The 115,343-nt window shown below is 73.8% G+C and carries 85 protein-coding genes, 1 tRNA gene and 1 pseudogene (1 of these 87 running past the window's edge); 45 read left to right on the top strand and 42 right to left on the bottom strand.

Annotated elements, in window-relative coordinates; all coding sequences use genetic code 11:
- Positions 1 to 1,652, bottom strand: partial view of a hypothetical protein gene (locus ACIGNX_RS30525; protein WP_396544282.1) — the 5' portion only. The gene continues 784 nt to the left of window position 1, outside the view; 1,652 of the gene's 2,436 nt are visible here — the first part of the coding sequence; its start codon is at positions 1,650 to 1,652; its stop codon lies off the left edge, out of view.
- 475 nt (positions 1,653 to 2,127) lie between these two features.
- Here ACIGNX_RS30525 and ACIGNX_RS30520 point away from each other — a divergent pair, with 475 nt between their 5' ends.
- The 4 genes from ACIGNX_RS30520 (at position 2,128) to ACIGNX_RS30505 (ending at position 9,735) form a co-directional block, all read left to right on the top strand.
- On the top strand, positions 2,128 to 5,310 hold the full coding sequence (locus ACIGNX_RS30520; RefSeq protein ID WP_396544281.1) for a LamG-like jellyroll fold domain-containing protein: 3,183 nt from the start codon (positions 2,128 to 2,130) through the stop codon (positions 5,308 to 5,310).
- 177 nt (positions 5,311 to 5,487) lie between these two features.
- Complete coding sequence (locus tag ACIGNX_RS30515; protein ID WP_396544280.1) at positions 5,488 to 8,190, top strand: SpoIIE family protein phosphatase; 2,703 nt, start codon at positions 5,488 to 5,490, stop codon at positions 8,188 to 8,190.
- Between the two features lie 232 nt (positions 8,191 to 8,422).
- Positions 8,423 to 8,596: a thiazolylpeptide-type bacteriocin gene (locus tag ACIGNX_RS30510; RefSeq protein WP_396544279.1), complete on the top strand. Its 174-nt coding sequence runs from the start codon at positions 8,423 to 8,425 to the stop codon at positions 8,594 to 8,596.
- Positions 8,597 to 8,667: 71 nt separating this feature from the next.
- On the top strand, positions 8,668 to 9,735 hold the full coding sequence (locus ACIGNX_RS30505; RefSeq protein WP_396544278.1) for a lantibiotic dehydratase C-terminal domain-containing protein: 1,068 nt from the start codon (positions 8,668 to 8,670) through the stop codon (positions 9,733 to 9,735).
- A gap of 31 nt (positions 9,736 to 9,766) precedes the next feature.
- Here the strand turns inward: ACIGNX_RS30505 and ACIGNX_RS30500 are convergent, their stop codons facing one another.
- Both ACIGNX_RS30500 and ACIGNX_RS30495 read right to left on the bottom strand, forming a co-directional pair.
- A complete protein-coding gene (locus ACIGNX_RS30500; protein ID WP_396544277.1) occupies positions 9,767 to 10,624 on the bottom strand; it encodes a DUF4253 domain-containing protein in 858 nt (285 codons plus the stop codon).
- A 63-nt stretch (positions 10,625 to 10,687) separates the two neighbouring features.
- On the bottom strand, positions 10,688 to 11,752 hold the full coding sequence (locus ACIGNX_RS30495) for a spore photoproduct lyase family protein (protein ID WP_396544276.1): 1,065 nt from the start codon (positions 11,750 to 11,752) through the stop codon (positions 10,688 to 10,690).
- A 271-nt stretch (positions 11,753 to 12,023) separates the two neighbouring features.
- Here ACIGNX_RS30495 and ACIGNX_RS30490 point away from each other — a divergent pair, with 271 nt between their 5' ends.
- Together ACIGNX_RS30490 and ACIGNX_RS30485 are read left to right on the top strand one after the other, a co-directional pair.
- The gene (locus ACIGNX_RS30490; RefSeq protein WP_396544275.1) at positions 12,024 to 14,177 is read left to right on the top strand and encodes a putative bifunctional diguanylate cyclase/phosphodiesterase; all 2,154 of its coding nucleotides are present in this window, start codon (positions 12,024 to 12,026) and stop codon (positions 14,175 to 14,177) included.
- A gap of 78 nt (positions 14,178 to 14,255) precedes the next feature.
- Positions 14,256 to 15,560, top strand: coding sequence for an APC family permease (locus ACIGNX_RS30485; protein ID WP_396544274.1), 1,305 nt, complete (start codon positions 14,256 to 14,258; stop codon positions 15,558 to 15,560).
- 88 nt (positions 15,561 to 15,648) lie between these two features.
- On the opposite strand, the gene ACIGNX_RS30480 is transcribed toward ACIGNX_RS30485, so the two are convergent.
- Genes ACIGNX_RS30480 through ACIGNX_RS30470 form a run of 3 tightly spaced genes read right to left on the bottom strand, consistent with a single transcriptional unit; the run spans position 15,649 to position 19,090 of the window.
- The gene (locus ACIGNX_RS30480; protein WP_396544324.1) at positions 15,649 to 16,548 is read right to left on the bottom strand and encodes a DMT family transporter; all 900 of its coding nucleotides are present in this window, start codon (positions 16,546 to 16,548) and stop codon (positions 15,649 to 15,651) included.
- Between the two features lie 20 nt (positions 16,549 to 16,568).
- A complete protein-coding gene (locus tag ACIGNX_RS30475; protein WP_396544273.1) occupies positions 16,569 to 18,062 on the bottom strand; it encodes a class I adenylate-forming enzyme family protein in 1,494 nt (497 codons plus the stop codon).
- Positions 18,059 to 19,090: an FkbO/Hyg5 family chorismatase gene (locus ACIGNX_RS30470; protein ID WP_396544272.1), complete on the bottom strand. Its 1,032-nt coding sequence runs from the start codon at positions 19,088 to 19,090 to the stop codon at positions 18,059 to 18,061. Before ACIGNX_RS30470 ends, ACIGNX_RS30475 begins: the two co-directional genes overlap by 4 nt.
- A gap of 560 nt (positions 19,091 to 19,650) precedes the next feature.
- Here ACIGNX_RS30470 and ACIGNX_RS30465 point away from each other — a divergent pair.
- The 3 genes from ACIGNX_RS30465 to ACIGNX_RS30455 all read left to right on the top strand — a co-directional run bounded on the left by ACIGNX_RS30465 (position 19,651) and on the right by ACIGNX_RS30455 (position 23,298).
- The gene (locus tag ACIGNX_RS30465) at positions 19,651 to 19,938 is read left to right on the top strand and encodes a hypothetical protein (protein ID WP_396544271.1); all 288 of its coding nucleotides are present in this window, start codon (positions 19,651 to 19,653) and stop codon (positions 19,936 to 19,938) included.
- A gap of 676 nt (positions 19,939 to 20,614) precedes the next feature.
- Positions 20,615 to 21,631 (top strand): pectinesterase family protein, encoded by a 1,017-nt coding sequence (locus tag ACIGNX_RS30460; protein ID WP_396544270.1) that lies wholly within the window; start codon positions 20,615 to 20,617, stop codon positions 21,629 to 21,631.
- Positions 21,632 to 21,816: 185 nt separating this feature from the next.
- Positions 21,817 to 23,298: an RICIN domain-containing protein gene (locus ACIGNX_RS30455; RefSeq protein WP_396544269.1), complete on the top strand. Its 1,482-nt coding sequence runs from the start codon at positions 21,817 to 21,819 to the stop codon at positions 23,296 to 23,298.
- Between the two features lie 6 nt (positions 23,299 to 23,304).
- On the opposite strand, the gene ACIGNX_RS30450 is transcribed toward ACIGNX_RS30455, so the two are convergent.
- On the bottom strand, positions 23,305 to 23,787 hold the full coding sequence (locus ACIGNX_RS30450; protein WP_396544268.1) for a hypothetical protein: 483 nt from the start codon (positions 23,785 to 23,787) through the stop codon (positions 23,305 to 23,307).
- Positions 23,788 to 23,793: 6 nt separating this feature from the next.
- On the bottom strand, positions 23,794 to 24,834 hold the full coding sequence (locus ACIGNX_RS30445) for a hypothetical protein (protein WP_396544267.1): 1,041 nt from the start codon (positions 24,832 to 24,834) through the stop codon (positions 23,794 to 23,796).
- Between the two features lie 500 nt (positions 24,835 to 25,334).
- Here ACIGNX_RS30445 and ACIGNX_RS30440 point away from each other — a divergent pair, with 500 nt between their 5' ends.
- On the top strand, positions 25,335 to 26,033 hold the full coding sequence (locus ACIGNX_RS30440; protein ID WP_396544266.1) for a hypothetical protein: 699 nt from the start codon (positions 25,335 to 25,337) through the stop codon (positions 26,031 to 26,033).
- 64 nt (positions 26,034 to 26,097) lie between these two features.
- Entirely contained in the window at positions 26,098 to 27,912 is a 1,815-nt protein-coding gene (locus tag ACIGNX_RS30435; protein ID WP_396544265.1) for an FG-GAP-like repeat-containing protein, read from the top strand.
- 70 nt (positions 27,913 to 27,982) lie between these two features.
- On the opposite strand, the gene ACIGNX_RS30430 is transcribed toward ACIGNX_RS30435, so the two are convergent.
- Positions 27,983 to 28,255, bottom strand: coding sequence for a GlsB/YeaQ/YmgE family stress response membrane protein (locus tag ACIGNX_RS30430; RefSeq protein WP_396544264.1), 273 nt, complete (start codon positions 28,253 to 28,255; stop codon positions 27,983 to 27,985).
- A 474-nt stretch (positions 28,256 to 28,729) separates the two neighbouring features.
- Between ACIGNX_RS30430 and ACIGNX_RS30425 the strand changes: the two genes are divergently transcribed.
- Entirely contained in the window at positions 28,730 to 30,310 is a 1,581-nt protein-coding gene (locus ACIGNX_RS30425) for a LuxR C-terminal-related transcriptional regulator (RefSeq protein ID WP_396544263.1), read from the top strand.
- Here the strand turns inward: ACIGNX_RS30425 and ACIGNX_RS30420 are convergent.
- Entirely contained in the window at positions 30,307 to 31,437 is a 1,131-nt protein-coding gene (locus tag ACIGNX_RS30420; protein ID WP_396544262.1) for a Dyp-type peroxidase, read from the bottom strand. The genes ACIGNX_RS30425 and ACIGNX_RS30420 overlap by 4 nt on opposite strands.
- Positions 31,438 to 31,502: 65 nt before the next feature.
- On the opposite strand from ACIGNX_RS30420, the gene ACIGNX_RS30415 reads away from it, so the two are divergent.
- Positions 31,503 to 32,819: a right-handed parallel beta-helix repeat-containing protein gene (locus ACIGNX_RS30415; RefSeq protein WP_396544261.1), complete on the top strand. Its 1,317-nt coding sequence runs from the start codon at positions 31,503 to 31,505 to the stop codon at positions 32,817 to 32,819.
- Positions 32,820 to 32,825: 6 nt separating this feature from the next.
- Here the strand turns inward: ACIGNX_RS30415 and ACIGNX_RS30410 are convergent, their stop codons facing one another.
- Complete coding sequence (locus ACIGNX_RS30410) at positions 32,826 to 33,608, bottom strand: hypothetical protein (protein WP_396544260.1); 783 nt, start codon at positions 33,606 to 33,608, stop codon at positions 32,826 to 32,828.
- 122 nt (positions 33,609 to 33,730) lie between these two features.
- Between ACIGNX_RS30410 and ACIGNX_RS30405 the strand changes: the two genes are divergently transcribed.
- Complete coding sequence (locus ACIGNX_RS30405; RefSeq protein WP_396544259.1) at positions 33,731 to 36,229, top strand: SdrD B-like domain-containing protein; 2,499 nt, start codon at positions 33,731 to 33,733, stop codon at positions 36,227 to 36,229.
- An 82-nt stretch (positions 36,230 to 36,311) separates the two neighbouring features.
- Here ACIGNX_RS30405 and ACIGNX_RS30400 read toward each other — a convergent pair whose 3' ends face one another.
- Entirely contained in the window at positions 36,312 to 36,752 is a 441-nt protein-coding gene (locus ACIGNX_RS30400) for a MarR family winged helix-turn-helix transcriptional regulator (RefSeq protein WP_396544258.1), read from the bottom strand.
- A gap of 83 nt (positions 36,753 to 36,835) precedes the next feature.
- Here ACIGNX_RS30400 and ACIGNX_RS30395 point away from each other — a divergent pair, with 83 nt between their 5' ends.
- Positions 36,836 to 37,786, top strand: coding sequence for a zinc-binding dehydrogenase (locus ACIGNX_RS30395; protein WP_396544257.1), 951 nt, complete (start codon positions 36,836 to 36,838; stop codon positions 37,784 to 37,786).
- 22 nt (positions 37,787 to 37,808) lie between these two features.
- Here the strand turns inward: ACIGNX_RS30395 and ACIGNX_RS30390 are convergent, their stop codons facing one another.
- Genes ACIGNX_RS30390 through ACIGNX_RS30375 form a run of 4 tightly spaced genes read right to left on the bottom strand, consistent with a single transcriptional unit; the run spans position 37,809 to position 41,297 of the window.
- A complete protein-coding gene (locus ACIGNX_RS30390; protein ID WP_396544256.1) occupies positions 37,809 to 38,642 on the bottom strand; it encodes a TauD/TfdA dioxygenase family protein in 834 nt (277 codons plus the stop codon).
- Positions 38,643 to 38,673: 31 nt separating this feature from the next.
- Complete coding sequence (locus tag ACIGNX_RS30385) at positions 38,674 to 39,447, bottom strand: ABC transporter ATP-binding protein (RefSeq protein ID WP_396544255.1); 774 nt, start codon at positions 39,445 to 39,447, stop codon at positions 38,674 to 38,676.
- The gene (locus ACIGNX_RS30380) at positions 39,440 to 40,456 is read right to left on the bottom strand and encodes a glycine betaine ABC transporter substrate-binding protein (RefSeq protein ID WP_396544254.1); all 1,017 of its coding nucleotides are present in this window, start codon (positions 40,454 to 40,456) and stop codon (positions 39,440 to 39,442) included. Before ACIGNX_RS30380 ends, ACIGNX_RS30385 begins: the two co-directional genes overlap by 8 nt.
- A gap of 25 nt (positions 40,457 to 40,481) precedes the next feature.
- Positions 40,482 to 41,297: an ABC transporter permease gene (locus tag ACIGNX_RS30375; protein ID WP_396544253.1), complete on the bottom strand. Its 816-nt coding sequence runs from the start codon at positions 41,295 to 41,297 to the stop codon at positions 40,482 to 40,484.
- Between the two features lie 124 nt (positions 41,298 to 41,421).
- Between ACIGNX_RS30375 and ACIGNX_RS30370 the strand changes: the two genes are divergently transcribed.
- Entirely contained in the window at positions 41,422 to 41,964 is a 543-nt protein-coding gene (locus ACIGNX_RS30370) for a TetR/AcrR family transcriptional regulator (RefSeq protein WP_396544252.1), read from the top strand.
- On the opposite strand, the gene ACIGNX_RS30365 is transcribed toward ACIGNX_RS30370, so the two are convergent.
- From ACIGNX_RS30365 to ACIGNX_RS30345, 5 genes are all read right to left on the bottom strand, one after another.
- The gene (locus ACIGNX_RS30365; RefSeq protein WP_396544251.1) at positions 41,889 to 42,833 is read right to left on the bottom strand and encodes an SAM-dependent methyltransferase; all 945 of its coding nucleotides are present in this window, start codon (positions 42,831 to 42,833) and stop codon (positions 41,889 to 41,891) included. The genes ACIGNX_RS30370 and ACIGNX_RS30365 overlap by 76 nt on opposite strands.
- 12 nt (positions 42,834 to 42,845) lie before the next feature.
- Positions 42,846 to 43,178: an STAS domain-containing protein gene (locus ACIGNX_RS30360; RefSeq protein ID WP_396544250.1), complete on the bottom strand. Its 333-nt coding sequence runs from the start codon at positions 43,176 to 43,178 to the stop codon at positions 42,846 to 42,848.
- Complete coding sequence (locus tag ACIGNX_RS30355) at positions 43,175 to 44,449, bottom strand: PP2C family protein-serine/threonine phosphatase (protein WP_396544323.1); 1,275 nt, start codon at positions 44,447 to 44,449, stop codon at positions 43,175 to 43,177. The genes ACIGNX_RS30360 and ACIGNX_RS30355 overlap by 4 nt, the downstream gene beginning before the upstream one ends.
- On the bottom strand, positions 44,449 to 45,264 hold the full coding sequence (locus ACIGNX_RS30350; protein WP_396544249.1) for an alpha/beta fold hydrolase: 816 nt from the start codon (positions 45,262 to 45,264) through the stop codon (positions 44,449 to 44,451). The genes ACIGNX_RS30355 and ACIGNX_RS30350 overlap by 1 nt, the downstream gene beginning before the upstream one ends.
- 108 nt (positions 45,265 to 45,372) lie before the next feature.
- Positions 45,373 to 46,542, bottom strand: coding sequence for a hypothetical protein (locus ACIGNX_RS30345; RefSeq protein ID WP_396544248.1), 1,170 nt, complete (start codon positions 46,540 to 46,542; stop codon positions 45,373 to 45,375).
- Between the two features lie 248 nt (positions 46,543 to 46,790).
- Between ACIGNX_RS30345 and ACIGNX_RS30340 the strand changes: the two genes are divergently transcribed.
- Positions 46,791 to 47,627 (top strand): class I SAM-dependent methyltransferase, encoded by an 837-nt coding sequence (locus ACIGNX_RS30340; protein WP_396544247.1) that lies wholly within the window; start codon positions 46,791 to 46,793, stop codon positions 47,625 to 47,627.
- A 107-nt stretch (positions 47,628 to 47,734) separates the two neighbouring features.
- Here the strand turns inward: ACIGNX_RS30340 and ACIGNX_RS30335 are convergent, their stop codons facing one another.
- Positions 47,735 to 48,322: a TetR/AcrR family transcriptional regulator gene (locus ACIGNX_RS30335; RefSeq protein WP_396544246.1), complete on the bottom strand. Its 588-nt coding sequence runs from the start codon at positions 48,320 to 48,322 to the stop codon at positions 47,735 to 47,737.
- A 64-nt stretch (positions 48,323 to 48,386) separates the two neighbouring features.
- Positions 48,387 to 49,829, bottom strand: a complete 1,443-nt coding sequence (locus ACIGNX_RS30330) for an MFS transporter (protein WP_396544245.1) — start codon at positions 49,827 to 49,829, stop codon at positions 48,387 to 48,389.
- A gap of 217 nt (positions 49,830 to 50,046) precedes the next feature.
- On the opposite strand from ACIGNX_RS30330, the gene ACIGNX_RS30325 reads away from it, so the two are divergent.
- The gene (locus tag ACIGNX_RS30325; RefSeq protein WP_396544244.1) at positions 50,047 to 53,202 is read left to right on the top strand and encodes a tetratricopeptide repeat protein; all 3,156 of its coding nucleotides are present in this window, start codon (positions 50,047 to 50,049) and stop codon (positions 53,200 to 53,202) included.
- Positions 53,203 to 53,209: 7 nt separating this feature from the next.
- Here the strand turns inward: ACIGNX_RS30325 and ACIGNX_RS30320 are convergent, their stop codons facing one another.
- The gene (locus ACIGNX_RS30320; protein ID WP_396544243.1) at positions 53,210 to 54,001 is read right to left on the bottom strand and encodes an MOSC domain-containing protein; all 792 of its coding nucleotides are present in this window, start codon (positions 53,999 to 54,001) and stop codon (positions 53,210 to 53,212) included.
- 108 nt (positions 54,002 to 54,109) lie between these two features.
- Here ACIGNX_RS30320 and ACIGNX_RS30315 point away from each other — a divergent pair, with 108 nt between their 5' ends.
- Positions 54,110 to 57,832 (top strand): putative Ig domain-containing protein, encoded by a 3,723-nt coding sequence (locus ACIGNX_RS30315; protein ID WP_396544242.1) that lies wholly within the window; start codon positions 54,110 to 54,112, stop codon positions 57,830 to 57,832.
- A gap of 28 nt (positions 57,833 to 57,860) precedes the next feature.
- Here the strand turns inward: ACIGNX_RS30315 and ACIGNX_RS30310 are convergent, their stop codons facing one another.
- Both ACIGNX_RS30310 and ACIGNX_RS30305 read right to left on the bottom strand, forming a co-directional pair.
- Positions 57,861 to 58,928, bottom strand: a complete 1,068-nt coding sequence (locus ACIGNX_RS30310; protein ID WP_396544241.1) for an RNA polymerase subunit sigma-70 — start codon at positions 58,926 to 58,928, stop codon at positions 57,861 to 57,863.
- Between the two features lie 130 nt (positions 58,929 to 59,058).
- The gene (locus tag ACIGNX_RS30305; RefSeq protein WP_396544240.1) at positions 59,059 to 59,547 is read right to left on the bottom strand and encodes a hypothetical protein; all 489 of its coding nucleotides are present in this window, start codon (positions 59,545 to 59,547) and stop codon (positions 59,059 to 59,061) included.
- A 257-nt stretch (positions 59,548 to 59,804) separates the two neighbouring features.
- Between ACIGNX_RS30305 and ACIGNX_RS30300 the strand changes: the two genes are divergently transcribed.
- The 11 genes and pseudogenes from ACIGNX_RS30300 (at position 59,805) to ACIGNX_RS30250 (ending at position 78,058) form a co-directional block, all read left to right on the top strand.
- Positions 59,805 to 63,500 (top strand): nitrate reductase subunit alpha, encoded by a 3,696-nt coding sequence (locus tag ACIGNX_RS30300; RefSeq protein WP_396544239.1) that lies wholly within the window; start codon positions 59,805 to 59,807, stop codon positions 63,498 to 63,500.
- Entirely contained in the window at positions 63,500 to 65,044 is a 1,545-nt protein-coding gene (narH, locus tag ACIGNX_RS30295) for a nitrate reductase subunit beta (protein WP_396544238.1), read from the top strand. The genes ACIGNX_RS30300 and narH overlap by 1 nt, the downstream gene beginning before the upstream one ends.
- Positions 65,041 to 65,643, top strand: a complete 603-nt coding sequence (narJ, locus tag ACIGNX_RS30290) for a nitrate reductase molybdenum cofactor assembly chaperone (protein ID WP_396544237.1) — start codon at positions 65,041 to 65,043, stop codon at positions 65,641 to 65,643. Before narH ends, narJ begins: the two co-directional genes overlap by 4 nt.
- Positions 65,640 to 66,362 carry a respiratory nitrate reductase subunit gamma gene (gene narI, locus ACIGNX_RS30285; RefSeq protein ID WP_396544236.1) on the top strand — a complete coding sequence of 241 codons (723 nt, stop codon included), beginning with the start codon at positions 65,640 to 65,642 and terminating at the stop codon, positions 66,360 to 66,362. Before narJ ends, narI begins: the two co-directional genes overlap by 4 nt.
- Entirely contained in the window at positions 66,359 to 66,913 is a 555-nt protein-coding gene (locus ACIGNX_RS30280) for an HPP family protein (RefSeq protein WP_396544235.1), read from the top strand. The genes narI and ACIGNX_RS30280 overlap by 4 nt, the downstream gene beginning before the upstream one ends.
- Before the next feature lie 41 nt (positions 66,914 to 66,954).
- The gene (locus ACIGNX_RS30275) at positions 66,955 to 67,119 is read left to right on the top strand and encodes a hypothetical protein (protein WP_396544234.1); all 165 of its coding nucleotides are present in this window, start codon (positions 66,955 to 66,957) and stop codon (positions 67,117 to 67,119) included.
- A gap of 159 nt (positions 67,120 to 67,278) precedes the next feature.
- Positions 67,279 to 69,030, top strand: coding sequence for a cytochrome c oxidase subunit I (gene ctaD / locus ACIGNX_RS30270; RefSeq protein WP_396544233.1), 1,752 nt, complete (start codon positions 67,279 to 67,281; stop codon positions 69,028 to 69,030).
- A gap of 89 nt (positions 69,031 to 69,119) precedes the next feature.
- Positions 69,120 to 70,316 carry a GNAT family N-acetyltransferase gene (locus tag ACIGNX_RS30265; protein WP_396544232.1) on the top strand — a complete coding sequence of 399 codons (1,197 nt, stop codon included), beginning with the start codon at positions 69,120 to 69,122 and terminating at the stop codon, positions 70,314 to 70,316.
- An 89-nt stretch (positions 70,317 to 70,405) separates the two neighbouring features.
- A pseudogene (locus ACIGNX_RS30260) lies at positions 70,406 to 72,046 on the top strand (serine/threonine-protein kinase); the annotation flags it as partial.
- 253 nt (positions 72,047 to 72,299) lie between these two features.
- Positions 72,300 to 75,206 (top strand): hypothetical protein, encoded by a 2,907-nt coding sequence (locus ACIGNX_RS30255; RefSeq protein WP_396544231.1) that lies wholly within the window; start codon positions 72,300 to 72,302, stop codon positions 75,204 to 75,206.
- A gap of 77 nt (positions 75,207 to 75,283) precedes the next feature.
- Positions 75,284 to 78,058 carry a TIR domain-containing protein gene (locus ACIGNX_RS30250; RefSeq protein ID WP_396544230.1) on the top strand — a complete coding sequence of 925 codons (2,775 nt, stop codon included), beginning with the start codon at positions 75,284 to 75,286 and terminating at the stop codon, positions 78,056 to 78,058.
- 4 nt (positions 78,059 to 78,062) lie between these two features.
- On the opposite strand, the gene ACIGNX_RS30245 is transcribed toward ACIGNX_RS30250, so the two are convergent.
- Positions 78,063 to 78,836, bottom strand: coding sequence for a GAF and ANTAR domain-containing protein (locus ACIGNX_RS30245; protein ID WP_396544229.1), 774 nt, complete (start codon positions 78,834 to 78,836; stop codon positions 78,063 to 78,065).
- 220 nt (positions 78,837 to 79,056) lie between these two features.
- On the opposite strand from ACIGNX_RS30245, the gene ACIGNX_RS30240 reads away from it, so the two are divergent.
- The 3 genes from ACIGNX_RS30240 to ACIGNX_RS30230 all read left to right on the top strand — a co-directional run bounded on the left by ACIGNX_RS30240 (position 79,057) and on the right by ACIGNX_RS30230 (position 82,224).
- Entirely contained in the window at positions 79,057 to 79,908 is an 852-nt protein-coding gene (locus ACIGNX_RS30240; protein ID WP_396544228.1) for a GNAT family N-acetyltransferase, read from the top strand.
- A 328-nt stretch (positions 79,909 to 80,236) separates the two neighbouring features.
- On the top strand, positions 80,237 to 80,929 hold the full coding sequence (locus ACIGNX_RS30235) for a carbonic anhydrase family protein (RefSeq protein ID WP_396544227.1): 693 nt from the start codon (positions 80,237 to 80,239) through the stop codon (positions 80,927 to 80,929).
- 95 nt (positions 80,930 to 81,024) lie between these two features.
- Positions 81,025 to 82,224 carry a cytochrome P450 gene (locus ACIGNX_RS30230; protein WP_396544226.1) on the top strand — a complete coding sequence of 400 codons (1,200 nt, stop codon included), beginning with the start codon at positions 81,025 to 81,027 and terminating at the stop codon, positions 82,222 to 82,224.
- Here the strand turns inward: ACIGNX_RS30230 and ACIGNX_RS30225 are convergent.
- The gene (locus tag ACIGNX_RS30225; RefSeq protein ID WP_396544225.1) at positions 82,211 to 83,302 is read right to left on the bottom strand and encodes a serine hydrolase domain-containing protein; all 1,092 of its coding nucleotides are present in this window, start codon (positions 83,300 to 83,302) and stop codon (positions 82,211 to 82,213) included. The genes ACIGNX_RS30230 and ACIGNX_RS30225 overlap by 14 nt on opposite strands.
- A gap of 188 nt (positions 83,303 to 83,490) precedes the next feature.
- Here ACIGNX_RS30225 and ACIGNX_RS30220 point away from each other — a divergent pair, with 188 nt between their 5' ends.
- On the top strand, positions 83,491 to 85,173 hold the full coding sequence (locus ACIGNX_RS30220; RefSeq protein WP_396544224.1) for a cholesterol oxidase substrate-binding domain-containing protein: 1,683 nt from the start codon (positions 83,491 to 83,493) through the stop codon (positions 85,171 to 85,173).
- A 49-nt stretch (positions 85,174 to 85,222) separates the two neighbouring features.
- Here ACIGNX_RS30220 and ACIGNX_RS30215 read toward each other — a convergent pair whose 3' ends face one another.
- The 3 genes from ACIGNX_RS30215 to ACIGNX_RS30205 form a co-directional block, all read right to left on the bottom strand.
- On the bottom strand, positions 85,223 to 87,085 hold the full coding sequence (locus ACIGNX_RS30215; RefSeq protein WP_396544223.1) for a rhamnogalacturonan lyase: 1,863 nt from the start codon (positions 87,083 to 87,085) through the stop codon (positions 85,223 to 85,225).
- 165 nt (positions 87,086 to 87,250) lie between these two features.
- The gene (locus tag ACIGNX_RS30210; RefSeq protein ID WP_396544222.1) at positions 87,251 to 87,679 is read right to left on the bottom strand and encodes a hypothetical protein; all 429 of its coding nucleotides are present in this window, start codon (positions 87,677 to 87,679) and stop codon (positions 87,251 to 87,253) included.
- Between the two features lie 181 nt (positions 87,680 to 87,860).
- Entirely contained in the window at positions 87,861 to 88,133 is a 273-nt protein-coding gene (locus ACIGNX_RS30205; RefSeq protein ID WP_396544221.1) for a helix-turn-helix domain-containing protein, read from the bottom strand.
- An 87-nt stretch (positions 88,134 to 88,220) separates the two neighbouring features.
- Here ACIGNX_RS30205 and map point away from each other — a divergent pair, with 87 nt between their 5' ends.
- Complete coding sequence (gene map / locus ACIGNX_RS30200; RefSeq protein WP_396544220.1) at positions 88,221 to 89,000, top strand: type I methionyl aminopeptidase; 780 nt, start codon at positions 88,221 to 88,223, stop codon at positions 88,998 to 89,000.
- Positions 89,001 to 89,334: 334 nt separating this feature from the next.
- Here map and ACIGNX_RS30195 read toward each other — a convergent pair whose 3' ends face one another.
- On the bottom strand, positions 89,335 to 91,428 hold the full coding sequence (locus tag ACIGNX_RS30195) for a cellulase family glycosylhydrolase (RefSeq protein ID WP_396544219.1): 2,094 nt from the start codon (positions 91,426 to 91,428) through the stop codon (positions 89,335 to 89,337).
- A 372-nt stretch (positions 91,429 to 91,800) separates the two neighbouring features.
- Here ACIGNX_RS30195 and ACIGNX_RS30190 point away from each other — a divergent pair, with 372 nt between their 5' ends.
- The 5 genes from ACIGNX_RS30190 to ACIGNX_RS30170 all read left to right on the top strand — a co-directional run bounded on the left by ACIGNX_RS30190 (position 91,801) and on the right by ACIGNX_RS30170 (position 95,250).
- Positions 91,801 to 92,520, top strand: coding sequence for an SDR family NAD(P)-dependent oxidoreductase (locus ACIGNX_RS30190; protein ID WP_396544218.1), 720 nt, complete (start codon positions 91,801 to 91,803; stop codon positions 92,518 to 92,520).
- Positions 92,521 to 92,570: 50 nt separating this feature from the next.
- Positions 92,571 to 93,146 (top strand): TIGR00730 family Rossman fold protein, encoded by a 576-nt coding sequence (locus ACIGNX_RS30185; RefSeq protein WP_396544217.1) that lies wholly within the window; start codon positions 92,571 to 92,573, stop codon positions 93,144 to 93,146.
- A gap of 77 nt (positions 93,147 to 93,223) precedes the next feature.
- Positions 93,224 to 94,588, top strand: coding sequence for a serine hydrolase domain-containing protein (locus tag ACIGNX_RS30180; RefSeq protein ID WP_396544216.1), 1,365 nt, complete (start codon positions 93,224 to 93,226; stop codon positions 94,586 to 94,588).
- A 126-nt stretch (positions 94,589 to 94,714) separates the two neighbouring features.
- The gene (locus ACIGNX_RS30175) at positions 94,715 to 95,146 is read left to right on the top strand and encodes a PPOX class F420-dependent oxidoreductase (protein ID WP_396544215.1); all 432 of its coding nucleotides are present in this window, start codon (positions 94,715 to 94,717) and stop codon (positions 95,144 to 95,146) included.
- Between the two features lie 29 nt (positions 95,147 to 95,175).
- A tRNA-Ser gene (locus tag ACIGNX_RS30170) sits at positions 95,176 to 95,250 on the top strand.
- Positions 95,251 to 95,253: 3 nt separating this feature from the next.
- Here ACIGNX_RS30170 and ACIGNX_RS30165 read toward each other — a convergent pair.
- A complete protein-coding gene (locus tag ACIGNX_RS30165) occupies positions 95,254 to 95,838 on the bottom strand; it encodes a nitroreductase family protein (RefSeq protein ID WP_396544214.1) in 585 nt (194 codons plus the stop codon).
- Between the two features lie 96 nt (positions 95,839 to 95,934).
- Here ACIGNX_RS30165 and htpG point away from each other — a divergent pair, with 96 nt between their 5' ends.
- From htpG to ACIGNX_RS30150, 3 genes are all read left to right on the top strand, one after another.
- Positions 95,935 to 97,806, top strand: coding sequence for a molecular chaperone HtpG (htpG, locus tag ACIGNX_RS30160; protein ID WP_396544213.1), 1,872 nt, complete (start codon positions 95,935 to 95,937; stop codon positions 97,804 to 97,806).
- Positions 97,807 to 97,904: 98 nt separating this feature from the next.
- Positions 97,905 to 98,243 (top strand): ArsR/SmtB family transcription factor, encoded by a 339-nt coding sequence (locus ACIGNX_RS30155; RefSeq protein WP_396544212.1) that lies wholly within the window; start codon positions 97,905 to 97,907, stop codon positions 98,241 to 98,243.
- Positions 98,240 to 98,692: an SRPBCC domain-containing protein gene (locus tag ACIGNX_RS30150; RefSeq protein WP_396544211.1), complete on the top strand. Its 453-nt coding sequence runs from the start codon at positions 98,240 to 98,242 to the stop codon at positions 98,690 to 98,692. Before ACIGNX_RS30155 ends, ACIGNX_RS30150 begins: the two co-directional genes overlap by 4 nt.
- A 66-nt stretch (positions 98,693 to 98,758) precedes the next feature.
- Here the strand turns inward: ACIGNX_RS30150 and ACIGNX_RS30145 are convergent, their stop codons facing one another.
- On the bottom strand, positions 98,759 to 99,514 hold the full coding sequence (locus tag ACIGNX_RS30145; RefSeq protein ID WP_396544210.1) for an IclR family transcriptional regulator: 756 nt from the start codon (positions 99,512 to 99,514) through the stop codon (positions 98,759 to 98,761).
- Between the two features lie 656 nt (positions 99,515 to 100,170).
- On the opposite strand from ACIGNX_RS30145, the gene ACIGNX_RS30140 reads away from it, so the two are divergent.
- Both ACIGNX_RS30140 and ACIGNX_RS30135 read left to right on the top strand, forming a co-directional pair.
- Positions 100,171 to 101,571 (top strand): endo-1,4-beta-xylanase, encoded by a 1,401-nt coding sequence (locus ACIGNX_RS30140; RefSeq protein ID WP_396544209.1) that lies wholly within the window; start codon positions 100,171 to 100,173, stop codon positions 101,569 to 101,571.
- 260 nt (positions 101,572 to 101,831) lie between these two features.
- The gene (locus ACIGNX_RS30135) at positions 101,832 to 103,235 is read left to right on the top strand and encodes a cellulase family glycosylhydrolase (protein ID WP_396544208.1); all 1,404 of its coding nucleotides are present in this window, start codon (positions 101,832 to 101,834) and stop codon (positions 103,233 to 103,235) included.
- Between the two features lie 90 nt (positions 103,236 to 103,325).
- On the opposite strand, the gene ACIGNX_RS30130 is transcribed toward ACIGNX_RS30135, so the two are convergent.
- From ACIGNX_RS30130 to ACIGNX_RS30095, 8 genes are all read right to left on the bottom strand, one after another.
- Positions 103,326 to 106,658, bottom strand: a complete 3,333-nt coding sequence (locus ACIGNX_RS30130) for an NACHT domain-containing protein (protein ID WP_396544207.1) — start codon at positions 106,656 to 106,658, stop codon at positions 103,326 to 103,328.
- 229 nt (positions 106,659 to 106,887) lie between these two features.
- Positions 106,888 to 108,108, bottom strand: coding sequence for a PQQ-dependent sugar dehydrogenase (locus tag ACIGNX_RS30125; RefSeq protein WP_396544206.1), 1,221 nt, complete (start codon positions 108,106 to 108,108; stop codon positions 106,888 to 106,890).
- Positions 108,109 to 108,432: 324 nt separating this feature from the next.
- Positions 108,433 to 109,650 carry a hypothetical protein gene (locus tag ACIGNX_RS30120; protein ID WP_396544205.1) on the bottom strand — a complete coding sequence of 406 codons (1,218 nt, stop codon included), beginning with the start codon at positions 109,648 to 109,650 and terminating at the stop codon, positions 108,433 to 108,435.
- A gap of 295 nt (positions 109,651 to 109,945) precedes the next feature.
- Positions 109,946 to 110,479 carry a GNAT family N-acetyltransferase gene (locus ACIGNX_RS30115; RefSeq protein ID WP_396544204.1) on the bottom strand — a complete coding sequence of 178 codons (534 nt, stop codon included), beginning with the start codon at positions 110,477 to 110,479 and terminating at the stop codon, positions 109,946 to 109,948.
- Positions 110,480 to 110,511: 32 nt separating this feature from the next.
- Entirely contained in the window at positions 110,512 to 111,930 is a 1,419-nt protein-coding gene (locus ACIGNX_RS30110) for an ABC transporter ATP-binding protein (RefSeq protein ID WP_396544203.1), read from the bottom strand.
- Positions 111,927 to 112,700 (bottom strand): ABC transporter permease, encoded by a 774-nt coding sequence (locus ACIGNX_RS30105; protein ID WP_396544202.1) that lies wholly within the window; start codon positions 112,698 to 112,700, stop codon positions 111,927 to 111,929. The genes ACIGNX_RS30110 and ACIGNX_RS30105 overlap by 4 nt, the downstream gene beginning before the upstream one ends.
- Positions 112,697 to 113,641 (bottom strand): ABC transporter permease, encoded by a 945-nt coding sequence (locus tag ACIGNX_RS30100; RefSeq protein ID WP_396544201.1) that lies wholly within the window; start codon positions 113,639 to 113,641, stop codon positions 112,697 to 112,699. The genes ACIGNX_RS30105 and ACIGNX_RS30100 overlap by 4 nt, the downstream gene beginning before the upstream one ends.
- Positions 113,638 to 115,173, bottom strand: a complete 1,536-nt coding sequence (locus tag ACIGNX_RS30095; protein WP_396544200.1) for an ABC transporter substrate-binding protein — start codon at positions 115,171 to 115,173, stop codon at positions 113,638 to 113,640. The genes ACIGNX_RS30100 and ACIGNX_RS30095 overlap by 4 nt, the downstream gene beginning before the upstream one ends.
- Positions 115,174 to 115,343 lie beyond the last annotated feature (170 nt).

Below are 115,343 nucleotides of genomic sequence, written 5' to 3'. Positions count from 1 at the left end.
AGCCGGGCGGAGCCGTAGCCCCGCACGTGGTTGGTCGCACCGTCGCAGTAGAAGTCGCCGGGCGTCAGGGTGACCCGGCCGCCGGAGCGCACGCACGGCGAGCTGCCGGTGAGCGGGTCCATCGAGAACAGCACGCCCGCGTCGCCCAGGCCGATCAGGCAGCCGGTCGGCACGTCGTAGGTGTAGCCGTAGTCGCGGGTGTTGCCGCCGTTGACGCCCGGGTGGGTGATCGGGCGCGGCACGCCCGCGCACGCCGCCGCCGTCGTCCAGTCCTGGCAGAACGTGGCGCCGGCGTACGGGCCGCCCCAGGTCGGCAGGTAGCTGCGGAGGTGGCCGTTCGGGTCGGTGATCACCTCGGGGTTGAACGCGATCACCCCGGCGGGCAGCCCGGCGAACGACGCGGGCGCGGGCAGCGCCGAGCCGTCCAGGGCGTAGCAGGTGGTGATGCCGGGGGAGGAGCCGGTGGTGGTGGAGCAGGCGCCGACCTGCGCGCCCGTCGTGCCGTACGTGGTGTAGGCGTTGTAGGTGTAGTTGCCCGGCGCGCCGATGGGGCGCGGCGAGGCCCAGCCGGCGCACGCCGTCGCGGTGGCCGGGTCGAAGCAGCCCATGGCCGCCTGGCTGCCGGTGTTGGGCCGCGACGAGGAGGCGAAGACCTTGCCCGCCACGACGGTCAGCGCGCCGTAGTAGTACAGGCTGGAGGGCTGGTCGCCGCTGGGCGGCACGATCGGCGCGTACGGCTGCCCGGGGCAGGCGGCGCGCGTGGCGACGGTCCAGCAGGTGACCGTGCCGGTGCTGGTGACGCCGTAGAGGTTCCCGCCGACCTCCACGAGCCCGGCGAGGCTGTAGATGCCCGACGGCGAGCCGCCGGCGGTCGCCAGGGGCCAGTAACCGCAGTTCGCCGCGGCGGCCAGGTCGAGGCAGCCGACGCCGACCGACGAGGCGGTCACGGCGGCGTAGAGGACCTGGTCGGGGTTGGCGGGGTCGCGGAAGTACTGCTGCGCCATCGGGCTGCCGATGTCACCGGTCGAGCCGGAGCCCAGCGGTCCGGGCGTGGTGTTGAGCGGCTTGGGCCACGGGCCGCCGGGGCACGGCTGCGCGGAGCCCAGGTCGCTGCACACGACCTTCGGCGTGGCGGGTGCCGCGTGGTGGTAGATGTTCCACGCCTGGAGCGCGCCGGTGGGGGTGCGGTGCAGCAGCGCGGTGAACCCGTCGCCGCCGGTGGCCGTGGTGCTCGCCTGCACCGGCGGCGTCAGCAGGCTCGACAGCGACGTCCCGTCCGGCCCGGCGACGGGGTTCTGCGCGCGGACCGCGACCACGCCCGAGGCCGGTTCGGTGGCCTGGAAGGTGCTGCCGTCGGTGGACCACGACGGCGTCCACCCCGGCGGCACGTGCAGCGAGCCGGGGACGTAGGACTGGCCTGCGCCCACGGCGTCGGTGACGGTGGCCGGACCGACGCCCGTGCCGTTGTTGTCGTAGCCGACGACCCAGGTGGCGGTGGCGCCGTGGTCGGCCGGGCTGGTGACGCCGCGGACCGACTTGGTCAACGTCGACGTGGCGGCGGAGGTCGGGTCCGCCGCCGCCGTGCCCGGAACGACGACGGCGGCGGCGACGAGCGCGCTCGTCGCCGACCAGATGATCACGCGTCTTCGCATGACGTTTCCTCTTTCCCTGGACCGGAGCGGCGGCACCGCCGTCCGGACCCCAGGCACGCTAAGGACCCGAGTCGGTGGAGAAGACCCCTGTCACCCGCCTGCGGGCCACGAGCATCCCGACAGCGCAGCACCCGGCGGCGCGCCCCTACCGGCGTGCGTCATTCCACGTGGGTGGCGCATGCGATTTCACCCGGATGTCCACAAATAGGGCCTACCGCGATTGCCCGAAAAGCGATAGCGCTCCGTTTTCCCACCCGATCGGGTGGAGCGTCGGAGACGGGCACGGGGGCGAGCCGAGGGGCCGGCCGCCTGGTGGGGCGGTCGCCGGGCGGTGGTTCAACCTTTGTGCGAGCTTGAGCGGTCCAGGCGGGAGAGCGCTCCCATTGGTGGCGGTTGTTGTTGAGTTCTGCGGACATCTGTGGATAGATGAACGGAGTTGTGATGGGCCTCATAGTCGAGCCCGAGGAGAGTTCGCATGTCCCCTGCCGCCCGCCGGCTGTCCGCCCTGCTCCTGTCCCTGCTCCTCGCCCCCGTCCTCGCCCTACCCGCGACCGCCGCCGCGCCACCCGCGCACGGCCTGAAGGGCGAGTACTTCCGGATGTCCGCGCCCGGCGCCCGCGACTTCGCCGAGCCGGGCGGCACCACCCTCGACCCCAACGTCGACTTCTCCGACCTGACCGGCACGTTCCAGCAGCTCACCGGCCGCACCGAGCACACCACCGCCCGCTGGACCGGCAGCCTGGCCGCCCCCGCCACCGGCGACTACACCTTCCACGCGATCGGTGACAACGGGTTCCGCCTGTTCCTCGACGGCGCGCCGGTCATCGACCACTGGGTCGGCGACTGGGACGTGGAGCAGCACAGCGCGCCGGTGCGGCTCGTCGCCGGCGAGCGGCACGACTTCCGGATGGAGCTGTTCCAGGACGTGGGCGGCGCCAACCTGCGCCTGCGCTGGTCCGCGCCCGGGCTCGCCGCACAACCGGTGCCCGAGTCGGCGTTCCTCCCGCCCGCCGACTTCCCGGTCTACCCCGTCGGCCTGACCGTCTCGCCGGACGGCCGGCGGCTCGACGCCGTCTTCGACCAGCGGGTCGACGACCTGGGCGACCTCCGCTCGCACCTGCGGGTCGAGGTCGACACCGTGCCGTTCCCGATCGAGTCCGCCGCCGTCGGCCGCCGCGACCGCGCCGAGGTCGTCGTCCGGCTGGGCGCCACCGTGCAGGCACCGCAACGCGTCCGGGTCACCTACGACGGGGAGGGCGGCCTGGTCGTCGGGGGCCGGGCCGTGCCGCGGATCACCCGCACCGCGACCAACACCTCCACCCGGCGCCTCAGGACGCCGTGGGGCGAGCGGGTGGACCGGGACCGGCCGCTGCCGGAGTACCCGCGCCCGCAGCAGGAGCGCGACGAGTGGCTGAACCTCAACGGCCGGTGGGAGTTCTCCGCCGCCACCGAGGGCCAGGCGCCGGTGTTCGGCCGCCGCCTGCCCGAGCGGATCACCGTGCCGTTCCCGGTCGAGTCGCAGCTCTCCGGGCTGGAGCGCCACGAGGACCACATGTTCTACCGCCGCGAGTTCGACGTGCCGCGCGACTGGCGCGTCGGTCGGGGGCAGCGGCTCAGGCTGAACTTCGGCGCGGTCGACCACCACGCCCGCGTGTGGGTGGACGGCACGCCGGTCGCCGAGCACACCGGCGGCTACACCGCGTTCACCGCCGACATCACCGACGCCCTGCGCGGCGGCGGCCGGCACGAGCTGATCGTCGCCGTCACCGACACCACCGGGGACGACCAGCCGATCGGCAAGCAGTCCCGCAACCCCGGCGGCATCGTCTACACGCCGTCTTCGGGCATCTGGCAGACCGTGTGGCTGGAACCCGTGCCGGACAAGGCGATCGACGACGTCAAGACCACCCCGGACCTCGCCAAGAGCGCGCTGACCGTCCGCGTGTCGTCCGCCACGGCCTCGGCGACCGCCCGGGTCACCGCCACCGCCCGCGACAAGCGCGGGAAGGAGGTCGGCGCGGTCACCGGCGCGCCGAACGCCGACCTGGTGCTCCCGGTGCCCGACCCGCACCTGTGGAGCCCCGACGACCCCTACCTGTACGACCTCGACGTGTCCTTGGAGGACGGACGCGACGAGGACCGCGTCCGGAGCTACTTCGGCATGCGCTCCATCGGCGTGCGCGACGTCGCCGGCTTCCCGAAGCTGGTCCTCAACGGCCGACCGGTGTTCTCGCTGGCCATGCTCGACCAGGGCTTCTGGCCCGACGGCCTGAACACCGCACCCGGCGACGAGGCGCTGGCGTGGGACATCAAGGCGCAGAAGGACCTCGGGTTCAACGCGCTGCGCAAGCACATCAAGGTGGAGCCGGCCCGGTGGTACTACCACGCCGACCGGCTGGGCGTGCTGGTGTGGCAGGACTTCGTCAACGTCAACGCCACGAACGAGACCGGCCGGCAGGCGTTCCTCACCGAGGGCGCCCGCACCCTGGAGCAACTGCACGACTCGCCCGCCGTCATCGGGTGGACCGTGTTCAACGAGGGCTGGGGCGAGTGGGACCGGGAGGAGACCGGCCGCATCGCCGAGGCGGTGCGGGCCGCCGACCCGTCGCGGGTGGTCAACGCCCACAGCGGCGTCAACTGCTGCGCGTCCAAGGGCGACTCGGGCAAGGGCGACGTGATCGACCACCACGACTACGGCAACACCGACCCCGCGTGGCCGGACGCCCGCCGCGTCGCGGTGGACGGCGAGCACGGCGGGTTCACCCTGCGCACCCCCGGCCACCAGTGGCCCGGCGCGCCGGCCGTGATCTACAGCGGTGTGGCCGACAGGGCGGCGCTGACCGCCAAGTACGTCGCCAACACCGAGCGGTTCTACCTGGAGGCCGCCGGCGCGGAGCTGTCCGGCTCGGTCTACACGCAGGTCACCGACGTGGAGACCGAGCTGAACGGCCTGTGGACCTACGACCGCCGTGAGCTCAAGGTCGACCCCGGGCCGGTGCGCGAGGTGAACGCGCGGGTCATCGCGGCCGGCGCGGCGGCGGCCGGGCGGACCTACGACGGCCAGGGCTCGTGGTCGCTGGACGGCGACGGCGACGACACCGCGGGCGCCGCGAACCCCGTGTCGCTCTCCGGTGACGCGTCGTGGACGACCGGGGTGCGCGGGCAGGCGCTGCGGTTCGACGGCGACGGCGACTACGCCGAGACCTCCGGACCGGTGCTCGACACCACCGGTTCGTACTCGGTGTCGGCGTGGGTGCGGCTCGACTCGCTGCCCGGCAACTACGCCACCGCCGTCAGCCAGGACGGCCGGCGCGTGGAGAACCCGTTCTACCTGCAGTACGGGCAGGGCAGGTGGGCGTTCAGCGTGCCCGGCGGCCGGCGCGCCACGCTGGCCGCCACCCCGGAACCGGGCCGCTGGTACCACCTGGTCGGCGTCCGCGACGAGGCGGCGGGCGAGACGCGCCTGTACGTCGACGGCGTGCGGGCCGCGGCGATCCCGATCGGGCCGGACGAGGTGAGCACCGGGCCGTTGGCCATCGGTCGCGCCGAGTACGCCGGCGCGCGCACCGACTTCTGGAACGGTGCGGTGGACGAGGTCCGCGCGGTGGACCGGGCCCTCACCGACGGGGAGGTGGCCGAGCAGCACGCCGCCCGCTGATCAACGGGCCCGCTGATCGAACGGGGTGCCGGTGGGCCGCGGGACTCCCCGCGGCCCACCGGCGCGCACGGACTCTTCGTCGCCGCACAACGGCGGTATAACCTGTGCGGATGTGACTCAGTGCGCTTGTCACGCCCGGTGGTCCGCGGCCGGCTCGACGCTCGACGAGGAGGCGCGGTGACCGCACCGGGAGGAGCGGACCTGGCCGGTCTCGTCGACGGCATGGGCGTGGTCGTGTGGGAGGCCGACGTGCCGGCGCGCCGGTTCACGTTCGTCTCGGACAACGTCGCCGCGCTGCTGGGCTACCCGACCGGGCACTGGTACGGCGAACCGGCCGACCTGGCCCGGCTGATCCACCCGGCCGACCGCGCGGACGTGGAGCGCGCCTGGCGGTCGGGCGTCGCCGAGGAGTACTTCGAGCTGGAGTTCCGCGCCACGGCGGCGGACGGGCGGCTGATGTGGTTGCGGTGCCGCGCGCAGGTGGTGCGCGACGGCGGCGGCGCGCCCGTGCGGGTGCGGGGGATGCTCGCCGACGTCACCCGGCGGCGGCTGGGCGAGCAGCGCACCCGGTTCCTCACGGCGCTGGAGCAGCGGTTGCGGCGGGTGGACGACGCCGAGCAGGTCATGGCGGTGGTGACCGGGCTGCTGTGCGAGCACCTCGAAGCCGACCGGTGCGGGTACGCCCTGGTGGAACCCGACGAGGACCACTTCGTCATGAGCGGCGGCCACGCGGTCGGCCTGCCGCCGCTGCGCGGCCGGTTCGCGATGTCGGAGTTCGGCGAGCCCGCGCTGCTCGCGATGCGGGCGGGTCAGCCGTGGGTGGTCACCGACGCCGTCAACGACTCCCGGCTGCGCGACGACGACCGGTCCGCCTACGAGCGCACCGGCATCCGCGCGGTGGTGTCCGTCCCGCTGCTGCGCGGCGGGCGGCTGGTCGCGGGCCTGGCGGTGCACCAGGCGTCGGTGCGGCGGTGGGGACAGGCGGAGGTGGACCTGCTCTCCGAGGTCGTGGGCCGGTGCTGGGACGCGGTGCAGCGGGTGCACGCCGACCGGGCGCGGCACGAGAGCGAGCAGCGGCACCGACTGCTGGTGGAACGCGCCACCGACGCGATCTGGATCCTCGACCGCGACTCGCGGTTCGTCGAGGTCAACCCGGCCGCGTGCGCGTTGCTGGGCCGCACCCGCGACGAGCTGGTGGGCACCGACGCCGCCGACCTGGTGGTGTCCGGCCGGGGCACCGCGGGGGGCGGGGCGGGCGCGGACGTCGTCACCGAGGTGTGGCAGGTGCGGCGCGGCGACGGGACCGTGATCGCCCTGGAGCTGAGCATCCAGATCACGCCGACCGGGTTGCAGGCGATCGGTCGTGACGTGACCGAGCGGCAGCGCGCCGAGGCCGAGCGGGAACTGCTGCTGCGCCGCGAGCACGAGATCGCCGAGGCGCTGCAGCGCAGCCTGCTGCCCCGGGAGCTGCCCGCGTCGGACCGGCTGGCCACCGCGGCGCGGTACCTGCCCGCGTCGACGCACGCCCAGATCGGCGGCGACTGGTACGACGTGCTGGCGCTGGACGAGCGCAGCGTGGCGCTGTGCGTGGGCGACGTCGTGGGAAAGGGACCGGCCGCGGCGGCCGTCATGGGCCAGTTGCGCAGCGCGCTGGCGGGCTACCTGCTCGAAGGCCGGTCGCCGGCCGCGGCGCTGGAACGGCTGGACGTCTTCGCCCGCCGGGTCGGCGGCGCGCTCGGCAGCTCGTGCGCGTGCCTGATCCTGGACTGCGACACCGGGGTGCTGCGGTGGGCGCTGGCCGGGCACCCGCCGCCGCTGGTCGCGGACCCGGCCGGGGCGCGGTTCCTGGCCGGCGGCACCGGACCGGTGCTGGGCTCGCCGGGCGGGCACGGCTACGTGGAGCACGCCGCCGACCTGCCCGAGGGGGCCACCGTCGTGCTCTACACCGACGGCCTGGTGGAACGCCGGGACGTCCCGCTCGACCGCGGCATGGACCGCCTGCTGGCCGTGGTCTCCGACGCCCGCGCCGCCGCGCCCGACGAGCTGACCGACGCCGTCCTCGGCGCGCTGCTCGCCGAGGGCCAGGACGACGACGTGGCCCTCGTCGTCGCGCGCCACCTGCCCCGGCCGCTGCGGGGCACCCTGCCCGCCGTGCCGCCGTCGCTGGCGGTGATGCGCCGTGCCGTGGCCCAGTGGGCGGTCGCGGCGGCGCTGTCGGCCGACCTGCTGGACGACCTGCAACTGGCGCTGGGCGAGGCGGCGGCCAACTCGGTGGACCACGCCTACACCGGGGTGCCTGGGGACTTCGACTACGAGCTGGCCACCACCGCCACGGGTGTGCGCGTCGTCGTCCGCGACTACGGCCGGTGGCGGCCGGTGCCCGCCGACCCCGGGTTCCGCGGTCGCGGCACGGGGATCATCCGGACGCTGGCCGAGCGGGTCACGTTCGACCGGGGCGAGGGCGGCACCACCGTCGACTTCCACCTCGTCGCCGAACCGGGCGCGCCCGCGGCGCCGCCGGCGGCCGTCCCGGCGACCGAGGGGCGGGCCGCGGAGCTGCTCGACCACCCGACCGACGGCGCGCAGTGCGTCCGGCTGACCGGCGACCTCGAGCTGCACACCGTGGAAGGGCTGCGCACGCCCCTGCTGGCCCGCGTCGGCGACACCGACGACCGGCCGGTCGACCTGGACCTCACCGGCCTGCGCTACCTCAGCAGCTCGGGCATCGCCCTCCTGCTCGACGCCGCCGCGACGGCCACCCGCGCGGGCCGCGCGCTGACCGTGACGGTCACCGCGGACTCCGCCCCGGCTCGCGTCCTGTCCGTGTCGGGTCTGGACGACCTCGCCCCGGACTGCCCGCTGACCGTTCGCGCCACCTGATGGTTCGCGCGGTCTGACCGGTTCGCGCTGTTCGGCCCGTTCGGCAGCCCGCACCGTCGTGCTGCCCCGGCGCCACCGCCGGCTGTGACGCTCCGTAGCGGGTCAGGGGGTGTGCGGCGGCCCGTCGCCGGGTCGCGGGCGCCCGAAGCCGGGGCGCAGTCACCGCGGGGAAAGCCTTGTCCGGCGGCGATCGGCGGCCCTAGCGTCCGCCGGACCGGGAAGGAGGTGGACTGTGAACGAGTTCGACCTGAGCTTTGACGTCGAGGACCTGGTCCTCGACGACCTCGCCATCACCACGATGCGTGACGCCGTCGCGTTGCCCGAGACCGGCGCGTCGGCCGGTTCCGGGAGTTGTGCGAGCTCCTGCTGCTGCGTGCCGCCGCAACTGCCCGAACCGACCGGCTGAGCACCCCGCCGGCCCGTCCGCGCCGGGGGCGCCCGCCCGGGCGTCCCCGCCCGCGCACCGTGGAGCGCCCCTTGCCCGATGTCGTCTGCTACTACCACGACCCCGTGAAAGCGCCGCTGCTCCGCGACGCCGTGCTGCCCGCGCTGGCCGAGGCGGAGGCCGCCGGCGCGCGAGGGCACGTCGAGCGGCACTGGTTGCACGGGCCGCACGTGCGCGTCCGGCTGGACGGGGAGGCCGACCTGGTCGCCGAACGGCTGCGCGAGCACCTGGCGGCGCACCCCTCCACCGCGGGCGCGGCGCACGACGAGCTGCTGGCCCGGTCGCGGCGCCAGGGCGTGGCCGAGCTGGTCCCGCCGCCGTACGAGCCGATCCACCCGGACAACACCGTCGTGGTCGAGCCGACCGACTACCGCGGCATCCGGGAGCTGCTCGGCTCGGCGGCGCTGGTGGACCTGAGGGCGCGGGTGCTGCGGCTGGGCGTGCCGGCCGTGCGGGACGCCGTGTCCGCCGACGCCACGCCGACCGCGCGCGTGCGCACGGCGTTGGTCGCGATGGCCGCGCACGCGAGCCGCTACCCCGGCGGCCTGGACCACGGCTACCACTCGTTCCAGTCGCACCTCGAGGACTTCCTGCTGCACAGCGACCCGGACGGCAGGCTGCGCGCCCGCTTCGACCGGGTGTGGGAGGACAACGCGGTGAGCGCCACGGAGACCGTGCGCGCCGTCGCCGAAAACCGCCTGCCCACCCCGTGGACCACGTGGACGACCGCCGCGCGGGAGCTGGTCGAGGTCGTCTACGACCGCGGCGACCTGCCGAGCGGCCACAACCCGCGCCACGGCGAGCGCGCGGTGGAGCTGGGCGAACCGGCGGCCGTCCAGCGCTGGCACCGCGACCACCGCGTCCGCCACAGCGAGTACCACCGGCAACTGCGCGCGGTGGACCTGGACGGCCCGCGCCTGCGCCGACCGGTCACCGTCTACCGGTTCGCCACGAACATGCTCTACCAGCTGCTGGCGGTGTGCGACGTGACCCCGGTCGAGCGCTACCTGGCCGCGAACCTGGTGTCGCGGGCCGTGCAGCGGATCACCGGCGTCGGCTGGTCCGAGCACATCGCCGCGATGGCGGAAGCCGCCCGCTGACCGCTCGTCCCGCGGCGGTGCGGCCAGGGGGTCAGTCCCACCAGAACGTCCACGAGTGGTCGTTCACGAGGCGGTCCGCGTAGGCGGCCAAGGTGTTCGGCGGTTCGCCCTGCCAGACGTTGTCCGGGCAGAACGCGAAGTGCTCGGCGGCGACGGCCATGGCGCTCTCCCGCGTGGTCGGCGGGGCGGCGACGCTCAGCACCAGGGTGGAGAACCCCAGGCCGACCACCCGCGCGCCGAACCGGTCCTCCCAGCTGCGCAGCACGGCCGACACCTCGGCGGTGTCACCGGTGTGGTTGGTCGGGCCCGTCCACCCCACCACGGTCGGCACGTCCGCCCCCCGCTCCGCCGCCACCAGGCCCAGGCGGATCGACGGGTGGCCCGCCACCAGTTGCTCGGCGAGGCCGTCGGCGATGCGCTCCGGGTCCGCGCCCACCGCCGGGGTGGGCGCCAGGCCCGGCCAGGTCCGGCCGAACGGCGCGGTGATCGCGGCGCGTTCCGCGGGCGTCAGCTCGTCCTCCGGGTCCTCCCCGGTGCTCGCCGCCCACCAGTCCGCCAGCAGCGCGGCGGGGTCGTGCTCGCCGGGCGAGGACATCTCGTCCGGCAGCACCTCGCCGTTGCCCCACGGCCGGTACTCCTCGTCCTCGTCGTCCAGCGAGTCCAGCAGCACCGGCCACAGCCCCGACCGGGTGTGCTCGGCGCGCAGCCGGGTCCACAGGCCGGCGGGCGCGGGCGCGTCGCTCAGCCAGAACGCGGGCCGCTCGGGATCACCCTCCTCGGGGACGACCGCGCGGCCGGGCGGCAGGGGCACCGGCAGCGCCCGACCGGTGTCGGCGCCGCCGGCGAACAGCGCGCGGAGGTCGGCGGGCAGCGTCGGCTCGGAGATCATGCCCGGATCGTAGGGCGTGCACCGGTGACCCCGCCCGTTCCGACACGGCCCCTCCCGGGTGGCTCAGAACGCGTAGCGGACGCGCAGGTAGGGCGCGTGCCGGGCGACCAGGGCCAGCAGCTCGTCCAGCAGCTCCCGCTTGAGGCCGCGCCGGTAGCGCACGTTCTCGCCGCCTCCCTCGCTGCGCTTGGCCTCCTGGAGGTCGGGCCGCCACAGCACCTCCTCCGCCCGCGGGTGCCAGCGCAGGTTCACCTCGTGCAGCGCCCGGTTGTGGGTGAGCATGACGACCTCCGCGGCGAGCTGCTCGCGGGTCGCCGCGGAGGTCGCGTCGCCCAACGCCACCAGCAGCTCGCGCCAGTCGTCCAGCCACCCGTCGTGCACGACGACCGGGCTGAGGTTGACGTGCACCTCGTACCCGGCGGCGCGGAAGTCGTCCAGCGCGGCGAGCCGCTCCCCGATCGGGCTGGTGCGGATGTCGAGCAGCTTCGCGGTGCGCTCGGGCATGAGCGAGAACCGGACGCGGGTGCGCCCGCCCGGGTCCCAGCCCAGCAGGTCGCGGTTGACGTGCTTGGTCGCGAACGACGCCTTGGCGGTGGGCAGGCCGCGGAACAACCGGACCAGGTCGCGCACGTTGTCGCTGACCAGCGCGTCCACCGAGCAGTCCGAGTTCTCGCCGATGTCGTACACCCACGCCCGGTCGTCCACCTGCCCCGGTTCGGTCATCGGGCCTCGGCGGGCGACGTGCCGGGCCAGGTAGCCGGTGATCTGCTCGATGTTGGCGAACACCGTGATCGGGTTGGAGTAGCCCTTGCGGCGGGGCACGTAGCAGTACGCGCAGGCCATGGCGCACCCGTTGGCCGTGGACGGCGCGATGAAGTGCGCCGACCGCCCGTTGGGCCGGGCGCTCAGCGACTTCTTCACCCCGAGCACCAGCGCCTCCTGCTTGATGCGCACCCAGCGGCGGGCGTTGGCCTCGTCGCCGTGCAACTCGGGGATGCGCCAGTGGCCGTCGACCTCGACGCGCTCGGCGTCGGGGAACCGGTCGAGCACCTCCCGCCCGCGCGGCAGCCGCGCGGCGGCGGGCTCCACGTAGATGCGGGTGGGGGTGATCAGGGGTTGCGCGCTCACCCCTCCAGTGTCCGAACGGGACCGACGGAACCGGCCTCGCCGCGGGGTTCTGTAAGCAGGTTCACCACCCGTGCGCGGGGTGCCGCGAGCGGCTCCCCGGTCGGGTCGGCCGCGCGAGTTGCCGGTCAAGGTGACCGGTGCTCACACTCTGTAGCCGAGTGTCCGCCTTTCGGCTACGCTTGTTCGGCGATCGGCTGGACTGCCGGTCGTTGTCGGTTCCGCGCGCGGTTGTCGTGCTCAGCCCGGGAGTGGTGTGGCAAGCCAGACCGGCGTGACTGTCGCGCCCACCGACGTACCCGACGTGCGGGCGGGTCTGCGCCGCGTGCGGCGGTGGACCACGGCGTTCGGCTGGGTCGGCGGCGCCGTGTTCGCCGCGCAGTCGGCGTTCGCCGCCCACCGGCTCGTCGGCCTCGCCGTCGCGGTGGTCGTGGTGCTGGTGCTGGCCGGGTGGCTGCTGCGGCCCGGCCGCGACGGGTGGGGCGCCGTGGTCGCCGAGACCGCCGCCATCGTGGCCGGCACCGTCGTGCTGCCCGCGCCGCAGCCGGTCCTGGGCTTCCTGTTCGGCGTCACGCTCCGCCGCATGGTGCTCGACGTCGAGCACCGCTTCCCGGCGCGGGCGCTGGTCCCCGTCCTGGGGTACCTGCTCGGGTTCGCCGCCTGGGAGCTGGGCGGCCGGGCCGCGCCGGGCTCGGCGGCCCTCGCCCCGGCACTGCTGCCGCTGGTCGGCCTGGTCGTCGAGGCGGCCGCCCTGTACGAGACCGCCCGGGCCGCCCGCCTGGCCGACGCCGCCCGGGTCCGCGCCGACCGCGCGCACCGGACCGCCGAGGCCGCCGTGCGCGCCAGCCCGGTGGGGCTGGTGCTGCTGGACGGCGCGGGCAGGCCCGAGCTGTTCAACGACCGCGCCGCCGACCTGCTGGGCTGGGACGGGCCCGGCGTGGTCCCGTGCCCGCACGGCCCCGACCTCACCGCGTGCGCCGAGGGCTGCGCCCGGCCGGGCGCGGAGGCCGCGGAGCTGCGGGTCGACCACGCCGGCGCCACGCTCGCCCTGCACCCCGTCGCCGTCCGGGACGGCGGCCGGTCCGACCGGGTGATGGTGGCCGTCGTGGACGTCACCGCGCGGCGGCGGTGGGAGGACGTGCTGCGCGAGCGCTCCGAGTACGACGAGCTGACCGGGCTGGTGAACCGGCGGCACTTCCTCGAGCTGGCCGACCGGGCGCTGGCGGGCGGCGGCGACGTCGCGCTCCTGCTGATCGACCTCGACCACTTCAAGGAGGTCAACGACGTCCAGGGCCACCAGGCGGGCGACCGGCGCCTGGTCGAGGCGGCCCGGCGCCTGCGCACCGCGACCGGCGGCCGGGACGTGGTCGCCCGGCTGGGCGGCGACGAGTTCGCGGTGCTCACGAGCGACGACGAGGACGGCGTGTGCCGGGCCCGCCGCCTCCTGGACGCGCTGGCCCAGCCCGACGCCGCCGGTGACGCCGCGGTCATCCGGGCCAGCGTCGGCGTCGCCGTGCCCGGCCGGAACGGCACCGGCCGCACCTCCGAGGACCTGCTGCGCGACGCCGACGTGGCGATGTACGTGGCCAAGCGCGAGGGCGGGGGACAGGTCCGGTCGTTCCGCCGCGAGATGGGCGAGGACGTCGCCGCGCGGCAGGAGGACCAGGCCGCCCTGGGCGCCGCGCTGGGCACCGACCAGCTCGTGCTGCACTACCAGCCGATCGTCGGCGTGGCCGCCGCGCGCGCCACGCACGCCGAGGCGCTGGTGCGGTGGCGGCGCCCCGGGCGCGGCCTGCTCGGGCCCGACCGGTTCATCGGCCTGGCCGAGGAGACCGGGCTTATCGTGCCGCTGGGCACGCACGTGCTGCGGGCGGCGTGCGCGCAGGCGGTGCGGTGGCAGGACCGGGGGGTGCGGTTGGGCGTGGCCGTCAACGTCTCGCCCGGCCAGCTGGGCGGCGACCGGTTCCCGCGCGAGGTCGCCGAGCTGCTGGCCGACACCGGCCTGCGACCGGACCGGCTCACCGTCGAGGTCACCGAGTCGGTGTGGGCCGACGAGGACGCCATGCGCGTGCTGATGGCCGTGCGGGAGGCGGGCGTGCGGGTGGCGCTGGACGACTTCGGCACGGGCTACTCGTCGCTGAACTACCTGCGCCGCTACCGGTTCGACCTCGTCAAGATCGACAAGTCGTTCACCGACGGCCTGGGCGAGGACACCCGCACGGAGGGCGTGGTGCGGTGCATCATCGACCTCGCCGCCGCCCTCGGCGCCCGCACCGTCGCCGAGGGCGTCGAAACGCCCACCCAGGCGCAGTGGCTGCGCGAAGCCGGCTGCGACTACCTGCAGGGCTACCTGTTCGGCAAGCCCGACCTGCCGGAGAACTGGCACCCGGACCTGTTCGCCGACGCGCTCACCGTGCCGCGGCCCTGAGCAGTGGCGCTGAGCAGTGGCGCTGAGCAGTGGCGCGCCGCACCGCTTCGACGCGCGCCCGACGGGGTACTGGACGGCATGGTCTCCTCGCTGAACCGGGCCGTGAGCACGCCCCTGCTGTACTTCTTCATCCTGGGCGACATCCTCGGCGCGGGCGTGTACGTGCTGGTCGGGTCGGTCGCGGCCGAGTCCGGCGGAGCGGTGTGGCTGCCCCTGGTGACGGCCCTGGTGCTGGCCGCGCTGACCGCCGCCTCCTACGCGGAGCTGGCCACCAAGTACCCGCGGGCCGGGGGGTCGGCGCACTACGCGACGAAGGCGTTCGGCCCGGCGGTGGGGTCGCTGATCGGGTTCTGCATGCTCGCCGCCGGCGTGGTGTCGGTGGGCGCGCTCGCGCGGGGGTTCGCCGGGGACTACCTGCGCGCCCTGGTCTCCTTGCCGACGGTGGCGGTCGTGGTGGTGTTCCTCGCGCTGTTGGCGCTGCTCAACATCCGGGGCATCAAGGAGTCGCTCGGCGCGAACGTCGTGGCGACGGTCGTCGAGGTCGGCGGCCTGGTGCTGGTCATCGGGCTGGGCGCGTGGTTGATCCTGCGCGGTGACGCCGACCTCGGTCGGCTGGGGGAGTTCGGCACCGGCGGGCAGGGGCTGTTCGGCGCGACGCTGGCGGGAGCGGTGCTGGCCTACTACTCGTTCGTCGGGTTCGAGACGTCGGTGAACCTGGCCGAGGAGGTCAAGGAGCCGCGCCGCTCCTACCCGCGCGCCCTGTTCGGCGCGCTGCTGACCGCCGGCGCGGTGTACCTCCTGATCGGCGTCGTGGCCAGCGCCGCCGTGCCGACCGACCGGCTGGCCGCCTCGACCGGGCCGCTGCTGGAGGTCGTGCGCCTGGCGGGCGGGGTGCCGGAGGGCTTGTTCAGCGTGGTGGCGCTGGTCGCCGTGGCCAACGGGGCGCTGCTGACCGGGATCATGTCGTCCCGCCTGGCCTACGGCATGGCCCGGGACGGCCTGCTGCCGTCCGCGCTGGCCCGCGTCCTGCCGGGCCGCCGCACGCCGTGGGTCGCGATCCTGACGACCTCGGCGGTGTCGCTGGTGCTGGCGCTGACCGGCGAGGTCACCGCCCTGGCCGAGACCCTGGTGCTGTTGCTGCTGGTGGTGTTCGTGGCGGTCAACGCGGCCGTCCTCGTCCTGCGTCGCGACGAGGGCGAGCCCGACCACTTCCGCGTGCCCGTCGTCCTCCCGTGCCTCGGCCTGGCGTCGTGCGTGCTGCTGTTCACCCGCATCGACGGCGCGGTGTGGGTGCGCGGCCTGATCCTGATCGGCCTGGGCGTCGTGCTGGCGGCGGTGAACCTGGTGCGCGCCCGGCGCGGCGCCGCCGTCCCGGCCCGTTAGGCCGTCGTCCGCCTCCTGCCGTCCACGGCGGAGGAGGTCCGGCAGCCCGCCCGCGTACGGCACGGCCGTACGCGGGCGGTTGCGCCGCTCACGGCCGGTTCCGCGCGCGCCGCGGCGCCGACCGGGACACCGCCACGCCCACCAGGCACAGCGCACCGCCGAGGAGGGCCACCGGGCCGGGCACCTCGTCCAGCAGCACCCACGACAGCAGCACCACGATCGCCGGCACCACGTACGTGGTCGCGCCCAGGAGCCCGGTGGTCGTCCGGGACAGCGCGTACGCCCAGGTGTAGAACGCCAGCGCGGTCGGGAACAGGCCCAGGTACACCACCGCGAGCGTGGCGCTCGGCGGCGCGGCGGCCACGTCCACCACCAACCGCCCGGCGAACGGCAGGCAGGCCACCGCGCCGACCAGGCACCCGAACGTCGTGGCCTGGAGCGCGGAGGCGTGCTTCAGCGCGGGCTTCTGCGCCACCACGCCCACCGCGTACCCCGCCGCGGCCAGCAGGCACAGCAGCACCCCGCGCAGGGTGGCCGAGCCGCCGCCGTTGGCCAGCCCGACCGCCGCCGCGCCGGCGAACGCGATCCCCATGCCCACCAGCAGCCGCACCGGGAAGCCCTCGCGCAGCACGAACCCCGCCAGCACCGCCGCCAGGACCGGCCCGGTGCCCACCACCAGCGCGGCCGTGCCCGCGTCCGCGTGCCGCTCACCCCAGTTCAACGTCACCATGTAGAGGGCGAACCAGAACACGCCCGACCCGGCGATCCCCGGCCACGCGGCCCGCGGCGGCAGCCCCTCGCCCCGCGCCACCAGGAGCGCGCCCAGCGCCAGCGCCCCCACCAGGAGCCGCCCCAGCGCCAGCGCGCCCGGCTCGAAGTCCGCGCCCGCGTACCGGATGCCGACGAACGCCGACGCCCACAGCACCATCGTGACCGCGATCGCCAGCAGCACCCGGCCCCCGACGCGCGAGCCGCCGTCCGCCGCCACCGCGGCCTTCCCCGGCGCGCTCACCGCGCCGCCATCGCGCGCAGGTCGCCGCGGCGCAACTTGCCCGTGGGCGTGCGGGGCAGTTCGGGCACGAACATCACGTCCTCCGGAACCTTGTACCAGGTGAGCGCTCGCCTGGCAGTCTCCAACAACTGCTCGCGCACCCGCTCCGGCGACGCGCCCTCGCGCAGCGCCACGAACGCCCGCAGCGCGGTCACGCCCGTCCCGCGCCGCGCCGAGCACACGCCGGCCTCCCGCACGTCGGGGTGGCGTACCAGCAGGTCCTCGATCTCCGTCGGGTGCACGTTCTGCCCGCCGACGATCTCGATGTCGTCCAACCGGCCGTGCAGGCGCACGAACCCGTCCTCGTCCACGGTCGCCGCGTCACCGGTCGCGTACCAGGAGGTGACGCGCTCCGGCGCGTCCGTGCCGCTGCGCCCGCCGCGCACGATCGACGGCCCGGCCACCTCCAGCGACCCCTCCACGCCCGCGGGCACCTCCGCGCCGCCCTGGTCCACCACCCGCAACCGGTACGGCGGCAGGACGCGACCGATGGTCGACGCCCGGCTCGCGCCGGGGGCGTTGGCGACCAGCGCGTGCCCGGTCTCGGTGGTGCCGAAGACGTTCAGCAGCCGCTCGCCCAGGACCTCCCGCAGCCGCGCCTCCAGCGCCTCGGGCAGCACCTCGCCCGCCACCAGCGCCAGCCGCAGCCGCGACAGCACGCCGTGGCGGGGGTGGCCGAGCAGGCGGGCGTAGAAGCTGGGCTGCCCGTAGAACACCGTGACGCCGTGCCGCTCGATCAGCCGCAGGGCGTCGTCCTCGGTCGCCCGCGTCGGCGACAGCACCGCGGTGCCGCCGCGGTGCAGCGGGAAGAACAGCGAGTTGCCCAGCCCGTAGACGAAGTACAGGCGGGACACGGAGAACGTCACCTCGCCGGGCCTGATGCCCACGACGGAGGCGATGGCCCGCTCGAACACCGCCGGGTCGCCGTGGGAGTGCACGACCAGCTTCGGCGCGCCGGTCGTCCCGGAGGTGAAGGCGCCGAAGGCGGGGGAGAGGGCGTCGACGTCCGCGCAGGGCGGCGCGGGCGCGTCCACCGCCAGCTCCGCCGCGGTGATCGTGGCGGGCAGCACCGAACCCGGCGCGGACACCACGGCGTCGGGCCGCGCGATCCCGGCGGCCTGGCGCAGTTCGTCCTGGTGCAGGTCGACGTTCACCGGCACGGCCACCGCGCCGATCCACAGCGCGCCGAGGAACGCCCGGACCAGTTCGACGCCGTCCGGCAGCGCCAGCAGCACCCGGCTGCCCCGGCCGAGCCCGCGGGCGGCGAACGCGGCCGCGGCCCGCCCCGCGCCCCGGTAGACCTCGGCGTAGGTGTGCGCCACGCCGTCGACCAGGTAGGCGGGGCGGTCGGACCAGCCGTGCACCGCCGCCAGGGCGGTCAACCGGGCCACCAGGTTGCCGTGCTCGAGGTCGTGGTCCCGGCCGACCGGGGCCGGTGGCGCGGTCGTCACGTCGACCCCCCGTCCCGGGGGCGGCAGATGCCCTCGACCTCCACCAGGAGGTCGGGGCGGCACACGTCCACGTTGAGGTAGACCACCTCGGCGTCGGGGGACAGCGACTCCGCGCACCGCGCCCGCACGGCCGGCAGGTCCGCGGCGTCGCGCACGAAGACCTTCACCAGGTCCAGGTCGGTCAGCGAGTACCCGCCGCCGACGCCGTGGCGGTGCAGGTTCGACTCGCCGATCAGGTCCGCGATGTTGCCGAGCGTGACCTCGACCTGGCCGAGCACGTCGTCCCGGCGCACCGTCTCGTCGCCGATGATGCTGGCCGTCCCCGACACGTAGAGCGTGCCCCGGGAATCGGTACCGGAGCCCAGCCAGGTGGCCCGCGCGAAACTCGGCGACTTCCGCCCGTACTGCTCCGGGTACTCGTACGCCGGAGTCTGCCTCGGGTTTTCCAAGTGCACCGGATTAATGTCACGGCCAGACATGAAATACAGCGTGACGCCTCGGGAGCGGGTGCCTATGCCGGTCGCCGCCGGAATGGAACCGACCCGGCCCGCCCACTCCTCGAACGCCTCGGCGCGGCCCACGCAGAAGTCGCGGTAGATCTCCTCGCCCTCGTCGTTGGGGTCGATGATGCCGCCCACGAGGTTCCACATGCGGAACAACCGCGGGTAGTTCAACCGGGTGATGAGGTCGAACGCCGAGCGGTACGCCTCGCGCACCGCGTCCCGGTACACGCCGCGCTCCTCCACGCGGACTGCGCAGAACAGGTGCTCGCCGTCCTCGGCGTAGACCAGGTCGCCCGCCGTGCCCGCGCGAACGGGCAGGTCGGTGCGCCAGACCTCGTCGAACGGCTCGCCGTCGGGCGCGGTCATGTGGACGCCCACGCGGGGGGCGCCGTCATGCAGGGCGGGTGGTGCGTCGTGCCGCTGGTAGGCCACGCGGGCCAGCACGTGCCCGCCGCCGTCGTCCTCTCCGGGGCGCGTGAAGGCGCACCGCACGCCGCGCCGGGCCGTCCAACTGGTGGTCGTCACCGTCTCTCCGTCCCCACCCCGCGCCGGAGCCGCGCCCGATGCGGGAATGGTGTGCAGGGGTGGAACGGGCAGGGGAGGTCGGGAAGAATTATCGATCATTCCGCGACCGAGGTTTTTCCGCCGTGCACCGACGGCGCTGTCGGCCGGGGTGTTCGCCGAGTGGCGGTGCGGCAATCCCCTTTCGAGGTCTACGGGGGTCGCCGCGAATTGTCAAGGGAAACGGCACCGGGCGGTACCGCGCCGTCCCGGCAGTCGAATGCGGGTTGACGGACGCCCGCGCGGCCGGTATTCGCCGCGCCCGCTCGGCGGTGGCGGTGAGTGCCCATCGCGGACGGACGGGCCCGCCCGGGCGGCGGGAGGCGTGGCCGGACGGACGGCCGGTTCGACGCGGCTGCTCCCGGGCGCGCCGCGGGAGGCGGACCAGTGGTGTCGGGTGGGTGTCGCGTCCGCGGACCCGGCGCCTGCGGCTCCTGGCGGTGCCCCGAACCTCCCGAGCACGGGGAACACGCAAAAGTGCGGTTCCCTCGTAACTGCCGGGGCCCGGCCGGAGATATACGGGCGTGACGCGAACGGGCGACCCGATGGGGAACGCGGGGCAGGACCGCGACGAGGCGGTCCTGGGCTTCGCGCTGCTGGGGCTGCTGGCCGCCGGTGCGACCAACGCCGCGGTGGCCGTGCTGGAGGACGTGGTCTGGGCGTGGTGCGCGGCAGGCTCCTGCCTGCTGGCGGCGCTGCTGTGCGGCCTGGCGTGGGGGACGCCGGACGACGCGGGGCCGGACTGGGAGCCGGGGCGCGGGATCGTCGTCGGCGAGGCGGAGGTCGCCGCCCTCGTCCACCGGGAACGGTGATCGGGTGGTTTTACCTCCGAAGAGGTGTAGCCGCTCCGACGGCGGGTAAACCAGGATCGCCGCGCTCGCGCGAGGCGCGGTGGGAACCACTTTCTGGGGGTTCCGAGAACCGGACCGCGCGCGCGTTGAGCAGCCAGCGCGTGCCCGGCCTGGACAGCGCGGTGCGGATCGGGACGCGAAGCAGCAGCGTTCCGTCCCGGTCCGCATCGCGCTCGGGCCCGGTCCGAGCGCCCCGCGCCCCGCGACGTGCCGCCGGGTCTCGCGCCGGTGCCTCGAACGGAACCCCGTCGAACAACGTACCGTCGAATAGCGGAACCGGTATCGACGTCGGTTCGTCGAACGAATTCGACCCGTTCTCGCGAACGTCGCAACGTGGTGGTCGGATTCCCGTCTCAAAACCCTGATCATGCCTCTGACCAGGACGAATCGGGCGATTGCCCTTGTGGTGCCCGCGCCGCCTCCCCATACTGCGGACGTCGGCACCGGCCCGCGTCGAATTCGGGTCGAGTGCGATCCCGCCGCCACGGGAATGCCCGCCGGCCGCGCCCGGGAGGGAAAGCGCGCGTGGTCCCGCGTCGTCGGACGCGGCACCGGCGGGCCGGCACCCGAACCACCCCGCCGTGCCGCCGACCACCCGCCGTCGCCGCCACCCCGCACCCCGACGAGAGGCCCGCCCGTGTCACCGCACCGCAAACGCCGGCCCGCCGCGGCCCGCCGCGCCACCACCCTGACCGCCCTGCCGCTGGTCGTCCTCGCGCTGGCCACCCCGGCGCACGCGGCCACCACGATCACCGTCGCGGCCGACGGCTCCGGCGACCACACCACCATCCAGGCCGCGCTGGCCGCGGCGGCGCCCGGCACCGTGATCAACGTCAAACCGGGCACGTACCGCGGCCAGGTGTCCATCCCGGCCGCCAAGCCCGGCATCACCCTGCGGGGCACGAGCGGCACCTCGTCCGACGTCGTGATCACCGGCAGCACCCCCGCGTCCGCGGCGGGCACGGCCGGCAGCGCCACCGTGCTCAACCTGGCCAGGGACACCTCGGTCACGGGACTGACCATCGCCAACACCTACGCGGCGCACGACAGCCAGGCGCTGGCCCTGTACGCGGGCGGCGACCGGCAGGTCTACCGCAACGTGCGCCTGCTGGGCTACCAGGACACGTTCCTGTCCTGGGGCGGCACCGGCGCCTCGCAGGTGCGCCAGTACGTCTACAAGAGCTACATCGAGGGCGCGGTCGACTTCATCTACGGCAACGGCGCCCTGGTCGTCGACTCCACCACCATCCAGTCCCTCGACCGGGGCAGCGGCAACAACGGCTACATCACCGCCGCCGCGACGCACTCGTCCAACCGGTACGGGATCCTGATCACCCGGTCGACGCTGAAGGGCCCGGCCGCCGCGCGGACCGTCGCGCTGGGCCGGTGCTGGCACGCCGGTGGCGCGGCCGACGCGATCGGCCAGGTCCTGGTCCGGGACTCGGTGCTGGGCGGCCACATCCGCCAAGCCGGCGCCTGGCAGGACATGAGCGGGTTCTCGTGGAGGACGTGCCGGTTCGCCGAGTACGGCAACACCGGCGCGGGAGCCACCACCGGCACGACCGACCGACCGCAGATGAGCGCCACGACCGCGGCGGAGCACACCGCGCAGAAGTACCTGGCCGGCAACGACGGTTGGAACCCCGTGCAGTGATCACCCGCCCGTGCCCGCGCCCCGAACCCGACCGGCGTCCGCTCGATGCGGTCGGCGCACTGTGGGTGGGCGCGGCGCCGCGGATCACGCGCCGAAGCGGGATTGCCGGGCGGATCGCCGACGTGGCTGAATGAAGCCGGGTCGGCAGCCGTCCGCAACCCTCACCCGAGGCGTGAAGGGGCACGATGAGCACAGCCGTGGTCACGACCACTCCCACGATCACCACCGTCGCGGGGACGGGCGTCACCGGGTACGGGGGCGACGGCGGCCCGGCCACCGCCGCGCTGCTGTCCCGCCCGCTCCAGGTGGCACTGGACGGCACGGGCAACCTCTACGTCGTGGAACTCGGCAACAACCGCGTCCGCAAGGTCGCGCCCGACGGCACGATCACCACGGTCGCGGGGACCGGCGCCGGCGGGTTCAGCGGCGACGGCGGACCGGCGACCTCCGCCCAGCTGTGGGCGCCGCGCGGGGTGGCGGTGGACGGCGCGGGCAACCTCTACGTCGCCGACGCCGCCAACAGCCGGGTGCGCAAGGTCGCCCCCGACGGCACGATCACCACCGTCGCGGGCAATGGGACCCGGGGGTTCACCGGTGACGGCGGCCCCGCCACGGCGGCCCAGTTGTCGTTCCCGTGCTGGTTGGCGCTCGACGGCGCGGGCAACCTCCACGTCGCCGACAGCGGCAACGGCCGCGTGCGCAGGGTGTCGCCGGACGGGCGGATCACGACGGTCGCGGGTGACGGCACGCGCGGCTTCGGCGGTGACGGCGGTCCCGCAACCTCCGCCCGGTTGTCCTCTGCGCACGCGCTGGCGGTGGACGGCGCGGGCAACCTCTACCTCGCCGACGCCGGCAACGACCGGGTCCGCAGGGTGTCGCCGGACGGGCGGATCACGACGGTCGCGGGTGACGGCACGCACGGGTTCGCCGGTGACGGCGGTCCCGCCACCTCCGCCCGACTCGCCCGCCCGCACGGTCTCGCGGTGGACCGCGCCGGCGACCTCTACATCGCCGACACCGCGAACGACCGCGTCCGCAAGGTCGCCGCGGACGGCACGATCACCACGGTCGCCCACGTGCCCGGGTCCGGCGGCGGACCGGGCAGCGTCCACAACGACCTGGTGAGCTTCACGGTCGGCCTGGCGGTCGACCCGGCCGGGACCCTGTACCTCGCCGACTACCGCAACCCGCGGGTGCGGGCGATCAGCGCGGCGCCACGGGTGCCGACACCGGCGTCCGGCACGGTGGTCACGTGGACGAACGTCCGCAGCCGCCTCCGGATCGGCGTCCACCGGGAGTCCACGAAGGACGGTGCGGAGGTGCACCAGCTGCTCGCCGCGGCCAGGGACCACCAGCGGTGGCGGTTGACCGCGGTGGACCGGGACAACGGCGACGACGTCTACGTGGTCGAGAACCTCAGGAGCGGCAAGGTGCTGGAGGTGGCCGGGGCCCTGACGAACCCCGGCGCGATCGTCGTGCAGGGCACCTACAGCGGGCCCGGCGCACGCCACCAGCAGTGGAGGCTGGTCCCGGCGGACGCCACCGGGCAGGTGTTCCGGATCGCCAACCGCCACAGCGGTCTGTCCCTGGGCGCCGTCGGCAACGCCCAGGGCGTGCTGAAGCAGGACGACGCCGACCGGGACCAGTGGCTCATGACGCCGGTGTAGCGCCCGCTACCGGCTCGGTCCCGACACCCGGGACGGGGTTTCGGCGGTCGGCTCCGGCGCCTCGGGGGCCGAGGCGAAGTCGTCCTTGCCCGGCCGGCTCGCCAGGTCGGAGTCCTTCTGGAGGTCGCCGTGCCCGGTGACGGTCGTGCTGGACTCCCGCATGCCGGCGGAGGCCGCCTGGGACACCGACCCCGGGTCCGCCGCGTACCGCGACTGCGCGTCGGACGCGGTGCGGGCGGTGTCGAGGAACGCGCCGAGGAAGCCGAGAACCGCCCGCGCCTCCGGCGACTGCTCCGACACCACCCGGGCCCGGGCCGAGCCGCCGTGGATGCCGCTGGTGAACAGGCTCGGGTGCACGTCGTCGTAGGTGTCGTCGTCGGCGTCCTCGAAGTCGACCCCCTCGCCCGCGCGCGGCCTGGCGTCGTCGCGGTTCACCGAGAACAGCCCCGCGCCGCGGTCGGCGAAGCCGAAGACGTTGTCGAACACCATGGTCGGTCACCCCTTGTGGAGCGCTCGTGGGCTGAAGGTCAGGACCTCGTCGTCGAACATCGTGTGGTGGACGTCCAAGGAGGACACCACCTCCGCGAAGCCCTTCATCCGGAACGTGCCGCGGTCGGCCAGGTCGAGGAGGGCGATGTCGCGGGCCACCACGTGGTCCGTCCCGGGTGGCTGCGGCGGCGACAGCACCGCGGCGGGCACCGCGTAGCGGACGGCGACGTACCCGGAGAAGGTCACCGGGATCTCGTAGGCGTACTGCCTGCGGGTCCGCCGCTGGGTGGCGAGGGTCCGCACCCGCGAGTTCGGCTGGACGTCGCCGGAGATCTGCGACGACGAGCCCCAGCTGGTGGTCAGGGAGCCGCCGACGGACGCGGTGATGCCGAGCATCAGCTGGGCGTGCAGCTCGGCCGCGCCGGTCGCGCTGCCCTGGACCGTGAACGTCGTCGCGTTGGTCGTCGCGTTCGTGGCCGAGGACTCGGCGGTGTTGGCGTTGTCCACGCCCACCGAGTCCTTGCTGTTCTTGTTGGTGACGGTGTTGGCCTTCTTGTTCTGGGTGGAGTTCTGGAGCTGCAGTTGGAGCTGGTTCTGCAGTTGCAGCTGCAGCGACGCGCTGACCTTGCCGCCGAACGTGAGCTGGGACTGGCCCTGCAACGACCACGTGACCGCGTTGGAGACGGTGAAGTTGATGGTGTCGGTGAACTTCATCGCCGACGTCTGGCTGCGGTTGACGTAGGAGCGCGACGAGAACGTGTCGGGAGGGGGTTGCTCGAGGTTGCCGCGCTCCTCGATGAGCGGTTCGCCCAGGTGCAGGTACGACAGCCAGCCCAGGTGGTGGGCGGTGCCGCGGAAGTCGCCGAAACCGGACTTGTTCAGCGAGAAGCCGATGGGCTTGTGCTTGGTTCCGGAAGGGTCGACGTAGACCAGGTTCGGGTGGTTCAGGATGGATTGCCACGACTGCTCGATGCCCAGTTCCCGCAGATTCCGCTTCGTCAGCGGTCGGCGTTCGACCCGTTCCAGGTTGTACGTGCTCGCAGGCATTCCTCGACCTCGCCCGAGTAGGGGGACCGTGCGTCGGGGACCGCGCTCGTGAAATGGACGGCGCGGGCTCGCCCCGGGGCCCGAAGCTAGCACGGCCGCCGGCGCGGTCACCACGCGTCGGGAAGCCACCGCCTAAACAGACGAACGGGCACCGTGCGTAATTCGGCGATTATCGCAGGTGACGCGTCCGCTGATCGGTTCCGGCTCTCCGGTCGTCACCCGGACGGCGCTCCCGAACACCATTCGCGTCCCTGCCCGGGATTGGTTTGCGTAGAGTTCCCGACCCTTGTTCGGCCACTGGACGTCGATCTCCTGCCGATCGGGTGACGTGCCCGCCGACCGCATTGCCCTGCGGTATACCTGGTCACATCTGCTCAGGTGTCGCACTTCGGCGGGCGTCGTTCTTTCGCGCGGAGTCGTCGACACGTCACCCCAGGCCCCGCGTCGACTGCTCCGACGCGTCGTGCCCCCGTCCGCGCGAACAAGGCGAGGTGTCAGCGGTGTACACCCAGGAACGCACCCCGATGGCGAATCTGGTGGTCGGCGGCCCGGTGCCGGTGAACAGCCACGACAACGCGATCGTGGCCGCGTTGATCGAGAACCGGCCGGTCATGCTCGTGCACGCCTTCAACGGCGGCTACCTCAAACCGGTCAACCTCAAGGAGGAGAGCCACGACCAGGGCGTGCAGCTCGCCACGACGCTCGACGCCGACACCAAGGAGCGGCGGGGGCACCTCTGGCACGTCACGCCCGGCGGCTTCTTCGGGCAGCGGCCGCTGTACTTCCTGGAGAGCGCCGCGGGTCAGGCGCCGGACCAGCCGGCCGGCCGCGGCGACGACGGCGCGCCGAAGCCGAAGCGCCGCCGCCTCACCGTGCACCAGGACGCCCCGAAGCCCCAGTCCGACGGCGTGCAGCTCGGGTTGCCGGACAAGGTGGGCGACAAGTGGCGCGGGAAGAACGGCACGCCCGAGGACACCCAGCTCTGGGTCGTCACGGTGACGCCGTGGGGCGGCATCACCTTCGTGCCGATCACCCACCCGGACGCGATCCTCGGGTTCAAGGACCACACGGTGACCGCGAACAGCGAGGTCCGCGTGACCCACAACTGGGGCGGCGACTTCACCGGGACGATCATCAACACGTTCTACCCCCGGTTGCCGAACGAGTGGGAAGTCCCCTACCACCACGTCCTGACGTGAGCCGCGCCCGTCCACGCGAATCCGCCACCAGCCACCGGCCGAACCGCACGGAAGAGGCAGCGAGATGCCCGTTCCCACCGAGAACGTCGAAGTAGCGATCGTCAACGCCGCCACGGGCCGGGCGCTCGTCGCGGACCCGCGGTCGGACGCGGCCGGGACGCTCGTCGCCCGGCGCCCGCCCGACGGCGGCCCGAGCCCGCAGCGGTGGCGGCTCGCGCCCGCGCCCGACGGCGAGACCCACACCCTGCGCGACGCGGCCGGCGGCCGGGTGCTCGACAACCCCGCGCCGGGGGACGGCAAGGTCCGCCGTTGGTCGGCCCACGGCGGCCGGGGCCAGCAGTGGCACGTCGTGCCCGTGGCGGGCGAGGCGGACCTGTACCGCATCGAGTCCGCGACCAACGGCGACGTCCTCGACCTGGCCGACCCCGCGGCCGAGGAGGGCGAGGGGGTGGTCCTGCGCGAGTACGACGACGCGGCGGCGAGCCAGCGGTGGCGGTTCGTCCCCGTCGCGCCCGAACGCGCCTCGGACCCCGTGCTGCGGTGGGTGCCGGTGAGCCACTGGAACGGCAGGCAGTCCTGGCGGCTGGTCCGCTCCGCCTCGCTGCGCCCGACGCCCGACGCCACGCCGTCGTTCAGCGACGTGCGGCTGGTGCTCGACCGGTTCGGGCGCGACCAGGCCGCCGGGAAGTGGGAGCCGGCCGACACCACCGCGGTCGCACCCGGCGGCACGGGGTGGCGCGTCGGCTCCGCCGCGCGGTTCGTGGCCGACCTGACCGGCGACGGTCGGGCGGACGTGGTGGGTGTCCGCCCGGGCAAGGGCGTGGTGGCCTCGGTCGGGCGGGGGGACGGCACGTTCGAGGGCACCGAGCGCGTGCTGCACGAGTTCACGTCGTCCTCCGACTGGGGCTGGGACGACATCTGGTCGTTCGCCGACACGACCGGCGACGGCCGCCTCGACCTGGTCGCGTTCCGCGCCGACGGGGTCCGGGTGTCGCGGCAGGCCGGGGACGGCACGTTCCCGCCGATGCGCGGCGAGCCGGTGGTCCGGGCGTTCGGGCACGGGGACCAGGCCGGGGCGTGGCGGGCCGAGCACCCGCGCTTCCTGGTCGACACGACCGGCGACGGCCGGGTGGACGTCGCCGGGTTCCGCCACGACGGGCTGTGGGTCTCGCGCCAGGGTGAGGACGGGGGGTTCGCCGCGGTGGACGCGCCCGCCCTGCCCGCGTTCGGGGAGCGGGCCGGCGGGTGGCACGCCGACCGGCACCCGCGCTTCCTCGTGGACACCACCGGTGACGGCCGGCTCGACGTCGTCGGGTTCCACGACGACGGGGTCTGGGTGGCGGCGCAGGACGAGCGGGGCGCGTTCGCCGAACCGGTGTTCGTCCTCGACGACTTCGGCGTGGACCAGGGGTGGCGCACGGCCGCGGAGCACCCGCGCTTCCTGGTCGCCGCGCCCGGCGGCACCGCGGATGTCGTCGGGTTCGGCCCGCAGGGCGTCGTGGTGGCGCGCGGCCGGGGCGACGGCACGTTCGGCCGGGCGGAGCTGGTCCTCAACGACTTCGGCGGCGCCCAGGGCTGGACGGGCCGCAGGCACCTGCGGCTGGTCGCCGACCTCACCGGTGACGGCACGCCCGACGTGGTGGGCTTCGGCGACGAGGGCGTGTGGGTCGCGCACGGTCGCCGCGGTGGCGGCTTCGAGCAGGCGCGGCTGGTGTGCCGGGGGTTCGGCCACGACGACGACGCCGGCGGCTGGCGGGTCGACCGGCACCCCCGCCACCTCGTCGACCTCACCGGCGACGGCCGCCTCGACCTGGTCGGCTTCGGCGGTCCGGGGGTGCACGTGGCCCGCAACCTGGCCCGCCGGTTCGCCACCCGCTGACCGCGGCCCGCACGCGACTCGGGCCCGCCGGTGGTGTCCGGCGGGCCCGAGTCGGTGGTGGTGGGGGGTGTTAGCCGTGGGCGCGGTGGCTCCGGCCGGTGACCAGGTGGTAGATGGCCAGCACGACGACCGAGCCGAGGATGGCCAGCAGCCAGGTGCTCAGGTCGAAGAAGCTGCCGATGTCGGTGCCGAAGATGGCGCGGCCGATGAAGCCGCCGAGGATGGCGCCGACGATGCCCAGCAGCATCGTGATGATGATGCCGCCCGGGTCACGGCCGGGCATGATGGCCTTGGCGATGGCGCCGGCGATGAGACCCAGAACGATCCAACCCAGGATGCCCACGGTGCGCTTCCTTGTCCTCGTGCCACGCCGACTCCTGCGACGCGACGTGGTCGTTGTTGAGCCTGGGATGCCCAACCCGCCCGGGTTTCACACCTCCCGCGCCGAGAAGTTCCCCGGGAGGTTCCCCGGGAGGTTCTCCGGGGGGCGCCGTGCCACCGCCGGCGCGCCGTTCCGGGACCAATAGGCACGGCCGGCCGCGGTGAGGTGAATTTCGACCGCAAACCTGCGGAAATGCGGGAAAAGCGGACGGTGGCGGGCACCGCTCCGTTCCCGATTCGCCCTGTTCGGGCGGTCGGGGCCGAATTCACCCGGTTGTCGGGCATGACGACTGCTGCGCACGCGTGCCAGGGTTGCCCCTGTTGCTCGCAACAGCGAGTGGTGGAAAGCACGGGGACTCGTGGTCGGGGAACGGGGTCCACCGGCTCGGCCTGGAGAGGGGCGGGGGCGGTGCCGCGCAGGACGCGATCCGCTCGGGTGCCGGTCGCCGAATTGCCGGGAACGCTGGCGACCATCGCCGCGACCCGGGACTGGGCGGCGCTCGAAGCCGTGTGCGATGAGCACGCCCTCGACGTGGGGGGTGATCTCGCCCGGCGGTTGATGGACGTGCTCGACCAGGTGCCCGACGAGGAGCTGCGCGCCCGTCCGCGCCTGCTGCTCGCGTGGGTCGCCGCCTACCACGCGGTGAGCGGGCCCCACGCCGGTGGGCCGCGCCCATTCCTGCACCACTACGCGGACACCGGCACCCGGCTGGCGGCGGCGATGGACCTCGACGCCGAGACGTCGGTGGCGACGCTGGTCGCGGTCGGCACCGCGGCCGTGACCGGGTTGCGCCTGCGCGGTGCGACCGCCGAGGCCGAGGAGCTGGGCGAGCGCCTGACCGCCCGCGCGGCGCGGCTCAGGGCGCTGCCCGGCGCCGACCCGGAGCCGCACCCCGGCCGGCTCGCCCTGCAGCGGGGCCTGACGCGCTCGTTGGCGGGCGACTTCCCGGGCGCGGTCGAGTTCTACCGGCAGGCGTACGAGCGCGCGACGAGCGAGCCGGGGACCGCGGCGACGGCCCTCAACGCCGCCGCGAACCTCGCCATGGTCTTCGCGCACCTGGGCCACGGCGCCCTGGCCGGCCGGTGGCTCGACAGGATGCGCGGCTTCGAGCCGCCGGCCGAGCGGGTGCGCTCCCCGCTCACCGCGGGCGGCGCGATCGCCGAGGGCTGGGACGCGCTGGACCGCCACGACGAGGCCGGTGTCGCGAGCCGCCTGGAGGTCACCGGGGACGGCACCGGGCAGCTGGAGGTGTGGCCGTTCGTGGCGGCGCTGGTGTTCGCCCACGGGCTGCACCTCGGCGACCCGGTGACGGCGCTGGCGCACCTCGGCGCGCTCCCGCTGGCCCACGCGCCCGCGCTCGTCGGGCAGGGCGCCGCCTGCCAGGTGATCCGGCGCGCGCACGTCGACCTGCTGATCGCCACCGGCCGGCCCACCCGCGCGTTGCGGCTGATCAAGGAGTCGGACCCGCACGGCACGTGGCTCGCGCTGCCCGCCGCCCGGCTCCGCCTGCTCAACGGCGAGTACGAGGCGGTCCGGGCGATGACCTCGCGCACGTCGTGGCACGAGACGGCCTCGCGCCGGGACGTCCGGCAGGTGCTGCTGCTCAAGGCGGTCGCCGCGCTGCGCATGGGCGACCGGGACGAAGCGCGCCGGTCCCTCGTGCTGCTGCGCCACGTGCGCCCGCCCGACGAGGTGCTGTCGCTCGCCTCGCTGTCCCCGGAGGACCGCGACGAGGTGCTCCGGCTGGGCGACGTGCCCCTGACCGACGAGGCGGCGCACCGCCTGGCCCGGGCGCGGCCGGTGTTCCCCGACCGCGTGGAGCTGGTGGAGCTGACCAACCGCGAGCAGCTGGTGCTCACCGAGCTGGAGGCCGGGCTGACCGTCGCGGAGGTGGCGCGCAAGCTCGTCGTGTCGGTGAACACCGTGCGCACGCAGGTGAAAAGCGCTTACCGCAAGCTCGGCGCGTCCACTCGGGAGGGTGCGCTGATGCGGGCCCGCGAACTGGGGGTGCTCTAGTGGAAGAGGGTGGCGCCCAGCGGTCGCCGTTCGTCGAACCCCGGCAGGACCAGGAAGGTCGCGCTCGCGGTGGTTGTGGTGAACGGCAGCAGCGCGTCGCCGTTCTCCATGCGGGTCAGGGTCTTGGTGAAGGTGGCGAGGTCGTTCTGGAAGGCGATGAACAGCAGGCCGGGCGCGGGGTCGTCGAAGCTGTAGGAGCGGCGCAGCATGAGCCCGACGCCGGCGGCGGTGGAGTGCGCCCGGCGCAGGTGGGCGCCCGCCGGGATGAGGTAGCGCCCGTCCGGCGTCTTCGCGCCGAGGTCCGGGTCGGTGGCGATGTCGCCGCCCGACAGCGGCGCGCCGTCGTCGCGACGCCGGCCGAACACCGCTTCCTGGTCCGCCCGGGGCAACGCGGCGAACCGCGCCAGGTCCAGCTCCATGCGCCGCAGCACGGCGACGGCACCGCCGGCGACCGGCGCCGGCCCGGCGAGCCAGAGGTCGCGCCGCTGCTGCTCCTCCGCGTGCGGACCCACGACGCCGTCGACGAACCCGAACACGTTGCGGGGCGCGGTGAGGCCGCGGTCCACCGGGACGGTCGCACCGCGACGCCCGGACTGCCGCCACCGCTCGCGCACGCGGTCGCCGGCCCGGCCGAGCAACGCGGCCGCGACGACCGACAGCGCGACCGGGTCACCGGCGCAGACCTGGAGCAGCAGGTCGCCGCCGCGCGCCCGGGGGTCGATGCGCTCGTGCCGGAACGGCGGCAGGTCCGTCGCGCCGGGCAGGGCGGGGTCGACCGCGCTCACCAGCCGGGGGCCGACGCCGACCGTCACGGTGAGGTCGTCGGGGCGCAGGCCGAGCAGCCGCGCGTCCGTCCCGGCGGTGAGCGCGCGGATCGCCTCGCCCAGCTCGGCCAGCAACGGCCCGACGGCGGTGCCGTCCGCGACGTCGGCCACGACGGCCAGCAGGTTGCGCTGCGCCTCGCGGGGGAGCGTGACGCCCGCCTGGTGGGTACCGGTCGCCGGCACGGCGGCGGCACCCGCGCCCGGTTGCGCGGCACGGGGTTCGCAGGCCGCGGCGAGGCCGGCGGCCAGCGCCGTGGCGCCGAGGAACGTGCGACGTGAGGGGAGGTCGTCGGCTCGGCGCACGGGGTCGAGGGTGCCAGATCCGGGCTGTGGCAGGCGAATCCGGTCGTCGTGCCAGACTGGGCCGCATGCTTCGTCTCGGTGGTGCGGTGGTCGCGGCGGCGCTCCTGGTGGCCGGGTGCGGCGCCGGTGAAGGCGGGTCCGGCGGCGCGCGTCCCGACGGCGACCGCGTGACGATCCGCGTGCCGTCGGACGCGCCGACGATCTCCGCCGCGGTGGCATTGGCCCGACCGGGTGACCTCGTGCTGGTGGCGCCGGGCGTCTACCACGAGTCGGTGCAGGTCGACCGGCCCGGGGTGACCCTGCGCGGCGAGTCCCGTGACGGGGTCGTGGTCGACGGGCGGGTGCGGCAGCCCAACGGCATCGTCGTCACCGCGCCCGGCGTCGCCGTGGAGAACCTGACGGTCCGCAACAACACCCAGAACGGCGTCCTGGTCACCGGGTCGGCGCGGGCGGCCTCCGGGACACCGGGGGAGGGCGGCTACGACACCGGCGACGAGCCCGTCACGTTCCTGAAGTCCTTCCTGGTCTCCCACGTGACCGCCACCCGCAACGGGCTCTACGGCATCTACGCGTTCTCCGCCCAGGACGGCGTCATCGAGCACTCCTACGCGTCGGGCTCGGCCGACTCCGGGATCTACGTCGGGCAGTGCAAGCCCTGCCGGGTCGTGGTGCGGGGCAACACCGCCGAGCTGAACGCGGTCGGCTTCGAGGGCACCAACGCCAGCGGCGACGTGCACGTGGTCGGCAACCGCTTCACCGGCAACCGGGTCGGGCTGACCAGCAACTCCGACCACCAGGAGAAGCTGCTGCCGCAGGAGGGCGCGGTCGTCGCGGGCAACCTGATCGCGGCGAACCAGCAGGACGCGACGCCCGAGCAGGCCGACGGCGGGTGGGGGATCGGCGTCGGCGTCGACGGCGGCAGCGACAACCGGGTGGTGCGCAACCGGATCGTCGGCAACGCGGGCGCCGGGCTGGTGATCACCGCGACCTCCGACGTGCCGCCCAACGGCAACCGCGTCGAGGAGAACGCCTTCGCCGGCAACGGCGTCGACGTGGGCTGGGCGTTCCCCACCGCCACCCGCGGCCGCGGCAACTGCCTGCGGGGCAACGACCTCGCCACGACGGTGCCCGAGGGGCTCGCGACGACCGCGCCGTGCCCGACCGCCGACCAGTCGCCCTCCGGCACGTGGACGGGCCCGAAGCCGCCGCACGGCATCCCGTTCACCGACGTGGCCGCGCCCGCTCCGCAACCGCAGTTCCCGAACGCCACCACCGCCGGCCCCACCACCGTGCCCGCCGTCCCCGAGCTGCCCGACCTGGCCGAGGTCGTGCTGCCACCGGCCACGCTGCTCGCCGAGGGCGCGCTGGTGCGCACGTCCTGAGCGGCGCTACCGCGTCGGCACGACCCCGGGCGCGGGCCGGACCGGCACGTAGGGCCGGGCGTCGAAGTCGACGACCACCGGCCGCGGCTCGGACGCCACGTCGGCCTGCACGCGGTGCATGGTGCCGTCCGGGTCGACCCAGTAGCGGACGTTGCCCGCGGTGCCCGGCCTGGCGCGGGCGCTCGGCCCGGACATGACGTCGACCTCGTGACCGCCCACCTCGTCGCGCCCCACCCACGCGGCGCCGTTCTGGGGCAGCAGCTCGGCGTTGTCGGGCCGGTCGCTGCCGAGGTTGAGCGCGATGAGCAGCGCGCTGTCCAGGGAGCTGCCCGAGGTCTGCAGCGGACGGCGGTGCCACTGCCCCTCGGGCGGCGAGGCCGGCGGTTCCGCCGGGACGTCGGCCATCGGGTGGGCGAACACGGTGGTGGCGTCCCACTGGATCAGCCCGTCGCCGGACGCGTCGCGCCCGGTGCCGCGCACCACCCCGTAACCGAGGCCCCCTCGGTAGTCGACGGACCCGGTGATCACCAGCCCGCCCGCGGTGGTCGGCACGGTGATCGTGACCGCGCGGCCACCCGCCTCGTAGTTGCGGAACCGCGCGATCGCCAACCGGTTCACCTCGTCCGCGGTCAACGCGCGCGGGCCGGACGGGCCGGAGCTGTGGTCGAGGACCAGGTACCCGCCCACGCCGACCGCGGCGGCGGCCACGACGCCGACGACGACCACCGCCCAGTGCGACCGTGACCACCGGCGCGGCGGTCCGCCGCGCCGGGCTCGCATGCTCCGCATGTGGCCCGACGGTAACAGGGATGCCGATTCACCCCCTGATTCACCCGACGACCCACCCCACCGGAGCACGCCGCTCTGGTTGTCTGTGACGGATCACCACGACTTTCCGCGGGGGGACGACGATGAGCCGGACGACCCGGGCGCCGAGAAGCCGACCGGCGCGCGTGGGACTGGCCGCCCTGCTGCTGGTGGGCAGCGGGATCACGGGGGCCACGACGGGCACGGCGGCGGCCTCGCCGACGGACGGCACGTTGACCGTCCAGGTGCTGCGGGACTTCTTCGGCACCGGCGTGATCAACACGACGATGGACGTGCCGCAGCGGGGCATGGCGGTCGACGTCTCCGACCGCGAGGGCCACCACGTCACCGGTGTCACCGACGCGACCGGCAAGGTCGTCGTGCCGCCGTCCGCCGTGCTGACCGGCGGCCACTACCGCGTCGACGTCACGATCCCCGCGCCCTACGACGGCTACCTGCGGGCGGCGCCCGCCTCGACGGCGGCCGACCACTTCGACAGCTTCACCACCTTCGTGGACGTCTCCGGGGGCCGGGACGACTCGGTGATCACCGGCGTCTGGAACCCGGTCCACTACGCGCTGCCCGACACCCGGTACTTCGTGCCGGTCCAGAACGGCGGCAACGGCTCGGACACCCGGGCGCTGGTGGCCTTCGGCGTGCGGGCGCGCGGCACGTGCCCGGAGACCGTCGCCTGCCCGACCACGCTGGCCACCCAGGCGCAGGTCGGGACGACGTTCGGCCTGGCCTACGACAAGTACCGGCAGCGGCTGTTCCAGGCCGCGTTCGCGCGGCGGCACACCCGGTACGGGCCGGAGGGCGGCGACGCGATCTACACCGTGCCGGTCGACGGCGGCGGCGCGCCCGCCCTGTTCGCGAAGGTCGCGGGCGCGGCGGTGACACCGCACGACACCGGCAACCTCATCAAGGACGGCGGCTTCACCGAGGCGCCCGGCAAGGAGGGCATCGGCGGCTTGGCGCTGTCCGAGGACGGCTCGACGCTGTACGCGATGAACCTGCGGACCCGCACCCTCGTCGGCTTCGACGCCACCGGCGCCACCGCGTCGGCGCCCCGCTCCGAGGTGCCGGTGCCGGACCCGGGCTGCGCCGCGCCGACCGACTGGCGGCCGTTCTCGATCGCCGCGCACGACGGCACGGTGTACGTGGGCGGTGTGTGCAGCGCGGAGAGCACGCGGGACAGGGCGGACCTCAAGGCCGTCGTGTACGCCTACGACGGCACCACGTTCACCGCGGTGCTGACCCGGCCGCTGGACTTCGAGCGCGGCGAGGTCCTCACCGGCGCGGCCGCCGGTGCCCAGACCAACCACTGGAACCCGTGGCGCACGGACCTGGCTTCCTGGTCCGCGCACGACGTGAACGGCAACGGCGCGCTGATCGACCCGCAGCCGCAACTGGCCAGCCTGGCGTTCACGCGCGAGGGCAACGTGGTCCTCGGCTTCCGGGACCGGTTCATGGACGCCGCGGGCTGGGGGTCGCTGGACCCGCGGCCGGGCGTCGACAACACCCAGAACGGCTTCTCCGGCGGCGACATCACCATGGCCTGCGCCAACCCCGAGGGCGGGTACTCGTGGGAGGGCACGGGGACCTGCCCCGACCACACGACCACCGCCGACGACGGGCAGCAGGCCGCCGGTGTGGTCGAGTACTTCCCGGGTGACTACTTCGCTCCGGGCGGTCCCACCACGAGCGGCCCGCACCAGGAGAGCGCGCAGGGGGCGGTCGCCTACATCCCCCAGCAGCAGTGGGTCGTCAGCACGCAGATGGACCCGACCGTGAACGTCGCCACCAACGGCACCGGCTACTACGACGTCACCACGGGCGTGGGCCCCGGCAACAACGCCACCGGCAACGCCTACGAGTTCGTCGGCCGCAACCCGGCCAACGGGTTCGGCAAGGCGGGCGGGCTCGGCGCCATCGCCTACCAGGCGGCGAACGCGCCGATCCAGATCGGCAACCTGGTGTGGTTCGACGGCGACCACAACGGCGTGCAGGACCCGGCGGACGTGCGGCTGCCCGGTGCGACGATCAACCTGCTGGACGCGGCGGGCAGGCAGGTCGCCACGACCAGGACCGACGCGGCGGGCGAGTACTACTTCGGCGGCGTCGGCGCGGCGTACGAGCTGACACCGGGCGCGGACTACACGGTGCAGTTCGACGTCTGCACCGCGAACACCGCCTCGGTGCCCTCCCGGCCGCCCGCTGCGGAGCTGAGGTTCACGCTGCCGGTGGTCGGCACCGACCGGGTGCACGACTCGAACGTGGTCCCGCCGACCAGCGGGCCGCTGTGCAACGGGTACGCGCCCGTCACCGCGCCGGCGAACGCCGGGGAGGTCGACCACACGATCGACGCCGGCGTGTACATCCCCCAGCCGGAGCCGACGACGACCACCACCGCGCCGCCGCCGACGACGACGGTCCCGGAGCCGACCACCACGACGGCACCGCCCGGCCGGGACGGGGGTGGGCTGGCCGACACCGGCGTCTCCTCCGGCCTGACGTGGTTGGCGGGTCTCGGCGTCGTGGTGCTGGGCGCGGGCGCGGTCCTGGCGTTCGCCTCCCGGAAGCGCCGCCCGAAGCGCGGCTAGTCACAGCACCCCGCCCGCGGTCCTCGGTGGCCGCGGGCGTGCGGCCCGTCCCGCGTCAGTCCACAGTGGATAATCGATCGCGTCACGGCGCGTTCGTCGGGCCGCCGGTCCAGCGCTCGCCGGCCAGGGTGTCGAGCAGCCGCGTCAGCGCCACGCGGTCGTCCGCGCGCAGGCGGTCGGTGCCGGGTGCCAGGGCGAGGCGGACCTGCTCCTCCAGCCTGGCCGCCAGTTCCGCGCCCGCCGGGGTGATCGCCACGTCGACCACCCGGCGGTCCTCCGGCGACTTGCCGCGCACCACGAGGCCGCGGCGCTCGGCCCGTTCGACGAGGCCCGACAGCGTGGACTTGTCCAGGCCCAGGAACGCCGCCAGCTCGGTCATCCGCGGCCTGCGGTCGCGCAGGAGGCCGAGCAGCCGGAGCTGCGTCAGGGACAGGTCGTGCTCGGACCCGATGCGGGTCAGCACGGCCATCATCCGGAACGACGTCCGGACGAGCGCGTCCACGAGGGCGTCGTCGGCTTCCACACCGCGATCGTACTTGACATGGTTGGGATTACAAACCAAACTCGAAGTAGTTGGTAATACAAACCAAACTTCGAGGAGCAGCCATGCGCGCCGCCGTCGTCACCGCCTTCGACGCCCCGCCCCGCTACGACCGGTACCCCGCCCCCGTCGCGGAGGGGGAGGACGCGATGGTCGTGGACGTGCTCGCCACCGGGCTGCACCGCCTGGTCCGGGCCCGTGCGAACGGTGCCCACTACAGCGCCCGCCACAGCGCCGACCACAGCGCCACCGGCGTCCTGCCGCTGGTGCCGGGCGTGGACGCCGTCGTGCGCGACCCGCACGGCAGGCTCCGGTACGCGGTGCTGGAGGACGGCCGCCTCGGCACGTTCGCCGAGCGGACCGTGATCGACCCCCGCCGCAGCGTGGAGCTGCCGGACGACGTCGACCCGGTGCGGATCGCCGCCGCGATGAACCCGGCGATGTCGTCGTGGGTCGCGCTGCGCCGCCGCGTCGCGTTCCGGGAGGGCCAGGGCGTCCTCGTCCTCGGGGCCACCGGCAACGCCGGGCGCATGGCGGTGCAGATCGCCAGGCGGTTCGGCGCGGGGCGCGTGGTGGCCGCCGGGCGCGACACCTCCCGCCTGGCCGCGCCGCGCGACCTGGGCGCGGACGAGGTGGTGACGTTCGACCAGGTGGGGCGGGCCGCCGACGTCGACGTCGTCCTCGACTACGTGTGGGGCGAGCCGGCCGCGCGGGCGATGACCGCGCTCGTCACCGCCCGCCGGGACCGGCGCGCCCCGCTGGACTGGGTCCAGATCGGCTCGGTGGCGGGCGAGACGAGCCCCGTGCCCGCCTCGGTGCTGCGCGCGTCCCGGCTCCAGCTGTGCGGCAGCGGCTTCGGCTCGCTCTCGGCCCGCGACTTCCTGGCCGAGCTGCCCGAGCTCGCCGTCGCGGTGCACACCGGCGCCGTCGACGTGCGGGCCCGGGCCGTGCCGCTCGCCCGGGTCGCCGAGACGTGGGACGAGGAGACCGACGACCGCATCGTCTACGTGCCCTGACGCCCCTTCCGGGCCGTGCCGGTCAGACCCCCACCGGCACGTCGCCGCGCAGGGTGATCCGGTGCATCACCCTGCGCTGGGCGCCGTAGTCGTCCACCGCGTAGTGCGCGGTGCTGCGGTTGTCCCACACCACCACGTCGCCCTCGCTCCACCGGTGCCGCACGGTGAACTCCGGCCGGCCGATCGCGGCGAAGAACACGTCCAGCAGCGCCCGGCTCTCGGCCTCCGACAGCGCCGGCAGGCGGGTGGTGAAGCCGGGGTTGACGAACAGGCTGCGCCGACCCGTCTCCGGGTGCACGCGCACCACGGGGTGCTCGACGGGCTCCAGCGACCGGATGCGCTCGCCCTCCCACGTGTTGCCCTCGCCGCCCAGGCGGTCGTGCAGGTACTCCTCGAAGTCCTTGCGGCCGTCGTGCAGCGCGGTCAGCTTGTCGGCCAGCTCGCGCAGCGGCTCGGACAGGAACAGGTAGGCCGCCTCCAGGTCGGTCCAGCAGGTGTCGCCCCCGGTCGGCGGCAGGGTGACCGCCCGCAGCACGGACCCCAGCGGCGGGCGGGCCATGAAGGTGACGTCGGTGTGCCACACGGGGGCCTTGCCGCCGTCGCCCGCGTCCAGCACGTAGATCTCGGGGTGGTCGGCGTCCAGCCCCGGCACGACGGGGTGCGCGGGGGTCGGCTCGCCCAGCGCGGCGGCGAACGCGCGGTGCGTAGTCGGGGTCAACCGCTGGCCGGGGAACACCAGGACCTTGTGCTCGACCAGGGCCGTGCGCAGCGCGGCGGCGGACTCGTCGACGTCGTTGAGGTCGACGCCGGTCACGCGCGCGCCGAGGGTGGGGGTCAACGGCTCGATGTGCGGCATGGTCTTCCCTTCCTGGTGGGTTCTCGCCGTGCTAGTGGGTTCTCGCCGTGGCGCGCACGGTGCCCGCCACCTCGCCGCGCAGCGCGGCGAACTCCGCCGACCCGCGCAGCTCGTCGGCGGACACCCCGTCGCGCGGCAGGGGCACGGGCAGGTCCAGCGCCACCCGGCCGGGCCGGTCGGACAGCACGACGACGCGGCTGGCGAGGAACACGGCCTCGTCCACGCTGTGGGTCACGAACACGACCCCGCGCCCGTCGTCGGTCAGGGAGCGGACGTCCTCCTGGAGGCGTTCGCGGGTCAGCGCGTCGAGCGCGGCGAACGGCTCGTCCATCAGCAGCAGGCGGGGGCGCGCGGCCAGCGCCCGCGCGATGGCCACCCGCTGCTGCTGGCCGCCCGAGATCTCCCAGGTGCGGCGCGGGCCCAGCTCGGCCAGCCCGACCTGGCCCAGCAGCTCGCGGGTCCGCTGTGGACGGTCGGCGCGGGGCACGCCCGCCCACCGCAGCGCGGTGCCGACGTTGCCGCCGACGCTCTGCCATGGGAACAGCCGCGGCTGCTGGAACACCGTGCCGACGTCCCGACCGGGCACCGGGGTGCCGCCGAGCACCCGCACCTGACCGGTGGTGGGCCGCTCGAACCCGCCGACCAGCCGCAGCAACGTGCTCTTGCCCGACCCGGAGGGGCCGACCACGACCAGGAACTCGCCCGGGTCGACGCGCAGGTCCAGCGGCCCGAGCGCGGGCACGTCGGCGCCCTTGGCCCGGTACCGGTGCTCGACGCCGGTCAGCTCGACCAGCGGCTCACCCACGGGGGACCCGCAGCGCCGCGCGGAACACCGCCAGGTCCGGCACGGCGTCGACCTTCTTCTGCCCGTGCAGGAACTCCGCCGCCGCGCGCAACTGGTCGGCGAGCTCGCCGGGCGCGTCGGCGGTGCCGAAGTACTCGGGGGTGCGCTGCTCGGCGTGGTCGAGGTAGATGTTCTGCTTGAGCTGGGACAGCGCGTCGTCCACGCCCGCGCCGATCTGCCGCGCGACCGCCTCGGCGACCACCCGCGGCTCGGTCTTGATCTTCTTGATCGCGTCGTCGGTGGCGGCCAGCCACTTGTCCAGCACGTCGCCGTTCTGCTCGACGAACTCCTTGCGCGCCACGGTGAACGTCAGCGTCGGCTTGCCCGCGGCGGCGAGCTTCGCGCTGTCGGTGAGCGTGACGCCGGTCTGCTGGAGCACGCTGAGCACCGGGGTCCACACGTACGCGCCGTCGATGTCCCCGCGCTGCCACGCCGCCTGGATGTTCTGCGGCTCCAGGTCCACCAGCGTCACCGACGCCGGGTCCACACCGGCCTGCTGGAACGCGGCCAGCAGGCTGTAGTGCGCGGTGGAGCTGAAGGGCGCGGCGACCTTGCGGCCCGCCAACCCCTTGATGTCGGTGATCCCGCTCTCCTTGCGCACCACCAGGGCTTCGCTGTCCCCGATGACGTTGAGCAGCTCCACGACCTGGTAGGGGATGTTCAGCGGCGGGCACAGGCCGGCGGCGGTCGGGCTGCTGCCGATCACCGCGAGGTCGACCGCGCCACCGAGGAACGCGGTGTTGATGCTCGCGCCCGAGTCGAACGACGTCCACGAGATCCGGTGGTCGGGCAGCGCCTTCTCCAGCACGCCCTGGTCCTTCACCAGCAGCGTGCTGTCGGCGAAGTTCTGGTAGGCGATGCGCACCTGGCGCCCGCCGGAGCCGGACTCCGCCGAGCCGCCGACCCCGCAGGCGGCCAGCACCGGTGCGGCGGCGAACAGGGACAGGATCGATCTGCGCGTGACGGACATGGTTGTGCTCCCGGGTGATCGGCGCTCACGCCCGCCCGCGCCACGGCGAGACGGCGCGTTGCAGCGCGAGGATGGCGGTGTCGATGAGCAACCCGGTCACGCCGATGACGACGAGCCCGAGCAGCACCACCGCGGTCTGGTTGTAGCGCTGGGCGTTGAGGACCATGCCCCCGATGCCGTCCGCGCCGTTGACGGTCTCGGCGGCCACGACCGAGCTGTAGGCCACGCCCACGGCCAGCCGCACGCCCGTCAGGATCTCCGGCGCGGACGCGGGCAGCACCACCGTGCCGATCACCCCGAGCCGGTTCGCGCCCAGCGCGTGCGCCGCCTCCACGTACTGCCGGTTGACGCCGGTCACCGCGGCGGCGGTGGCCACCGCGACGGGCGGGAACGCGGCCACCACCAGCAGGTAGACCTTGGGTTCCTCGTCGATGCCGAACCAGATGACCAGCAGGCTGAGGTAGGCCAGCGGCGGCAGCGCCCGCAGGAAGGTCACGAACGGCTCGGTGACCGCGCGGACCAGCGGGACCAGGCCCATCAGCAACCCGAGCCCCACGCCGACCACGATGCCGTAGGCGCAGCCGTAGCCGACCCGGCGCAGGCTCACCCCGAGCCGCTCGACCACAGTGGACCCGGCGTAGCCGCCCTGGCCGTTGCCGCTGTCGGACGCGGCGAGGAGCTGGTCCCACACCTGGCCCGGGCCCGGCAGGACCGCGGGCGGCCAGAACCGGGCCAGCACCAGCAGCTCCCAGAGCGCGAGCAGCACGGCCACGGCCGCCACCCGCACCAGGACCGAGTGCGTGGCCGACAGCGCGGTGCGGCGCGGTTGCCGTGGTGTCATGGGAAACTCCGTGCGGTGCCGGGAGGAGCGGTCGGCGGTGAATGTACAGAGGTACACATCGCCCGGGCGGTTTTCCCGGATCGTGGACGTCTTCGGCGGGAAGCCTTGCGGGGGAGGAGATCACATGACAACGGGCCGCCGTCGTGATCCCGATCGGCGGGAACGCATCGTGGCGGCGGCGGTCCGGGTGATCGGGGCGTCGGGACCGGCGGCGCTGACGCACCGGGCCGCGGCCGCCGAGGCGGGCGTGCCGCTGGGTTCGACCACCTACTACTTCGCCGACCTGGACGAACTGCTGGCCGCGGCCGTGCTCGCGGTGGCCCGGCGCAACGTGGCCCGGCTGCGCCGCTGGGCGGATTCCCTCACGCCACAAGCGGATCTGTGCACCGAGCTGTCGGACTTCCTGGTGTCACTGGCCACCCGGCACCGGGCGGCCAGCGTGCTGGCCTACGAGCTGTACAGCGCGGCGCTGCGCCGACCGGGCCTGCGCGCGGCGAGCACGTCGTGGGACGCGATGCTGACGGACGTGTTCGCGCGCCACGTGCCCGAGCCGACGGCGCGCGCGCTCACCGCCCTGTTCGACGGGCTGCTCTACCAGGCCCTGGTGTCACCGGTGCGGCCGACCAGGGCCGACTTCGAGCCCGCGTTGCGGCTGCTGCTGGGGTGAGGCCGGGGGCGGTGCCCGCCGGCGACGTGCTCGGCCCGCTCCGCCTCCGGTCGGCCCGTCGGGACGACGCGACCGACGCCGGCGTACACCCCGCGGGTGAACTCCGCCGCGGCCACGCCCGGTTCGGGACGCCACAGCGGCGCGTCGACCACCCCGGGCTCGACCAGCTCCAGGCCGTCGAACAGGGCGACGACCCGGTCGCGCGGGCGGAAGAACATCGGGTCCGGGCTGTCCGCCATGGCGGCGGTGACCTCGGCCATCGCCTCGGGGGCGTGGTCGGCGGTCAGGTGCGAGAGGGCGACGTAGCTGCCCGGCGGCAGGGCTTCACGGTAACGGGCGACCAGTCCCGCCGGGTCCTTGTGGTCGGGGACGAAGTGGTGCACGGCGACCATCAGCAACCCGACCGGGTCGGACGTGTCCAGCAGCCGCACGACGGCGGGATCGCGCAGGACGGCGGCCGGGGAGGTGAAGTCCGCCTGCACGACCGACGTCCGCTCGTCGCCCCGCAGCAGCAACCGGCTGTGCGCCACCGCGACGACCTCGTAGTCGACGTAGACGACCAGGCCCTCCGGGGTGGCCCGCTGGACGATCTCGTGCACGTTGCCCACGGTCGGGATGCCGGAGCCCAGGTCGAGGAACCGCGTGACGCCGCGGTCGACCATGAAGTCCACCGCGCGGCGCAGGAACGCCCGGTTCGACCGGGCGATGGCCCGCGCACCGGGTAACCGGGCGACGATGTGCCCGCCGACCCGGCGGTCGGCGGCGAAGTTGTGCCCCCCGCCCAGCAGGAAGTCGTACACCCTGGCGGCGGAGGGCCGGTTCACGTCGACGTCCGGGGGCACCCAGTCCTGGTCGGCCACGAACCCCATCTTCCACGAACCTCAGCCGGTCAGGTCGCCCCGGTCGGTGTCCTGGACCGTGAAGATCTCGGCCAGGCCGGTCATGTGCAGCATCTTGACCAGCATCCGCGGCGGGTTGCGCAGGTTCAGCGCCGCGTCCGCCCCCGAGGCCAGCTCGTGCGCCGACAGCAGCGCGCTCAGGCCGCTGGAGTCGCAGAACTCCAGCCCCGACAGGTCCAGCACGAGGACGTCGCCAGCGGCCAGGGACAGGCCGGAGAGCTCCTCGCGCAGCCGCGGGGTGGTGTCGTGGTCCAGTTCCCCCGCCAACGCCATGGTGTGGGTGGCGCCGTCGGTGGTGGTCGTCAGGTCGATCACCGTGCCTCCGCGGGGACGGCGGCGGTCGTGCCGGGGTTGCCGATCGCGAGGATCGCGGTGTCGTCGGAGGGCTCCCCCGACCAGTCGGTGAGCAGCGCCCTCAGCAGGTCCACCACCGCGTCGGCGTCCTTGCCCGTCATCGTGGCGGCGGCCTCGGCCAGCCCCTCCTCCTCCAGCATGGAGCCGTCGGCGCGGCGGGCCTCGGTCAGGCCGTCGGAGTACAGGACGATCACGTCGCCGGGGGTCAGGCGCGTGGTGGCCACGGCGAACCGCGCGTCGGGCAGGATGCCGACGAGCTGGCCGCCCGGCGTGGGCAGGAAGTCGACCTCGCCGCCGGCGCGCAGGAGGAGGGGCGGCGGGTGCCCGCCGCCCGCGAGCGTGACGGCGAAACCGCCGTCGTCCGGTTCGAGCAGGCCGAACACGACCGTGCAGAACCGCGGGGCGCCCGACCGGCGCTGCTGCATCAGGACCGTGTTGAGGGTCCGGAGCACCTTGACCGGGTCGGTGTCGTGGACGGCGGCGGCACGCAGGGCGTACCGCGTCAACGACGTCAGCACGGCCGCCTCCGGACCCTTGCCGCAGACGTCGCCCAGGAAGAACCCCCACCGGTCGTTGCCCAGGGGGAACACGTCGTAGAAGTCGCCGCCGACCTGGTCCTTCGACGCCACCTGGTAGTGGGCGGCCAGGTCGAGGCCGGCGACGTCGGGCAGCGCGTCGGGCAGCAGCGTCCGCTGGAGGGTGCCGGTCAGGCGCTCCAGGCGTTCCCGCTCCTGCTCGGCCTTGCGCTTGGCGGTCAGCAGCTCCCGCTCGTAGGCGCGCCGTTCCCGGGCGTCGAACACCGTGATGCGGACCAGCAGCGGCTGCCCGTCCTCGCTGGTCTTGACCTTGGCGTTGACCAGCGCGGGCAGCTTGCGGCCGTCGGCCGCGACCAGGTCGAGCGCCAGCTCCCGGACCTGGCCGTGCATGCGCAGCATCGGCGCGTAGTGCGTCTCGTGGTACAGCCGGCCGCCGCCGGTCAGCAGGTCGGTGAAGCGCCTGACCCCGACGAGGTCCTCGCGCCCGTACCCGAGCCACTCCAGCAGCGTGCCGTTGACCTTGGCGATCTCGCCGTCCATGAGGGTGGACAGGTAGCCGCACGGAGCGTTGTCGTACAGCTCCGCCGCGTCGTCCTCCAGCAGCGACGAGAAGACCGCCCGGGGGTCGCGGGCGACCGCGTCGACGTCCTCGACCGGCTCGTCGGGTTCGCCGACGCCGGTCCCGGCGGAGCACATCACGACCGGTCGCCCCCCTGCCCGGCCAGGAACGCCCGGATGGCGGCGGCCGTCTCGTCCGGCGCGCTGAGGTTGGGGCAATGCCCGGTGGCGTTGAGCACCACGAACTCGCTGCCCGGGATGCCGCGGTGCACGAACTCGCCCACCACCCGGTCGGCGATGACGTCCTCGCGGCACTGCAGCACCAGCGTCGGCACGCTCACGGCGGCCAGGTCGGCGCGGTTGTCCGACAGGAACGTCACCCGGGCGAAGTGGCGCGCGATGTCGGGGTCGGTGCGGCAGAAGCTCTCGGTCAGCTCCTGGCCCAGCGCCGGGCGGTCCGGGTTGCCCATGATCGCCGGCGCCATCGCCGCCGACCAGCCCAGGTAGTTGCTGTCCAGGGAGTCCAGCAGCTCCTCGATGTCCTCGGCGCTGAACCCGCCCCGGTAGTCGCCGTCGTCCACGTAGCGGGGGGAGGGGCCGACCAGGACCAGCGCGCCGAACCGCGACGGGTCGGCGTTCGCGGCCAGCACGCCGATCATCGCGCTGACGGAGTGCCCGACGAACACCACGTCGCGCAGGTCCAGCTCCTCGAGGATCTCCAGCAGGTCGGCGGCGTACCCGCGCAGGGTGGAGTAGCGCTCCGGCTGCCACGCCGACAGGTCCGACCGCCCGGCCCCGACGTGGTCGAACAGCACCACGCGGTGGTCGTCGGTGAACGACGGCGCCACCAGCCGCCACATGTTCTGGTCGCAGCCGAAGCCGTGCGAGAACACCACCGGTCGACCGTCGGCCAGGCCGGACACGGTCACGTTGTTCCTGCTCCGGACGTCCATGACCGGCAGTATCCCACTCGGGCACCCGGCCGCCGGTCGGCGGTGCGCCGCCGACCGCGTGCCACGGCGGGGCGGACCCGCGGACCCGCGACCGTCCCGGGTGGCCGGTCAGGGGCGACCGCAGGTGAACGCGGTCCGCTCGGTGTTCGCGAACGCGGCCAGGCACGAGCCCAACCGCCGCTGCCCGTAGGCGTTCGGGTGCATGTACTCCTGCACCTGTCCCTGGCCGACCAGGGGCACGCCGATCCAGCGCACCCACTCGCCCTCGGCCTCCGGGATCGGGTTCGCCGGGGTTTCGCCCTGCCGGGCTGCCCGGACGCCCTTGGCGCACAGCTCGTGGCCGGCGAAGGCGTCGCTCAGGTCCATGACCTGCGCGGTGCCCCCGGCGGCGGACGTGATCGCCGACAGCAGGCCGGGGATGATCCCCTGGTTCGCCCAGTCCGCGTCCTTGTCGTAGATCGGGCACCCGCCGGTCTTCAGGTAGCGGTCGTTGTAGGTCTCGGGGTAGCGGTTGTACCCCGTGCCCGGGAGGATCACCGGGTAGGACTGGACGACCAGCCGGTACTCGCTCCGGCCGTACCCGGCGGCCTCCATCGTGCCGTGGACGGCGTTGATCGTGGCGGTCAGCGCGGACTCCAGGGACGCGATGCGCTGTCGCACTTCCGCCCGGAACTGCTCGGTGCCGCAGTAGCGGTAGGTGAGGAACTTCCCGACGCAGGTCTTGACGATGCCGCTGAAGTCGATGTCGTTGCCGCCGACGGACAGCACGATCAGCCTGACCTTGCGCTTGCCCACCCCGTCGCCCTTGAGGAACCGGTCGAGCTGGACGAGCTGGACCTCCTCGCCCTTGAACGACGACTTGTGGACGGCCGCGGTGGTCGCACCGGAACAGGCGATGTTCAGCCGGTCGGCGGGCGCGATCGGGTAGGTGGTCCCGTTCACCCGGACGGAGGTCACGTGCGTGATCTCGGCGCTGTCGGAGCGGTTGCACCCGTTGTCGTAGGAGGAGCCGTAGACCCGCTTCGGGTCGTGGGCGCACTTGCCCTCGCCACCGTCGCAGTCGTGGGCGGCGCGGTCGGTGCCGTACGCGCTGCCGCCGCTGTCGCCGTAACCGTTGCCCTGCCACCGCCCGGCCTCGCCGGAGATGAAGCTGTCACCCAGCGAGACCACCGCGGGCGGGGCGTCGTCGGTCGCCGCGGTGGCGGAGGCCCCGGACAGGGCTCCGCCCAGGACGAGGGCGACACCGGCGAGCGCGGCCAGGGCCGGGCGTGCTGACATGGGCGGCTCTCTCTTCCCGGGTGGGTGACCGGCAGCTCCTCGAACGCGGGACCGGCGGGGAGGTCGGGTCGGCCGCCGCCTCCTCACCGTCCGTCCACAGTCGACCACAGCCGCCGGGTGGCCGACAGCCGCGCCCGTCGTCCGGGGCACCACGTCACCCGGCCCGGCGGGTGACGTTCGCGGCACGGCTACGGCGGGTCACTCGAACGGCTCCGCGCGGCGACCCGGTGGTGTGGTAGGTGTCGGGGATGAGCTTCGACGGCGAGGTCGGGGAGATGGTGGCGGCCAACCGCGCCAACTGGGACGCGCGCACGCCCGTCCACGTGGCCAGCGAGTTCTACTCGGTCGGCCGGCGCGACCCCGGGGAGTGGTTCGCGCCGTTCGAGTGGGCCGCCCTCGGCGACCTCGCCGGGCGGGAGCTGGTCCACCTGCAGTGCCACCTCGGCACCGAGACGGTCGCCCTGGCGCGGCGGGGCGCGCGGGTCACCGGGCTGGACTTCTCGGCGCGGGCGGTGGCCGCGGCGCGGCGGATCGCGGCCGACGAGCGGGTCGAGGTCGAGTACGTCGAGGCCGACGTCCACGACGCGGTCGGGCGGCTGGGCGCGGGGCGGTTCGACGTCGTCTACACGGGCAAGGGCGCGTTGTGCTACCTGCCCGACCTGCCGCGGTGGGCGGCGGTGGTGGTCGACCTGCTCAAGCCGGGCGGCTTCGTCCTCGTCGTGGAGTTCCACCCGCTGCTCACGGCGTTCGGGCCCAGCCCCGCGCCCGGCGAGGGACCGGAGCTGCTGCTGCGGCACGACTACCTCGAAGGGCGCGGCGCGGTCGAGCGCGACTCCACCCACACCTACACCGACGGCCCGGCCCTGACCGCGGCGACGGTCTCCTACGAGTGGGCGCACTCCCTCGGCGAGGTCGTCACCGCGCTCGTCCGGGCCGGGCTGCGGATCGACGAGCTGACCGAGAGCGAACTGCTGCCGTGGCCGCGCTGGGCCCGCATGACGCGCACCGGCAGCGGCTGGTGGGCGCTGCCCGCCGACGAGCCGAGGATGCCGCTGATGTACGCGCTGAAGGCGTCGAAGCCGTGACGGTCAGAGGCGGGTCGCGGTGAGGCCGCCGTCGACCGACCCGCCGCCCTCCTGGCCGGTCGCGCGCACCTCGTCCCCCGGGTCCTCGCCCGGCTCGGCGGGCAGGCTCACCGGACGCCCGCCCGGAACCCGTCGATCAGCAGCTCGATCAGCCGCCCGCCGTGGTCGTGGCCGGGCGGCGAGTTCTCCCGCGCCCACGCGGCGGAGGTGATGGCGGCGAACAGCTCCTCGGCGGTCAGGTCCGGCCGCACCCGGCCCGCCTCCTGGGCGCGGGCCAGCAGCGCTCCGCCGGCGGCGTGCATCTCGACGCACGAGTGGTGCAGCGGGGTGCCCTCGTCGTACGTGCTCGCCGCCAGGAACCCGACCAGGCCGCGGAACGTGCTGCAGTGCGCGACCGCCTGGTGGATCCACGTGGTCAGCGCGCCGACCGGGTCGTCCGCCGCCGCCAGCGCGAGCTGCTCGGCACTGGCCCGCAGGGCGTCCAGGCCCTCGCGCACCGACGCCTCGATCAGGGTCTCCCGGGTGGGGAAGTGGCCGTAGAGGGTGCCGATCGCGACACCGGCGGCGCGGGCGACGTCCTCCAGCGCCGCGTCCGTGCCGCGGGCGTCGAACGCCTCGCGCGCGGCTTCGAGGATGCGGTCGTAGTTGCGCCGCCCGTCCGCGCGCTTGGGCCGTTGGGCCAGGTAGGCCGTCACGAATGCCTCCAACCGGCTGGGTGGCGCCGCCGCGGCCAGGTTACCGGGCGGCGCCACGGCGGGGTCAGCCCTGCTCGGCGGTGGCCTCGCGGGCTCCGACCTCGTGGGTTCCGGCCTTGCGGGCTCCGGGACCGAACCAGAACACCAGCGACACCACGACGCCCAGCGCGGCGATCGCGGTGCTCCAGGCGAACACCGAGGAGATCGTGTCGCCGATCCGCCCGGTGCCGGAGGAGAACGGCAGCAGCAGCACCGCCAGGCCGATCGAGCCGCCGATGGTCAGGGCGCTCTGCAGGATGCCCGCCGTGACGCCGGTGTCGGCCGGGTCCGACGTCGACAGCACGATCATGTTGAACGGGATGATCGCCAGGCCCACGCCCACGCCCAGCACGACGATCGCGGGCAGCACGCCGGTGGTGTACGTGCTGCCGCCATCCAGGCGCGCCAGCCAGGCGAAGCCCGCGATCACGAGCACCGACCCGACGAGCGCCCGGACCTCCAGGCGCAGCCCGGCGACGAACCTGGTGAGGAACTGGGTCGTCACCAGCAGCGCCAGGCCGAACGGCAGGATCGCCAGGCCCGTGCGCAGCGCGTCGAGGCCGAGCGGTCCGGCCAGGTACTGGGTGACGTAGAACAGGAAGCCGGTCAGCACCGAGGCGAGGAGCAGCAGGTTGACGAACCCGCCGGCCCGGGCGCGGCTCGCGAAGACCCGGCGCGGCAGCAGCGGCTCCGCCGCCTTCCCGTCCACCAGCACGAGCGCGGCGATCAGGACCACCGACACCGCCAGCGGCACCAGCGTCCACGTGCGCAGCCAGCCGTCCTCGGCGGCCCGGACCAGGCCGTACACGCCCGCGGTGAGCGCCAGGGTCACCAGCACGGCACTCGGCGCGCCCAGCGAGCGGGTCCGCGTGCCCTCGTCCCGGGCGCCGACCGCGCGCAGCGCGAGGGCGATGATCACCACGCCGATGGGCACGTTGACCAGCAGGCTCCACCGCCAGTCGCCGGCGGCCGTCAGCAGGCCGCCGAGGATCATCCCGGCCGCCGCGCCGAGCCCGGTCACCGTCGAGTACAGGCCGAACGCCCTGGCCTGCCGCTCGCCCCGGAACAGGATGGCCAGCAGCGCCAACCCGGTCGGTCCGGCGACGGCCGCGCCCGCGCCCTGCAGCACGCGGCCGACGAGGAGGACCTCGAACGTCGGCGCGAGGCCCGCGACGAGCGAGGCGACGGTCACCAGGCCGATGCCGGCCAGGAACACCCTGCGGTGGCCCAGCACGTCCCCCAGCCGCCCGGCGAGCAGCAGCAGGCCGCCGAAGGCGACGAAGAAGGCGTTGAGCACCCAGGACGCGGCGGCCACGCCCACGCCGAGGTCGGCCCGGAGGGACGGCAGCGCCACGTTGACGATCGTGCCGTCCAGCTGCAGCAGGAACTCCGCGCCGACGATGGCCGCCAGCGCGAGACCCCACGGCGTCGCGCGGACGCCGCCCCCGGAGGGTGCCTTGGTGGTCATGGTGGGGAACTCCTTCAAGTCGAGACCGCCTCGGGATAGTGGGGGCAGTTAACCCGAGGTGGCCTCGACCTGGCAACGGCGTCCGCGGAATGGGCAGGCGGGAGCGGCTCTCCGCCGGCGCGACGGCGGTCCGCGGTGACCGCACTTCTGCGCACTCCGGGGCGGGGTCGCCCGGTAGCTTCGACAGGATCGACGTGCCGAGCGGATCGTGAGGGCGATGGGCGGGGACGGCGGTCCGCGGCAGTGGGCCCGGGCGGACGGCGGCGCGGTGGTCGTGCAGGCCGGTGGCGACGCGACCGTGCACCTCGGCGCCCGCCCCCGGGTCCGACCGGTCGCGGTGCCGGTGGCCGCCGAGCGGTTCACCGGGCGGCAGCGGGTCGTGGACGGGTTGTTGCGCCACCTCGCGCCGGACGCCGACCACAACGGGGTCGCGGCGGTGACGGGGATGGGCGGGGTCGGGAAGACCTCGCTGGCGGTCCAGGTGGCCCGGGAAGGGCTGGCGCGGGGCCTGTTCCCCGGTGGCGTGCTGTTCGAGAACCTCCACGGGTACAGCACCGTCGAGTCGGTGCCGCCCGGGGCGGCCGCCGGACGGCTCCTGCGGGCGTTGGGCGTCCCGCCCGGCGAGGTGCCCCCCGACGACGAGCGCGTGACGGCCTGGCGGTCCGCGATCGCGCGAGAACGGCAGCCGGTGCTGGTGGTGCTGGACAACGCCGGTTCCGCCGGCCAGGTCGCGCCGCTGCTGGCCGAACCGCCGCACCGCACCCTGATCACGTCCCGCACGGTGTTGTCCGCGCTGGCCGCCCGGGCGTTCCCGCTCGACGTGTTCGAGCCCGACGAGTCGGTGCGCTTCCTGGACACGGCCCTGCGCACCGCCCGCCCCGACGACGGCCGGGTCACCGGGGCGCACCCCGACGCGGTCGAGCTGGCCGGGTACTGCGGGCACCTGCCGCTCGCCCTGAAGGTCGTCGTCGCCCTGCTGCGCGACGACCCGGGCACCACCGTCGCCGACCTCGCCGAGGTCCTGCGCGACGAGCGGACCAGGCTCGCGGAGCTGGGCTACCCGGACGAGGACGGCGAGCACCGACCGCTGGCCGTGCGCGCGGCGTTCGAGCTGTCCTACCGCGAGCTCACCGACGCGCAGGCCCGGGCGTTCCGCCTGCTGACCGCGGTGCCCGGGCCGAGCGCGTCGACCGAGGCCGTCACCGCCGCCCTCGACCTGCCCGACCGCCGGTCCCGGCGCCTGGTCACCGACCTGGCCCGCCTCCACCTCCTCGACCGCCTGCCCGGCGACCGCTGGCGGATGCACGACCTGGTGCGCCTGTACGCCGAAGAACGCGCCGCCGCCGACACCGGCGCCGACCGCCCCGCCGCCGCGCGCGACCGCGTCCACGCGCACTACGCGGCACGGGCCACCGCCGCGAACCGCTGGTCGGGCCGGCGCAGCCTGGTGACCGACGAGGAGGAGCGCCGCCACCGGGAGGCGGTGGCGTGGTGGGACGGCGAGGCGCCCGCCGTGGTCGCGGCCGTGGTGGCGGCGCACCGCGACGGTCGGCACGACGTGGTCCTGCGGCTGGCGGAAGCGCTGTCGGGCCACCTCGAGAACCGCCACCGGCTGGACGACGCGGTGCTCGTCGGCCGCACGGCCCTGGACTCGGCACGGCACCTCGACGTCACCGCCGTCCGCCGGGCGTCGTCGTTGCTGGGCAACGCCTACCGGCTCGCCCACCGCTACCGCGACGCCATCCCGCTGCTGGAAGAGGCGTGCCGGCTGTCCGAAGAGGACACCGAGGAGGCGGGCGCGCACCTGCACAACCTCGGCCTGGCCCACTTCCGCAACGGCGACTTCGCCGAAGCGGAGCGGTGCCACGCCCGCGACTACCGGATCTGCCGCCGGCAGGGCCGCGTGGTGGGCGTGATCGGGGCGATGACCGCGCGGGCCGACGCCCTGCGGATGCTCGACCGCGTGGCGGAGGCCGTCCACCTGCTCAACGGGTCGATCGTGCTGTCCATCGCGGTCGGCAGCCGGCGCGACGAGGCGCTGGCCCGGGTCAACCTCGCCGTCACGTGCCTGGACAACCTCCCGGGCACCCGCGCGGGTTTCGTGATCTGGCAACTGTGCCGGGCCTTGCGCATCGCCTGCGAGGACGGTGACGTCCGCGGCCGCGCGAGCGTGCTGCGCAACCTGGCGGCGGCCTACCGGTTGCGCGACCAGTGCCACCGCGATGCCGCGTGGCACTGGCGCCGCCGGGCGGCCGAGCTGTACCGGGAGCTGGGTGATCCCGGGCTCGCCGCGGCGATCGAGGACCAGGAGTGGGTCGACCCGCCGCACCCGGCCGAGGACTGCGTTCACGAGCGGGGTGACCGGGAGGTCGCCCACCGGGTGCGGGAGTGGTTGGAGGACCTGCCCCACGCGGTGCTGCGCGGCGACCACGGGCGGCTGGACGAGGCCGCGTTCGCCGGCGAGTCGTTGGTGTGGCTGGGAAGCACCCGCACCGACCGGGCGCGCGAGATCAACCCCCGCGGACTGCTGCTGGGGCTGGAGGACCCGCGAGCGGAGACGATGACCTCACCGTTGGCGGACACCACCTGGGAGGCCGTCGCCGCGGTCGTCGGGCGGGTCGAGGCGGACCCGGTCGCCGCTGTCGAGCGGGTCGCCCCGCTGCTCGTGGACGACCTGACGGCCGCCGCCCACCGCCCGATCCCCGCCGGTGAGCTGGGTCGCGCGGTCGACGCCGTGGCCGACGTGTGGTCGGCGGCCGAACCGCACCTGTCCCGGTTGGCCGAGTTCACCGTGGAGGCGTTGCTACCGGCACGCGCGGCGGTGGTCAACCACCTCGTCGTCCTGGGTCGGGCGCGTGAGGCGGTGGCGCACGGCGAAAGCACGCTGTCGGACGCGCTGCGCCTGCTCGGCCCGGCGCACCACGTGACGGCCACCGCCCGCGCCAACCTGGGCGGCGCGCTCCTGGCGGTCGGCCGGACCGACCGGGCCACCGAGCTGTTCGTCGCGAACACCGACCACCCCACCGGCGACGACCGCGCCCGGTTGGCCGCACGGCGGAACGTCGCCGTGGCCCACTACGCGTCCGGGCGCGCACCGGTGGCCTCGAAGCTGCTGCGCGACGCGCTCCGCGACGAGGCTCGCCTGCTCGGCCCGGACGACCCGGACTCGGTGGGCACCCGCTACTGGCTGGCCCGCTGCCTGGCCGACACCGGTCGGGTCGCCGAGGCCGTCGAACACCTCGAACGCGCCCGCGACCACCCCGGCACCACTCCGGCGCTGTCCCGGGAACTCCGGCAGGTCCGCCTGCTCCTGATCGCGCTGTACCGCCGGTCGGGCCGTGCCCGGGACGCGCTGCTGGAGACGTGGGCCTAGCCGGGCGTCAGCGCCGCCACTCCAGCACGGTCACCTCGTCGCCCACGGCGATCTCGCCCGGCGTCAGGACGGACGCCTTCAGGCCGAAGCTCACGCCGCTGGTCTCGCGGCGGTAGTCGGCCAGGGTCCGCAGCGGTTCCGGGCCCACCCGCACGCCCCTCGACTGGTCGACCATGGTGACCGCGCAGCGGATCGCCAGCTCGCCGAAGCCGATCTCGCCGGTGCCCACCGCCATCCGGGCCACCCGGTCCTCGGTGTGCGGCTCGGGCCAGCCGTCGACCACGATGTTGGGCCGGAACCGGTCCATCGGCACCGGGGTCGCGCCCCGCTCGGCGATCCGCGCGTTCAGCCCGTCCAAGGAGGACTGCGAGACGACCAGCAGCGCCGTCGGGTCCGTACCGGCGTGCGCCCGGCTCTCCCGGGACGGCTCCCGCACCAGGCGGACCGACGTGCCGACCACGTCGGACAGCCACCGCGCGGCCTCGTCGCCCTGGTCGATGCCGGTGCCCGGCCACTTCTCGACCTCCACCGGCCGGACCTCGCCGTCGGCCGCCACGTCCAGCACCAGCTCGCCCGCCCCCGGCGCGCTGAGCGCCAGCTTCGCGCCCCCGTGCCGCAGCTCGCACCGGACGACGGCCAGCCGCGGCGCCTCGCCCTGCCAGGCGGTGCCCCCGCTCGGCGAGACGACGGCGTACAGCCGGTCGTTGGCCAACCCGGTCGGGGTCAGCGCGGCCCGGTCCACGGCGACCCCGGAACACCCCTTGACCGGGAACAGCGTGAGCGCCTGGACGGTGGCCATGCGGACAACGTACTCCCCGGCCCGGGCCGCACGCCCGGATTTCCCGCACGTCAGGAAGTGAACTCCCCGGTGCCGTAACGATGTCGGGAGTTGATCGATGCACCGGGCATGCGGAACAGCGGGTGGCGTTCGGTCGCGTGGGGCGTCGTGGGAGCAGTGGTCGCGGCGGGCCTGGTGGCGGTGGGCCCGGGTCCCGCCGGCGCGGCCGCCACGACACCGGTCACGTTCGGCGACCGGATGTACCACGCGCTCAGCCCGTCCCGGCTCCTGGACACCCGCTCCGGCCGGGGTGCCCTCGGACCGCGGTCGTCGCTGGACCTCACGGTGGTGGGCCGCGGTGGCGTGCCCGCCGAGGGCGTCGGCGCGGTCGTGCTCAACCTGACCGGCACCGAGGCGACCGCCGACACCTACGTCACCGCCTACCCGACCGGCGAGGCCGTGCCCCTGGCCAGCAACCTGAACCTGATGGCCGGGCAGACCGCCCCGAACCTGGCCATCGTCAAGGTCGGCTCCGGCGGCCGGATCTCGCTCTACAACCGCAGCGGCTCGGTGCACCTGATCGCGGACGTCGCCGGGTGGTTCCCGGTCGGCTCCGACTACCACGGCCTGAGCCCCGCCCGGGCGCTGGACACCCGGACCGCCGGCGGCCCGGTGGGCGCCCGCGAGTCGGTGGACGTGCCGGTGACCGGCTCCGCGGGCGTCCCGGCGACCGGCGTCGGCGCGGTCGTGGTGAACCTGACCGGAACGGAGCCCACCGCGGGCACCTACGTCAGCGCCTACCCGGCGGGCGAGGCCGTGCCGCTGGCCAGCAACCTGAACCTGACGGCCGGGCAGACCGCCCCGAACCTGGCCATCGTGAAGGTCGGCGCGAACGGCCGGATCTCCCTCTACAACAACAACGGCGCGACCCACCTCGTGGTGGACGTGCTCGGCTGGGTCGCGACGGGGGCCGACCTCGCGCCGCTGTCCCCGTCCCGGCTGCTGGACACCCGCGAGGACCGGCCCGTCGCCGCGCGCTCGTCGGTCGAGCTGCCCGTGCTGGGCCGCGGCGGCGTGCCGGCCGAGGGCGTCGCGGCGGTCGTGGTGAACCTGACCGGCACCGACCCGACCGCCGACACCTACGTCACCGCCTACCCCAGCGGGGAACCGCTGCCGGTCGCCAGCAACCTCAACCTGACCGCCGGGCAGACCGCGCCGAACCTGGTGATCGTCAAGGTGGGCTCCAACGGCACGATCTCGCTCTACAACAACAACGGCTCGACGCACCTGGTCGTGGACGTGTTCGGCTGGATCTCCACCGGCGTCACGGCCACCGTCGCCAAGCCCGACACGACCGAGGTCGTGCCGCCGCAGCAGGTGGTGTCCGTGTCGCCGGACGGCCTGACCATGACCGGTCCCGCGCCGGCGGTCGGCGAGGTCGTCTTCGCCCAGCCCGACGACCGCAACCCCGGCGGGCTGCTCGGCCGGGTCACCTCCGTGACCACCTCCGGCGGCACCACGACCGTGCGCACCACCCCGGTCCGCGTCGACGAGGCGTTCCCGTCCGGCTCGGTGCAGGGCAGCGCGGACACCCGCGCGCTGGCCGGCACCGCCGCCGGCGCGCTGGCCGGCAAGGCCTCGCCGGACGGCACGATCCCGCTGGGCGCGGCCGCCACCGGCGTGGACTGCGGCGGGCGGCCGCTGACCGTGTCGGTCGACCTCGCCGTGCAGTCCCGGGTCGTCCTCGACATCGCGTGGGGCGCGGGCGGGCTGGACCGCTTCTCGGTCACCGCGGAGGCCGAGCTGCGCGGGTCGGTGGGGTTCACCGCCGGGTTCGCCGCCGAGTGCGACTTCCCGGTGGGGCCGACGATCGCCCTGCCGCCGGTGTGGGGTTTCGTGCCGAAGCTGACGCCGGTGGTGCGGGCGAAGTTCGAGGCCGGCGTCGGGCTCGGCGCCCAGCTCTCGGCGACCGTGCGGTTCGGGGCGGTGCTGGGCGCCGGGCAGCGGGGGGTGCGGTGGATCCGCGAGGCGGACGTGACCGGGTCGATGACGCCGCCGTCCGACGCCACCTCGGCCACCCTGCGCGTGGCCTTCGGGCCGCGCGTGCAGTTGGCGTTCGGCGGGATCGCCGGGCCGTCGCTGCTGGCGGGGGCGTTCGTGGAGACGAAGGTCAGCCCCACCGCGAACCCGTGGTGGACGGTCGACGCGGGCGCGAGCGCGCAGGCGAGCCTCGACGTCGACTTCTGGTTCCTGCGCGCGAGCTACACCCTGGCCGCGGCCGACTTCCTGCGCTACACGCTGGCCGCGGCGGGCGGCGCGTGGCCGGGGCCGCGGCTCGCCGGCACGCGCCTGCCCGCCGCGCAGCGGTCGGTGCCGTACTCGGCGACCGTCACCCCCCAGGGCGGCACGGCGCCGGTGACCTTGACCGTGGTCGGCGGGGCGTTGCCGCCCGGGTTGTCGTTCTCCGGCGGCACGATCGGCGGCACACCAACCCAGGCCGGCCAGTCCCAGTTCACCGTGCGGGCCCGCGACGCCCAGGGGCGCACGGCCACCGGCACGTTCGCCCTCACCGTGCTGACCCCCGGCGGCGCGGGCACGATCCCGCTGCCCGGCGCGCCCGCACCGCGGGAGTTCACCCTGGCCGGCGGGTACGTCGACGACCTCGGTCCCGGCGGCGAGACGCTGCACTGCGAGTGGAACGCGGCGGCCCGGGCGTGGGACGCCCGCTACCTCCAGCGCGACGGCGGCCGCACGCCCGCCGTGCCCTCGCTGTGCCAGGTGACGTCGTCCGCCGGGCCGCCGCGCGGCGACCAGGTGCGCCAATTGACGTGGGGCGCCGACGGCTGGTCGTACGCCACGGTCTACGACCCGGTGCAGGGCTGGGACGGCACGCAGGTCCGCGGCTACGGCCCGGACGGGTCACAGCGGTGGTCCGCCGCCTACCCGCGCATCCGGCTCGTGCACCTGACCCCGGACGGGACGCAACTGCTCGTCCGGTCGGGCAACTACTTCCACGTCCTCGACCCGGCCACGGGCAACCAGCTCCACTCGGTCTACTACCCGGGCATCGTCAACGGCGAGCTGCGGTCGGTGACGCGGGACCACCTCGTCCTCGGCCAGCTCGACTTCGTGAAGCGCTCCGACGGCGGTTACGCCGACGGCTACCCGCTGTCCGACTACGGCACCGACAGCCAGACGGTCGCGGGCCCCGGCGACTCCGTGCTGAACGCGCACTCGTTCGACAACACGTCGTCCGCGCCCGCCGCCTGCGGCACCGAGGTGCGACGGGGGCAGCGGACCGGCGTCGTGTGGTCGGTCCGCGTGCCGGCGGCCTACCCGGCGTGCTCGGCGCAGGCGGTCTCCGCCGACGGCGTCGGCGGCGGCTACGTGGTGCAGTACGTCGACCACCAGGCCCGGTTCACCCGCGTCACGCCCACCGGGGCGCTGGCGTGGACGCGGGACGTGAGCGGCGCCCTGGGGCGCTACTCCGTGTCCTACAGCGGCGGCAACCTGGTGGACGCGACCGCGGACCACGTGGTGGACGCCCGCGGCAGGTTGGCCTACTGGGTGGCCCGTGACCAGCCGTGCGTCGGCGAGGACGGCGCGCAGGCCACCTGTTCGTCGGTGCAGGTCGTGGTGGTGGACGAGAACGGCGGCGTGCTGCTGGACCGCACCTACTCCCGGTACGGCTGGTCGGTGCGCGTGCTGCGGGTGCTGGGCGGCTTCGGGCAGCTCTACGTCGGCCTGGAGTGGCAACGACCGGGTGGCGACATCCGGTCGGAGGTGAACTCGCTGCCGGTCGCGTTCGACGGCGACTGGTCGATGACCCGGCAGCGGCGGGTCCAGCCGTGACGGGTCGGTCGCGGTGTCCGAGGCCGTGTCAGAGGCCGTGTCCGGGGTGGTGTTCGGGGCGCAGTGCCCGGGGCAGGCCGAACAGGTCCACGTGCGAGTCGTCGTGGAAGCGGGTCAGGGCGGTGATCCGCTCGCCCGCCAGGGTCAGCACCAGCAGACCGCGCGCCCGCAGGGTCGTCGTGCCCGGCTCGGCCGCGTAGTAGCCGAACGCGGGCTGCCCGTTGGCCCGGGTGGGGAGCAGCGCCCGCCGGACGCCCCCGCACAACGCGACCGCGGCCAGGAACCGGCCGACGACCTGCGGCGTCCGGTACTCCAGGGGCAGGGGCGGCATGGTGAGGCGGACGTCGTCGGTGAGCAGGGCGACGACCGCCTCGACGTCACCGGACTCGAAGGCCCGGGTGAAGTCGGCGACGATCCGGCGCTCGCCGGGTGAGCGGGGGAGGGGCGCGCGGTCGCGGTCCGCGGGCAGCTCGTGGGTCAGCGCGCCCCGCGCGCGCTTGAGGGCGGCGGCGACCGCGTTCTCGGTGGTGTCGAGGATGCCCGCGACCTCGGCGGCGCGGAAGCCCAGCACGTCGCGCAGGACGAGCGCGGTGCGCTGCCGGGGCGGGAGGCGGTGCAGGGCGGTCAGGAAGGCCAGCGAGACCGACTCGCGGACCTCGTACCGCGACTCCGGGCCGGGCCTGCGGTCGGCGAGTTCGTCGAGCAGCGCGTCCGGGTACGGCTCCAGCGGGCCCGGTTCGGCGCGGTGGGTCGGTTCGGGCATCGGCACGGGCGGGTGGGCGACGTGGTCGCCGGGACGCCGGGCCCGCGACCGCAGGGCGTTGAGGCAGCGGTTGGTGGCGATGCGGTAGAGCCAGGTCCGCACGGACGAGCGTTCCGCGAACCCGTCGATCCCGCGCCAGGCCGCCAGCAGCGTCTCCTGCACCACGTCCTCGGCGTCGTGCGTCGAGCCCAGCAGGCGGTAGCAGTGCACGTGCAGCTCGCGGCGGTGGGGCGCGACGAGCCGCCGGAACGCCTCCCCGTCACCCGCCCGGGCCGGGCCCAGCAGGTCCGCCGCCGGGTGGGCGACGCCGGGGTCGTCCAGCGGTGAGCGCACGGTGGCCATCATCCACGGACCGCGACCAACCGCCAACCACCGCCCCGCGGGCCGCCGGTGCGCCACGGCGACCCGTGCGGGTCACCCGCCCACCGCACCGGCCAGGCGCGGTCCCCGCGCCGGTGGGTGGTCAGCCCGTCGCCCGCACGCCCGGCCCGCCGCCCGGGGGCCCGATCCCCACCCCCACCTCCGCGTACGGGACCGCGCCCCCGGCCAGCGTCCCTCCCGAGGCGGCGGCCACCAGCAGCTCCCGGTGGCGGGCCGGGTCCGGGGCGGCCAGGTCCAGGTCGGAGCCGACCAGCACCAGGACGGTGCGGCGCAGGCGGGCCGCCCACCGCCACACCCCCGGCCGGTCGACCTCCAGGTGGTCGAGCAGCGGGGTGCGGTGCGGCCAGCGCAGGGTCAGCGCCCCGTCGGGGGAGACGTCCACCGACCAGCCGCGAGCGGTCGGCAGCACGACGTCGTCGACGTCGGAGACGAGGCTCAGGCCCTTGGCGGTCAGGGCGGTGGGCAGCGGCACCGCGAGGCGGGTCCGGCCCTCCACCAGCAGGACGGCGATGCGGTTGTCGTCGTGGCCCCAGACGGAGGCCCGGACGTGGAGGCGCGCGTCGGCGCTCATGATCGGCCCTTCTGTCGGATTCGCGCCGCGCACCCAGCATACGACCCGGAGAAGCCGCTGGGTTCACCATTATGAGTGAATGCATTGGTATATCGCAAAGGCGTTGCCCAATCGCGGCAAAACGCCATAAATGAGACGGTAAAACGGTTGTTACGACGTGACGCAGATCACATACCCCTGTAATGAAGTGATCACGGGTAGTTATGTACGTTGCAGTCGCGCCGCTCTTGAAACGTCCTTCCGGAAGGGATGACCGCATGCGTGGGATATTCCACCGCACCGGTGATGATTCGCCCGGGCCGCGCGGGGCGGGTGACCTGCTACTCGCGACCAGCAGTTTTCTGACCCGTGCCGAGGTGTCGGACGACCTGCGCGCCGCCTTTCACCGGGGCGGGCGGGACGGTGATTCCTTCTATCGGGACCGGTGGAGCCACGACAAGGTGGTTCCTTCGACACATGGCGTGAACTGCACCGGATCGTGCCGGTGGGACGTGTACGTGAAGGACGGTCTGATCACCTGGGAAACACAGGCCATCGATTACCCGTCGACCGGCCCGGACCGCCCGGAGTACGAACCCCGGGGCTGTCCGCGCGGTGCCTCGTTCTCCTGGTACACCTATTCGCCATTGCGCGTTCGCTTTCCCTACGCCCGGGGCGTGCTGGTCGAGATGTACCGCGAGGCGCGCCGCGCGCACGACGACCCGGTGGCGGCCTGGGCCTCCGTCGTCGACGACCCGGTCAAGCGCCGCGCCTACCAGCGGGCCCGCGGCAAGGGCGGCCTCGTCCGGGTCTCGTGGGACGAGGCCGTGGAGATGGTCGCCGCCGCCCACGTGCACACGATCGCCCGCCACGGCCCGGACCGCATCGCCGGCTTCTCTCCGATCCCGGCCATGTCGATGGTGTCGCACGCCGTGGGCGCGCGGTTCATGGCGCTCATCGGCGCGCCGATGCTGTCGTTCTACGACTGGTACGCCGACCTGCCGCCCGCGTCGCCGCAGGTGTTCGGCGACCAGACCGACGTGCCGGAGTCCGCGGACTGGTGGGACGCCGCCTACCTGGTGCTCTGGGGTTCCAACGTGCCGGTGACCCGCACGCCCGACGCGCACTTCATGACCGAGGCCCGCTACCGCGGCCAGAAGGTCGTGGTGTGCTCGCCGGACTACTCCGACGCCACGAAGTTCGCCGACGAGTGGCTCGCGCCCCACCCGGGCACCGACGCGGCGCTGGCGGTGGCCATGGGCCACGTGATGCTGCGCGAGTTCTTCGTCGACCAGCGGGTCCCGTTCTTCACCGACTACGTCCGGCGGTTCACCGACCTGCCCTTCCTGGTCACGCTGGAGGAGCGCGACGCGGGCCTGGTGCCGGGCAAGTTCCTGACCGCCGCCGACCTCGGCGAGGCCACGCCCGGCGCGGAGTGGAAGACCGTGGTGCTCGACGCCGACGGCGTCACGCCGGTGGTGCCGAACGGGTCGCTGGGCTTCCGCTGGGCCGACGAACCGGGCCGGTGGAACCTCGACCTGCACGGCGTCACGCTGGCGCTGAGCGTCCTGGACCGCGCGGACGACGCCGTGGAGGTGCTGCTGCCCCGGTTCGACGCCCCGGACGGCACGGCCGGGACGATCACCCGGGGCGTGCCCGTGCGGCGGGTGGGCGGTCGCCTCGTGACCACCGTGCTCGACCTGCTGCTGGCCCAGTACGGCGTGGGCCGCCCCGGCCTGCCCGGCCGGTGGCCCGCCGGCTACGACGACGAGGACGCGCCCGGCACCCCGGCGTGGGCGCAGCGGCTGACCGGCGTGCCCGCCGCCCGCACCACGCGCATCGCCCGCGAGTTCGCCGACACCGCCGTGCGCTCCAAGGGCCGCTGCATGATCGTCATGGGCGCCGGCACGAACCACTGGTTCCACTCCGACCTGGTCTACCGGTCGTTCCTGACGCTGCTGCTGCTCACCGGCTGCCAGGGTCGCAACGGCGGTGGCTGGGCGCACTACGTCGGCCAGGAGAAGGTCCGCCCGCTGACCGGCTGGGCCACCCTCGCCGGCGCGCTGGACTGGCACCGGCCGCCGCGCCAGATGATCGGCACCGGCTACTTCTACACCCACACCGACCAGTGGCGTTACGACCGGCTCACCGCCGACGGCCTCACCTGGCCCGGTGCCAGGGGCACCCTGGCGGGCCAGTCGGTCGCCGACTGCCTGGCCCGGTCCGCGCGGCTGGGCTGGATGCCGTCCTACCCGACGTTCGACCGCAACCCGCTGGACCTGTGCGACGAGGCCGACGCCGCGGGGGAGGACCCGGTGTCGCACGTGACGGCACGCGTCCGCGCCGGCGAGGTCGGCTTCGCGTGCGAGGACCCGGACGCGCCCGGGAACTGGCCGCGCGTGCTGACCGTGTGGCGGGCGAACCTGCTGGGCTCCTCGGCCAAGGGCAACGAGTACTTCCTGCGGCACCTGCTCGGCGCGGACGGCAACCCGCGCGCCGAGGAGACACCGCCCCACCAGCGGCCGCGGTCGGTGCGGTGGCGCGACGAGGCACCGGAGGGCAAGCTCGACCTGCTGCTGGCGCTGGACTTCCGGATGACCAGCACCACCCTGTTCGCCGACGTGACGCTGCCGGCCGCCACCTGGTACGAGAAGCACGACCTCTCCAGCACGGACATGCACCCATTCGTGCACTCCTTCAACGCCGCGGTCGACCCGCCGTGGCAGGCGCGCACCGACTTCGACTCCTTCCACGCCATCGCCGCGAAGCTGAGCGAGCTGTCCGCCACCCACCTGGGCACCCGCCGCGACCTGGTCGCCACCGCGATGCAGCACGACACGCCGGGGGAGACCGCCCAACCCGGCGGCGTGGTCCGCGACTGGCGCGACGGCGACGGCGAACCGGTGCCGGGCCGCACGTTCCCCGTGCTGACCGTGGTGGAACGCGACTACACCGCGGTCGCCGCCAAGCTGGCCGCGCTCGGCCCGCTGGTGGACAAGCTCGGCGTCACCACGAAGGGGTGGACCGCCGACGTCGGCCAGGAGGTCGCGTGGCTCGGCGAGGCCAACGGGCTGGTCCGCGGCGGTCCGGCCGCGGGCAGGCCCGCGCTGGACACCGACCGCAAGGCCGCCGACGCCGTGCTCGCCCTGTCCGGCACCACCAACGGGCGGCTCGCCGACGAGGGCTTCGCGGCCCTGGAACGCCGGGTCGGCGTGCCGCTGCGCCCCCTGGTCGAGCACCACCAGGCCCACCGCATCACGTTCGCCGACACGCGGTCCCGCCCGGCGACGGTGGTCACGAGCCCGGAGTGGTCCGGCGACGAGTCCGGCGGCCGGCGCTACGCGCCGTTCACCATCAACGTGGAGCGGCTCAAGCCCTGGCACACGCTCACCGGCAGGCAGCACTTCTTCCTCGACCACGACTGGGTGGCCGAGCTGGGCGAGCAGCTGCCCGTCTACCGGCCGCCGCTGGACCTGCACCGGTTGTTCGGCGAACCGCGGCTGGGCCCCAACGGCCCCGAGGTGACCGTCCGGTACCTGACCCCGCACTCGAAGTGGTCCATCCACTCCGAGTACCAGGACAACCCGATCATGCAGACGCTGTCGCGCGGCGGACCGGCGTTCTGGGTCAGCCCCGCCGACGCGGAGGCCATCGGCGTGCGGGACAACGACTGGGTCGAGGCCGTCAACCGCAACGGCGTGGTGGTGGGGCGCGCCATCGTGTCGCACCGGATGCCCACCGGCACCGTGTTCCTCTACCACGCGCAGGAACGCACGGTGAACGTGCCGAAGGCCGAGACCACCGGCAAGCGCGGCGGCATCCACAACTCCCTGACCCGGTTGCAGATCAAGCCCACGCACCTGGTCGGCGGGTACGCGCAGATGTCCTTCGCGCTCAACTACTACGGCCCGACCGGCAACCAGCGCGACGAGGTCACCGTGCTGCGCCGGCGCGGCCAGGAGGTGCGGTACTGATGAAGGTCATGGCGCAGCTGGCCATGGTGATGAACCTGGACAAGTGCATCGGGTGCCACACCTGCTCGGTCACCTGCAAGCAGACGTGGACCAACCGCGAGGGCACGGAGTACGCCTGGTTCAACAACGTCGAGACCAAGCCCGGCCAGGGCTACCCCCGGCGGTACGAGGACCAGGAGCGCTGGCGCGGCGGGTGGGCGCTGCGGCGCGGGAAGCTGGTGCCGGCCGCGGGCGGTCGGGTGCGGCGGCTGCTGTCGCTGTTCGCCAACCCGGACCTGCCGGCGCTGGAGGACTACTACGAGCCGTGGACCTACGACTACCGCACCCTCACCGAGGCGCCGCTGGGCGAGGACACCCCGACGGCGCGGCCGGTGTCGGCGATCACCGGCGCGCCGACCGACGTCACCTGGGGGCCGAACTGGGACGACAGCCTGGCGGGCGCGCCGGAGAACGCGCCCGGCGACCCGGTGGTGCAGCGGCTCGGGCGGGACATCCGCTTCGAGTACGAGCAGTCGTTCATGTTCTACCTGCCGCGGATCTGCGAGCACTGCCTCAACCCGTCGTGCGTGGCCTCCTGCCCGTCCGGCGCGATGTACAAGCGCTCCGAGGACGGCATCGTGCTCGTGGACCAGGACCGCTGCCGCGGCTGGCGGATGTGCGTCTCGGGGTGCCCGTACAAGAAGGTCTACTTCAACCACAAGACCGGCAAGGCCGAGAAGTGCACGTTCTGCTACCCGCGCCTGGAGGTGGGCCTGCCCACCGTGTGCGCGGAGACGTGCGTCGGCCGGCTGCGCTACATCGGCGTGCTGCTCTACGACGCCGACCGGGTGGGCGCCGCCGCGAGCACGCCCGACGAGAAGCGGCTCTACCAGGCCCAGCTCGGCGTGTTCCTCGACCCGAACGACCCCGAGGTGGTGCGCGCCGCCGAACGCGCCGGGATCCCCCACGACTGGATCACCGCGGCGCGGCGCTCCCCGGTGTACGACCTGATCTGCCGCTACCGGGTCGCCCTGCCGCTGCACCCGGAGTACCGGACCATGCCGATGGTCTGGTACGTGCCGCCGCTCTCGCCCGTGGTCGACGCGCTGGCGGGCACCGGGTTCGACGGCGAGGACGCGGACAACCTGTTCGGTGCCATCGACGCGCTGCGCATCCCGCTGGACTACCTGGCCGGCCTGTTCACCGCGGGCGACCCCGAGCCGGTGCGGATGGCGTTGCGCCGGCTGGCCACCATGCGCTCGCACCTGCGCTCGCTCAACCTCGGCGAGCCGCCCGACCCGGCCGGCCCGTCCCGCGTAGGCATGGACGGTGCCTCGGTGGAGGCCATGTACCGGCTGCTGGCCGTGGCCAAGTACGACGACCGGTACGTCATCCCCACCGCCGCCGTCGGCCAGGCGCACGACCTCGAAGGCATCGCCACCGGGTGCAGCCTCGACGGCGACGGCGGGCCCGGCATGACCGACCGGCGCACCGACCTGTTCGTCTGGCGCGACGGCGAGCGCCCCGCCGGCATGTTCCCCACGGTGCGCCGGGAGACGCCGTGACCACGAACCGCGGCACCAGGGTGCGGCTGATGGTGGCGTCGCACTGCCTGCACTACCCCGAAGGCCTGCACGAGCGCCTGCCGCTGCTGCGCCGCGGCCTCGCCGAGGCGCCCGACGCCGGGCTGGCCGCGCTGCTCGACCACCTGGCCGGCACCCCGCCGGTCGAGGCCGCCCGCCGCTACGTCGAGCTGTTCGACACCGAGGCCGACCGGTCGCTGCACCTGACCTGGTACACCGACGGCGACACCCGCAGGCGCGGCGCGTCCCTGGTCGCGCTCAAGCAGCGGTACCGCGGGCACGGGTACCTGCTCGGCGACGGCGAGCTGCCCGACTACCTGCCCGTGCTGCTGGAGTTCGCCGCGCACACCGGCGACCCCGGCGTGCGGCTGCTGGCCGGGTACCGCCCGGCGCTCGACGTGCTGCACCGCAACCTGCTGCCCCTGGGCACGCCGTACGCGGCGGCCGTGGCCTCGGTCCTGGCGACCCTGCCCGTCCGCGCCGACGCCCGGCCCGTCGCCACCGACGCCCCGGTCGAGCGGGTCGGCCTCGAACCGGTCCTGCTCGGCTACCCCACCCGACTGCCGGAGCCGACCCGATGACCCTGGACCTGCTGCTGTGGGCGGTGCTGCCCTACGTCACGATCACCGTGCTCGTCGGCGGCACCGCCTGGCGCTACCGGCACGACCGGTTCGGCTGGACCACGCGCAGCTCCCAGCTGCACGAGTCCCGGCTGCTGCGGATCGGCAGCCCGCTGTTCCACGTCGGGCTGCTGCTCGTGCTGGCCGGGCACGTCGGCGGGCTGCTCGTGCCCGCCTCGCTGACCCGGTGGCTGGGCGTGCACGACGAGCTGTACCACCTCGTCTCGCTCGTCGCGGGCGGACTGGCGGGGGCCGCCGCCCTGGTCGGGTTCGGCATCCTGCTGGTGCGGCGGCTGCGCACCCCGGCCGTGCGGTCGGCGACCGGTCGCGGCGACCGGCTCACCTACCCGGTGCTGGGCGCCGTGCTGCTGCTGGGCATAGCCGCGACCGTGCTGCTCAACGGCCTGGGCGGCGGCTACGACTACCGCGCCACCATCGGGCCCTGGGTGCGCGGCGTGCTGCTGGCGCACCCCGACCCGTCGCTGATGCACGACGTGCCCGTGGTCTACCAGGTGCACGCCGTGGTGGCGATGGCGCTGTTCGCGCTGTGGCCGTTCAGCCGCCTCGTGCACGCCTTCAGCGCACCGCTGCGCTACCTGGTCCGCCCCTACATCGTCTACCGCAGCCGTGACGCGCACCTGGCGGCGCGGCGGGCACCGCGCGGTTGGGACGACCGGTGAACCGGGCCCGGGCCGCGTTGCGGCCCGCCCTGGGCTCGCTGGTGGCCACCGCGGTGATCGGCGCGCTGGCCGTGTGCACCGCACAGCCGCTGCTGTTCCCGTCGCTGGGTCCCACGGCGTACCTGCTGTTCGCGACCCCGACCCACCCGGCCGCCAGCCCGCGCAACACCGTCGTCGGCCACGTGATCGGCGTGCTCGCGGGCGCGGCGGGCCTGGCCGCGTTCAACCTGTGGCACACGCCGCCCGACCTGGTGCACCTCACCTGGGGCCGCGCCGGGGCCGCCGTGCTCGCGCTGACCCTCACGTGCGGCGGCATGGCCTGGTCCAACCGGCCGCACCCGCCGGCGGGCGCGACGACGCTGATCATCGCGCTGGGCGTGCTGCACACCCCGGTGCAGTTGGCGGAGATCCTGCTCGGGGTCGTCCTGCTGCTCGTCGCGGCGACCGCCATCAACCGGCTGACCGGCGTCCCCCAACCGCTGTGGGACCCGCCGCGCGACGAGGGGCCTCCGGGAGGTCTTCCGCGTCGGCGCAAACGCGCTCCGGTGTGAGCGGGGGCTGTTGCGCTCGCCCGGCGGGAGCGGACTTCGCGGTGGAACCGACCGTCGTCCCCGGTGCCGCGGGTGAGCTGCGCGCGTTCGTGCGGCGGCCGCGGTCCGGTCGACCGGTCCCGGAGCTGGTGTTCGTCGACGGCAGCGGGTGCGGCGGCCCGGAGGAGTGGGCCGGCCTGGAGGAGTGGGCTCCCCGCCGGTGCTGACCGCGTTCCTCGGCCGAGGCGCGCCCGGCGACGGCCGACCCGCACCGGCGGCTCGCGGGACGGGGCGTCGCGCGGATCCGCCGCCGTGATCGCGCATGGTCCGGGCCGGCGCGGGTACCTCGGCGTGTCCGCCGAGTCCCCGCCTCCGGAAGGCCACCGATGACGACGCTCAAGCCGACACCCGTCGTGCCCGTCGAAGCGGCGGTGCGCGGCCCGAAGGGCTCGGCGCTGCCGCGCCTGTTCCGCACCACCGACCACAAGACCATCGGCCTGATGTACCTGACGACGTCGTTCGGGTTCTTCCTGGCCGGCGGCCTGATGGCGTTGCTGATGCGCGGCGAGCTGGCGCGACCGGGCCTGCAGTTCCTGTCCAACGAGCAGTACAACCAGCTGTTCACCATGCACGGCACGGTGATGCTGCTGCTCTACGCGACCCCGATCGTCTTCGGCTTCGCCAACTTCGTCCTGCCGCTGCAGATCGGGTCGCCGGACGTGGCGTTCCCGCGGCTCAACGCGCTGTCGTACTGGCTGTACCTGTTCGGCGGCCTGATCGCGGTCAGCGCCTTCCTCACGCCGGCCGGCGCGCCGGACTTCGGCTGGACGGCCTACACACCGCTGTCCAGCGCCATCCACAGCCCCGGCGTCGGCGCGGACCTGTGGATCTCCGGCCTGGTCGTCGGCGGCCTGGGCACCATCCTCGGCGCGGTCAACATGATCACCACCGTGATCTGCCTGCGCGCGCCGGGCATGACGATGTTCCGGATGCCGATCTTCACCTGGAACGTCCTGGTCACGTCGATCCTGGTGCTGGTGGCGTTCCCGATCCTGACCGCCGCGCTGCTCGGGTTGCTGGCCGACCGGCACCTCGGGGCGCACGTGTTCGACCCCGCCAACGGGGGTGCGATCCTGTGGCAGCACCTGTTCTGGTTCTTCGGCCACCCCGAGGTCTACATCGTCGCGCTGCCGTTCTTCGGCATCGTCTCCGAGATCATCCCGGTGTTCAGCCGCAAACCCCTGTTCGGCTACAAGGGCCTGGTCTACGCGACCATCGCGATCGCGCTGTACTCGGTGATCGTGTGGGCGCACCACATGTACGCCACCGGCGCGGTGCTGCTGCTGTTCTTCGCCGCGTCCACGTTCATCATCGCCATCCCGACGGGCATCAAGTTCTTCAACTGGATCGGCACCATGTGGAAGGGGCAGCTGACGTTCGAGTCGCCGATGCTGTTCAGCGTCGGCTTCCTGGTGACGTTCCTGTTCGGCGGGCTGTCCGGCATCCTGCTCGCCTCGCCGCCCATCGACTTCCACGTCCACGACACGTACTTCGTGGTCGCCCACTTCCACTACGTGCTGTTCGGCACGATCGTGTTCGCCACCTACGCGGGCATCTACTTCTGGTTCCCCAAGATGACCGGGCGGATGCTCGACGAACCGCTGGGCAAGCTGCACTTCTGGACCACGTTCCTCGGCTTCCACCTGACCTTCCTGGTGCACCACTGGCTGGGCAACCAGGGCATGCCCCGCCGCTACGCCGACTACTTGGAGAGCGACAACTTCACCACCCTGAACACCGTGTCCACGATCGGGTCGTTCGTGCTGGGCGCGTCGACGCTGCCGTTCGTCTGGAACGTGCTGCGCAGCTACCGCCACGGCGAACCGGCCGGGCGGGACGACCCGTGGGGGTTCGGGAACTCGCTGGAGTGGGCCACCTCGTGCCCACCGCCGCGGCACAACTTCACCGAGCTGCCCCGCATCCGCTCCGAGCGGCCCGCGTTCGAGCTGCACTACCCGCACATGGTCGAGCGGATGCGGGACGAGTCGCACTACTCCGTGCTCAAGCGCGACCAGGACGACGTCGGCGTCGACAAGACCACCGAGGAGGTGCTGGCGCCCACCGACCGCGACGGGTGAAATTCGCTTGATCGACCGCGGGCCGACGCGTGGACTGTGCGCAACGCCGCAGGTCGCGGTGTCCACGGCCGGGAGGGGCAGCGGCGACGATGCGCATCCGTTCCACGACCGAGGAGGACCTCGACGTCTTCCTCGACACGCTCCACACCGCGTTCGGGGTGTTCCGGGGAGCGCCGGACGAGGACGGCGGCGGGGTCTGGTGGGCGGCGATCGAGATGGACCGCAACCTGCTGGCCGTGGCGGACGACGGGCGGCCGGTCGGCACCGCGGCGGCGTACTCGTTCGAGCTGACCCTGCCCGGTCGGGTCGTCGTGCCGGCGGCCGGGGTGAGCGGCGTCGGCGTGGTGCCGTCGCACCGCCGCCGGGGCGTGCTCACGGCGATGATGCGCCGCCAACTGGCCGACTTCCGCGCCCGCGGCGAGTCCCTGGCCGTGCTGCTGGCCTCCGACGCGCTGATCTACCGCCGGTTCGGCTACGGCCCGGCGACGTACACGCAGCGGTTGACCGTGCCCCGGCACAAGGGCGACCTCGCCGTGCCCGGGGCGGCCGGTCCGGTCGAGGTGCTGCGCCGCGCCGACTGCGTCGACGTGCTGGAACAGGTCTACGACCGGTACCGCCGCGCGCTGCCCGGCGCGTTGGCCCGACCGCACCGCTGGTGGGCGCTGGGCGCGGGGAAGCCGCCGATCGCCCGGACGCCGCGCTACGTCGCCGTGCACCGCGACGCCGCCGGCGTGCCCGACGGGTACGCGAGCTACTCGATCGACTCGGGCACGTTGACCGTGGACGAGGTCGTCACCGCCGACGACGCCGGGTTCACCGCCCTGGCCCGCTTCGCCCTCGGCCACGACCTGGTCACCGAGGTGGTGTTCCAGCAGGTCCCGCCGGGCCACCCGCTGCGCTGGCAGCTCTCCGACTTCCGCGCGGCGGAGGTGGGCGACGACACCGACTGGCTGTGGGTGCGCCTGCTGGACGTCCCCCGCGCCCTGACGGCCCGCCACTGGTCCGCCGACGGCGAGCTGGTCCTGGACGTGGACGACCCGTTCCTCGGTGAACGCACCACCTACCTGCTGACCGTGCGCGACGGCCGGGCGGGGTGCGCCCCGACTGACCGCGCCCCGGACCTGTCCCTGCGCATCGACGACCTGGGCTCGCTCTACCTGGGGGGAACGGCGCCGAGCACCCTGGTCCGCGCGGGCCGCGTCACGGCGCACCACGGGACCGCCACGACCACCGCCGACGACCTCTTCCGCCCCGACCGCGCCCCGCACTGCCTCCAGTGGTTCTGAACGACTGCGCACCGTGACTAAGCTGGATCGGTGCGTAGCGAGGACGTGATCGCCGGTCGGTACCGGCTCGACGAGGTCGTGGGCACGGGCGGCATGGCGAGGTCTGGCGGGCCACCGACCTCGAACTGCGCCGGGTCGTCGCGCTCAAGCTGGCCACGACGGGGGACGGCGAGGCGACCCGCCGCGAGGCGCGGATCGGGGCGGGGCTGCACCACGCCAACGTGATCGCCGTCTTCGACACCGTCGTGGACGGCGGCAGGCGCTGGCTCGTCATGGAGTACCTGCCCGCGCGCAGCCTCGCCGAGATCTGCCGCACCGACGGCCCGATCGACCCCGACCTCGCCGCCCGCGTCGGCGCGCAGGTCGCCACCGCGCTGGCCGCCATGCACGCCAGGGGGATGGTGCACCGCGACATCACGCTCGCCAACGTCCTCGTCACCGCGGACGGCACGGCGAAGCTGGCCGACCTGGGCGTCGCGATGTGGGACGAGGTGACGCTGACCGGCAGCGCGAAGGACGCGGGCACCGCCGGTTACCTGGCGCCTGAGGTGCTGCGCGGCCACCGCGCCACCCCGGCGGCGGACGTGTACTCGCTCGGCGTGACGCTGTCGGCCGCGGCCGAGGGGCGGGTCGACAGGCGGTTGGCGGGCATCGTGGCCGCGATGACCGAGACCGACCCGGCGCGCAGGCCCGACGCGGGGAAGGTGGCCCGATTACTCGGCGCTCCCCGCGGGGTGTCGAAGCACGCGCTGACGACGGCGGTCGCGGCCGTGGCGCTGGTGGCCCTGCTCGGGGGCACGTTGTCCGGGTCCGGCGTCCCCTCCACCGGCGCGGCCCCGGGGTCGCAGTCCGGCCGGCTCCTGTACGGCATCGGCGACCAGATCGGCACGGCGCTGGAGTCGGAGTTCGTGCGGCAGGCCCCGGTCACGATGCTCACCACCAACTACCACAAGCCGAGCGACCTGCAGACGATGGCGGGGTGGCGGGACAGGGACGTGCCCGACGCCTACGCGCGGGGGTTCGCGCTGCACGTGATCGTGGCGGACTGGGAGATCGACGACCCCGAGGTGCCCGTCGAGAGCAGGTACGGCCCCGGCTGCGGGCGCCCCTACCCGTTGTCGCCCGCGTTCGGGGAGCACATGCGCGCGCTCGCGCGGATCTTCGCGGGCAAGGCCGACGACCCGCCCCTGTACGTCACGGTGTTCAACGAGGTGAACAAGATGGCGTGCGAGGACGGCGCGTACGGCGACAGCCCGGCTTACTACGAGGCGTTGCAGGACAGCTACCTCGACGTCCGGCGGATCATCAAGGAGACCGCCCCGAACGCCCGGGTGGCGATGGGCTGGGACGGCTACCAGGTCGAGGACGACGACCCCGAGGAGGGCGGCGGCCGGTCCATGTTCGCGCACTTCGAGCGCGCGCTGCGGGCGTCGGACTACCAGGCGGTGGTGATCAAGCAGCCGTACGGCAACGTCTTCCAGGTGCGGCAGAGCGTCCGCGTGCTCGGCGAGTACGGCAAGGTCATGGTGGCCGCCTACCTGGACACCACGGGCGAGGTGCTGGACCTGGACGTCCGGTTGCTGCTGACCGACGAGTCGATCGCCGAGCTCAACCGCCTCGGCCTGTTCGCGTGGAACTTCAACAACCAGCGCGAGCTGGAGGGCGACCGGGGCCCGACCCTCGACTACATCAAGACCGTGATCCGCCGCACGGGCCGCGCCCCGCGCTGACCGGTCCCGCGCCGACCGGTCCCGCGCCGACCGGGCCGCCTGCCCGGCCTGTCGGTGGGCTCCGCGACGGTGACCGGTCGCGACCCGCACCGCTCGCCCGTCCTCGACGTCCCGGGCGCGCCGGAGGAACCGTCGTAGGTCCGGGCCCGCGCCACCGGCACCGAGTCAAGCGGCGCGACGCGTGTCCGGGTTCGTCCCCCGCGCGCTGGACAACGTGTTGTGAACACCGCCCCGACCCGGCGACCATCACCGGGTGCGCGTGGCGGTGGTGGTGTTGGTGCTGCTGGGGATCGGCGGGGTCGTCGCCTGGCAGGTGGGCGACGCGCTGCGGGTGGACGTGCGGCCCGCCGACGTCCCGGTGGAACGGCCCGTCGCCGCCCCGCCGCGACCGCTCGCGCCGCCACCCGACTTCGCGTCGATCGGCACGTCCGACGAGCCGCCCGTGCGGTTGGCGGCGACCGCCGTGGCCGACGCCCTGGTGGACCGCGGGCGTCCCCGACCGGCCGTCGGCGCGTCGGGCGACCTGACCACCCGGCTGGACCCCGGGCTGCCACCGGAGGCGTACCGCGTCGACCCGGGCCCGGTCGTGGTCGGCGGCACCCCGAACGGCGTCGCGGCCGGCCTGCACGCCGTCGCCGACCGCATCCGCACCGGGCGCGAGGTGGTCGCCGACGGGCGGGTGGTCGCCCCTCGCCTGGGCCTGCGCCTGACCGACCTGGGCGCGGTGGGGCTGCCCGACGACCCGGCGCGGTTCGCGGGGGGCGACGACTACTCGCTGAACTCCGACGTCGTCGGGACGGCGGTCCTGCCGGAGGCCCCCTACGTCGACCGGGCCCGGGTCGAGGAGATCGCCGAGCAGTTCCGCGCGCTGGTGCGCCACGCGTCGGCCGACGGGTACAACGGCGTGGTCGTGCCCGGGTTCCTCGAGTACGTCACGTTCGACGGGCTGGGCGTCCACGGCGACGGCGACCCGCACCCCGACCGCGCGAGGGCGATGGTCGCGGCGTTCGGGCCGGTCTGGCGCCACGCCCACGACCTGGGCCTGAAGGTCTTCTTCGCCACCGACATGTTGGCCCTGTCACCCCCGCTCAAGGCGTACCTGGACCGCGAGGTCGGCGGCTTGGACACCACCGACGAGCGGCTGTGGCGGGTCTACCGGGCCGGGCTGGCCGAGCTGTTCGAGCGGTTGCCCTACGCCGACGGCATGATGATCCGCATCGGCGAGGGCGGCGCGGCCTACCGGTTCGCCGGCTGGGACTACACCTCCGAGATCGCGGTCACCACGCCCGATGCGGTGCGGGCCATGCTGCGGGCGTTCCTCGCCGCGGCGGCCGAGCACGGGCGCGAGATCGTCTTCCGCACGTGGAGCGTCGGCATCGGCGCGGTCGGCGACCTGCACACCAGCCGGGACGCCTACGACGAGGTGCTCGGCGACCTGCACGACGACCGCCTGATCGTCTCCACCAAGTACGCGCTCGGCGACTTCTACAGCCACCTGCCGCTCAACGACACCCTGCTGGTGGGGGAGCACCGGCGGATCGTGGAGTTCCAGTCGCGCCGGGAGTTCGAGGGCCTCGGGGCGCTGCCCGACGACCTCGGCGACCTGCACCGGCAGGCGCTGCGCGCGTTCCTGGCCAACCCGCGCGTCGAGGGGGTGTGGACCTGGCGGCAGGGCGGCGGGCCGCTGCTCGCCGGGCCCAGGACCCTGGACCTGCGGACCGGGTTCTGGCAGCTCTACGACCTCAACTCCGCCGTGACCGGCCGCCTGGCGCGGGACCCCGACCAGGACGCCGCCGAGGCCACGGCCGACTGGGTGCGCCGCACGTTCTCGCTCGACCCGGGAGTCGTGGACGCGGTGTGCCGGGCGCTGGCGCTGTCCCGCGCGGCGATCACCACCGGGCTGTACGTCGGCCCGTACGCCGACCACCGGGTGCGGGCGCTGGGGCTGGAACCGCCGCCCATGATGTGGATCTTCGAGTGGGACATCCCCACCGGTGACAGCGCCACGCTGGGCACGGTCTACGCCGTCGGCCGCGACCGGGTGGACGAGGCCGTCGCCGAGGGCGCCGAGGCCACCCGCACGGCGCGGCGGATGCGCGAGCTGGTCGCCGGGACGGATCCGGCCGGGTGGCGGGACCCGGCGCTGCGCGAGCGGTTCGTGGCCGCGCTCGACTACGAGGTGGACCTGTTCGGGGTGCTGGCCGAGTACCGGACCGCCGTGCTGCGGCACGTCCAGTGGTTGGACACCGGTGACGCCGGCGCGCGGGACGAGGCGGGGGCGGCGCGGACCCGGTACCGGGCGCTGCGCGCGGAGCACCTGGGCCGTTACGGCGGTGACCTGGCGCTGCCCGCCTACAACTTCACCGCCGCCGACCTCGGGCTGGCGCGGGCGGACCGCGACGCGGCGATGGCGTGGGCGGCGCGCGGTGCGCTGCTGGGGTTGGCGGTCGTGCTGCTCCTGGGGTGGCGCAGGCCGTGGGTCCGGGCGTTGGCGCGGCCGTGGCGGCGCGTCGAGGTGACCGGGGCGGGGCGGGTGCTGGTGTGGGCGGTGCCGGCGGTCGGCGTGGTGGTGAGCCGGGCGGTGCTGACGTGGTTCGCCGCGCCGGCGCACCTCGTGCCGGTGCTGGGTGCGTGGGCGTTGTTCGCGGCGGTGCTGTGGTGGACGGCCCGCGGCACGTCCGGGGTCGCGGCGGCGGTGGGCGCGGTGGCGTTGGCGCGCTCGGTGCTGCTGCTGGCGGTGCTGGCGATCCGGGGGCCCGGTCACTACTGGTTCGCCTTCTGGACCGAGCCGGTCGCCCGGTCGGTGTACATCGTGGTGGCGTTCGCCTTGTTCCTCGGCACCTTCGCACTCGTCCACGCGGTGTTGCGCGCGGACATGGGCCGTGCCGGCGCGGCGGGCCGCGTCCTGCTGGCGGCCGGGACGCCGCCGGCGGCCCTGGGCGCCCTGGTGGCGTGGACCGGCCTGGAAACCGCGCTGACCGCGTGGAACGACCAGCTGGCGCTGCTGCCGTGGGGCCTGTCCCGCATCCTCGGCATCACCGCGTACCTGGAGATCCCGACCTCCCTGCCGGTCGCGGTGCTGCTGGTGGGCGGTGCGACCGTGCTGCTGGGAGGCGCGCTGGTCCTGGTGTCCCGGACTCCCCGCGGCGAACGGTCGTAACGCGGTCCGGCCGGTGGTGGATAAGCCAGATCAATGATCACCGCTGTCGACCGGGCCGTTTTGTGAGGGGTGTTCGAGTGAGCGCAGCGACCGGTTACGACGCTTTCGTGTCGTACAGCCACGCGGCCGACAACCGGCTCGCGCCGGCCCTGCAACGGGCACTGCACCAGCTCGCCCGCCCGGCCGAACGGCGGTCCGCCCTCCGCGTGTTCCGGGACGGGACGAGCCTCGCGGCGAGCCCCGACCTGTGGGGGACGATCGAGGCCGCGCTCGCGCGGTCCCGGTACTTCGTGCTCCTGGCGTCACCGGAGGCCGCGCGGTCCCCGTGGGTGCTGCGGGAGGTGGAGTTCTGGCAGCAGCACCGGGAACGCGACACGTTCCTGATCGTCCTGACCGACGGCCGGATCGCCTGGGACCACGCCCGCGGCGACTTCGACTGGCAGCGCACCACCGCCCTGCCGTCGCGGTTGCGCGGCTGGTTCGCCCGCGAGCCCCTGTGGGTGGACCTGAGCTGGGCGCGCACCGAAACGCAGCTCTCGTTGCGGCACACCGGGTTCCGCAACGACGTCGGCACGATCGCCGCGGCGGTCCACGGCGTGCCCAAGGACGAGCTCGACAGCGAGGACGTCAGGCAGCAGCTCCGCCGCACGCGGGTCCGCCGCGGGGTCGTGGCGGCGCTGGCCCTCCTCACCGTCGCCGCGGTCGTCGGCGGGATCACCGCGTGGGTCCAGCGCGACAAGGCGCTGGACGAGGCGCGGGTGGCCCGGGCCCGCCAGCTCGCCGCGATCGCGGTGTCCGACATCGACAGCAGGCTCGACCTCGCGCAGCTCTACGCCGTGGCCGCGTACCGCATGAACCCGGACGCGCAGACGTCGTCGGCGCTGTTCCAGACCGTCACCGCGAGCCCGCACCTGGTCCGGGTCGTGCCGCTGGGCGTCCGCACGACGGCGTTGGCCGGCGCTCCGGGCGCACGGGTCGTGGCGATCGGCACGGCGACCGGCGAGCTGCTGCGGTGGGACCTGGGCACCGGCACCACGACCCGGGTCCGGCTCGGCGACACCGCGATCGCGGAGGTCGCCACGAACCTCGACGGGTCGAGGATCGCCGCCTCGGACGGCTCGCGCGTGTTCCTCTGGAACGGCGCGCCGGACGTGCCGCCGACCTCGCTGGAGGTCCGCCGCCCCGACTCCGGGCAGCAGGGCAGGTACCTCGCCGTCTCACCGTCCGGCGACACGGTCGCCGCCGTCGCCGGCCCGGCGTTCGACCACGCGAGGCTCGTCGTCCTGGACGGCGCGACCGGCCGCGAGCGGCGCGGCGCCGACGTGCCCGCGAGCTGGGCGGCGATCGGCCTGGCCGACGACACGACCCTCAACGCGGTCGACACCGGGATCGAGGCCACCCTGACCCGGGTGGACCTGCCCTCGATGAGGATCACCCCGGGAGGCGTGCCGCTCACCGTGCCCGGCGACGCCCACGCGTGCTGCGGGTACTCCGCCGACGCGAGCTTCACGGCCTGGGCCAAGCTGGGGGCCACGCACGTCGTGCCCGGCAACCCGGCCGACCCGTACTCCGGCGGCGACGAGTTCTACCCCGTGTCGACGCCGATCGCGGAACCGGACCGGTTCGCGGTCAGCCCGGACGGCGCCTCGGTCGCCGCCGCCGGCGGTGGCGCGCTGTACGCGGCCCGGTTCGACGGCAACTCGCCCGTTCCGCCGCGCCACCTGGTCGGCACCGGCAACGTCGACGCCGTCGCGTTCGTCGGCGGCGGCCGGGAGCTGGTCTCCGCCGGCGGCACGAGCCTGCACCACTGGGACCTCGCCCAGGTCTCGCGCGCCGTCGCCGGTCCGCCGGTGGACGCGACGTCCGCGCCCGAGTCCGGCGACCGGCCCCTCGTCGCCGTGTCGGCCGACGGCAAGCACCTCGCCGCGTCCGGCACCGGGACGGAGAACCTCGTGGTCACCGACTCCACCGCGCCGCGGCCGACCCGGGAGCAGGTCGCCAAACCGCTCGACGCGGGGTTACCCGTGTGGAGCGCGGACGGGACCCGACTGCTGCTTCTCGCACCGGACACCGCGGGCGCCGGCGCTTTCGAGCGCACCGCGGCGGGGTTCACGCGGGTGTGGGCCGAACCGAACCGGGGGACGCCGGTGGCCGCCCGCACATCGCCGGACGGGCAGCGGGTGGCGGTCGTGGGCGACCGCGGCGACGTCGAGGTGCGCGCGTTCGCCGACGGCGCGGTGCTGTCGACCGCGCCCGGTGGGACCGACGCCGGCGACGGACCGCCCCTCGCCGCCGCCATCAGCGCCGACCTGGCCCGCGTCGTCACCGTGCGGTCCGACGGGACCGCCTGGCTGACCGAGACCGCGACCGGCCGGCAGCACCGGCTGCCCGGCGGACCGGCCGTCGCGGTCGCCTACGCCGACGCCCACCTGCTCGTCGCACGCCCCGACCACGGCCTCGAAGTGCGCGACGTCGACGGGCAGCAGGTGCTGCGCACCCTCCCGGCGGACGCCGGCTACACCCCCGTCCTGGCCGCGATCCCGGGCGGCGGACTGGTCGCGCGCCTGACGTCGGCCGGGGTGGTGCGGCTGTGGCGGGTCGACACCGGGGACTTCGTGGGCTCCGTCACGGTGCCGGACAGCCGGACCGACCTGAACACGGCCCTCGTCGCCACCCCGGACGGCCGGGAGCTGGTCACGGTCACCGGCAACGGCTCGATCACCCGCTGGCGGCTCGACCCCGCCGCCTGGGTCCACGCGGCCTGCGCGGGCGCGGGCCGCGACCTGACGCCGGAGGAGTGGACCGGAGCGGTCGGCGGCACGGCCCCGGAGGACCTCGCCTGCGAGCGGTGACCGGTCAGCCCGACAGCCCGTCGGACCCCGGCCTCGGGTTGCCGGTGATGCGGTGCGCGCGCAGCGCGGCCCGGAACTCGTCGCGCTCGTGCGCCGCCACCAGGTCGGCGGCGACGTCGCGCAGCTTGCGGTTCGTGTTCTGGGACGCGGTGCGCAGGATCGTGAAGCTGCTGTCGGTGTCGCACGAGAAGTGGTGCATCAGCAGGCCCTGCGCCAGGCCGATGGTGTGGCGGGTGCCGATCGCGGTGGTCAGGTGGTCCACCATCTGCTTGCTGTGGTGCAGCACCTCGACGTTGTCCAGCGCCACGCCGGCGTGCAGGGCGATCAGCAGGATGATGTCGTAGGTGTGGTCGTTGAACCGGTGCGGCTGCCGCGACAGCAGCACGGCCGCCGCGGTGGGGTGGCGCTGGGTGGGCAGCGGCAGGGCCAGGCAGCTGCGGTGGCCGCGCACCGCCAGGCGTGACGCGAACAGGGGCCAGCGGCGGTCCTCGGCGGTGTCGCCCAGCCGGCGCGGTTCGCGGTAGCGCAGCACCTCGCGGATCGGGTCGCCGTCCTGCGCGGCCGGGTCGAGCGGCGGCGGCGCGGTGTGCGCCGTCACGTCGAAGCCGTCGTCGTGGCTCACCGCCAGGAACGCCAGGTCGCAGCCCGGGACGGCACGGACCAGGTGCTGGGCGAACCGGCGTCCGACGGCCTCGTGGTCCTCGTTCTCGACCAGCTTGGACATCTCGGCCAACTCGGAGGCCAGGCCCAGGACCGTGGCGTCCAGGTCGCGTGTCATCGATGCACCCCTTGAGGCCGTGCTCCGCGCTACGGCCGCGAAACCGGCGTCGGAGGTGGGAAGCGGGATGCTGCGCTGTTGAACACCCACCAGTCCGCCAAAGATAGCGCACGCACGTCACCCGGTTGGCGGCGTGGGTGCGCGGGGAAGCGCCGTGTCGGTGGCACCGGCCGGGTCGAAACCGGGTGCGGGCCGTCACCCGGTGGTGTCTGATGGGGGCGTGACGATCGTGCCGGGCCGGCCGGGGGTGGACGCGGCCGTCGCCGTGCTGCGGGGGTGGCGGCACGACGATACGTCGGTGCGGCTGCACCCCGGTGACCTGGGCTGGTTCCGGCGGTTCGGCGCGGAGGCGGCCGACGCGGCGGTGCGGACCTGGAGCCGGGGTGACCGGGTGCTCGCGGTCGGGCTGCTGGACGGCCCCGACCTGCTGCGGTTGGCGATCGCGCCGGGCCACGACCGGGACGGCGGGTTGGCGCGCCGGCTGGTCGAGGACCTCCGCGATCCCGGGCGTGGCGTGCTGCCCGACGGCCCGGTCTCGGTCGAGGCCCCGGCGGGCGCGCTGGTGCGCGACCTGACGGCCGGGGAGGGTTGGCGCGAGGGGGAGTCGTGGACACCGCTGCGCCGCGACCTCGCCGGACCGGTGGCCGACCCCGGCGTGCGGGTCGAGGTGGTCGGGCCGGAGCGGGCGCACGTGCGGGCCGCCGTGCAGCGGGCGTCGTTCGACGGTTCGACGTTCGACGTGGCGCGGTGGCGCGCGATGGCGGCCGGGCCCGCGTACGCCGACGCGCGGTGCCTCGTCGCGCTGGACGAGCGGGGCGTCGCGGTGGCGGCGGTCACGGTGTGGTCGGCCGGTCCGGGCAGGCCCGGGCTGCTGGAGCCGCTGGGCGTGCACCGGGAGCACCGCGGGCGCGGGCACGGCAGGGCGATCGCCCTCGCCGCTGCCGCCGCGCTGCGCGAGCTGGGTTCGTCGAGCGCGGTCGTCCGCACCCCGAGCGCCAACGCGGCGGCCGTGGCGACCTACGGGTCGGCGGGCTTCCGGCGGCTGGGCGAGGAGCGCGACCTCACCCGGTGAATCCTTTGTGGACTCCGCAGGCTCCCCGGACTTCGCGGACCGATCGGTCGCAGCTCGGGCAATGCGTTCCGGTAGAACGGTTCGCTGGTCCATTCGCGGTAATCCGAATGGGCTGATATCTCGCTTTTGTGACAGACTGCACAGACTGTTATGTCCTTTTCTGGACTGTTCGAGTGAATTGTGACCCTCACGGAGGTAAATCGAAAGGGTGAAGGATGGTGCGGTCCTGCCGGGCGGGTCGATCCGCCCGGTTCCGGTTCCCGAAGGGCTGCACCACGTGGCAAGAAGAGGCATTGCTGCCGTAGCCGTCCCCGTCCTCCTCAGCGCGATGCTGACCGCCGGCGCCGCACCGGCCAGGTCGCAGGTCCCGCTGCAGAGCCCGATCGACATCACGCCGTCGGCGATCCGCGTCGACCCGCACCTGCCCCGGCTGGAGATCTCCTACGGCCACCACGTCGGTGGCGACCTGCACTACGTCCGCAAGGACGCCGCCGCGACCGACGGCTGCGCCGTGCGCGACCACGAGGAGACCGAGGAGTTCGAGGTCGACCCCGGTGCCGGCCACGTGACGCTCTCCGGTGTCCGGTACGACCTCGTGCAGTTCCACTTCCACACCCCCTCGGAGCACCGGTTCGCCGGCCACGCCGACCCGCTGGAGATGCACCTGGTGCACCGCGGCGCCGCCGGCGCCCTGCTGGTGATCGGCGTCCCGCTGCGCGTCGGCGCTCCGTCCACAGTGGACCGGGTGCTGGCACACCTCGCGCCCGAGTGCGGCGAGGAGGTGCACGTCGGCGACCTCGACCTGAACAGCCTGCTGCCGGTCGACCGTGCCACCGCCCGCTACACGGGCTCGCTCACCACCGCGCCGTTCACCGAGGGCGTGCGGTGGTTCGTGATGGGGGAGAAGACGGTCGCGCAGGCCACCGTGTCCCGCTTCCAAGGCCTGTTCCAGGGCGGCAACGCCCGTCCGGTGCAGCCGCTGAACGGCCGCACGGTCCAGGTCGAACCGCCCCACCTCTGACCGGCCGGGTGGGACGGGGAACACCCCCGCCCCACCCGCCGCCGACCCCGCACAATGCCTTGTACGCCAAGTGATCATGCGGTAACGATGGGTGCATGGAACCCTACGTGCTCGACCCCGCGGGCCGGGACATCCAGGCGGAGGCGGCGGCGTTGCGGGATGCCGGGCCCGCGGCCCGCGTCGTGCTCCCCGGCGGGGTGGAGGTGTGGTCGGTCGGCGACCTCGACCTGTTGCGCCGCCTGCTCGCCGACCCCCGCGTGTCCAAGGACGCCCGCCGGCACTGGCCCGCGATGGCGGGCATCGGCGAGGACTGGCCGCTGTACCTCTGGGTCGCCGCGCGCAACATGTTCACCGCCTACGGCACGGAGCACCGCAGGCTGCGCACCCTCGTCTCGAAGGGCTTCACGGCCCGGCGCACCGAGGCGTTGCGCCCGCAGGTGCGGCAGATCGCGGCCGACCTGGTCGACCGGCTCGCCGCCGGGCCCGACGTGGTCGACGTGCGCGCCGGCTTCGCCTACCCGCTGCCGATCGAGGTGATCTGCCGGCTGATGGGCGTGCCCGACGACGTCCGCCCCGAGCTGCGCCGGATCGTGGACAGCCTCTTCGACACCACGACCACCCCCGAGGAGGCGATCGCCAACCAGCGCCTGCTCTACGAGATCCTGCACGGCCTGGTCGCCGCCAAGCGCGCGACCCCGGGCGACGACCTGACCAGCGGCCTGATCGCCGCCCGCGACGAGGGCGACGCCGGCCTGACCGAGGCCGAGCTGGTCGACACGCTGATCGTGATGATCGCCGCCGGCCACGAGACCACCGTCAACCTCCTCGACCAGGCCATCACCGCCCTGCTCACCCACCCGGACCAGCTCCGCCTGGTCACCTCCGGCGAACGCGGCTGGTCCGACGTCATCGAGGAGACCCTGCGCTGGCAGGCCCCGGTGGCCCACCTGCCGCTGCGCTACGCCGTCGAGGACCTCGAGGTCGGCGGCGTCACGATCCGCCGGGGCGAGGCGATCCTGGCCGGGTACGCCGCCGCGGGCCGCGACCCGGCGCACCACGGCGAGACGGCCGACCGGTTCGACGTCACCCGCCCGGACAAGACGCACCTGTCGTTCGGCCACGGCGCGCACCACTGCCTCGGCGCGCCGCTGGCCCGCATCGAGGCCGAGGTGGCGCTGCCCGCGTTGTTCGACCGCTTCCCGGACCTGGCGCTCGCCGTGCCCGCGGCGGAGTTGCGGCCGGTGCCGTCGTTCATCTCCAACGGCCACCGCACCCTGCCGGTCAGGCTGCGGTAGCCAGCCCGTCGTAGGCCGCCAGCACCAGCGACAGCCCGCGGTTGTCGCCCAACGTGGTCCGCGCCATCCGGTTCATGACGTACGCGACCGTCATCCGGGCGTGCAGGTCCACCACGACCAGGGAGCCGCCCCACCCGCCCCACGAGCACGTCCGCCCCTCGATCCGGTAGCCCAGCCCGTAGCGCACCGGTACGCGCAGGTAGTGGTCCACGCCCCGGAACTGCTCCTCCAGCACGCGGGCGCACCCGGCCTCCGACAGCAGCCGCACCCCGCCCACCTCGCCGCCGCACGCCAGCACCGACTGCGCCAACGCCACCGACCGCGCGTTGCCGTGCCCGCCCGCCGACGGGATCTCCGCGCGCCGCCACGCCTCGCCGTTCGCGTCCTCGGCCACGATCGCGGGGTTCGGCTCCTCGCCGGGCATCCCCGGCGCCGCGCCGCCCGGTGGCGGGATCACCGGCGCGACGCGGTGGTCGTGCTCGGCGGGCAGGCCGATGTGGAAGTCCGCGCCCAGCGGCCCGGCGACCTCCTCGGCGAAGAACGCGCCCAGGCTGCGGCCGGTGATCCGGCGGACCACCTCGCCGACCAGGAAGCCCTGCGACAGCGGGTGGTAGCAGCCGACCGCGCCCGGCTCCCACCGGGCGGGCTGCGCCGCGAGCCGGGCCGCCGCGTCGTCCCAGTCGAACAGCTCCGGGACGGTGATCGGCTCGGCCCACGTCGGCAGGCCCGCGGTGTGGCCGAGCACGTGCCGCACGAGCACCCCGCCCTTGCCCGCCGCGGCGAACTCCGGCCAGTACTCGGCGACCGGCGCGGACACGTCGAGGTCGCCGCGGTCGGCGAGGATCAACGCGCACAGCGCCGCCATCGTCTTGGTGGTCGACCAGACGTTGACGATCGTGTCGCGCTCCCACGGCCTGGTGCGGGCCGCGTCGGCGTGACCGCCCCAGAGGTCGACCACGGGCACGCCGTCCACGAACACCGCGACCGACGCGCCGACGTCATCGCGGTCCAACGAGGCCGCGAAGGTGTCGCGCACCCCGCGGAACCGCTCGTCACAGGTGCCACGGATCTCCGCCACCGGTGGAACGTAACGCGATCGGCCGGCGCGGGGCGACCTCGATCTTGCCGTCCTGGCCCGCTTTCCCCCCGCCACACGGCTTCGTCGGGCGCGCCGGTCCCGCCGGGTGGAGTGGCGCGGTGCGCTGTTCGGCGCAACCTCCCGCCGCCGCCGCGCGATGCCCCCTGAGGTGAACTTATCGTCGCCCCATGAGCCCCGCTTTCCCCCGCCGCGGCTTCCTCGCCGCCGCCGCCTGGTTACCCGTGGGCGTGCTCCTGCCGGGCCAGGTGTCCGCCGAACCGCCACCGGCGTTCCCCCCGACCGTCGACCTGTACCGGCAGTCCTACCGGAACTGGGCCGGCGAGATCCGCACCGACGACCTGTGGACCTGCGCCCCGCGCACCCCGGCCGACGTCGTCCTCCTCGCGAACTGGGCCCACGCCCAGGGCTTCACCCTGCGACCACGGGGTTTCCGGCACGGCTGGGCCCCGCTCACCGTCACGCCGGGCACCACCGACGCCGACCGGGTCGTGCTGGTCGACACCACCCGCCACCTCACGGCCATGACCCTCCTGCCGAACGCGGTCCGCACCCAGACCGGCGCGTCGATGGAGGACCTGTTGACCTTCCTGGAGGACGCGGGCCTCGGCGTCACCAACAGCCCCGCGCCCGGTGACCTGACCGTCGGCGGCGTGCTCGCCATCAACGGCCACGGCACGTCGGTCCCGGCCGCCGGCGAGACCAGGCCCGCCGGCCACACCTACGGCTCGCTCGGCAACCTGGTCGTGTCGCTGACCGCCGTGGTGTGGGACGGCGGCGAGTACCGGTTGCGCACCTTCGGCCGCGACGAGCCCGAGTGCGCCGCCCTGCTGACCCACGTGGGCCGCGCGTTCGTCACCGAGGTCACCCTGCGCGTCGGCGCGAACCAGAACCTGCGCTGCGTCAGCCGCACCGACATCCCGGTCTCCGAGCTGTTCGCCCCGCCCGGCAGCGGCGCGACCCGGACGCTCGCGAGCTTCCTCGACCAGGCGGGCCGGGTCGAGGCCATCTGGTTCGCCTTCACCGACCACCCGTGGCTCAAGACGTGGAGCGTCGCGCCGACCAAGCCGGCCACCTCGCGGCACGTCGTCACGCCCTACAACTACGTCTTCTCCGACAACGTGCCCGAGCCGGTGTCCGACCTGGCCGACCTGCTGATCACCGGCGCGTGGGCGCTGACGCCGACGTTCGGCCAGTTGCAGTACACCACCGCGGCCACCGCGCTGACCGCGACGCTGACCGCGGACCTGTGGGGCGCGTCGAAGAACCTGCTGCTCTACGTCAAGCCGACGACCCTGCGCGAGACGGCCAACGGGTACGCGGTGCTGACCAGCCGCGCCGAGGTGCAGGGCGTGGTCAGCGACTTCGCCGCGTTCTACCAGGCGCTGCTGACGTCCTACCAGGCCCGCGGCCTGTACCCGGTCACCGGCCAGGTGGAGATCCGCGTCAGCGGCCTGGACGACCCCGCGCACGTGGGCGTGCCCGGCGCGCAGGCGCCCGCGCTGTCGGCCCTGCGCCCGCGCGAGGACCACCCGGAGTGGGACGTCGCGGTGTGGTTCGACGTGCTCACGTTCCCGACCGCCCCCGGCGCGGCGGCGTTCTACCGCGAGCTGGAGCAGTTCTTCTTCACCCACTACAGCGGCGCGCGGGCCACCACCCGGGCCGAGTGGTCCAAGGGCTGGGCGTACACCGACCAGGCGGCCTGGGCGGACCACACCGTGCTCACCGCCACCGTCCCCGACAGCTACCGGCAGGGCCCGAACCCGACCTGGGACGCCGCCCGCGCCACCCTGAACGCGTTCGACCCGCACCGCGTGTTCAGCAACCCGTTCCTGGACGTCCTGCTGCCGTGAGGCCCCGCGGTCCCGTGCCCGCGCACCGGGCACGGGACCGCGCGGCGGCTCAGCCGAGGGCGAAGCTCGGGTGCGGCGGCTGGTTGTAGGCGGTGTTCTGCCACGCCACGGCCACCCGGTACTGGCGGTCCTGCATCAACGACGGCCGGGAGATGGCGGTGGGGTCGGTGGTCGCGTAGATGCGCAGCCTGGTGTTGTCCGACGTGCGCCAGACGACCTCCTCGCGCCAGTCGCCGAGGATGTCGGCCGACAGCGCGGGCGTGGACTTGGTGCCGTTGTTGGACGCCACGCCCGATCCGGTGAGCAGCCGCGTGTCACCGCCGGTGCCGTACTTGTCGATGTGCGTGCCGTCGAGCAGCTCCCGCTGCGCGTCACCGTCCCACCAGATCACGAAGTTCGCCGACGACGGGACGCGGCCCACGCTGCCGCCGGAGGCGTTGAGCAGGCTCGACGGCGCGCCGCCGCCGGTGGCCCAGAACTCCGCGCCCGGGTTGCCCGCGTAGATGTCGGCCGCGACACCGCGGCCGGGCCCCTCGCCGCCGGTGTTGTTCGGCTTGGAGAAGATGATCGCGCCCGTCCTGGCGTCGTGCAGCTCGAACCCCGTGGTGCCGCTCTCGTGGATGTCGAACACCTCCAGGCCGGACCGGCCCGGCACGAAGTCGCCGACGTGCAGCGCGTCGCCGTGCCCGAGCCGGGTGGTGTAGAGCCCGGCCCCGTTGTCGTCCACGGTCATCGCGCCGTAGATGATCTCGTCCCGGCCGTCGGCGTCGACGTCGGCCACCGACAGGTTGTGGTTGCCCTGACCCGCCCACGCCGAGCCGTTGGTGGAGCTGTTGCTGTCGAACGTCCACCGCCGGGTGAGCTGCCCGTTGCGCCAGTCCCACGCGCTGATGACCGACCGCGTGTAGTAACCGCGCGCCATGATGATGCTGGGCCGCGAGCCGTCCACGTACGCCGTGCCGGCCAGGAACCGGTCCACCCGGTTGCCGTAGGAGTCGCCCCAGCTCGAGACGGTCCCGCGCGGCGGCACGAAGTCCGCCGACGCGAGCAGCGCGCCGTCGGAGCCCCGGAACACCGAGAGGTACTCCGGTCCGCTCAGCACGTAGCCCGACGAGTTGCGGTGGTCGGCGCTCGCGTTCCCGATCACCTGCCCGGTGCCCGACCGCGTGCCGTCGGCGGTCTTCACGACGACCTCGGCCCGGCCGTCGCCGTCGTAGTCGAAGACCTGGAACTGCGTGTAGTGCGCGCCGGCGCGGATGTTGCGACCCAGGTCGATGCGCCACAGCCGGGTGCCGTCGAGCCGGTAGGCGTCGAGGTAGACGGTCCCGGTGTAGCCGGACTGGGAGTTGTCCTTGGCGTTGGACGGGTCCCACTTCAGCACGAATTCGTACTGGCCGTCGCCGTCGAGGTCGCCGACGCTCGCGTCGTTGGCGCTGTAGGTGTAGCTCTCCCCGGACGGCGTCGTGCCGCCCGGCGGGATCTGGAGCGGGACGTCCCGCGTGCTCGCCGCGACGCCGACGTCACCCGACGCCGCGGTGAACCGCAGCGCGGGGTCATCGGCGGTCGCGCCGACCCGCTCCACCCCGCCGACGACCGGGCGCACGACGTAGCGGGCGGTCGGGGACGCGCCCCTGTCGACGTAGTTGGACGAGCCCGTGATCGGGGTCGCGTTGACCTTCACCCCGTCGCGGTAGAGGTTGAAGGCGGTGCCCGGCGCGTCGTCCACCAGGACGCGCCAGCCGACGTAGTTGCCGGTGCCGGTGTGCACGGCGACCAGGCCCCGGTCCAGGTGCTCGACCAGGGGGTCGGTCGCCGAGGTCGCGGCCGGGGCGGTGAGGGCGGCCGACGTCGTCACCGACGCCGCCACGAGCACGATCGCGGCCAACCCGCGACCGACGGTTCCTGCGCGCACGCTACCTCCACATGTGCGAGAACGACGTTGTCTTCGAACACGTTCGGCGGCGGGAGCACTCGGGCCGCGACGGTGCGTGACGGCCTGGTTGGCGACCGTACCCAGCGGACCGGTCGGGCGCAATGGTCTGAAACGTATCAGTGCGTGCGGGCATTGGACGGCCAGTCAAGGGGAGCGGTAGTCACCGCGTAAGGTGAACCGTTTCATTCGACCTCGGCCCCACCACGTCACCACGGCGAGACCCCGGTCCGCGGCCTCCTCGTGGAAGTCCCGCGCGACGGCGTGCTGCCCGGCGGGCAACTCGGCGAGGTCGCCCGTCACGTCGCGCACCGCGGTGCCCAGCGCGTCCGCCGCGCGCTCGCGGTCCGCGGGCACGATGGCGCGCACGTCGTCGGAGGTCACCCGGCGCAACGCCCGGGGGACCTCCGCGACCCCGAGGGGTTCCAGCGCGGTGACGGGGTGGTCGAAGATCGCGCCGGGGTGGTCCCGGTAGGCCGGACCTCCTCGGCGCCGTCGAACGCGCGGCGCGGCACGGCCGGGGTCGCGGTGTCGGCGCGGGTCGGCGCCCAGGCCCGGCGCAGCGGGCCGGGCCACCGGTCCGGGTCCCGGTGGTCCACCGGGGCTGCCGCCCGGAAGGGGCAGAGCTCGTGCGGTTCCGCCGCCGAGCGGCGGCAGGCCGCCAGGTGCGGGGCGGGGATGCGGACGAGCTGCCGGGTGACGGCCACGCGGTGCAGAGTGTCCGGTGTGGACCCGCGGCGCCGGCCCGGTCCTCCGCTCAGGAAACGGCTTCCAGCGGCAGGCCGCCGTTGCCGCGCCAGGTGGCCGCCAGCTCCTCGATCGGCACGCCGAGCGCCTCGCCGAGGCACACGACGGTGCCGAACCCGGGCGAGGGCAGCCGGCCCGTCTCGATCTTGCGCAGGGTCTCCGGCGAGATGCCGGCCGCGTGCGCGACGGCCGCCAGGTCGCGGCCCGCCCGCGCGCGGCGCAGCACGACGCCCAACCGCCTGCCTGCTTCGACCTGCTCGGGGGTGAGCGGTTGACGGACCATGCGCCCAGGATAGGGCTGGTATTACTGTACCGGCAAGTGCTAGGGTTTCGGTATAACTATACCGCTACCGGGGGACGCGAGGTTCTCGTGATCGAACTGAAGACGCCCGACGAGGTCCGGCGCATGCACGTGGCCGGGCAGTTCGTGGCCGAGGTGCTGTCCGAGGTCGGCCGCCTCGCCGAGGTGGGCGTCAACCTGCTGGACCTGGAGCACCACGTGCGCGGCATGATCGCGCGGCGCGGCGCGGAGTCGTGCTACTGGGACTACGCGCCGTCCTTCGGCCGCGGCCCGTTCCGCAACGTCATCTGCCTGTCGGTCAACGACGCCGTCCTGCACGGCCTGCCCCACGACTACGTGCTGCGCGACGGGGACGTGCTCAGCGCGGACCTGGCGGTCGGCATCGACGGCTGGGTGGCGGACTCGGCCCGCACGGTCATCGTCGGCGACGCGGCCCGCGAGGAGGACGCGCGGATCATCCGCGCCACCGAGGAGGCGCTGGAGGCGGCGATCGCGGTAGCCCGCCCGGGCAACCGGCTCGGCGACATCTCGGCGGCCGTCTGGGCGGTCGCCCGCGAGTACGGCTACCCGGTGAACACCGAGTTCGGCGGTCACGGCATCGGCCGCACCATGCACGAGGACCTGCACGTGCCCAACAAGGGCCGGTCGGGGCGCGGCCTGGAGCTGCGGCCGGGGCTGACGCTCGCGATCGAGCCCTGGTTCACCCAGACGACCGACCGGATCGCCTACGACCCCGACGGCTGGACCATCCGGTCCGCCGACGGCTCGCGCACCGCCCACTCCGAGCACACGATCGCCGTCACCGACGACGAGCCGCTGGTGCTGACCCGGCGCGACGGCGAGCGCTGAACCCGGTCACAAGCCGCCGCCCCACCGCGCGAGGGCGACGAGGACCACCGCGAGGAGCACCACGACGACCACGATGAACGCGTACGCGTAGTCGCCGCCGCGCCGACCAGGTCGGCGAACCACCCCGTCCGGAACGCCGCCACCGGCGCCACCGTCGGGGCGAACGGGACCGGGAACCCCGCGAACGCCGGCCCTGGCCGTTTCCGCCGTTCCCCGTCGATCACCCGGCCGGCTTCGCCGGGCGGTGCGCATGAGCACGGCTACGCGAGAACCGCGCGGCCCGGAGCGGGGTGCTCCGGGCCGCGCGGCCTCCCGGCAGGGCGAGGCGGTCGGGTCACGCGGTCGAGCCGGTGACCGAGGACCCGGACTTGGTGACGTAGTACGTCAGCTTCGCGCCACTCCAGTAGTGGAACGTGAGCGTCACCCGGGAACCGTCCGCCACCTCGGCGAAGAACTCCGGCTTGAGCGTGGTGGTGTTGGCCGTGTAGTCCGGCGCGAACGTCACGTCGAACTCCTTGAACGACGTCCAGTTCTGCGGACCGGCGTTGCTGCCGTCGGCGTACTTGGCCTCCATGGTGGCCACCTGGTCGCCGCGGAACTGGGTCGGGATGGCGAACGAGCTCGTCGTCCCCGTCGCGTTGGCCGCCACGGGCGTGTCGTAGGTGATCAGGCTGATCCGCCACGGAACGCCCGCCGAGAACCGGGCCGACAGCGTCGCGTTCGTGCCGTAGGGCCGCGACCCGCTCAGCCTGGTGATCAGCGACGCCTTCAGGGTCAGCTGGTCGCCGCTGACGGTGTAGTCCGTGCCGCGCACCAGGTCCGTGCCGCCCTGGCGCAGGCCGACGAACGACGTGCCGTTGGGGTTGAGCGTCAGGGTCTTGTCGCCCACCGCCGCGGACCTGGCGCTGAACACCTGGTCGGAGGACGCCGTGCCGGACCGGGTCGTCCAGCTCGACTTGATCTGGGCGATCAGCTCCGGGTCGCTCCACTGGAACGAGGTGCGGCCGAAGTGCTGGCCGTTGTCCCACAGCATGGTGGTGATCTTCTTGGTGCGGGCGTAGTACCCCAGGAACTCGAAGAACTTGAGCTTCTCGCCCTGCTCGATGGTGCCGGTGTGCCGGTCGAAGCCCAGCAGCCCGTACTCGCCGAGGATCACCGGGATGCCCCGCGCCACGAACGCGTCGTGCACGCGGTCGAACGAGTCGGTCAGGTCCTTCTGCACGGTGGCGTCGAACTTCGTGCCGCCCGCGATGTTCACGCTGAACGGCCAGTAGCCGTAGAAGTGGAACGTCGCCGCCAGGTTCGGGTCCTTCAGCGCGCTGAACGTCGCCACGAGCTCGTCCACCCGCGCCTGCTCGGAGGACGTGTGCAGGGTGGGCAGCACCAGCAGGCGGGTGGCGTTGTTGCCGCCCGTGCCGCGCACGATCCGGTGGAACGACGTGTTCAGCTCGTCGAGGAGCTGCGCGTTCTGCGCGTCACCGGAGCTGTTGGCGAACTGCGGCTCGTTGACGCTCTCCAGCACCAGCTTCGGCGAGGCGTCCCGGAAGGCGCCGGCGATCTGCGTCCAGGCCGCGTTGTAGCGGGCCAGCACGTTCGTCCGGTCCGCGGGCATCGCGTTGATCCACTGCCACGAGTCGTGGTGGAGGTTGATCAGCACGGAGAAGCCGTCGGCCAGCGCCCAGCCGACGACCTCCTTGACCCGCGCCAGGTAGGCGGCCTCGATGGTGTAGCCCGGCGCGCCGCCCTGGTGCGCGCTCCACGTGACCGGGATGCGGATGCTCTTGAAGCCCTGCGCGCGGATGTTGTCCAGCAGGGCCTCGGTGATGCGCGGGTTGCCCCAGGCGGTCTCGTCCGCGCCCACGGCGTCGAGCGAGTTGCCCAGGTTCCAGCCCGGCTGCATCTCCGCGACCCGCGCCATGGCGTCACCCACCGGCGGAGTCCCGGTGGTCGTGGTGGTGGTGGTGGTCGTCGTGGTGGTCGTGGTCGTGACGTCACCGGTGCAGGTGACTCCGTTGAGCGCGAACGACGACGGCGCGGTGTTCGAGCCCGTCCACAACCCGTTGAAGCCGAACGACACCGAGCCGTTGGTGGGGATGGCGGCGTTGTAGCTCACGTTGGTGGCCGTGACCTGGCTGCCCGACGCGGTCACCGTGGCGTTCCACGCCTGGGTGACGGTCTGGCCGGAGGGGAACGCCCACGTGAGCCGCCACCCGCCGGAGATCGGGTCGCCCAGGTTGGTGATGCTGACGTTGCCGCTGAACCCGCCCTGCCACTGGCCGGCCACCGAGTACCCGACCCGGCATCCGGCCGCCGCCTGGGCGTCGGTCACGGCGACGACACCCGCGCCCGCGAGCAACGAGGCCATCCCGGTGGCCAGCAGGCCCACCCGCCAACGGATTCTTCTCAGCTTGTCGCGCATATCGGCCATGACGCTCCTCGTAATCGCGTGCGGCAGCGGGAGGGGGGAACCGATCGCGCGCGGGCGGTGCGGCGCGGCGGCGCGTTCCGGCACTGCCTCGGCATGATGTTGGCGGTGGCGGAACGGTGGCGCAAGGGTTTCGACGGTAATCGACCCACCGCCACCACCCGCGAATTCGGAATCGTCGACACAAGTCGAGAACATTCGACGCGGAAATCGCGACGCGTTCGACGTCGACCGTCGAACGGGTTCGACGGCGGCTGTCGAACGACTGCGCGCCGGAACCCGGTCGATCATGCATGTGAACTGGTCACGAGTGTGAACGGCGATTCGACCGAGGGGCGGATCGACCCCGGCCGGTCCCGCTGATAGGAACCAGGCATGACGAGAACAGCGGTCGTGACCGGTGGCGGGACGGGCATCGGCAAAGCGGTGGCGGCCGAATTGGCGAAGCAGGGCGTGGACGTCGTCATCACGGGTCGGCGGGCCGACGTGCTCACCGCCGCGGCGGCGGAAATCGGGGCGCGGGCGGTCGTGTTCGACGCCGCCGACCCGGAGCAGGTGCGGGCGGCGACGGCGGAATTGCCCGAGCGCGTCGACGTGCTGGTGAACAACGCGGGCGGCAACCTCGCGCGCCGGCGCCCGGCACCCGAGGGGTTGGCCGACGTGCGCGAGCTGTGGCTGGCGAACTTCGAGGCGAACGTGCTCACCGCCGTGCTGGTGACCGCGGCGCTGGAACCGCGCCTGGCCGACGACGCCCGGGTGGTCACGATCGGCTCCATCGCGGCCCGGCGCGGTTCGGGCAGCTACGGCGCGGCCAAGGCCGCGATCGAGGCGTGGACCGCGGACCTGGCGTTCGCGCTCGGCGGGCGCGGCATCACCGTCAACGTCGTCTCGCCGGGCGTGACGGAGGAGACCGAGTTCTTCGGCGGCGCGCTGTCCGAGGAGCGCAGGCGCGAGCTCGTCGGCAACCCCGCCAACGGCCGGACCGGCTCACCCGCCGACGTGGCCGCGGCCGTCGCGTTCCTCACCTCCCCGGAGGCCGGGCACGTCACCGGCCAGGTCCTCGGCGTGAACGGCGGCGCGGGCCTGGGTCGCTGACCGCGGCCTCCCGCCGGGCGGTCTGCCGGCGAAGCCCTACCGTGTGACCCATGCGGGTGTGCGTGTTCTGCGGGTCCTCCAGCGGGCGGGTGCGGCACGTCGAGGCGGCCCGGGAGGTTGGCCGCGCGCTGGCCGAACGGGGGATCGGGGTCGTCTACGGCGGCGGCCGGGTCGGCACGATGGGCGCCCTGGCCGACGGCGCACTGGCCGCCGGCGGGTCGGTGGTCGGCGTGATCCCGCGCAACCTGGTCGAGTGGGAGGTCGCGCACGGGAATCTCACGGAACTGCGCGTGGTCTCGTCGATGCACGAGCGCAAGGCGTTGATGGCCGAGCTGTCCGACGCCTTCGTGGCGCTGCCCGGCGGCGCCGGGACGCTGGAAGAGCTGTTCGAGGTGTGGACGTGGGCCCAGCTGGGCCTGCACGCCAAGCCCGTGGGGCTGCTGGACGTGGACGGCTACTTCGCGCACCTGCTGCGGATGATCGACCACATGGTCGCCGAAGGCTTCCTCAAGCCGCCCTACCGGGACATGCTGCTGGTGGACGACGACCTGCACCGGCTCTTGGACCGGTTCCGCGACTACCGTCCATTTGGGTACACCTGGAACGACGACGTTTCCCTGCCATGAACCGGGAAAGTCGGTACCGTTGACCGTTCGCGAAGCCTTTTCGCGAACAGGTTCGCGCAATCCGGGGGGAGCGGGCGATGGACATCACTCACTGGCGGCAACGGCTTGCGGAGCTGTGCGACGCGCACCGGGTGCCCGGCGCGTCGCTGGCGGTCCTGGCCGACGGCGAGATCCACGAGTGCGCGGTGGGCGTGCTGCACCGCGGCACCGGGGTGGAGGCGACACCGGACTCGCTGTTCCAGATCGGCTCGATCACCAAGCTCTACACCGCCACCCTGATCATGCAGCTGGTCGCCGAAGGCGCGCTCGACCTCGACGCGCCCGTGGTCTCCGTGCTGCCCGAGTTCGCCGTGGCCGACCCCGTGGCGACCAAGACCGTGACACCGCGCCAACTGCTGTCGCACACCAGCGGCATCGACGGCGACTTCTTCCACGACACCGGGCGCGGTGACGACTGCGTCGCCGCCTACGTCGCCGCGTGCGCCGGGTTGGGCCAGAACCACCCGCCGGGCGCGACGATGTCCTACTGCAACAGCGGGTTCACCGTCCTCGGCCGGATCGTCGAGGTGCTGACGGGCAAGGTCTGGGACGAGGCCCTGCGCGAGCGCCTGCTCGACCCGCTGGGCGCGCACAGCACCGTGACCCTGCCCGAGGACGTGCTGCGGTTCCGCTCCGCCCTGGGCCACCTCGGCGAGCCGGGTGACGAGCCCGTGCCCGCGCCGGTGTGGGGGCTGGCCCGCTCGGCCGGACCGGCCGGGACGATCAACGCCACGGCCGCCGACGTCATCCGCTTCGCCAAGCTGCACCTCGACGGCGGCCGGACCGCCGACGGCACGGTGCTGCTGCCCGTCGAGCACGTGGCCGCCATGCACCGGCCGTTCGTGCAGCTGCCCGCGGGGCACGCCGCGCGCATGTGCTGGGGCCTGGGCTGGGTCACCTACGACTGGCCCGGCGGCCGGGTGATCGGGCACGACGGCGCCACGGTGGGGCAGAAGGCGTTCTTGCGGGTCGTGCCCGACGCCGGGGTGGCGGCCGTGCTGCTGACCAACGGCGGCGTGCCGGCCGAGGTGCACCAGCGGCTGTTCACCGAGCTGTTCACGGAGCTGGCCGGCGTCGCGGTGCCGGACTTCGAGCCGCCCGCCGAACCGCCCGCGGTGGACCTGGCCCCGTACGTCGGCTCGTACGTGCGCGAGGGTTACGCCGTGGACGTCACCGAGCGGGACGGCCTGCTGCACCTGCGCGGTGAGAGCATCGGCGAGCTGGCCGCGATCAACGCGGTGACCAACGCGGTGCTGGTCCCGGTCGAGGAGGGGCTGTTCGCGGCACGGCGCAACGAGCACGAGCCGTGGGTGCCCGTGGTGTTCTACAAGCTGCCGGACGGTTCGCCCTACCTGCACTTCGGCATGCGCGCCACGCCCAAGGTGGGTTCCGACCGCCGGTGACGGAACCCCGTCGGCGCGGCTGATCGGGTGCTGTGGGCCGAGCCCTCGACCACAGGGCCCGCGTTTCACTCGAACGGATGGTCAAGAGCAGGAATACGCGACCGCCGCGCGCGGGTTGGTGCCGGCATGACCGACACAGCATCCGACGCCCGCGCGCTCCTGGCGGACAGTCGGCTCGGCGTGCTCGCCACCATCAAGGCCGACGGCCGACCGCAGCTCTCCCCGATCATGCCGTCGTACGACCCGGGGGCGGGGGTCATCAGGATCTCGACCACCGAGCGGACCGCGAAGGTGGCGAACCTGCGCCGCGACCCGAGGGTCGCGCTGGAGGTCACCAGCCGGGACGGCAGGCGGTGGGCCACCGCCGAGGGCACGGCGACGATCACCGGGCCGGGCACCGACCCGGACGGCCCCGAGGTGGAGGCGCTGGTGGACTACTACCGCCGCGCCGCGGGCGAGCACCCGGACTGGGCCGAGTACCGGTCGGCCATGGTCGCCGAGCGGCGCGTCCTGCTGACCATCCGGGTCGAGCACGTCTACGGCAGCCAGGCCGGGTGATCCCGGGTCCCCCGGCCCGGGGGACCGCACGTCCTGTAGCTCAGGTGGCAGAGCACCCGCCCTCGACCGGCGGGAGGACCCAGGTTCGAGACCTGGCGGGACGACCGCTACCAGTGCCCGAAGCGCACGGCCTCCTCGAACGGCCGCCGCGACCGGGTGCGCGGCGACGCGCCCTCCGAGACGCCCTCCTGCGCGCCGTGCCCGATCGCGACCGCCCCGATCGGCACGTGGTTCGCCGGCACCCCGAACTCCGCGCGCAGCCGGTCGAAGTCCTCCGCGCCGATGCCGAAGTACACCGCGCCGAGGCCCTCGTCCACCGCGGTCTGCAACACCAGCAGCACGGCCATGCCGGTGTCGACGTACCAGAAGGGCACCGGCCAGCGGTCCTCGGCGCGGTCGGTCCACCCCTTGTCCGGCTCGGCGTACCGGTCGAGGTAGGCGTCCTTCACCGCGAACGCCACCACGACCACCGGCGCGGTCTTCACCGTCTCCAGCGTCCACAGCCGCACCGAGCCGTAGAACCGCGTCAGCTCCTCGCCCCGCAGCACCAGGAACGCCTGGCCCTGCGAGTACCCGGCGGACGGGCCGCGCAGCGCGTTGCGCATGATCCGACGGACGCTCGCGTCCGACACCGGCTCGTCGGTGAACTCGCGCACCATCCGCCGGCGGCGCACCACGTCCTGGAACTCCACGGCAACCTCCCGATCGTCGGCCTCGGCACCAGGCAACCACACCGGCGGACTCGATACGATGACGGATCGACGGAGGTCGGAAGAGAAAGGACGAACGTGGAGACGCGTGAGTTCCAGTCGGAGGCGCGTCAGCTCCTGCGGCTGATGATCCACTCGGTGTACTCGAACAAGGACACGTTCCTGCGCGAGCTGGTGTCCAACGCCTCGGACGCGCTGGACAAGCTCCGCCTGGAGACGTTCCGCGACAAGGAGCTGGTCGCGGACACGTCCGACCTGCACGTCGCGATCGAGGTCGACCGGGAGGCGCGCACGCTCACGATCCGGGACAACGGCATCGGCATGACCCGCGACGACGTGATCGGGCTCATCGGCACGATCGCCAAGTCCGGCACGGCCGAGTTCCTGCAGAAGCTCAAGGAGTCCCAGGACGCCGCCGCCTCGCAGGACCTCATCGGGCAGTTCGGCATCGGCTTCTACTCGTCGTTCATGGTCGCCGACAAGGTGACGCTGGTGACCAGGCACCCCCGTTCGGCGGAGGGCGTGCGGTGGGAGTCCGCCGGCGAGGGCACCTACACGATCGAGGACGTCGAGGACGCGCCGCAGGGCACCTCCGTCACGCTGCACCTCAAGCCGGCCGACCCCGAGGACCACCTCGCCGACTACACGTCGACCGCCAAGATCACCGAGATCGTCAAGCGGTACGCCGACTTCATCACCTGGCCGATCCGGATGGCCGCGGAGGACGGCGGCGAGCCGACCACGATCAACTCCCGCAAGGCCCTGTGGGCGCGGCCCGCCTCCGAGGTCGGCGAGGACGAGTACGCCGAGTTCTACCGGCACGTCAGCCACGACTGGAACAAGCCGCTCGAGACCATCCGCATGCACGGCGAGGGCGTGTTCGAGTACCAGGCGCTGCTGTTCATCCCCTCGCAGGCACCGCTGGACCTGTTCCTGCGCGAGCGCAAGCGGGGCGTGCAGCTCTACGTCAAGCGCGTCTTCATCATGGACGACTGCGAAGAGCTGATGCCCGAGTACCTGCGGTTCGTCAAGGGCGTGGTGGACGCCCAGGACCTCTCGCTGAACGTGTCCCGGGAACTGCTCCAGCACGACCGCCAGATCCAGCTCGTGCGCCGCCGCCTGGTCAAGAAGGTGCTCTCCACCGTCAAGGGCCTCATGGCCGACAAGCCGGAGTCCTACGAGACGTTCTGGCGCGAGTTCGGCGGCGCGGTCAAGGAGGGCCTGCTCAGCGACCCGGACAACCGCGACGCCATCCTGGACATCGCCTCGTTCGCCTCCACGGCCGACCCCGAGAAGCCCACCACGCTGGCGGGGTACGTCGAGCGGATGAAGGACGACCAGCAGCACATCTACTACATGACCGGCGACTCGCGGGCCACCGTGGAGAACTCGCCGCACCTGGAGGCCCTGCGGGCCAAGGGCTTCGAGGTGCTGATCCTCACCGACCCGATCGACGAGATGTGGGTCGACGCCGTGCCCGGGTTCCGGGACAAGGCGTTCCAGTCGATCGCCAAGGGGCAGGTCGACCTGGAGACGGAGGAGGAGAAGGAGCGGGCCGGGGCGCGGCAAGAGGACTTCGCCGACTTCCTCAAGTGGATGACGACCACCCTGTCGAACGAGGTCAAGGAGGTGCGGCTGTCCTCGCGGCTGACCACGTCGCCCGCGTGCGTCGTCGGCGACGCCCACGACCTGACCCCGACCCTGGAGAAGATGTACCGGGCGATGGGCCAGGAGTTGCCGCCGGTGAAGCGCATCCTGGAGCTGAACCCCGACCACGCCCTGGTGGCGGGCCTGCGCAAGGCGTTCGACGAGCGCGGCGGCGAGGACGCCTCGCTCGCCGAGTCGGCCGAGCTGCTGCACGGCATGGCGCTGCTGGCCGAGGGCGGCGACCTGCCCGACTCGGCCCGGTTCGTCCGGCTGATGTCGGCGCACCTGGAGCGGGCGCTCTGAACCGCTGACCGCGCGAGGGCCCCGACGCCGGGGCCCTCGCCGGGGGTCCTCGCCGCGGAGACTTGATAGGTAGGAGATTTCCTACCTATAGTGGGTGCATGAACACCACGGACAACGGGGAGCGCGTGTTCGCGGCCCTGGCCAGCCCGGTGCGCCGCGAGGTGCTGCGGCTGCTGCGCGACACCGGGCCCCGGCCGGTCAACGACCTCGCCGCGCACTTCGCCATGGCCCGCCCGAGCTTCTCCGAGCACCTGCGGGTGCTGCGGGAGGCCGGGCTGGTCGACGAGAGCCGGGCCGGCAGGCAGCGGGTGTACCGGCTGGAGGCCGCCGCCCTGTACGAGGTGCAGGAGTGGCTGAACCCGTTCGAGCGGTTCTGGCGCGAGAAGCTCACCGGGCTGCGCGACGTGCTCGACTCGCTGGACGGTGACGGGTCGTGACGGGGGAGGACCCGACCGCCGTCCGGGTCGACCAGTTCCTGGCGCACCCGCCGGCGAAGGTGTGGCGGGCGCTGACCGAGCCGGACCTGATCGCCCGCTGGCTGATGCCCGGCGACTTCCGGCTGGAGGTCGGCCACCGCTACACGATGCGCGGGCAGGCCATGCCCGGCACCGGGTTCTCCGGTGTGGTGCGGGTGGAGGTGCTGGCGTTCGAGCCGGAACGCATGCTGCGCCTCGGGTGGCGCGACGCCGATCCGGACAGCCCCGGCCGCGCGGACTGGACGATCACCTGGACCCTGGAGGCGGAGGGTCGCGGCACCCGGCTCTTCCTCGCCCACGAGGGCATCGACCCCGACGACCCGCTCCAGCAACGCGCCCGCACCATCATGGGCGGCGGCTGGCGCGCCATCGTGACCCGCCGACTCCCCGAAGCCCTGACCGCCCCCTGACCGAACCGCGTGTGTCGAACGTCCAGGCCCCGTGTGTCGAACGCTCGGGACCCCCGAGTTCCACGCTCAGGTCGCGGCCAGCCGCCGGGCGATCCCGTTGGCCGCCGCACGCAGGTCCGGCACGAGGCGGTGCAGGTCGGTGCGCACGGAGCGGACCACGACGCCGAGCGCACCGGCCGGTCCCCGCCCGTCGAGGGGGATCGGCACGGCCACGGAGGACGAGCCCAGCGTCATCTCCTCGCTCGTCAACGCGTACCCCCGGGCCACCGTCACGCGCAGCTCCCGCGCCAGGCGCGCCCGCTCGGTGATCGTGTAGGGCGTGAAGCGGCGCAACGGGCGGCTCAGGTAGGCGCGCACGAAACCGGCGTCGGCGTGGGCGAGCAACGCCTTGCCGACGCCGGTCGGGTGCAGCGGCAGCCGCGCGCCGGTCCGCGAGATCACCGGCACCGAGCGGTGGCCGGACAGCTTCTCCACGTACAGCGCGTCGAACCCGTCGTGCACGGCCAGGTGGATGTTCTCCCGGGTCGTCTCGTACAGGTCCTGCATGAACGGCAGCGCGACCTCCCGCAGCCGTCCGGCCACCGGCGCCAGCGTCGCCGCCTCCCACAGCCGCAGCCCGATGCTGAAGTACCCGTCCGCGTCGCGGTCCAGCGCGCCCCACGACACCAGCTCGCCGGCCAGCCGGTGCGCGGTCGCCGCCGGCAGGTCCGCGCGCCGCGCCAGGTCGGCCAACCTCAGCCGCGGGTGGTTCGCGTCGAACACGCCGAGCAGCGCCAACGCCCGCCCGGCCACGGACCGCCGGTGTGTGCCGTCGACCGCCATCCCGGTTCCCTCCGCACGCTCGAAGAGCCGAACCTAACCCCGCCGGCCGCCGCGGAGCGCCGACCCTTTCACCCAGTGGAAGCGCAGTGGGCGGCGAAGGGGTGCGACGAGTCGGCACGGCTGCGTTCGGCCCAATGCCACCGGGGATATTCGGAGCACTCTGTCGATAAAACTTGCGAATATAGTTTCGAATACTTTCGAAGGTAACCGAGGATGCCGCCCACGACTGGATCATCCCTTCCAGTACGCTTGAAACGGTCCACCTGTGGTGCCTCAGCAGGCTTTTTGATAGGAACGCCCGCGTAACGGCCAGTCGACCACCATCGGACTCCCGGGTCGATGCCTCGCACCGCGATCCCCGCAGGTCCGCACGGTTGCGGTGATTCGGTGCTTGCCAGACCTATCTGTTTCGGTTAATACTTCTAAAAGTTTCAGGCCGGACGGTCGGGTGCCGCCCCCGACGGTGTCGGCCTGCGCTGAGCACGCTCTGGAGGATCGACTCAACAGGACTGTCGTTGGCGGGGAGGAGTTCCGCGGCACCGGGCCCTCCCCGGCCAAGTGCGCGGACCCGGACCACCCCGCCCCGGAGGTCAGGGTCGCCCGAGCAACCAACCCATCACCTGCCGAACCCGCAGGTGCTCCCAGAAGGTGCGAACATGAAGCTGACATCGAAGTCAGTGTTGCGAGCGGCCCTCGTGTCGACGTTGGTGACGGCCACCACGGGCGCCGCGGTGCTCCTGGCGACGTCGGCGAGCGCCGGCACCACGCTCGGCGCTTCCGCCGCCGAGTCCGGCCGGTACTTCGGCACGGCCGTGGCGGCGAACAAGCTCGGCGACTCCACGTACGTGGGGATCCTGAACCGCGAGTTCAACATGGTCACGGCCGAGAACGAGATGAAGATCGACGCGACGGAGCCGAACCAGAACCAGTTCAGCTACGCCAACGCCGACCGGATCGTGAACCACGCGCGCAGCCAGGGGATGCGGGTGCGCGGGCACACGCTGGCGTGGCACTCGCAGCAGCCGGGCTGGATGCAGAACATGAGCGGTTCGGCGCTGCGCAGCGCGATGATCAACCACGTCACGCAGGTGGCGACGTACTACCGGGGCAAGATCTACGCCTGGGACGTGGTGAACGAGGCGTTCCAGGACGGTTCCTCGGGTGCGCGTCGTGACTCGAACCTGCAGCGCACGGGCAACGACTGGATCGAGGCGGCGTTCCGGGCGGCGCGGTCTGCGGACCCGGGCGCGAAGCTCTGCTACAACGACTACAACACCGACGACTGGACCCACGCCAAGACCCAGGCCGTCTACAAGATGGTGCAGGACTTCAAGTCGCGGGGCGTGCCGATCGACTGCGTCGGGTTCCAGTCGCACTTCAACAGCCAGAGCCCGGTGCCGTCCAACTACCAGACCACGCTGTCCAGCTTCGCCGCGCTGGGCGTGGACGTGCAGATCACCGAGTTGGACATCGAGGGCTCGGGCACCGCGCAGGCCCAGAACTACGAGCGCGTGGTCAAGGCGTGCCTGGCCGTGGCCCGCTGCACCGGCATCACGGTGTGGGGCATCCGCGACAGCGACTCCTGGCGCTCCTCGGGCACCCCGCTGCTCTTCGACGGCTCCGGCAACAAGAAGGCCGCCTACACCTCGACGCTGAACGCGCTCAACAGCGGCGGCACGACCATCCCGACGTCGACCACGACCACGACGACGGACACCACCACCACGACGACCACGACCACCACGACGACGACCATCCCCGGCAACGGCGGCTGCACCGCCACGGTGTCGCTCAACTCGTGGGCCGAGGGCTTCGTCGCGACGGTGCGGGTGACCGCCGGTTCGGCGGCGATCAACGGGTGGACGGTCACGACCAACCTGCCGTCCGGCGCGACGGTCACCAACGCGTGGAACGCCGATCGCTCCGGCACCACGGGTGCGGTGCAGTGGCGCAACGTCAGCTACAACGGCCGCCTCGCGGCCGGGACGACGACCGAGTTCGGCTTCCAGGGCACGGGCTCGGCCTCGGGCGTCACGGCGAGCTGCACCGCGAGCTGATCGAGCGGTGACCGAACGGCCTGGTGCGGAACCCCCCGCACCAGGCCGTTCCGCATTCCGCGCTCGGCGGTGTCCTCGCAGGTCACCGCCCTGCGAAAGGGTTGGCGCCGGATCGCTGGACGACCCCGGGTCACCACGCAGCGTGACCGGCCGAGTGTCACTCCGCGAGATGAGCCCTGTACGGCACCGCTCGTCCCGGTGTACGTTCCCGACGGGTCTGGGAGCGCTCCCAGACATATGTCGAGATGAGGAGGGGCTCAGTGAAGCGCTCCACCGCAGTTCTTGCCGCCTGCGCGGTGGCACTCGGTGCGGCAGCCACGACGACGCTGCCGAACGCCGCGGCCGCCGCCCAGGGGTGCAAGGTTGACTACGCCGTCACCAGCCAGTGGAACGGCGGCTTCCAGGCCACCGTCAAGGTCACCAACCTCGGTGACACCATCAGCGGGTGGACCCTCGGCGTCACCTTCCCGAACAGCTCCCAGCGGGTGACCCAGGGCTGGAACGCCACGTGGACCCAGTCGGGCTCCACCGCCACCGCCACCAACGTCGACTGGAACCGGACGCTGGGCACCGGCGGGTCGACGGACCTCGGGTTCGTCGGGTCCTGGTCGGGCAGCAACCCCACGCCCACGTCGTTCACGCTCAACGGCGTCGCCTGCACGGGCACCACGACGTCGACCAGCACGACGACCACGACCACGACGACGACCACCCCGCCCGTCGGCCGCACCCCGGTCGAGATCAACGGGCAGTTGCGGGTCTGCGGCGTGAACCTGTGCAACCAGTACAACCGGCCGATCCAGCTGCGCGGCATGAGCACGCACGGCATCCAGTGGTTCGACAAGTGCTACAACAGCAACTCGTTGACCGCGCTGGCCGACGACTGGAAGTCCGACCTGCTGCGCATCGCGATGTACGTGCAGGAGCAGGGCTACGAGACCAACCCGTCCGGGTTCACCAGCCGGGTGAACAGCCTGGTCGACCAGGCCGAGGCCCGCGGGATGTACGCCCTGATCGACTTCCACATCCTCACGCCGGGTGACCCGAACTACAACATCGACCGGGCGAAGACCTTCTTCGCGTCCGTGGCGCAGCGCAACTCGGCCAAGAAGAACGTGATCTACGAGATCGCCAACGAGCCGAACGGCGTGAGCTGGGCGTCGATCAAGAGCTACGCCGAGCAGGTCATCCCGGTGATCCGCGCCGCCGACCCGGACGCCGTGGTCATCGTCGGCACCCGGGCCTGGTCGTCGCTGGGCGTGTCGGAGGGTTCGAGCGAGACCGAGGTCATCAACAACCCGGTCAACGCCACGAACATCATGTACGCGTTCCACTTCTACGCCGCCTCGCACAAGGACAACTACCGCGCCGCGGTCAGCCGGGCGGCCACCCGCCTGCCCCTGTTCGTGACTGAGTTCGGCACGGTGCTGGCCACGGGCGGCGGCACGTTCGACCGGTCGAGCACGATCGCCTGGCTCGACCTGCTGGACCAGCTCAAGATCAGCTACGCGAACTGGACGTACTCGGACGCCAACGAGAGCAGCGCGGCCCTGCGGCCGGGCACGTGCAACGGCGGCGACTACTCCAGCAGCGGTGTGCTCACCGAGTCGGGCGCGCTGCTGAAGAGCCGGATCAGCACGGCGGACAACTTCCCGACCAGCTGACCGACCCGACGGGACCCCGCGTTGCCGCGCGGGGTCCCGTCCCCGTTCGCCGGGAAGGCCGGGAAGGTCGGGAAGGTCGGGGGAGGACCGTCACCGACCGGCGCGCTGAGCGGCGGTCGGTCCGCCGCGGGCCCGCTCCGGTCGCGCCGACCGCCGCCTTCCCAGCAGGTCCCTGGCGACGACGACGGCGTTGGCCAGGCCGGTGTGGGACGCGGCGCCGCGCCAGTCGACCAGCGTCTCCTCGACGAGCGGCAGGAGCCCTTGCAGGATGGTGACGTCCGCTTGCTCCGTCGCCAGCGTCAGCCGCTCGGTCACGGCCGCCACCAGGTCCGGTCTGCTCTGCCAGTAGCCGCCGACGATGGCGCGTTGCACCTCTTCGAGCCACTGGCCCGTCCTCCGGACGTGGTTCGCGCCCCGGAGGGCGGCGGGTTGGGCGTGCTGGAGGAGCCGCCTGGTGGTCGCCAACGCCATCGTCCGGGTCGCCGTGGCCCTGACGAGCCACTTGTGGTGGTACCTGCTGTACGCGCGGAGCACGAGTTCGACGTCCGGTCGGGCGAGGGCCGCCGAGGCCAACGTGTACGTCGCTTCCTCGGTCGGGAAATCGGGTTCCACGGCCGTCCCGATCGCCCAGTCGAGGACGCGGCGGTCCGAGCCGAAGAGGTCGACGACCACCGGGTAGATCCCGGTCAGCTCACCGGCGTCCAGGGTGCGCAGCCACCGCAGGCCCGCCGCGGCGTCCAGTTCCAGCAGCGCGGTGGCGGCGGCGAGCCGGATCGAGAGGTCCTTCTCCCGGCCGAAGGCGTCGTCCAGGAACTGCGCCGTGTCGTCCACCCCGGCCCAGCCGGCGACCAGGGCCGCCCGGACCGCGTGGACGACGGCCCACTGCTGCTTGTCGGGCAACCGGCGGTTCCACCCGCCGGCGAGGCCCAGCACGAGAGCCCGGGCCTCGCGGTCGCGCGCCCAGGCGGTGGCGAGGTGCTCCGCCAACCAGCACAGGTGCGAGTGCGGTGCGGTGTGCGCCGGGTGGCGGCGCAGCACGTCGAGGACCTCGGGCCGGCGCGGCCAGTTGCGGTCGAGGGCGGCGAGCAGCGGTTCGCGGATCTTGCTGTTCTGCTCGGTGCGCAACCGCTCCCCGAGGGCGCGGAACACCACCTCGTCACCGGGCCACTCGCGTTCCAGCACGGCGATCGCCGCCCGGCGCACGGTCGCGTCCGGCCGTTCGAGCGCGTTCAGCGCCATGCCCCGCCGCGTGGCGCGGGGCGCGAGCGCGATGTCGAGCTGCCAACCGGCGACCCGGTGGTGGGTCGAGTCGGACGCCAGCAGCTTGGCGATCGTGCGGCTAGTCTGCTGGTCGGCTCGGACGAACACGGCGAGCTGGCCGAAGACCGCGATGGCCTCCTCGACCTTCTCCGCCGCGCGGCGCTTGGCGACCCGGGCCCGGACCACCTCGGCGGTGGCGGCCAGCACGCCGGCGGCCCACGCGCGGTCGTCCGGCGGCACCTGGCCGGCTTCCGCGAGGCAGTGCGCCGCGAACAACCGCGACCGCTGCGAGTCCTGCAACGAGTCCACGATCTCGCGCACCGGTGAGCCCTGCCCCGCCAGCATCCCCGACAGCAGCAGGAGCGCCTCGTGCCACCGGTCGTCGTTCCACCGGCGGGCGTAGACCTCGTTGAGGAGCCAGGGGTAGTCGGCCCGACGTCGGTTGAACCCGGTCAGCACGTGCCGGGCCGCGAAGTACTCCATGAACGTCCGGTGCACGAAGCCGAAGACCCCGTCACCGATCTCGGCCAGCACGTGCGTGCGCTCGCGCAGGTGGTTGAGGATCTCCACGGCCAACGCCCGCGCTTCCCCCGCGGGGCGGGCGTACTGGCTCTCCAGGTACCCGGCCACGACGTCGCGCAGCGGTTCGTAGCCGATGGCGTTGAGCTCGCCGGACTTGTCCCCGTTGAGCATCAGCACCGCGACCTGCTCCAGGATCTCCGACTTCTGGTCCGCCCCGACGGGGAAGTCGAGCCGCAGCAGCTCACGCGTGTCGATCCGCTTGCGCTTGACGTCCCAGTCCTCCAGCAGCACACCGGTGCAGCGCGCGTAGAGCTGCCAGCGCTTCTCGGGCAGGTCGTGGTGCTTGTAGATGATCGCCATCATGCTGAGCAGCAGCGGGTTGCCCGCCAGCTCCAGCAGCCGCGGGTTGTCGGTGATGCGGCGGATCAGGCCGGCGGCGTCGCGGTCCTCGCCCTCGACCACGTAGTGCTCGTACCAGCGCGGCACGAACTGGCCGATCTCGCGCAGCCCGAAGTCCAGGAGCGTGTGGTGGTCGAACCCGGCCAGCCCCAGCTCGGTGTCGTCGTAGCCGACGATCCGCGACGACACGACGACCCAGCAATCCGGGTAGCGCCCGGTGAACGCCCGGAACCGGTCCACCACGCGGGCGCGCACGGCCGGGTCCAGGATCTCGTCCAGCCCGTCGAAGAACACCACCGCGCCGCCGTCGCGCAACAGCTGGTCGACGGTGCCGGGGGGCAGGCGCACGTTCAACGAGTCGGCGACGTTCTTCTCGACGTACCCCACGAAGTCGCCGCTGCCGTCGAGGACGTACTGGCGCAACTCGACCAGCAGCGGCACCGGTAAGGACCGCAACGCGGGCGGCACCGCGTCCTCCCGGGCGGCGGGGTCGCACAGCGACAGCACCGCGGCGTGGAAGAGCGTGCTCTTGCCGCTGCCCGGACCGCCCAGCACCACCTGGCGCCGGGACTCGCCCAGCACGCGCACCGCGTCCCTCGAGGTCGCCGCGTCCTCCCACGGCACGTCGAACTCGGGACGGCCGGGGTAGAGCTGCTGCGGCACGAACACGTCCGTCAGCGGGATCATCGCCACCCGCTTGTCCTGGGCGCCGGCGATCACCGACAGCCGCACCCACCGGTAGCGCTCGACCACGGCCTGGCGGTAGACGTCCCAGTCCATCAAGGGCGTCGTCGGGCGGTCCCACGCGTGCAGTGCCTCGGTGACCCGCCGGGCGAGGTCGTCCTTGCTGGTGAACACGCCCGCGACCCGCCGTCGGAGCAGTTCCGCGCGGAACTCCGCGACTCTCGGCGTCGCCTCCATGAGCCTGGGCTGCCAGGGCTGGTCGTCGGACAGCACGAAGGCCAGCACCGGCTTCCCCGCCGCGACCGCCTCGCGGTACTCCAGGTCGGTGACCGAACGGTCCATCCCCTCGGGCACGAACCCGTACCGCCACGCCATGACCACCACGTACAGGTCGCAGGCGCGCACGTCGGCCAGGCACCGGTCCAGCGGTCGTCGGTCCTCGGCGAGGTAGTGCTCCATCGCCACGTCCTCGTGGCCCATCCGCCGGATCGCCGTGCGCACCGCCTCGCGGTGGTCCTGGAGGTCGGTGAAGGTCGACGACACATACACACGCGCCATCGACCAATCGTGCCACGGGACGAAGCCGCGCCAGGGTTCTTCGCCGATTCCCGCGGCACGAAGAACGGTGTGGCAGAGGGGACCGGGTTCGAATGATCGGGAAGGGTCGCGGAGATCCGGATTCGATTCCAAGCGGCATGTCCGCGACCACCGGTGGACATTCGGGGCCGACGAACCGGGGACGGCAGCGGAAGCGGCCGTCCCCGAATTCGCTCCGTCGCGCGGAAACTCAGCGGGTCGGCCGGACCCGCTCGAACCGCACCTTGTTCAGGTACCCGGGGAGGTCGCTGAGCACGTACAGCTCACCGTGCACGTCGGCGTCGATCGCGGTCGGCTGGGTGGGGAAGTTGCCGATCGTGGCGGTCTCGTAGCCGCCGTCGAGCTGGGGGCGCACGGCGAACACGCGGGTCGAGCAGTAGTCGCTCGCGATGTAGGTGCCCCACGCCGCCGGCGTCCGCGACCCCCGGTACACCACGCCGCCCGTGACCGAGCAGTTGTCGTTGTAGTGGTCGTACTCGAAGACGGGGTCGGTGTACCGCCCGCCGGCCCGGCACTGCTGCGGGTCGAACACCGGGGTGCCCTCCTTGCAGGACCAGCCGAGGTTCGCCCCGCCCTGCGCCGGGCGGATGTGGTTGACCTCCTCGACCAGGCCCTGGCCGACGTCGCCGATCCACAGCGAGCCGTCGACCGGGTCGACCGAGAACCGCCACGGGTTGCGCAGGCCGTACAGCCAGATCTCCGGCCGCGCGCCCGGCACGCGGACGAACGGGTTGGTCGTCGGCACGCAGTAGGGCTTCGGCGCGCACGCGCGGTTGACGTCGATCCGCACGATCTTGCCGAGCAGGGTGCCCAGGTCCTGGCCCGACTTGAACGGGTCGTCGGCGTGGCCGCCGTCGCCGAGGGACCAGTAGAGGTAGCCGTCGCGGCCGAACGCGACCTGGCCGCCGTTGTGGTTGCCGTACTCGGCGTGCTCCTGGGTGAGCAGCACCTGCACCCGCGCCGGGGCGTTGAGGGACACCCGGGCCAGGGTCAGCGCGCCGGCCGGCCGGCTCGTGTACGCCACGTACAGCATCCCGGTCCGGGCGAAGTTCGGCGCGGGCGTGATGCCGAGCAGGCCGCGCTCGTTGTCCGAGTCGTCGATCCGGTCGGTCAGGTCGAGCACCGGTTCGGCCGCCAGCCCGGTGTCGGGGTGGTAGGCGCGGACGGTGCCCTCCTTCTCCACGATCAGCATCCGGCCGTCCGGCAACCCGGTGATCGCGACCGGACGCCGCAGGCCCGTCGCCACCTGCTCGGACACCACGGTCAACTCGGACAGCGGCACCGCGCGGGCGCCGACCGGGTCGGCCGCCGCGCCACCGCCGGGGGACAACGAGGGCAACAGGAACGCGGACAGGGCGAGGATGAGCAGCACCGCCGGCAGGGCGGCCGGGCGACAACGCCGTCGCAACATGGTTTGGCTCCTCGGGCAGGGTGACCGACACGTTCTGGGAGCGCTCCCGAACGTACCGCGACTCCGCTGATACCTCCAGCCGCGCAATTGGTTCTCGCAAGATGCCCGAGGAAACCGGAATTCCACCCCGTGGCGCATTGGTACCGACGTCCCGCGCCGCTGACATGATCCCCTTGAGCGCTTCGGAAGAATTCCCGATCCCGTTCAACGGCGGGGTCGACGCGAATTCGCCCGCCGTCCGTTCCGCGGAAGACCGCGGCACGCCGGTCCGCGCACCGCGGGGCCGTGCGACGGTCGCGGGAGGGTCGCGACCGTCGTCACCGGCTACCGCCGCGCCCGTGCCCGCAACGAACGGCCGCGGGGCTTGGCCCGGCCCAGGAAGTCCAGCCCTTCCTCCCACGACTTGCCCTCCACCTCGGCGAACGCGCGCACGGCCTGGCGGGCGAACCGCATGGCCTGCACCGGGCTCTGCGCGGCCAGGCGTTGGAGGACGAGCTGGGCCGCCGCCACGTCGTCGGCCCGGATCTGCTCGCGCGGGTCCGCCAGCAGCCGCGGGGCCTGGGCCAGCAGGTGCTCCAGCGAACGCCGGACCCGCTCGTCGGTGCCGGCGAGGTGCGCCAGCTCCGGTGCGGCGTCCATGGCGGCGGCCCACCACGCGGCCAGGCCGGGGTACTCGCGGAACGTCGTGTCGCGGAACGCGCGCATCGCGCCGAAGGAACGGCCCTTCAGCTCCTCGTCGGCCGAGGTGCGGGCGAAGAGGCCGTCGAGGTCGCAGCCGTCGACCGGGGGCGGGAGCGCGTTGCCCCCGAACCAGCCGAACAGCTCCCAGTCGCCGTCCCCGGCCTCCTCCTCGGTCCAGCGCCGGGAGAAGTCGATGTCGGGCGTGGCCCGGAGCGCGTCGCAGTCGGTGGTGAACGCCTCCGTGCCGATCGAGTCGTCGTTGTCGCCGAACGTGCCGAACCACAGCAGCTCCCAGGCGTCCATGCTGCCCTTGACCTGCGTCCGGACCGACGCGGCGGCGTTGGCCTTGACCCGGTCGACGGCCGCCTTGAGCTCCTCGGGCGTCGGCGCGTGCGCGGCGTGCTGAAAGTCGGCCGCCACCTGCACCACGGCCAGGTGCACGGCGTTGACGAAGGCGTTGTAGCTGTCGTCGGCCAGGCTGTCGGGCCAGCCGTCCTGCTCCATGGCGGCGACGACCACGCCGGTGATGCCGGGCAGGTTGCGCTCGGGCAGCAGGCCGGCGATGAACGGGTCGTTGACCGGGATCGGCTTGAGGACGGTGTTGAACGAGCCGATGCCCTCCGGGACGGCGACGTCCTCGCCGGCGTCGACGTCGGTGTCGCCGAGGTTGCCGTGGCTGCCGTTCGACGAGACGACGACGGGCGAGCCGATGAGGCCCGCGCCCTGCTGCACGACGTAGCTGTCACCGTCGATCTTGAAGAAGACGGCCCACAGGTACGGCTCGGCGTTGCCCCAGCCGTCACCCTCGTCGTGGCAGTGCAGGCGGGTGAGCCTGGTGGTCAGGTTGATGGGGACTGCCATGTCGGTGTCCTCCCTCGACGTGGAGCTGTCGGTGAAGGCCCCGGTGGCGCCGGCCTCCCGGCCGCTGGTCGGGGAGCCGGCCGTCATCGACGCCCAGGTGCCCGATACCTCGCCCGCTCGTAGCAGCCTGTTACGCCGGTTGGTCCCCTACCGGGGGTCCTTCACGCGAACGGGTGACAAGTGGGCACCTGAGCCGTCGAACGATCCGTGAAGTGGCGCGGGCCCGCCCCGCGGTGCACGTACCACTTCCAGGGAACCGGCCGGCTCGGGACCGGGCCGGCCGGTCAGGTCACCCCTACCGGGCAGGTCCGGTCGGCACCGACACCGGGATCTCGAAGTGGACGGTCTGGTGGTGGCCCGGGTCGCCGTCGCGGGCGTCGCACACCTCGACCGCCATCGAGCGCCAGAACGCCTCGGCGCCGGGCACGCGGGTGTCGGTGTGCAGGTAGATCCGCTCGTAGCCGGGCGTCTCGGCGATGAACCCGACCGCGGCACCGACCAGCCTGCGCGCCAACCCCCGGCGCCGGTGCCCCGGTCGCACGTACACCCGGAACAGCTGCGCCGTCCCGTCGCCGGAGTAGCGCTCGGCGATCCAGGGCGGGTGGGGCGGGCTGGCCGGTCCCTGCGCCCGCACGGCCGTCGTGCCCACGACCTCGTCCCCGTCGACCGCGACGAACAGCGCGTGCCTCGGCGTGTCGAGGTAGGTGCCGGCCAGGTCGACCACGTCGGTGTGCCACCGGGGGCGGTAACCGTGGCCGAACTCGTGGTAGAAGGTGTCCAGCATGACGCTGCGGGCCCCGGGCAGGTCGGCGTGGGTCGCCAACCGCACCTCGCAAAGGTCCGCGGCCTGGTGGTGCTCGTTCACTTCATCCTCTCTTCCGCGCCGTCCAGGGTCGTGGCGACCGGACCGCGCAGGACGACGCGTCCTTCGTGGAGCACGACGACCCGGTCCGCGAGTCGGGCCACGACGTCGAGGTCGTGGCTGATCAGCACGAGCGCGCACGGCACGCCCGCGAGCAGGTCGAGCAGCCCGGCGCGGGTGACCGCGTCCAGGCCGGAGGTGATCTCGTCGCAGACGAGCACCTCCGGTTCGGCGAGCAGGGCGCGCACGAGCGCGGCCCGCTGGAGCTCGCCGCCGGACAGGCCGCGTGGCGGGCGCGACGCGGTGTCCCCGTCCAGACCGACGCGGGCCAGGGCGGCGAGCGCCTCGGCCCGCGCCTCGGCCGGGCGCACCCCGCGCAACCGCACCGCCGTGCGGGCGACCTGGTCCAGCACGGGTCGGTGTTCGTCGAACGACCCCCGCGCGTCCTGGAACACGTACTGCACCGCGGCCAGGGCGGCGCGCGGGCGGCGGCGCAGCGACCGGGCGAGCGGTCGGCCGTGCAGCAGCACCTCGCCGGTGGCCTGCCGGTGCAGCCCGGCCAGGCACCGGCCGAGGGTGGTCTTGCCGCTGCCGGAGCGGCCGACCACCGCGAGGCGTTCGCCGACCTCCAGGTCCACGCCGTGCAGGACGGTGGCGTCGCGGTGGCGGGCGGTCAGGCCGCGCACCCGCAGCCGCGGCTCCCGCCGGACGACCTCGGCGGGGACCCGCGGCGCGGTGTCGAGCAGCGCGCGGGTGTAGTCCTCCCGGGGGTCGGTCAGCAGGTCGTCCGCCGGTCCGGCTTCGACCACGCGGCCACCGCGCAGCACCACGACCTCGTCGGCGAGCGCCCGCACCGCCGCCACGTCGTGGGTCAGCAGCACCAGCGCCACGCCGCGGGCGACCAGGGTGCCGAGTTCGCCCACGACCTCGGCGCGGGTCAGGGCGTCCTGCCCGGTGGTGGGTTCGTCGGCCACCAGCACCGCCGGGTCGCCGACCAGTGCCTGGGCGAGCACGACCCGCTGCTGCTGGCCGCCGGAGAGCTGGTGGGGGTAGCGGCGCAGCAGGTCGGCCGGCACCCGGGCCCGGCGCAGGGCCGCGGCCACCAGCGCGTCCGGGTCGCCGTCGTGCCGGGCCGCGATCTCGCGGAACACCGCGCCCAGCCGCCGCACCGGGTTCAGCGCGGCCGACGGCTGCTGCGGCACGAACGCGACGCGCCCGCGCACCTCGACGTGCCCGTCGACGGACACGCCCGGCGCGTGTTCGCCGAGCAGGGCGAGGCCCGTGGTGGTCTTGCCGCTGCCCGAGGCGCCGACCAGCGCGAGCACCCGGCCGGCCGACAGGGTGAAGCCGACGCCGTCGAGCAGCACGCGGCCCCCGGCCTCGGCGCGCAGGCCCGCCACGCGCACGACCGGGGTCATGCGCGCACCTCCCGCAACGCGCGGTCGAACACCAGGTTCACCCCGACGGACAGGGCGACGATCAGCAGGGCGGGCACCACCACGGCCCACGGCTGGAGGAACAGCCCACCCCGGTTGCGGTCCACCATGACGGCCCAGTCCGCCGCGTCGGGCGGCACGCCGACACCCAGGAAGCCGGCCGACGCCACCAGGTACAGCGCGCCGGTGAGCCGGACGCCCAGGTCGGCGGCGAGGGTGCGCGCCATCGACCGCCCGGTGTAGACGACCGAGGTCCGCCACCACGACTCGCCCTGCATCCGCATCGCCTCCAGCGCCGGCCGCCCGGCGACCTCCAGGGCCGCCGCGCGCGAGAGGCGGGCGACGTCGGGGAAGTTGACCAGCGCGGTGATGCCGACGAGCACGCCGAGTCCCGGCCCGGCGACGGCGGCCACGAGGATCAGCACCAGCAGCGAGGGCACCGCCAGCAGCACGTCGAGGGGGCGCATCAGCACCTCGTCGACCAGCCGCGGCCGGGCGGTGGCCGCGACGACGCCGTAGGGGACGCCGACGACGTAGGACAGGGCGGTGGCGAGCAGCGCGACCAGCACGACCGTCCGGCCGCCCGCGAGCACCTGGTGCCAGGTGTCACGGCCCACGAAGTCGGTGCCCAGCGGACCCAGCGGCACGAAGGGGGCGCCGCGCGCCTGCTCCTCCGGCACGAACAGGGGGCCGAACAGCGCCAGTGCCAGCGGTACCGCGATCAGCAGCCCACCGGCGCCCGCCCGCTTCACGCGACCACCTCCGCGCGCGGCGCGAGCCGGAACGCCACCAGGTCCGCCACCAGGTTCACGGCCACCGTCGTGACCGCGAAGACCACCGCCAAGCCCTGCACCACGGGCAGGTCGCGGCCGGCCACGGCGTCCACCAGGACCGTGCCGAGGCCGGGGATGACGAACACCGCCTCGACGACGATCACGCCACCCAGCAGCCAGTCCGCGGTGCGCGCGACCTGCTGCACGGCCGGCGCCAGGGCGTTGGGCAGGGCGTGGGCGAACCGCACCCGCGTCTCGCCGAGCCCGAGGCGACGGGCGTGCCGCACGTAGTCCGACGCCAGCGCGTCCAGCATGCCCGCGCGCACCAGTCGGCTGATCGAGCAGATCGGCCGGGCCACCAGCACGACCAGCGGCAGCACCAGCGCCGCCGGCTGGGCGAGCAGGTCCGCGTCGACGGCGGTCGGCGGCAGCCACCCCAACCGCACGCCGAACAGCGCGATCAGCACCACGGCCAGCGCGAACTCCGGGATGGAGTGCAGCGCCACGCCGACCGACGTGAGCACCCGGTCCGGCAGGCCGCCTTCGCGCAACGCGGCCAGGACGCCGACCAGCACCGAGATCGGCAGCAGCAGCACCAGGGTCGCCGTCGCCAGCACGAGGGTCGGACCGATCCCGTCGAGCAGGAACTCCGCCACCGGCCGCCCCGACACCAGCGACGTGCCGAGGTCCAGCCGCGGCAACCCGGCCAGCCAGTCCAGGAACCGCTCGGGCACGGGGCGGTCCAGGCCCATGGCCGCGCGGATCGCCCCGATCCGCGCCGGGTCCGGGTTGTCGCCGGCCAGCGCGACCGCCGCGTCCCCCGGCAGCGCCTGCACCAGGAGGAACACGGCGGTGACCGCGGCGAGCACCTGCACCAGCCCGAGCGCGAGCCGCCGGGCCGCGTAGGAGGCGAGGTTCACCCCAGCCACACCTCGTCGAACCGCGCCCAGTCCAGGGTGTTCGCGGGCGCGGTCGAGATCCCGCCGACGTTCGGGGCGGTGCCCACGATCCAGTCGGCGAAGCCCCACATCAGGTAGCCGCCCTCGGCGTGCAGCGAGCGCTGCATCCGCTGGTACGCCTCGGCCCGCACGGCTTCGTCCGATGTGGACACCGCCTGCTCGTAGAGCGCGTCGAACTCCGGCCTGGCCCACTTGGTCACGTTCGTGCCCGAACCGCTGAGCAGGCGTTGCGCCACGTGGGTCTCGATCGGCATCGCGCCGGACCGGAAGCTGGACAGGGAGCCGTTCTTCAGCGTGTCGGCCCAGTAGCTGTCCTTGTTGCCGGTGACGACCTCGATGGTCAGCCCGGAGCCCCTGGCCTGGTCGGCGAACACGGTGGCGGCCTCCACCATGCCGGCCGCGGCGGTGGAGGTGTCCAGCGTGACCGTGAGGCCCTCGGCGCCGGCCTTGCGGATGAGGAACTTCGCCTTGTCCAGGTCGCGGGTGCGCTGCGGGATGTCGTCGGCGTAGTGCCGGTAGCCCTTGCCGAACAGGTCGTTGCCGACCTGACCGCTGCCCGCCAGCACCGACTCGACCAGCTGCGGCCGGTCGGCGAGCAGGAACAGCGCCTCGCGCAGGTCGCGGTCGTCGAACGGCGGCCGGTCCAGCTTCATCGCGAACGCCTGCACGGCGCTGTTGGGCGCGCGGTGGATCGTCATCCGATCGCTGCCGGTGTGGCTGCGCGCGGTGGTGGGCGTGAGGTCGTGCGCGTACTCGACCTGGCCGCCGAGCAGGGCGTTGGCGCGCGCGGACTCCTCGTTGGCGATCACGAACTCCAGCTCGTCCAGGTGCGGCGCGCCGTCCCAGTAGTCGGGGTTGCGCTTGAGCAGCACCGACTTGCCGGGCTCGAACGACACGAAGCCGAACGGCCCCGACCCCACGGGTCGGGTGAAGTCCTCGGCGCCCTCGGGCACGATGTACGCGCCGAACGCGGCCAGGACGTTGGGGAACTCCACGAACGGCCGCTTGAGCGCGAACTCCACCGTCCGGTCGTCCACCGCGCGACTGTTGGGCAGGTCGATCAGTGCGAGGCTGGATTTGGCCCGGAACGCGCGGTTCGGGTCGAGGATGCGCGCGTAGCTGGCCAGCACGTCGGTGGCGCGCACCGGTCTGCCGTCGTGGAACGCCGCCTGGCGCAGGGTGATCCGCCAGCGGGTCAGGTCCGCGCTCGGCTCCCACCGCTCCGCCAGGCGCGGCTGCGGTGACACGTCGCCGCCGAGGTCGGCGAGCTTGTCGAACACCGCCTTGGACCGCGCGGCCTCGACGAACAGGTTGGCCAGGTGCGGGTCCAGGACCTCCTTGGCGCCACCGCCCGCGAAGGCGGCGCGCAGCCTGCCGCCCGCCCGCGGGGTGGCCGCGGGGGAGGCCGGCGCGGCACTGCCGCCGCACCCGGCGAGGGTGGCGGCCGCCAGGCCGGAGGTGAGGCCGAGGAAACCGCGGCGGTTCAGGGTCATGGTGGTTCCCTAAGGTTGATGTTGTTCGGGGTTGGTGCCCCGGATGCCCAGGGCGATGGGGTGTGGCTGATGGCGTGTCTGCCGCGCGGTGGCTCGGAAGGAATGGCCGCCCCGTCGTTCCGGACGCCCTGGCCACTGATTCAGACCTGTTGCGGATCGTCGCTGTTTAG

It is taken from the genome of Actinosynnema sp. NPDC053489, from assembly GCF_044544865.1.
Classification (GTDB): domain Bacteria; phylum Actinomycetota; class Actinomycetes; order Mycobacteriales; family Pseudonocardiaceae; genus Actinosynnema.
Note: the sequence above shows the minus strand (reverse complement) of the source record. Positions and strands in the feature narration are given on the sequence as shown.

Bases quoted from the DNA above. Each gene is read 5' to 3' on its own strand.
- ACIGNX_RS30520 (WP_396544281.1), top strand. From the start codon at position 2,128: ATGTCCCCTGCCGCCCGCCGGCTGTCCGCCCTGCTCCTGTCCCTGCTC.
- ACIGNX_RS30500 (WP_396544277.1), bottom strand. From the start codon at position 10,624: ATGATCTCCGAGCCGACGCTGCCCGCCGACCTCCGCGCGCTGTTCGCC.
- ACIGNX_RS30485 (WP_396544274.1), top strand. From the start codon at position 14,256: ATGGTCTCCTCGCTGAACCGGGCCGTGAGCACGCCCCTGCTGTACTTC.
- ACIGNX_RS30455 (WP_396544269.1), top strand. From the start codon at position 21,817: ATGAGCACAGCCGTGGTCACGACCACTCCCACGATCACCACCGTCGCG.
- ACIGNX_RS30450 (WP_396544268.1), bottom strand. From the start codon at position 23,787: ATGGTGTTCGACAACGTCTTCGGCTTCGCCGACCGCGGCGCGGGGCTG.
- ACIGNX_RS30445 (WP_396544267.1), bottom strand. From the start codon at position 24,834: ATGCCTGCGAGCACGTACAACCTGGAACGGGTCGAACGCCGACCGCTG.
- ACIGNX_RS30435 (WP_396544265.1), top strand. From the start codon at position 26,098: ATGCCCGTTCCCACCGAGAACGTCGAAGTAGCGATCGTCAACGCCGCC.
- ACIGNX_RS30415 (WP_396544261.1), top strand. From the start codon at position 31,503: ATGCTTCGTCTCGGTGGTGCGGTGGTCGCGGCGGCGCTCCTGGTGGCC.
- ACIGNX_RS30410 (WP_396544260.1), bottom strand. From the start codon at position 33,608: ATGCGGAGCATGCGAGCCCGGCGCGGCGGACCGCCGCGCCGGTGGTCA.
- ACIGNX_RS30405 (WP_396544259.1), top strand. From the start codon at position 33,731: ATGAGCCGGACGACCCGGGCGCCGAGAAGCCGACCGGCGCGCGTGGGA.
- ACIGNX_RS30395 (WP_396544257.1), top strand. From the start codon at position 36,836: ATGCGCGCCGCCGTCGTCACCGCCTTCGACGCCCCGCCCCGCTACGAC.
- ACIGNX_RS30390 (WP_396544256.1), bottom strand. From the start codon at position 38,642: ATGCCGCACATCGAGCCGTTGACCCCCACCCTCGGCGCGCGCGTGACC.
- ACIGNX_RS30380 (WP_396544254.1), bottom strand. From the start codon at position 40,456: ATGTCCGTCACGCGCAGATCGATCCTGTCCCTGTTCGCCGCCGCACCG.
- ACIGNX_RS30375 (WP_396544253.1), bottom strand. From the start codon at position 41,297: ATGACACCACGGCAACCGCGCCGCACCGCGCTGTCGGCCACGCACTCG.
- ACIGNX_RS30370 (WP_396544252.1), top strand. From the start codon at position 41,422: ATGACAACGGGCCGCCGTCGTGATCCCGATCGGCGGGAACGCATCGTG.
- ACIGNX_RS30365 (WP_396544251.1), bottom strand. From the start codon at position 42,833: ATGGGGTTCGTGGCCGACCAGGACTGGGTGCCCCCGGACGTCGACGTG.
- ACIGNX_RS30355 (WP_396544323.1), bottom strand. From the start codon at position 44,449: ATGTGCTCCGCCGGGACCGGCGTCGGCGAACCCGACGAGCCGGTCGAG.
- ACIGNX_RS30350 (WP_396544249.1), bottom strand. From the start codon at position 45,264: ATGGACGTCCGGAGCAGGAACAACGTGACCGTGTCCGGCCTGGCCGAC.
- ACIGNX_RS30345 (WP_396544248.1), bottom strand. From the start codon at position 46,542: ATGTCAGCACGCCCGGCCCTGGCCGCGCTCGCCGGTGTCGCCCTCGTC.
- ACIGNX_RS30340 (WP_396544247.1), top strand. From the start codon at position 46,791: ATGAGCTTCGACGGCGAGGTCGGGGAGATGGTGGCGGCCAACCGCGCC.
- ACIGNX_RS30330 (WP_396544245.1), bottom strand. From the start codon at position 49,829: ATGACCACCAAGGCACCCTCCGGGGGCGGCGTCCGCGCGACGCCGTGG.
- ACIGNX_RS30325 (WP_396544244.1), top strand. From the start codon at position 50,047: ATGGGCGGGGACGGCGGTCCGCGGCAGTGGGCCCGGGCGGACGGCGGC.
- ACIGNX_RS30320 (WP_396544243.1), bottom strand. From the start codon at position 54,001: ATGGCCACCGTCCAGGCGCTCACGCTGTTCCCGGTCAAGGGGTGTTCC.
- ACIGNX_RS30315 (WP_396544242.1), top strand. From the start codon at position 54,110: ATGCGGAACAGCGGGTGGCGTTCGGTCGCGTGGGGCGTCGTGGGAGCA.
- ACIGNX_RS30305 (WP_396544240.1), bottom strand. From the start codon at position 59,547: ATGAGCGCCGACGCGCGCCTCCACGTCCGGGCCTCCGTCTGGGGCCAC.
- ACIGNX_RS30300 (WP_396544239.1), top strand. From the start codon at position 59,805: ATGCGTGGGATATTCCACCGCACCGGTGATGATTCGCCCGGGCCGCGC.
- narH (WP_396544238.1), top strand. From the start codon at position 63,500: ATGAAGGTCATGGCGCAGCTGGCCATGGTGATGAACCTGGACAAGTGC.
- narI (WP_396544236.1), top strand. From the start codon at position 65,640: ATGACCCTGGACCTGCTGCTGTGGGCGGTGCTGCCCTACGTCACGATC.
- ctaD (WP_396544233.1), top strand. From the start codon at position 67,279: ATGACGACGCTCAAGCCGACACCCGTCGTGCCCGTCGAAGCGGCGGTG.
- ACIGNX_RS30265 (WP_396544232.1), top strand. From the start codon at position 69,120: ATGCGCATCCGTTCCACGACCGAGGAGGACCTCGACGTCTTCCTCGAC.
- ACIGNX_RS30245 (WP_396544229.1), bottom strand. From the start codon at position 78,836: ATGACACGCGACCTGGACGCCACGGTCCTGGGCCTGGCCTCCGAGTTG.
- ACIGNX_RS30235 (WP_396544227.1), top strand. From the start codon at position 80,237: ATGCTGACCGCCGGCGCCGCACCGGCCAGGTCGCAGGTCCCGCTGCAG.
- ACIGNX_RS30230 (WP_396544226.1), top strand. From the start codon at position 81,025: ATGGAACCCTACGTGCTCGACCCCGCGGGCCGGGACATCCAGGCGGAG.
- ACIGNX_RS30220 (WP_396544224.1), top strand. From the start codon at position 83,491: ATGAGCCCCGCTTTCCCCCGCCGCGGCTTCCTCGCCGCCGCCGCCTGG.
- ACIGNX_RS30205 (WP_396544221.1), bottom strand. From the start codon at position 88,133: ATGGTCCGTCAACCGCTCACCCCCGAGCAGGTCGAAGCAGGCAGGCGG.
- ACIGNX_RS30195 (WP_396544219.1), bottom strand. From the start codon at position 91,428: ATGGCCGATATGCGCGACAAGCTGAGAAGAATCCGTTGGCGGGTGGGC.
- ACIGNX_RS30190 (WP_396544218.1), top strand. From the start codon at position 91,801: ATGACGAGAACAGCGGTCGTGACCGGTGGCGGGACGGGCATCGGCAAA.
- ACIGNX_RS30185 (WP_396544217.1), top strand. From the start codon at position 92,571: ATGCGGGTGTGCGTGTTCTGCGGGTCCTCCAGCGGGCGGGTGCGGCAC.
- ACIGNX_RS30180 (WP_396544216.1), top strand. From the start codon at position 93,224: ATGGACATCACTCACTGGCGGCAACGGCTTGCGGAGCTGTGCGACGCG.
- ACIGNX_RS30175 (WP_396544215.1), top strand. From the start codon at position 94,715: ATGACCGACACAGCATCCGACGCCCGCGCGCTCCTGGCGGACAGTCGG.
- ACIGNX_RS30155 (WP_396544212.1), top strand. From the start codon at position 97,905: ATGAACACCACGGACAACGGGGAGCGCGTGTTCGCGGCCCTGGCCAGC.
- ACIGNX_RS30145 (WP_396544210.1), bottom strand. From the start codon at position 99,514: ATGGCGGTCGACGGCACACACCGGCGGTCCGTGGCCGGGCGGGCGTTG.
- ACIGNX_RS30140 (WP_396544209.1), top strand. From the start codon at position 100,171: ATGAAGCTGACATCGAAGTCAGTGTTGCGAGCGGCCCTCGTGTCGACG.
- ACIGNX_RS30130 (WP_396544207.1), bottom strand. From the start codon at position 106,658: ATGGCGCGTGTGTATGTGTCGTCGACCTTCACCGACCTCCAGGACCAC.
- ACIGNX_RS30125 (WP_396544206.1), bottom strand. From the start codon at position 108,108: ATGTTGCGACGGCGTTGTCGCCCGGCCGCCCTGCCGGCGGTGCTGCTC.
- ACIGNX_RS30120 (WP_396544205.1), bottom strand. From the start codon at position 109,650: ATGGCAGTCCCCATCAACCTGACCACCAGGCTCACCCGCCTGCACTGC.
- ACIGNX_RS30110 (WP_396544203.1), bottom strand. From the start codon at position 111,930: ATGACCCCGGTCGTGCGCGTGGCGGGCCTGCGCGCCGAGGCCGGGGGC.
- ACIGNX_RS30095 (WP_396544200.1), bottom strand. From the start codon at position 115,173: ATGACCCTGAACCGCCGCGGTTTCCTCGGCCTCACCTCCGGCCTGGCG.